Here is an 82,453-nt window from a genome sequence, read left to right as displayed (position 1 = left end):
CTTTTTCATATCCGGCAGATCGAATTTTTACACCTTTTTTAAATCTCCTAGACATATCTCTTTGCGCTGACTTTTTCCTTTTCAAAAGTTTTTTAACCTTAGCATCTTTGTTTATATTTCGTTCTTTCATACCATTAGAAGCTACAAAAAGCTCTTTTAAACCAACATCCACACCAATCGACTCATCGGTTAGTTCTTGGGATTCAAAATCTTCTTGGAACCCTACACTCATCCACCAGTGACGACCATCAAAGGTAACTCTTGGATTGGATGGTTTTTTATTTCTTGGTAGTTGTTGGCTTGTTTTCACTTTTCCAATAGACTGAATATGAACTACTTTCTTTCCTATAATTAGTCTTTCATAATTGGCATAAAATCCTTGGATTACATCTTTTTTGGATTTATAAGAAGTGTGATAACCATTTTTGTACGTTTTGAACGAATTTTTTCTCGCTGTATCAAAATCTTTTGAAGCCTGTTTAGGAACTTGTGCGTTGATGTCATTTAACCACTCATATCTCTTTCGCTTCTTGATCTTTGTAAATCGTTTCTGTAAAGCTAACTGTGAAACAGATTTTCCAAATAGCTTATAGTATCTATCACTCATTCTTTTACAATAGTTATAAGCAAATCTTGTAGCACCAGCATGGTTTCTAAGCACTTGTTCTTGTTCAGGCGTTGGGATTAGTCTAACTTTCTTCGCCAATATCATCAGAAGTCTACTCCTTTACTGTGCGATTATTCAGGCACTCACCTTTCAGATAATGAAAGATTTGTTCTTCTGAATAGTAGCGTGTTCCACCAGCATTCTCCTGAGACTACTCGGATGCAAACCTGTTAATTCTGATACTTGACTAACTCGTAAAAATTTCATTATTATTCTTACCTCATTGAGTCTAACGTAGCACGTACGTTCGATGTATTCAATGAGGTTTGATAGATTTAATTAAATTTATCTCGTTCAACTAAGGGCGCAATTCCTTAGCCAGTTCTCTTATGAACTTCTCATGTTTTCACATGAGCGCAGACTATATGTTTATCTCTTTAGAGATAGAGGATTTTTCCATCACCATAGGCTTGTGATGTACTCTCGTCAGTTACACGAGATAGTCGTTGAACGTTCATCTTATCCATTTTGACTTAGATGATTCGAGGCGGAAGACCCATTGTTCTNNACATTCACGCTCGCTATTTCTAGCCACGTTGTAGTTCAATCAGCTTTAGGGATTGCCCGCAGTTAACCCTCACTACTAGCCAATCACTTGACTAGCAGGGCTTACTGATATATTTAATTAACTTTAGTTATAATTGGTTAAATAAATCGTAACAGTTAGTTACCCTCTTTTCTCTCATTTACATTACTTATATAGTGTACCAAAATTTAAAAAACTCAAAAAGGATATTGCTTTATAGTAAAAATAGGATATTTTCAGATAACCGACATAATTCTTTCAAAATATACACACACCTTTGTAACAAGTCCCCTCTATCTTAAACGTTTTTTCACTATAAACTGATTGTAGATAATGTAAAAAAGGAGTGAATATTTATTATGTCCGACGTTCTGTTACTAAGTCGTTTTCAATTTGCAATTACTATTTTTTATCACTTTTTATTTGTACCTTTGACAATCGGACTTGTCATTTTAGTAGCATGTATGGAAACTCAATACGCCCGCACATTGAATCCAACATACCGCAAAATGGCAAATTTCTGGGGTAAATTATTTACAATTAACTTCGTAATGGGGATTATAACCGGGATTACGATGGAATTCCAATTTGGAACAAACTGGTCTGAGTACTCCAAGTATATGGGAGATATTTTCGGATCACCTCTCGCAATCGAAGCACTCGTTGCTTTCTTCTTAGAATCTACTTTCATGGGAATATGGTTGTTCGGTAAAGACAAAATTTCACCAAAGTTCCGTGCCTTCTGTATGTGGATGGTTGCACTTGGAACAAATATTTCCGCTCTTTGGATTATTACAGCAAACGGATTTATGCAAAACCCTGTTGGCTATGTAGTACGTAACGGCCGCGCTGAATTAAATGATTTCTGGGCACTTGTTACAAATCCATATGCTTGGAATATGTTCTTCCATACTGTAATTGGTTGTTATATCGTAGGCGCTTTCTTCGTTATGGCAATTAGTGCTTATCACTTATTGCGTAAAAATGAAGTGGAATTCTTCAAAAAATCATTTAAGTTTGGTTTAATGTTAGGCTTATTCGCCGCAACAATTACACCGTTTATGGGACATCAATCTGGTGTATCAGCAGCTAAATATCAACCAGCAAAAGGAGCTGCGATGGAAGCAGTTTGGGAAACTGGAAAAGGACAAGGCTTCTCAATTGTTCAAATTCCTGATGTAAAAAACGAGAAGAACTTTGAATTCCTTACGATTCCGAAACTAGGAAGCTTCTTCTACACAAACTCATTTGATGGCGAAATCGTTGGTTTAAAAGACATTCCAAAAGATGAACGTCCAAATGTTAACCTCGTGTATTATAGCTTCCGCTTAATGGTTGCACTTGGTATATTCTTTATGGCACTAACTTGGTATGGCTTCTATTTAAACAGAAAAGGTAAACTAGAAAACTCAAAACGCTATTTAAAAATTACAATATGGTCTGTCTTACTTCCATACATTGCGATTAATGCCGGCTGGATTGTCGCTGAAGTAGGTCGTCAACCATGGACAGTATATAAACTAATGCGTACAGCAGAATCTGTGTCACCTATATCCGTTCCACAAATTTGGTTCTCATTAATTAGTTTAATCTTGTTCTACACTTTACTTTTAATTGCAGACGTATACTTAATGCTGAAGTTTGCGAAAAAAGGGCCTGCAGCGTTAGAAGAACCCGCTACTGAGGGAGGTGTGGCTCATGTCTCATGATATGCTTGCAATCATCTGGTTCGGTTTATGGGGCGTGATTTGGACGGTGTACTTTATTCTTGATGGGTATGCACTTGGTAACGGAATGATTTTCCCTTTCGTTACGAAAGATCGACAAGAACGAAACCAATTACAAGAAGCAATTGGCCCGTTCTGGGGTGGTAATGAAGTATGGTTAATTACAGCTGGTGGTGCAACATTTGCTGCCTTCCCAGTCACATATGCAAATATGTTTAGTTATCTATATACACCGTTATTCTTAGTATTACTTGCACTATTTGCTCGTGCCGCTGGACTTGAATTCATGCATAAAGATGATTCACCAATTTGGCAAAAGACTTGTAAATGGGCATTTGCAATTGGGAGTTTCTTAATTGCTTTCCTATTCGGTGTTACGTTCGCTAACTTGTATTACGGACTACAAATCGGAAAAGATGGCTATGAAGGCAATTTGCTTAGCTTATTAAATCATTACGGTATATTAGGTGGTCTTTTCTTCACTGCTATCTTCGTCGTATCTGGTGCCCTTTGGGTCATGATTAAAACGACTGGTGAAGTATCCGATCGTGCTTATAAAATTGCAAGACCGTTTTCAATGGCAACTGCTATCATTTTAGCTATTTTCTACGTAGCAACTGCTAATCGTACAAACTTATTCCAAAACTTTACGGAATATCCGGTACTATTCATTCTTCCAGTGCTTGCAATGTTAATGAGTGTACTCGCACTTATTATGGTGTACAAACATAAAATTGGCCTTGCATTCACATTCGTTTGCCTAACAATCGCAATGTTTATGACAACTGGCTTTGCAGGTATGTTCCCAAGAATGTTACCATCTCGTATTAATGATGCGTACAGTACAACGTTATACAACGCAGCTGGTAGCCAATTAAACTTAAAAATTATGTTCTTCGTTGCAATGGTCATGGTACCAATCGTTATTGGATATCAACTTTGGAGCTACAGTCTCTTTAAAAATAAAATTCATAAAGACTCTGCTAAAGGGTATCACTAAAATAAAAAAAGACACTTCGGTTGAAGTGTCTTTTTCATGTATGATTTTCGATAAAGTGAAACTTTAATCCGTGGGGGCACCCCTACGGATTATTAGTTGAACCAATCGGGCATTTACGGGCAGTTAATCTTCCTCTTAACCTCTTTACTACAGCTGACTCTTGAAGTGGGAGTCTTACTGCCCGTTAATGCGGGATAAGATGTTATATTTCCAATCTAACAACTATAATACAGAAGAATCATTAACAGCTCACAGCTAAAGTGTAACATGCAACAAACATGTCACTTTATGCAATTTTGCATTTTAAAATTATAACGTTGATTGAATAACTTGATCATACACATCATTATCCCTTACATCCGCTGTACTAATCCCGCTAAACGTTTGTACTTTCATTCCTGTATTTGATGATCCCGATCCATTATAAGCTTTCGTCTTTTCAATCGGCTGTACGTTATATTTATCACCTAAATTAATCGTTCCATTGCAGTTTTCAATAATAACACCTTCCACAACTGCCGGCATTTTGTCACCCACTTTCATTGCTTTACTTTTATTTTATGAAAATCGCCTAGAAAAATAGCATGTCTCAATACGAAAAAGCACTCAAATTGAGTGCTTTTTCTCTAAGCATGAAGGCAAGTTTGGAGACAGTTGACTTCTTCAAAATTTTATTAGGGGTAATATTTTGAAAAAGAAAGCCTTTCATATGTAGGTTAACACCACTGGAATATATAGTAAATTGATAATATTTATACGGAAGATTGCTAATGTTTAGTATAGATAGTTTCTACTATGTTAACAGTGGAAACTATCTATACTAATAACAAAAAGGTGCCCTCAAAAAGGACACCTTTCATAAACAGACACTATAAAACAGAATTATTTATTGTTATACGATTGTTAGATACAAAAAGTAGAGGGAAATGTTTGTATTAAATTCTGCTTTATAGCGTACATCCATATTTCATATTTTAATCCTCTTTCATCCAAAATGGACATAATATGCAAAATTACATACAAAACAGAAAAAGGCACTCTACCGAGTGCCTTTTCAACCATTTTACTTTTAATATATCGCTTTGAATATATTGTAACATATGTATCCATATATTTTATTGAGAAAATTCAAAATCCTTTTTCTTTCATTTTCATACATAAAATCATGTAATATAAAAGGTATGTCAAATTCTTATACAAGTTGAGGTGTACTATATTTATGCTGTATTTTGGAATTATTCCTCTTATATTGTTTATTATTTTTCTTATCTCGTATTTAAAAGATGCTCGAAAAATAATAAACGGCTTTTTATTTAATGCCTTTATCTGTTTTTTCCTACTTTTTTGTGTGATTATATCTGTGAATTCAAGTAGTGATGTCCTACGCTATATTATAATTTTACCTATTTTAGCACTTCTCATTATGCTTCCTTTCGGTATTATCGCTTTAATGTTTGGATTATTTCTTAATGCAAGAATTTTAATGAAGCGAGAAGGAAGACGGTTCACTAACTGTTTAACACTTCTTGCTGCTTTAGGGATGTTATTCTTTATGTTACTCCCTATCATAAATCCAGCAAGTTTGGTCTCATCACATTTAGAGCCTATTTTTGCAGGTATTTCTCTTATAAGCGTATATTTCTTTATACACTTATCTAACTTCTTAAGCGCATATTTTTTATACCAATTCAACAGACCAAGACGTAATCAGGATTTCATTATCGTTCTTGGTAGTGGCTTAATTAATGATAAAGTACCACCTTTACTTGCAAGCCGCATTAATAAAGCTATCGACTTCTATTGGAAACAAGCAGCTGTGAATACACCACCAACAATTATTTTCTCTGGTGGCCAAGGTCCAGATGAAGGCCTTCCAGAAGCGGAAGCAATGCAAAATTATGCTGTTGAAAAAGGAATTCCTCTTGAACATACAGTGCAAGAAAATCGCTCTGTAAACACATATCAAAACATGTTGTTCTCTAAAGAAATTATGGATTCTTTAAAACCTGAAGGTAAGTATAGAAGTATTTTTACAACGAATAATTTCCACCTTTTCCGCGCTGGTATATACGCAAGACAAGCTGGCCTTAATAGCCAAGGAATCGGATCAAAAACAGCCTTTTATTACTGGCCTAATGCAATGATTCGCGAATATGTCGCAATTGTCGTTATGGGACGTAAACGCCATATGAAAATATGTGGAACTATTTTAGGTTTCTCTTTATTCCTAACAGTCATTAGTTTTATTGTTTCTTAATAGCTATCAAATAAAAAGTCCTCTGAATGCAGGGGACTTTTTTATATCTTTCAGTTTATCAAATTTAAATAAGTAGCATAACAGCATACAACACATTAATTATTCCAGAAACCAATCCAATAATAGCAAATATTTTACTCGTACCCGTCACTTTTTTGTTTAAACCTAATATAGAAAACACGATAGCTACACTACCAATAAGCCCCCATAAATTAATAAACCAAGATATTAATCCAGTAATGAAACCGACTAAAGAAAAAACTTCTATACTACTATTAGAACTGCTATTTGGAAAACTTCCCTCTACTGTTTTATAGCTAAGACTCTCCCCGCACTGCCCGCAAAACTTGTTGCTATCGTTCGTTTCATTTCCACATTTCGTACAGTATCCCACAGAATCCCCTCCCTAAAATCAATGCCCCAAATGTATATGTCCATACTATTCATTCTACTTTTTCATATCAAAATTATGACCACTCTCTAATCTTCTACAGTTGTATGTAAAATAGTAATATGGTGATAATATTCCCTGCATACATCCATTAAAGGAGAATTTTTTCAAATTAAATGTTAAAATAAAATTTAGGTGTGAATTATGGAACAAACAAGAAACTAGGTTGAAACGAGGAAATTACATGGAGAAAATTATCAAAAACAAGCCCAATAAGCTAAAAATTGCTTCCAAAGCTTTGATGATTATTATTGGGGCATTTATCACAGCATACGGATTAGAAGCAGTATTAATTCCAAATAACGTATCAGACGGTGGTGTGACTGGTTTAAGTATCGTTAGTTCAAGATTATTTGGATTGCCATTAGGAGCTCTAATCGCGGTTATTAACATTCCTTTCGTTTGGTTAGGATATAAGCAGATCGGTAAAAGCTTTGCAATTTATTCTATTATCGGGATTGCTTCATTAGCAATAGGTACTGTTGTTATGCACGGAATACCAGCTATTATTGAAGGCGATACATTATTAGTTACAGTTGTTGGTGGTATTATCATCGGTTTTGGTATGGGACTAGCATTACGTAACGGCGGAGCATTAGATGGAATCGATATGCTAGCTGTATTACTTTCTCGTAAGTTACCTTTCGGAACGAGTGACCTTATTTTATTCTTAAACATGTTCGTATTTATTTTCGTATCAACAGTATTCGGTCTTCAAGGAGCTATCCTTTCGGCAATTGCTTACTTTATCGCTTCGAAAGTGATTCATATCGTTGAAGTTGGTTTAAGTGGTTCGAAAGCATTTAAAATTATCACAAAAGAGCCTGAATTAATGGTAGAAACAATTCGCGATCGTTTAGGACGAAGTGCAACATATAACGAAGTATATGGTGGTTATTCAAGAGAGAAGTTTAAAGAAATTTCTTGCGTAATTAACCGTTTAGAAGAAAGTAAAATGAAAGAACTTATTAACGAAATCGATCCACATGCCTTTATTACAGTTTATGACGTAGCAGAAGTAAAAGGCGGTAATTTCAAGAAACGTGATATTCATTAATACTTAAGAAAAACGAGGGTGTGCCGACAATTTGGCACACTCTCTTCTTATTATTAAATAGTTATCGTTGTCAGTTTCTTGCAGTAAGTAGATATATTTTTACTCGCCCCACCGACTCCCACGTTTAATCCACGCTACATACTTTTGAAAAGCCGTCACTTCATGTTGAAAACGTAGCGGAATATACAAAAATAGAGTGCATGTACACAGTATCCATAGAATACCTACTACAAAGTGAAATTTCATCGTCGTGCTAATAAACAAGCTGAGAATAATACAAGGAACATAATTACACTAAATCTTTTATACATAGTCATACTATCCCCTCCTTATACTTCAATTGTACCAGTTATAGGGAATTAATTTTCATAATAAAAAAAGACCAAAAAGCAACTTACACTTTTCGGTCTCTCTACTATCTTCTCTTCGTAATTTTCCCTGAACCACCAACCCTCGTTTTCGGGGGCGATGTATTCTTTGGCGGAGTTTTTATAGATGATTTCGGCTTCACATCTGATCCGCTTGAACCACCTGGTGTTTTTGTAATTGTACCTTTGCTTCCAGTAGAAGGTGGAGGCGTATTACTTCCTTTTTCAGTAATACTTCCCTTATCACCTACTGATGATTTCGAATCTACATTATCGCCTCGCTTAATGATAGATCCTTTCCCTTCCTTCGTAATTGGAGGCGGGGTTTTCTTTTCTTCTTTCGTAGGTGGTCTTTCTGGAATAACTGGTTTATGGTCTTGTCTGTCGTTATATCCTCGATAATCACCAGGCGATGATTTTCTTGAACCGAATATATCGTTTAATATGCTACCCATAATATATCCTTGTAAGAAGGACGGTTGGTAATTTTGACGGACAAATTCTTCATTACTTACTTCAATTAACGTATCGGATGGTTTCTCTTTATCCTTTTGCAGGTTATACATTTTATCTGAATAAACGAGAAACATTTGATTTTCGTCTTCTTTAGATGCTTGTTTCGGTTTCCTTTCGGCTATAAGTTCCTTCGCGACTTCAGGAACTGACCGATTGGCGGCCCTATACACGTAAGATTCTTGTTTACCTTCCTTGGCAACAGATTCAAGTGGATAACGGTCTTGAATCGACTTTGTCTGCCCGCCTTGACAACCTGATAAGGCATAACCAGCAACAACAAGTAATATAACGATAGCAAGTATAGGGATCACAAACGATTTAATCATGGTAAACAATCGGTTTGACATGATTACCCTCCCCTTACGTTGCTCTTATAATTTGTACATCAGCAGGAATGATTGCTTCTCCCTCATACATCATTGTGCGACCATTTTGCCATTCAATACGCAATAACTTTCGATTATCTGATTGGAATTCCCATACATACTGTTCCTCTGAAGCAGAGAATGGAGTTTTCCCCATAACAACAACACGTCCGTTATATTGTTCTTCCATATGGTACTCGGTATCATCCATTTCAATCGTCGTCGGAATTTCATCAATTGAATCTAAACGACCATCAATTGGTGTATATAATTTGTAATACGTATTTTCACGATCTTCAATTTTCAAATAACGCATATCTTTTCCGTCTTGCAATGTCAAAACAATTTCCTTGCGCGAATGCATACTTGTTTTCCCAATTAATTCATACATAACTAATGAAACTTCAATCATATCGCCAGGAGCTAACGTTAAAAGACTCTTTTCTGGCTTCGGTGGCTCTGGGCTTTTCATTATATTTTTAATTCGTTTAAATAAACTCATGATCTATCCCTCCTTTTCTCTTTATAAACAAGCACCTAAAATAAGTGCACCAACAATATGTAATGATCCAGCTAGCATCGCATGCGCAACACTGCCTTCTTTCGTACCTTCTTCTAAATCAAGACCAGCCATTTTCTTTAATACGAATTCGATAAACATTTCTACAACTAATAAAATAACGAAAGAAACTGCTGAAGCAAGAAGCGCCTGCCATAAGTCATTTGCTTTCGTTATTGATTGAGATAAAATGTACCCTTGTGCAAATAATTTCATAATAAAACGAGTTGTTACAGCTGTATTCCCATTTTTGATTTCTTTTAAATCATTGTATTTTGTAAAAATTGAATCAACCCACATAATTGCAAATAAAAGTACTGCACTCGCTCCAGTCCATACAAGCATGGCTAATACATTTGTCCATGTCATTGCAAAACCTCCTCTGAATATAAAGTGAAACTTTAATCAGTGGGGCGATGTTCATTCCCCGCTGATTATTAGCCCCCACCAATCGGGCATTTACGGGCAGTAGATCTCCCCCCACCTCTCTACTTTCACAAAAAGTAGAGGTGGGTGTCTTACTGCCCGCAAATAGCGGGGTAATAGAAAACCGACATGAATATATTTAGACATGTCGGTTCATTTGTCTCTATTCTATATTATTTCTCATACTGCTTCATAATACGAGCTAATTCATCGTCAACAGCAGAATTTTTGTTTAAGCTTGCGAATTCATCATCTAATGATTTTTCTTTCTTATAAACTTCACCGCTTGCTTCTGCTTCAGCCTCTAATTGAAGAGCTTTCTCTTCCATACGGCTTAAACCAGCTTTTGCTGAATTTGAATCAAATCCAGACATCGCCTGATTAATATTTTTCTGTGCTTTCGCTGCATTTACACGTGCTACAAGTGTTTCACGTTTATTTTTCAGCTCTGTTAATTGCTTGCGCATTTCTTCTAGCTTAAGACGCAGATTATCAGCAGCAGCTTTATTTTGCTCGTAGCTTGCTTTATACTCATTCATCTTTTGCTCTGCATTTTGTTTTTCTTCTAATGCACGGCGCGCAAGATCTAAGTTATTAGCTTGAACAGCCATATGAGCTTGCTCTTCACGCTTTTTCACAAGTGCTTCTTGCTCTTCAAATAATAATTTGAACTTCTTCTCAAGCGCGATTTGAGCTGCTACACTTTTCTCAGCTTCTTGTACATCGGCTTGCATATCGCGTAAATATTGATCAGTCATCTTAACTGGATCTTCCGCTTTTTCAATTAACGAATACACATTTGACATTGTTAAATCTCTTAATCGTTTAAATACAGACATTCTAATTCCTCCTATGGCTTACCTCATATTTCAAATTCACTACTTGGAAAACTTAAAAATCTCCCTTTACAGTAAAGAATATTCATTTTTACAGCCTATGTGTTTATTATAACAAAACTAAGATGCCCTTACATGTTATTTCCAAAATACAGCCAATATAATATGACATTCTAGATACAATATTGTATTCCTACTATATTCTCATTAACCCTCTTTAGAATTGACTTATTTTTACATACTTTCACTAAATTACATTATTGTAATGTTACTGTAAGCTAACGCGATAGTTGCATTACAATATTTCTTATACACTAATACCAGAAGCAACAAACGAACTTCTCATAATTTCAGAACTAATACAAAAACTGTATTTACTATAGAACATATAAAAAGGAGAAATCATCATGAAAAAATTAGTAAGCATCGGATTAGCGGCAGCAATTTCACTTGGAGCATTATCAGGTTGTTCTTTATTAGGAGAAAAAGCGAATGGTTTCGTATTGTACGGATCAGAAGAACAAGTTCAGCAGATTACAGATAAGAATAAAAAAGAAGTGAAAGAAAAAGACTTCTTTAAAATGAAAATGACAACACTAGAAGGAAAAAAAGTTCTTGTAATGGATAAGAAAACTGGTGATGCACTGGTGAAGAAAGAGTTACTTAGCAAAGTTGCTAAAAACGATGACACAAAGCCACTTGATAAATTACCAGCTGTAACAGCAGAGCAAGGCGTATTATTTGCTAAAGAAAAAGTAGAAAATGCTACACTTGATGGTGCAAAATTAAAGTATGAAGGCAATACAATTATCGGAAGTGGCCGTGCATATGCAGACATGTTCGCAATTGTTGATGATACAACTTACGGAAATGTAAAAGGTGATGAAAAATCTGTAGGTGTACTAAAATTCGATAAGGACCCGAGTAAAGAATTCCCTGGTTATAACGGCGTAGAAGCTTCTCAACTTGTAAAAATTAAAAAGTAAAACAAAAAAAGCTTTGCGAAATTTCGCAAAGCTTTTTTCTATTTGTGAGCAATTTGCTCCATATCCGGACTACAAGTTTGTGACTGACATGACTTATTTAAAGAACATGCGGCGCATTTTCCTTTTTTACTTCTCTTTACAAAATTAAATAACGTATATGCTGCATAACCAAAAATGATAGCTCCAATTATAATATTGACCATCATTATACATCTCCTTCTAGAATCCGAGTAAAGATCCAATTTGGTATATAATAAGCGTTAATACATAAGCAACAACGAGTGGATAAACGACTGAGAAAATCGTCCATTTCGTTGATCCTGTTTCACGTTTAATAACAGCTACTGTCGCTAAACATGGAACATATAATAAAATAAAGAACATAAATGCATAAGCCGATAATGCTGTATAATGTGCTCCCATTACATTTCCAAGCACATCTTCTTTCACCGCATAAATAATTGCCATTGTAGAAACGACAACTTCTTTTGCTAAAAATCCTGTTAAAAGAGATGCGGCAGCCTGCCATGTCTCAAAGCCGAGCGGTGCAAATAATGGTGCAATAAATCCACCAATCATAGCTAAATAGCTGTCTCCCATATCAACACCAAATCCTGATGGGCCTGCATAATTTAATAGCCAAATGACAACCGAACCACCGAAGATGAATGTACCAGCTTTACGAACAAATCCTTTTCCCTTCTCCCACGTGCTCAGCCATAATGTTTTTGCTTGTGGCACACGGTACGGCGGTAATTCAATGACAAAAATAGATTTTTCCGCTTTCAAAATCGTAAGAGACATAATCTTTGTAACTAATAACGCAAGGACAATCCCTGCCACATATAAAGAGAATACAACAGTTGCCTGACTATGCGGGAAGAAAACGCCTGCAAATAATGCATATACAGGTAAGCGTGCTGAACAAGACATAAATGGTGTTACTAAAATTGTAAGTAAACGTTCTTTCTCCTGTTCAATCGTTCTCGCAGCCATAATACCTGGAACGTTACATCCAAAACCGATAATCATCGGAATAAAGGCTTTTCCGTTTAAACCGAAGAACTCCATAATTCTATCCATAACAACTGCAATTCGCGCCATATATCCTGAGTCTTCTAATAATGAAATGAAAAAGAATAGTGCAAAGATTTGTGGAACGAATACTAACACAGCACCAACACCGGCAATAATCCCTTCCGTAACAAGCGCTTGAATAAAATCAGAAGCTCCAACACTTGCGAGTCCAGCCGTCACCCAATCCGTAAGCTGTCCACCAAAAAAACCATCTAACATATCCGATAAAGGTGTCCCAATCCACGTAAACGTAACCTGAAAAATAAAAAACATAACTGCTAAAAAGATTGGAAGTCCTAAAACTTTATGTGTAATTAATCTATCAATTTTTTCCGAAAAAGGAATTTTTCCTTCTTTCTCATGCTTCATAACATTTGTTTTTAACTTTTCAATATACGCTTCACGAGTTTTGTAAATATGTTCCTCCAACGTACAATCAAGTTTGCCTTCTAAGCGAGATCGAATGGCTATGAGTTCCTTATAAATTGGTAATGCTTTCATTTCTTTTTCTACTACTTCGTTATTACTTAAAAATTGAAGGGCTAACCATCTTGGATGCTCATAATTCGCTGTCTCTAAAAGAGCTATTACCTCCCCAATCCCTTCATCCATTTGTACACCATATGAAATAACGAATGGGGTTTTCTCGTTTTTGTCAATTTCTTTAAGAGTCGCAAGTAGTTCTTCACAGCCTTTTCCGCTTCTTGCAACGACAGGTACGACTGTTACACCTAATAATTCTGATAACCGTTTTACATTAATGACAATTCCTCTTTGCTTCGCCACATCAACCATATTTAAACCAATTGAAACTGGCTTACCAAATTCAAGTAATTGCAACGTTAAATGCATATTTCGTTCAAACTGCGAGGAATCCACAATATTTAACATATGCTGAAATTCTTCTGTTAATAGAAAGTTTGTTACAACACCTTCATCACGCGAAACTGGATTTAAATCATAAACACCTGGTAAATCAATTAATGTTCCTTGTCTATCTTTTAATTTACCAACCTTCTTTTCTACTGTTACACCGCTCCAGTTTCCTACATACTCATAAGATCCAGTAAGTGCATTAAATAACGATGTCTTCCCTGTATTCGGATTCCCTAGCAAAGCAACCTTATTCACGCTAATTCCACCTTTATCATTTTCGCGTCACAATGACGAATACTAATTAACTGTCCACGACACTCCAATGTACAAGGACCTTTAAACATCGCTTTCTGTTTCAGGCGAAGTTCGCTTCCTTCCGCAAGACCGAAAGCAGCTAGTCTACGTTTTAATAGCTGATCTAAAGACTGAATACTTTTTACTAACACTTTCTCTCCAATTTTAATATCTACTAAACTCATAACCTTCCCCCTCAGAAGAGAATGATAATTATTTTCAAAAAAATTATACCACACTCAAATTCTCTTGTACTATACCCTTTTGCTTCATATTTATTAACATTTCGCTACAATTCTATTTCAATTATTGTCATACTGTATTCGTTTGCCATTCTCATCCATTTCGCTTACAATAAACAATAGCAAATAAAGAATCTCGTTATCACTGGGGGAGCCATGCCGCTGAGAGGGAACACTTCGTTCCGACCCTTCGAACCTGTTAGTTAATGCTAACGCAGGGATTGTGCAAACGTCCGAAATACATACCTCATTTTTATTTACGTATTTCGTATCCTCCTATGATATCTATTCTTTTTTGTACAACTTGGATTTAGGGGGAGACAACATGCGTAACACTAATTTACAAGCGATGATCGAATCTGCTATTCTTGCAGCCTTCGCCTTGGTCATCGACATTTTACCACTTTCAATAAAACTATCAGCAACAGGCGGTTCCATTTCATTTGCTATGATTCCTATTTTTATTATCGCATACCGCTGGGGCTTCAAAATGGCTTTCTTAGGAGGCTTAATTTGGGGACTATTACAAATTGTCATAGGTGATGCCATTATCGTCACACCAATTCAAGTACTAATTGAATACTTTGTGGCTTTCGCATTTATCGGATTTGCTGGGTTATTCTATCGTCCAATTCAAAAAGCACTTTTAACTTCCAATGAAAATGGCGAAGAGCAATCAAATTTAGGAAGCCGTAAAGACAAACCTTCATCAAAACAAAATCAAGGAAAGAAAGTAATTGGATACATTATCGTCGCTACTTTTATCGGTAGTCTAGCTCGTTACTTCTGTCACTTTATCGCTGGTATCATTTTCTGGGGACAATATGCCCCAAAAGGCCAATCGGCTTTCCTATATTCTTTAATATTTAACGGCAGTACAATGATTGGTTCCTATATTCTATGTACCGTTTTACTTATATTTTTATTTATCACTTCACCACGTCTATTCAAGAGCATTAGTGCTTATCAAATGAATTCACAAAAAAAAGGCGCTTAACTAGCGCCTTTTTTTTATATCAAAATTCTCAGTGAGTAATATCAATAATAAATACAATAAATGCACAAAGAAAAATAAATACCATCACACCTAGTAAATTGCTATTCACGGCTAATCTACTCCTTACATAACCTCTTTTTCTAACAAAATTATATCCCTTAAAAATAAAGATTAGGTAAAGATAATATGAAAATAACTTAAAAAAAGCGTAGATTATATTGTCTACACTTTTTTCGGTAAATAGAAGTAAAATAACACACCATCTTCTGTATTTTCCACTCCATATTCAGCATCATGCAATTCTAAAATATTTTTAGAAATAGCAAGTCCAAGTCCTGTTCCACCTTGTGAACGATGACGAGCTGCATCCACACGATAAAAACGATCCCAAATTTTATCTAATTGTTCTTCTTCAATGTGAGTGCCTTTATTTTCAATGCACACTTTTATACGATCCTTCTCATCTATTGTAGAAATAATGATATCTTCTTTATTTGGTGTATATCGTATCGCATTCGTAATGAAGTTCACAATGACTTGTTCAATCCGCCCTTGATTTGCAATCACTTCAAATGAACATATATTTTTATGAACACGAAGTTCTTTTTTCTCTATTTCCACAGAAAGGTGTTCACATATATCTTCAATTACTGTATCAATATAAAATGCATCCATTTTCATTTTATATGTGCCTGATTCAAATTTAGCTAACTCCAGCATATCCAAAATTAACGTATCCATTTTATCTACTTCTCGTTCCATCGCTTGAAAATAATAATCTTTTTTATGCTCTGCTACCCCATCTTTTAAAATAGAAATGCAGCTTTTCATAATACTTAAAGGTGTTTTCAATTCATGCGAAACACCAGAAATGAATTCTTTCCGCGTATTTTCTAACTTTCTTTCCTTCTCAATATCTTGTTCAAGCTGTCCAATATGAGAATTTAATTTGTTAGAGAGTATATTAATATTTTTCGATAAATCACCAATTTCATCTTTTGAAGTAATCGGTATTTTTTCTGTAAAATCTAAATGCGCTATTTTCTTCGTTGTATCGTTTATTTTTAGTAACGGTTTTGCAATTTGTTTTGAATAATAAAACGAAGCTAAAAAAATAAGAACGACTACAAATGCAATGATGTATATGTAATAATCTTGCACCATTTGTACCGCTTCATCTACAGGCTGTAAAGAAGCCATCGCATATATATATGTGACGGATCCACCTTTTTCTTTTATTGGCTTCATTAATAATTTATATTTTATATCATTTTTTTCATAGTCCATCGTTTGTGTTGTATATTGTATGTGTTTGTTCTCTTTTAATAATAAATCAGTTTGAAATTCTTTTATGTTATCCAAAAATAAAGTGTTTTTATAAATTGGATTTACGGGGCCTTTTACATCTGGGAACTGTACTTTCGTAACACGTCCTCCTATGTAAATATTTTGTTCTTCGGCAACTTGTTCCTGGACGGCCGGCCTCTTTTCCTTAACAAGTTGCTCCTCAGCCGCTCTCTTTTTCTCCTCATCTAATTTCATTTTCTCCTTAAATGCTTTTTCTAACGGTTTATTAGATCCGCTTAAATTCTGCTTAGCTAAAGAAAAAGAGAACGGAATAAAACTATCTTCTTTTCTCACTCCAGAAAAATAAATTTCTTGTCCTAAAAACTGCTCTGATAATTTATTATCAATCTCCTCTATATTGACGAGATTGCCTAAGGGAATCTTAAATATTTGTTGTCCAAAGCTCTTTTGTTGCCTACGATCTATCGTTACTTCAAAATAAAAATCATCTGCATGTTTTAAATTCCCGTTCTTATCTAATGTCGTAATCCACGTATTATTTTCCCTTAAAAAATCTTGCTCCAGTTTCTGAATTCCTTCTACATTTCCTGTGTAGTTTAAATAGGTCTTCTCAAAAGAATTTAAATTCACTTTAATATCTTCTACTTTTCGATTCGCATAATATTGTTTAAAAAATATCGTTTGTCCAATAAATATCGTCGCTAAAATCAACATGCATAATGCTGTTGTAAGAGTAAATAATTTTAGTACAATCCCATTCCTCATATATTCCCCTCAAATTTATAACCAGTCCGTACTACAGTTGTAATGTACTTCGCTTTCTCTCCTAATTTATTTCTTAAATTACGAATATGACTATTCACCGTTCGATCATCGCCAGCAAATTCATATCCCCAAATTCTTGAAATTAATTGCTCTCTCGTTAGAACGATTCCTTGATTTTTCATGAAATACGCTAATATTTCAAATTCTGTATGTGTTAAATTAATGTCTGCCCTGTCTACCGTAACAGTGCGCGACGGAAAATGAACGTGAATGCCGTGGATTAATAATGTATCATCTTCATTCTCTAAAAGTTTCTTTGTCACTTTCCTGCTTTCTAATAACCTTTTCGCTCTTGCTAATAAAATTGGAGGACTATACGGCTTCGTCACATAGTCATCTGCTCCAAGTTCAAATCCAAGTAGCGTATCATCCTCATCAACACGTGCCGTCAGCATAATAATCGGAACCCCAGACGTCTTACGGATTCTTCGGCAAACAGACCATCCATCTAGTTCTGGCAACATAATATCTAAAATAACTAAATCAACCTCTTCTTCTTCAAATACAACTAAAGCTTCTTTCCCATCTCTTGCTTCAAACACTACATATTGTTCACTTAAAAAGTAATCTTTTAATATTTCACGCAAAATATCTTCATCTTCAACAATTAAAATGTTTTTTGACATAATTTATATATCCCCTCCCGCTTTCGGAAACTACAATTTCATTTTGAATAACTACCAGTTAACTTCGCCTCGATAATATATCTATCTGGTGCATCCCCTATATAATCAAATGGATAGCAAGTTGTCAGTGTTAATATCGGCTCTTCTTTTTTTATAATAACAGTACGATCATCCGCATGAGTAATCCATGTCTTTTGAATCTCATATGTGTACGTTTTATTATCATACTCTAAAATAAGAGTATCCTTTTCTTTCAACTCTCTTAAATCTGTAAATACAGTATCTCGATGTCCACTGAGTACAGTATGTCCCCCTCCAGATGGCGTTGTCGTTAAATCACTAACGAACATTCCAACTCCTTTTTTCAAAGTTGTATCATCCGCTCCCCAATATATAGAAAACTTCTTCCTTATTTTCGGTATATTTAACATCGCTACCTTTTCTCCTTCTTTATGCTCTGTTTGAGAAGAAGGCACTTGGGAAGTGACAGGTGTTTCATGAGAAAGTTGAGTATCTTGTATATTTTTAAGGCTCTTTATTTCTTCTGCAGTTAATTCCTTAGCAGAGCTTTTTCCTTTATACCACTCCAAAGCGTAATATGATCCCGTGAATAGCCCGATAGCCATCAACATGATACCGATATAATTGAGTAACCTCATATTTCATCCCTCCATGCCAAAAATGGTAGGAGTAACCTACCATTTTTAATATATGAAATTATCCCATTCTTTATAGGACAATATTTTATTTACGCTTTAACCTTACTGCGACGATTCAATCCAAATAATGTACCTATCGCTACAAGGGCTGCACTTAATCCCATCATTACTACATTATTTGATGCTGTGTTTGGTAATTTTTCACCTTGTACAACTGGCTTGGCTACTTCTTTTTTGACTGCATCATTTTTTTGCTCAGCTTTTATCGCTGCTTCTTTTTTGGCCATATCATTTTTTAACTGTTCTTGCGCTATTCTCTTTTTCTCTTCTTCACTCTTTTGCTCGGCTTTTATTGCTTCCTCTTTTTTAGCCATAGCATTTTTTTCTTGTACTTGTGCCGCTTGCTTTTTCTCTACTTCATTTTTTTGCTGTTCCTTAATTGCTTCTTCTTTTTTTGCTTTATCTTGTTGCACTTGCGCTGCTTCTTCCTTTGTTACTGTTCCAGTATCCGCACTTGCTACTGAAGAATATCCTACTGTTAATAGTGCCATTGCACAGATTGGTAATAGTCTCTTTTTCATTTTATTCCTCTCCTCTTATACGTTTTACATCACGTCGCATCGGATGTATCACTAGAATAAACAAGAGATATAAATATAAGATGCAGATGAAATATATTTCATTTAAAGATTTCATTGTAGAAAAATAAAAAAACATCGCAATATGTACGATGTTTTTTCGGGTGTGTGTCTCAATATTTACATGTTACTTTCGCGTGATTTAGAAGTAGAACGGTCTGGAGCGATAACTAATTGTCTCGGCTCAGTTTTCTTGAAGTGATTTTTGACGTTACACTTACGACGTTGAACAACCCACGCTTTAATAGGGTTTGTTAAAATAATCTTTCGCTCTTCGTTAGGGGCCTCTTCTTCAAACCTACAACTCTCGCTCCATTTATTCCATTTCATTGTAAATTTAGAAGAAGAATGATCGTCTTCACGATCAAACAAGTGCAAAAAATCCATTTTTCCATCTAGCATTATGGTGTTACTAGTCGCTAAAAAAGAAAAGGTCGTCCAACGTTTCTCCATGCCTCCTACTCCTTTTTCACATATAGAGTGCCTAAAACTTAATTTACCTAAAATATGCTTGCCTTTTACCTTACACCCATAGTTTATCCAAAATACTATTATGCAACTATCGATTTGTCTTACAACTACCTTACAGTTTTGTAAGAAACGAAAAAACCTTCACTATATATACGTGAAGGTTTCTTACTTCTTATCCATATGATCTTTCATATTATCAAGTCCAGCTTCTTTTAGCTGTGACATCATACCATGGGAAATTGCGCCTAATACTAAAGTCATTCCAATTAGTGAAATGCGAATTGCAGGTACATCAATTATGTAAGCCAACAGGCCAAGAACAATTGTTAGTAGTAATGCTTTTATAAATGTTACACTTGTGTACTGTTTCTTCTTCATTATAATCACCCTTTATGGAAGCGTTTTCTTAATATAATTAGTATATCATATCATCAGATGATTTTTCCGTTATTTTGTAAAAAATTACTATCCTCTTTGACTTTTTCTATTCTATCCTTTACAGTCGAAATGTTCGCAAGTTTTACACTGTAGGAGGATTACAATGAATATTGAAATAAAAGACACTTTAATTTCTGAAGAACAATTACAAGCAAAAGTAAAAGAACTAGCACTTCAAATCGAGCGTGACTTTGAAGGAGAAGAAATCGTAGTAATCGCAGTATTAAAAGGTTCATTCGTATTTGCTGCTGATTTAATTCGTCACATTAAAAACGATGTAACAATCGACTTTATCTCTGCATCTAGCTACGGAAATCAAACAGAAACTACTGGAAAAGTGAAACTACTAAAAGATATCGACGTAAACATTACTGGAAAAAACGTAATTGTCGTAGAAGATATCATCGATTCTGGTTTAACGCTTCATTTCCTAAAAGACCACTTCTTTATGCATAAACCAAAGGCACTTAAGTTCTGTACATTACTTGATAAACCAGAACGCCGTAAGGTGGACTTAAAAGCTGAATATGTTGGTTTCCACATTCCAGACGAATTTATCGTTGGCTACGGTATCGACTGTGCTGAGAAATATCGTAACTTACCATTTATCGCTTCAGTTGTAACGGAGTAATATAATAAAATAAGCTTCCATCAATTACTGATGGAAGTTTATTTTCTATCACGATTCGTAAAAGACAAAGGGAGAGAATAAAAATGACAAAGACAAAATTTGAAAAAGTACTCCTCATCGTAAATCCAAAAGCTGGGCAAGGCGACCTACATACAAATTTAGCGAAAATCGTACCACCTCTTGCGACAGCTTTTCCTGACTTACGTATCCTTCATACGAAAAAACAAGGTGATGCAACAAAATATTGTCAAGAGTTTGCTAGTAAAGTAGATTTAATTATCGTCTTTGGCGGTGATGGAACTGTATTTGAATGTACAAACGGCTTAGCCCCTCTTGAAACTAGACCTACACTTGCAATTATTCCAGGCGGAACTTGCAATGATTTCTCTCGCACACTCGGCGTTCCGCAAAACATCGCAGAAGCAGCAAAACTTATCACAAAAGAGCATGTAAAACCAGTTGACGTCGCAAAAGCAAACGGACAACATTTCTTAAACTTCTGGGGCATTGGACTCGTATCTGAAGTATCAAACAATATCGATGCAGAAGAAAAAGCAAAGCTTGGAAAAATCGGCTACTACTTAAGCACAATTCGAACTGTAAAAAATGCTGAAACATTTCCAGTAAAAATTACTTATGACGGACAAGTATATGAAGACGAAGCTGTCCTTGTCATGGTTGGAAATGGTGAATATCTTGGTGGTATTCCATCCTTTATTCCGAACGTAAAATGTGATGACGGAACACTTGATATTTTCGTAGTCAAATCAACAGGTATTCAAGCATTTAAAGATTACATCGGAAAGAAACTATTTGAAGACTCAAATGAAAATGACATCTTCCACGTAAAAGCGAAATCAATTCATATTGAAACGAAAGAAGAAAAAGAAGTAGATACAGATGGAGAAAGTTCGCTTCATACACCTTGTCACATTGAATTGTTGCCAGGGCACTTTACGATGATTTATAATCCTGCGATTGTGTAATAAAAAAAACGAGTGCTAGCACTCGTTTTTCTCTTCTAATCTAGTTATGTCGTTGGATCATTTCTTGTATTTCTTTAACTCTCTCTAAAGTAATTCCATTTCTTTGTTCGATCGCTAAAGGATGCTCGGTTGGCTCTAATTCAACATACGGTGCCGTTCCAACTTCTCTTATATGTACATTTGTTTTTAAATTTAATGTTTCTGGATAAAATGGTATTTCTACAGATAACCAACCAAAATAAGGATCACTATTTTCTCGGCCTCTCTCATCCCACTTCTCTAATACTTCATCGTAACTTTCTTTACTAAGTGATACCCACACAGTCCAAATGAAATTTTCGTGATAATCAATTATAGGAATCTCTAAACATCCTCTAATAAAATAATGTTCATCATCCATTACACAAAGATCTGATGTTAAATGGAACCGTCCCTCTCTTTCATGAGGCGCCACCTCGTAATAATAATATGGCGCTTCACTTCCGTAGCATACAGGAAGTGTAAAACGATTCATCTGTACTTTTTCTCCGGATTTTCTTCTTCTTTTCATTTATTATTCTTTCTCCTATCCTTTTCAGTCACAATCAAATTCTACCCAATTTTCCCAATGCGTATTAGCATTTTTATTCACAATAACACTTGGATCTTTCTTCTCTATTGCAGCGGCTACTGATTGGAAGAATTCATTTTCACTTACTTTTTCTTCTTCAACATGTTTCCATTCTTCCGTTTCATAAGCTGCTTGCCAGTCGCCGTCTAAACCAAACTCTTCTAAAATTTCTTCTTTATCCCACCATAATAATTCTTTAGCTTCATCATTAGTAGCAAGCATACGCATGAAGTATGTTGGATACTGCTCTGCCGTTTGTACTTCTATTCCATTATTCGCATAATCTTCTTCTATAAATAACACTATACACGCCAATGCTAATTAACAATGGAACTGCAATTTCATATGGAATAACTGTCGCTAATCTTTTTAGTGCAAATAAAGTGTGTAATATGCCAACTACTAAAGGAATAAAGAAGATAAATCTCATTTGTTTGGCGATTGCCTTTTTCATTTCTTTTTTCGTGACACGGAGTTTTCGAAGAACGATGTAACGCTCACGATCTGTATGTGCTTCTGTCCTCTTTAAGTAACAGCATTGAGTATAGATATATTTTCTTAAAAAGAAATTCTATACTTATAAAAAATCCTGCAGCTGTTACACTGCAGGATTTCAAATACTCACTCTATTTTTTATTCATTGTTTAATAAATTGATTACAACAGATTAACCTAAATACGCTTGTTGTAATGCCTCTAAACCATCTTTATAAATTCCATGGAATAGATTAATTGCCTCTTCATCAGTAACCTCTACAGGAGTGAAGCTACCAGACCATTCAACTAATGATGTGTTAGCATCTTTACCTTCTTTAACACGGATTGTAGATAAATAATTAGTTACAGGGAATGGTGCTTGCATAATTGAATATGTGTAGTAACGTTCTTTCTCATTAAATGCTTCTAAACGTTCTACGATCGCATCGCCATCAGGATTAGCTAAATGACGTACACGTCCGCCTTCAGTTACTTTACTGCTAGGAATATACGGTAACCAATCTGGAAGTGCATCGAAACCTCCAATTAATTGCCATACTTGTTCAGGTGAAGCTGGAATTTCAATAGATGTAATAGTGTTTGCCATGTTCATTACTCTCCTTTTTATTTAACGTTGATTGGTAGTGGTGCATTAGCTGCAACTAGTTTTTGTTCACGCATTTCTTCCCAGAACGCTGCTGGAATTACTGTTTTTAATGCAGCTTGATCTTCTGCAATTCGTTCAGGTTTACTTGCACCTGGAATAACAGCAGCAACCGCTGGGTTAGCCAGTGCAAACTGTAAAGCAGCAGCTTTAATACTGATTCCATGACGATCTGCAAGGTTTTTCATTTTATTAACTTTTGCAATGATTTCTGGTGACGCTTTTTGGTATTCGAAGTGAGCTCCTCCAGCAAGAACACCTGAGCTATATGGTCCACCAACAACAATGTCCATATTGTTTTTTACAGCTGCAGGCATTACACGTTGTAACGCACGCTCGTGGTCTAATAATGAATAGCGACCAGCTAGTAAAGAAACATTTGGTTTTGCTTCTTCTAAGTCCAGCATAAGTTCAATTGATTCTACTTTATTTACTCCAAGGCCCCAGCCTTTAATTACACCTTCATCACGCAATTGAGTAAGTGCACGGAATGCTCCTGTTCGAGCAATTTCAAATTGTGAAATCCAATCATCACCATAAAAATCTTGTGCTACGTCATGAATATAAACAAAATCCAGACGGTCTGTTTTTAAACGTTTTAAACTATCCTCAATAGAACGAAGAGTTGCATCCGCACTGTAGTCATTGATGATTTTATTTTTACGACCAAATTCGAACAATCCGCCTTTTTCACCTAAATCACGTGTAGATGGATCTTCCAATTCATCTGAAATAATTCGACCTACTTTTGTACTTAAGAAGTAATCATCACGATTTCTTTTTGATAGTGCTTCACCAAGACGAATCTCTGCTAAACCAGATCCATAAAGTGGAGCTGTATCAAAGTAACGAACACCATTATCCCAAGCAGCATCCACTGTAGCGATTGCTTCTTCCTCTGGGATATTACGGTACATATTACCTAGTGGTGCCGTACCAAAACCAAGTGTACCCTTTAATAAATCTTTCATTTAAAATCTCCTCCTAAAATTTATATAAAAATGATTAATGGATGTAAATAATGTGAAAAGGGATGACTGATCAAATTCACTATAAAGGATTCGGACAGCCAAAAAGCATGCACTTCAAAGCACAACAGTTATTAAAAATAACATAGATGCGTTTTAGCTCCTCACTACTCATTTCCCTCTCACGTATGTAATTATGTCTCATCTACAACACAATAAAAAGTACGCACTTTAAAGTGTTATAGATACTAATAAGTAACAATTTTATGTTTCAACGTCTGTAGCGCCAAAATAATTTCATTTAAAATGAGTTTATTAAAAAAAATACGCTATTCCTACGGAGGTAACTGTAGAAGTTATCGGTGAGAAATGAAAAATTGTTCTTATTCTTCATTAAAAAAAGCAAAAACGAACCAAAATCTGTTCGTCTTTGCCTTTTTATCTTCTCTAAAATATTAAATTACATTTCGAACAAAAAGGATCCGAATTCCCTTTTCTAATTTTCGCATCACATTTTGGGCAATATACATATCGCTCTTCTATATTTTGTCTTTCTAGCATATGTAAGGATACTATTCTCATACTGCACATAATCCCAATTAATATAAGGCTAACAATGAGTAGCATACCTCTCGCCCTCCCCCTTTATCATTTCACCATAAACTAACAAACCCGATTCTCTCATCTAGAACCGGGTTTATACTTACAATCCTAATTTTTTCTTCGCACCATCAGGAATTTTATCTACTTCTATTTGTACTTTATCGTGTAAAAACTTCCCTCTCGTAATAACATGCCAATACGAACCTTTCGGTAACTCTTCAACCTCACGAATCATAACTTCTTTTGCCACGCCTTTCTCATCATAAGCTTTCACTGTATACTCATGGTCTTTATTTCCGCCTAATTCTTTTCCATCATTATCAATAATTGCGTAATGGTTCTCTAAATCAATAAATGGATTCATTCTATCAATTACAGCATTCCCCTTTAATAAATATGCCACCCCTGCGACTATAACCAGTAATGATCCAAAAATAAATCTTTTCATCTATATTCCGCCTTTCATTATGTTTTTCAATAAGACCTGTCTAAGTATAGAAAACATTTCTTAATAAAAACTCGTACGGTTTCTTAACTTTTTCTTAATGTAACAGGGCTGTGCATCAACACTTCGATAAATGAAGCCAGATTAATAATAAAAGGAGGCTGCCGCCTCCTTTATTTACTCATCACTGTATTTCTTTTTTGTCTATATAAATAAAAAACACTCACAATCACTGCGATGCTTCCGCCAAAATACACGCCATACTCTATCGCAACTGCTACAATACTTTCAATATGTTGTCCAAATAAAGAACCGAGTACAAAGTAAACGAGTGTCCAAAGAAATCCTGTCGTATAGGAATACAAAGCATACATCCTAAATGGCATGTTATTCATTCCAACTAAATACGGTACGATATGTCTTACAACTGGTATGAAATAACTTGTTACTAACGCATAATGACCATACTTCTCTACCATTTGTTGAGATTTCAAAAGATATGTCGCCTTTTTCTTTTTCATTAGCTTATCAAGTACTTTTGTACCAAATATTTTTCCTAATATATAGCCTAAAGAAAGTCCGGACACAACGCCTAAATACGTTAATAAAAACGCAGGAATAACATGTAATATACCTAATGAAGATACAAATCCTCCGCTCATCACAATCATTTCATCTGGAATTGGCATACCGATAATCCCTAACCATAAGCAGAAAAATAATGCCCAATAACCGTATTGTTCAATGTATGATAATAATTCATGTAATTCCATTATGTATATGCTCTCCTTAGCTCTTTTTTACAACTAAAGATGTAAGCTGGCGGGAAATTCAGCCATACCTTTTCCAGTGTAATTTTAGGGAAGAAATGCTGTATAAATCCTTTTTTCACAAGTGAATATTGAAATGTAATGAATTCACCATTCTCATGTATCACTTCCATCGCATTGTTTAAAATGCGCTTTGAAACTTCTTCTGGTAAAGAAGTGAAAGGTAATCCTGATAAAATATAATCAATGCATTCTATATTGAACTCTTCCATATACTTCTTTATATTTTCAGCTGAACCGTGTACAACAATGACGTTCTGCTCTTCTTTATATTTTCTCTTTAGCTCTTTGTAAAACACTTCATTAATTTCAATAAGAAGAAATATTGTCTCCTTCTTTTTTCTATTCATAATCTCTTTCGTAAAAACCCCTGTACCAGGCCCTAACTCTACGATGCATTTCGCTTTATTAAAATCAATTACATCTACCATTTTCTTTGCTAATATTTTTGAACTTGGTGCAATTGCACCAGTATGTTTCGGATGTTTAATAAATTCATGTAAGAATGTTATGAGTTGCATGTAAACCTCTCCCCATTCGTTCAATAGTTTTTAACTTGTATCTAAGTATAACTATCATTTCTTAATAAAAATTGAGGAGATTTCTTAAGATTTTATGAAGAATAAAAAAACAGCTATCGCCTATAGCGATAGCTGCCCTTTATTACTTCGCACTCACGATCTTATAATAAGAACGAACTGTTAAGAAGTAATATCCAATATAAATCGCGCCGTATACTCCAATACTAATTAGAAGCGGGATCATAATTTCAAATGGTAATATATTTGATAAACCTTTTAGTGCAAATAAGCTGTGTAAAATACCGATTACTAACGGAATAGCGAAGATAAAGCTTACTTGTTTTGCGATAGCTTTCTTCATTTCTTGCTTCGTTACACCGACTTTATGAAGGACAATGTAACGATCACGGTCAGCACTTGCTTCTGTTAATTGTTTAAAGTAAATGATTGAGCCTGTCGCTAATAAGAAGACTAATCCTAAGAATAACCCAATAAACATCATTAAGCCTGTCGCTTCAAGTTGCATCTGGAATCCTGTATAGAAATCGTTAAATGGTTTTAAAATTTCTGATTCACCAGCTGGCATAATGCTTGCTAATTTTGCTGTTAACTCTTTACTATTTCGCTCACCTTTTACATCAATATTTTTTACAGTGCGCGTTTCGTTTACTTGTTTCACTTGCTCATATGTTTTATCCGGAACGATTACAAATAGTTCATTCAAATTTGTAAGGCTTCTATTATTTACACCTTTAATTTTTAATTCTTTCGACTCATTTCCAACAGGGAATACAGCTGTATTTCCTGTATAAAGAGGACCGAAATCAAGCTTCTCAATATATAAGCTATCATATACGAAAGCTTCATTCGCACTTAAATTTACAGGTTCTACATCTAAATGTTTCACAAGTGTATTAAAGGTTGATTGAGAAATAAGCTGGTACTGATTTGTAACGTTATAGTGTGTATTCAGAACTTGATCTGCTCTTTCACCTTTAAATGTTCCTTTCACAGGAATCATTTCAACTTCTGCTTCATATGTGACTGGATGATTATTTTTCTCTCCAGCAAGTATTTCATTTACTTTTTTATCTAATGCTTCATCTTTTTTCTCATAAGAATAACTATACGGCGCAGCCACTTTTGATTGTGTAAATGTATTGTAATACATCGTAACTGATGTACCAACAGCTGTTAATGTCACTGCACTTAAAATAGCAATTGTCGCAAGTGATTTCGCATTTCCTTTAATACGGTATAGTAACTGAGATGTCGTTACCATATTCATACCGTTATAAAACGCTGACTTATTATTTCTTGCACGTTTCAATACAAATACTGTGAAGAACATGAACAGTAAATAAGTCCCTGCTACTGTCGCTAATAAAATGTATAATGCAACGACCATAAAGTCTGCATACATAACTGCTTTCATATACATTAATGCTAAGAAATAACCTGAACCGATTAAGAAAACTGAAATTAATGCCATAATGACAGATCCTTTTGGCATTGCTTCTCCTTCACGTTCTGCGCGGAAAAGTTCAATTAACTTAAAGCGATAAATTAAACGATACCCTTGAAGTGATGTATATAAAATAATCACAAAGAAAATAATTGCAGTATCAATAATGGCAGCCATCGGTACTTCAAAATGAACATTTAAGTTTAATCCCATCATATTTACTAATAACTCAAGGAATAATTTTGAAAGGACACTACCAACCGCTATCCCAATTACTAATGACATTAATCCCATTAACATATTTTCATAAAAGAGCATTTTACCGATTTGTCTTTTTCGAATACCTAGTAAAGAATATAACCCAACTTCTTTTTTACGTTTCCGTGTAAAGAATCCGTTTGAATATATAATGAACACTGCTACGAAAATGATAAGCATGACACTTGAAACTTGGAATGCTCCGCTAATTTTTTTAGAAGCTTCCGCTGCTTTTTCCATTTGCGAATTGTACTGCAGTGCTTTAAATGTAAAATAAATAACGATACTAAAAATCATAGATGCAAAATATACAAAGTAGTCTTTAAAGTTCCGCTGTATGTTGCGGAGGGCAATGCTAGATAAGGTCATCAGCCATACCTCCTGAAATAGAAGACATTACGTCAACGACTTTTTGGAAGAACTGTTTACGCGTTGATTCACCGCGGTGTAATTCTTTATATAGTTCACCATCTTTAATGAAAATAACTCGTTTACAGTAACTTGCCGCGAATGCATCGTGCGTTACCATTAAAATTGTAGAGTTATCATATTCATTTAATGACTTCATACTTTCTAATAAATCTGTTGCTGATTTAGAATCAAGCGCTCCAGTTGGCTCGTCCCCGAAAATCATACTTGGATTTGTAACAATTGCACGTGATGCCGCGCAGCGCTGCTTCTGTCCACCAGATACTTGATACGGGAACTGACTTAAAATATGATCAATGCCGAACTTTTTCGCAATTTCAAGCACACGTCGATCAATTTCATTTGCTTTTACTTTCGATAACGCAAGAGGTAACGCAATGTTCTCTTTCACCGTTAACGTATCTAATAAGTTATAATCTTGGAAAATGAACCCTAAATGATCGCGGCGGAATAACGCTAACTTATCATCGTTCATCTTCACAATGTCTTTTCCATCAATTAAAATTTCACCGTTCGTCGCATTATCAATTGTAGAAAGAACGTTTAGTAGAGTCGTCTTACCAGAACCTGAAGGTCCCATAATTCCAACGAACTCACCTTCTTTTACTTGCAAGTTAATACCTTTTAAAGCTGAAAATTTATTACCACCCGTGTCATACACTTTTTCAATATTTTTTGCTTCTAACACTATTTTCATCTCGACATCCCTCATTTCGTCTATTCTCTATTTTCACTATATACATTCTCTACTCTTGCCACTATCGATGTTTCTTACACAAACATGACAGTTATGTAAGGCTTATAAGTAAAGACATAAAAATTTAACCTACTGAATAAAAGTACTTTGTTACTATAACATTGGGATATCATACCATCCATTCATTCTCCTTACAGGAACATTACAATTTTGTAAGGTAAAAAATACACCTATAAAGTTGTGCACGAAATGTCGGATGGAGCTATTTCGTTCCTGCTATTCTATTTAACAAGGAGGTCATGGTATGGATTCACTTAAAAACATGAATGCGGCAATGCAGTATATTGAAGATAACCTTACGAATGAAATTGATTTTAAAGAAGTTGCGAGGCTAGCTTTCAGCTCAGAATACCATTTCAAAAGAATGTTTTCTTTCCTAGCTGGCATATCACTATCAGAATATATTCGCTGTAGACGTCTTACTCTCGCTGCCTTTGAACTAAAAAACAGCACTATAAAAGTCATTGATGTCGCTATAAAATACAGATACAACTCACCAGATTCATTCTCTCGTGCATTTCAAAATTTGCATGGCATAACACCTTCAGAGGCCAGAAATAGTAGTCATTCTTTGAAAGCATATTCACCAATGACCTTCCAACTATCCATTCAAGGGGGAAATGAAATGAACTATCGAATCGAAGAAAAAGACTCATTTCAAATTATAGGTATTACAAAACGAGTACCAATCGTTTTTAACGGTGTAAATGAAGAAATTGCTTCTATGTGGAAAAGTTTAACCCCACAGTCCATTCAAACGTTAAAGTCACTTTCAAATGTGGAACCAAATGGAATCATTAGTGCTTCCACTAATTTTTCTGAAGGAAGAATGGAGGAAAAAGGCGAACTCGATCACTATATTGGAGTAGCTACAACGAAAGATTGCCCAAAACAGTTTGCGCAACTTGAAGTCGAAGCTTCAACGTGGGCTATATTCGAAGCTGTCGGTCCATTTCCTGATGCACTACAAAATGTATGGGGGCGTATTTATTCTGAATGGTTCCCTTCTTCGAACTATGAACTAGCGGAAGGACCGGAAATATTGTGGAATGAACAGAAAGATATATCTTCTCCAAACTTTAAAAGTGAAATTTGGATACCTGTTTTGAAGAAGTGATAAAAAAACAAAGCAGCTTTTCCACGAAAGGAAAAGCTGCTTTGTTTTACATCTTCAGTTCTTTTTTATAAATACTATATGACTTTATTGTTGAGACGAGAATACATATTAATATGATTCCAATCCCCATAAAAATATTAAATGGATCTGGGAGTAACGCCCCGGCATATATACAAAGTGCGCCTATTACAAATACTTTCGAAGCAAATCTGTGTGTTTTTCTCCAAACTACAGGATTTTCTAATGTCCAGTCCATTCGAATGCCTACTAACCCGTTCGGCTTCGTCTGTTGCATGTAATTACCTAGTACAAGAAACAATGTTCCAAGTCCGAAATTAAATGCAATGGAGCCCGATGCAATATAATTAGACGCTGCTAATAACGCAAATAAGTTACAACCGAATCCTATCAAAAGAATTGCATAATGGATTGCAGAAAGGACTTTACCATGCTGTTTATACTTATCTTTCGTTACGTCAATATACCCCATAGCTAGCCATATCAAATACAGTAACACCATACTCCCTATTGAAACTGAACTTGCTTCTACTTTAGAGAAATATCCATCTACTACTCCTGCCGCATTATAATGACGTGGAATTTGTTCCGGTAAATATGGCCATACAATATACCACCCAATTGCAACCCCAATAATTAAACTCCATGGCAATACGTGTCTTTTCATCCTCTCTCCCCCATATTTTTTTATTAAGCCCCTATTTCTTTTTTATAAGCAATATATGAATATCCCATCGTTAATCCTACTGCACCGACAATAATGCCAATGATTAGGAAAGTTTTCCACGCTACTGGAGCAAAAATACTTAAAATCATAATAACTCCTAATACAACAAACACCTTTCCGCTAAAACGGTGCGTTTTTCTCCATACTTCTTCGTTACTTAACGTCCACGGTGTTTTTATACCTACAAAGTAATTTGGTTTGCATTGTGGTAAATAATTGCCGATGACTATAAATAAAAGACCAACAAGAATATGCGGTGTACTATTCATTGGAATGTCATAACCTAATCCAGCCCCAATTCCAATGATACTTACTAAAAATAATAAGATTAATACGCTATAATTCATTACATTATATCCTTTAGAAAACTTCTCATAATTCCCATGTTTCGGATCTATCTTAGGCAATACAGTCAATAATGCATATATAAAAACCATAATTGATACATCAAAAATCATCATTCCCATTTTTGACATATGTCCATCTACCTCACCAGCAACATTCCAATGGCTCGGAACTTCGCCTGGTAAATGCGGCCACGCGACGCACCATGCAAGAATCGTTAAAGCAATTAATAGTAACGGAAATATATGCTTCCTCATTTCCCCTCTTCCCCCTTATTTGTAAATGTAAACACCCAAGTTAATAAATCTTGAAAGACAGTTGTGTTTAAAGAGTACACAACGAATTGCCCTTTCTTTTCATCTTGAATAAGTTCAGCATTTTTAAGTGCATTTAAGTGGTGTGAAATACTTGGTTTTGTCATATTGAAATGTTCAGCGATTTCACCAGCGGTTAGATCGCCTTCTTTTAATAAGTCTAAAATTTTTCGCCTTGTTGGGTCTGCTAATGCTTTAAATGCTTGATTCAATGTCTTTCTTCCTTTCACTAATTAGACATTTAGATATTTATCTAAATGTTAAAATGATTTCAGTTAATTGTCAATTATCTATACGCCCCTTTTTACATTTCTCACTATTGACCTATACTGTTTACTAGCTTATCTTTCAACATAATGAAAAGACTTGAAACACATGATACACTATATCTACAATTGTTTTTTAGGAGGAGTATACATATGTATAAAATTTTAATCGTTGAAGACGATCCAAATATTTCATCATTACTACAATCTCACATTCAAAAATACGGCTATGAAGCTGTTGTTGCAGAGAACTTCGATGATATTATGGAATCGTTTAACGCAGTGAAACCACATCTTGTTTTACTTGATGTAAACTTACCGAAATTCGATGGATTCTACTGGTGCCGTCAAATTCGTCATGAATCTACTTGCCCAATTATTTTCATTTCAGCTCGTGCTGGTGAGATGGAACAAATTATGGCGATTGAAAGCGGTGCGGATGATTATATTACGAAACCGTTCCACTACGATGTTGTAATGGCGAAAATTAAAGGCCAATTACGCCGTATTTATGGTGATTATGCACCAAATATTTCTGAACGTATCGTTGAAGTAGAAGGTTTAAAACTATTCCCTGAACGCCCAGAAATTCATTTTGGAGCTGAGCAAGTTCTTTTAACGAAGAAAGAGGCGATTTTAGCAGAAATGTTATTATCTAAATTCCCTCGTACAGCGAGCCGTGAAGATTTATTAGCTGCCCTTTGGGATGATGAAAGCTTCGTTGAAGAAAATACATTAAACGTAAACATTACGCGTCTTCGTAAAAAGTTCAATGAGCTTGGTATTGAAAATGCTATTGAAACAGTACGTGGACTTGGGTATCGTTTTAACGCAACTTGGAGTGAATAAGCATGAAGCTATTTTTACGTGATCATTTTGCATTTTTTCTACTATATGTATTAAACTTCGGTATCATTTTTGTTCTTTACGATGCAGTAGATGGATTTCAAAATAACAAATTTTATTTCGTCGTTTTAAGTTTGTATTTATTCATTTGTTTCCTCGCTTACCGTTACGTTCGCAATCGTAGAATGTACCATAGGTTAAGTGAGCAACCAGAGAAAATGGAAGATGCGTTTATTGAAAGAGCGACCGCTCCGATGCCTCACGGTGTAAATGAACTCGTGCGTACGCAATACCGTCTCTTCCAAAAAGAACTACAATCGTATGAAGTAAAACAACAAGAACATCAATTATTCATTAACCATTGGGTGCATCAAATGAAGACACCTGTGTCTGTTATGCAACTTATGGTGCTCGAAATGGAAGATGAACATTTGATTCCGAAATTCAAAAAAGAATTAGAACGATTAAATCAAGGACTCGATATGGCTTTATACATGGCAAGATTAAATAACTTCCATGAAGATTTCCATGTTGAGACGATTTCATTAAAAGATGCGGTAACAAAAAATATTAACGGATTAAAAGAACTATTCATTCGAAACGGGGTCTTCCCTGTTTTAGAAGTTCATTCTGATTTAAAAGTTGCTTCTGATGCGAAATGGCTAAAGTTCATCATTTATCAGTTAATGACAAATGCAGTTCGTTACTCTGGTGAGCGCGGAAAGAAAGTTTTCTTATCCGCTTACCGAAACGGAAAAGATATTATTTTAGAAGTTCGTGATGAAGGTGTTGGTATTCCGCAAGAAGATATTCGAAGAGTATTTGAGCCGTTTTACACCGGGAAAAACGGTCGTACATTCGGAGAATCTACTGGTATGGGACTTTATATTGTAAGTAAAATTTGTGATTATTTAGGTCACTCTGTCAAACTAGATTCTGAAGTTGGTAAAGGAACGACGATTAAAATCATCTTCCACAATGCTGCAAATAATCAATCGGAACATACAGAGAAGGTGACCGAAGCATGATCGTAACATATGCTAGCAAAATGTATGAGAACTCACTCTCATACATTTTTTGCAATAAAACTACTTCTATATCTTCTATTTGGAGGTATAGTCTATGACATTTTGGCAATTTGCATTTAAAAATGTCACACGTAATTCCAGAGCTTACTTCGCTTATTTCGTAAGCAGTTCGTTTTCGATTGCTGTGTTCTTTTCGTTTGCCGTTTATTTGTTTCATCCGAAATTACAAAACTTCAGCATGATTTCTGAAATTTCAGGGCTAATGATATTTTCAGAAGTTGTAATTGTATTTTTCTCTTTCTTCTTTTTACTATATTCCATCGGTACTTTCTTAAAAGTTCGGAAAAAGCAATTCGGTATTTTAACCATTTTAGGAATATCTAAAAAACAATTACACCGTCTCGTCTTCATGGAAAATATGTTAATTGGGGTTTTATCTATCTTTTTCGGCATGCAGTTTGGAGTTGTTTTTTCTCAATTTTTCTTATTAGTAACAGCCAAACTTACGCATGTTCCAGGAATATATTTATATGGGCCTACTAACGCGTTTATTTTAACAACCATTGTTTTCCTTAGTCTTTTTATCATTGTATCTGCATTCACACCAATGCTTATTCGTACAAAAAAAGCGGTACACCTTTTAAAAACAAATGGTGGAAAACAAAAAGAAAGAAAACCATCCATACTTGTTTCATTATTTGGTGCGATTTGTTTATTTGGTGGTTATGCGTTAGCTGGAAATCCTAAATATTTCGTATCAGTAAGCCCACAAATAGGTGTTATATATATGGTTTCAAGTATTTTCGTTATCCCAACGCTTGTTACACTCGGAACATATTTCTTCTTTTCACAAATTAGTTTCTTACTTATTTATATTTTAAAGAAAAGAAGGAAGTTTTATATGAAACGGATTAATATGCTTTGGATTTCGGATTTAGCGAGCCGTATTCGAACGAATATTAATATGCTTTTTATTGTAGCGATGCTATCTACAATTGCTTTCACAATGATTACGTTCCTATATGGATTCGGGAAATTTATTAAGCTAGAGGTGAATAGAACTTCTCCTTTTCCAATTTCTTATTTTTCTTATGATGCGAACCCTTTTGTTACAGAGCATTTAAATTGGCTTGAGCAACAATTGCAAAAGGAGCATTTCCCATATGAGAAAATAAAAGCTGATATATATGAAACACCACTAAAAGAAGATAAGAATGTAGTTATTTATAATGAAGTATATGCAATTAAGCAAAGTGACTATAACAAACTTGCGGATTCTTTACGAATGAAACAGCTATTCATGAATGATAACGAAGCATATGTTTTGACGGGAACATCTTATATCACCATATTCAATGAATTTGAGCAAAGCTACAAAAGAGATTACATTACACTCTCTAGTACAAATACGAAATTACGAGTAAAAGGCTATGAGCATATAAACGCAATCCCATCTGACTTTTCATATCAAACGATAGTGTTGCCTGATATTATCGTAAATAACTTACCTAACACCGTAAAACATATATCTGCATACAATTACAAAATCCAAAATTGGGAACAAACGTATAAAATTGCTGATGATTTTATAGAAAAAGTACAAAAAGATCGAAACACATCCCAGTATGAAGGACCTCTTATTCGACCTTTTGAATCAGCAGGATCGTTATACACAATAACATCTGGTAGTGCCGCATTCTTCCTAATCGGGACGTTTTTAGGAGTTATTTTCTTCATTGGTGCTGGTAGCGTTCTTTACTTTAGAATGTATACAGACTTAACGAACGAACACGAGAAATATATAACAATTTCTAAAATCGGTGTAACAGATACAGAGATGAAACGATCTGCAACCATTCAACTTAGTATTTTATTTTTCGTTCCGTACATTATGGCATCCATTCATACAATGTTCGCAACGAAAATGCTACAAGATGTAATTGGTCTATCTTTGTTCAAAGAAGTTTCAGCCGTTCTTATTATTTTTGGATTCGTTGAAATCAGCTTTTTCTTCTTCATTCGTTCGCTTTATATGCAAAAATTATCACAATATACGAATGGTTAACATATTAAAAAAGTTATTACATGAGAAGGCGGGATCTCATCCCTCTTTTTCATGCTCATTATAATAGGAGGTTTAGGTGAATGACATTTTGGCAGTTTGCCTTTAAAAACGTGACGCGGAACGCCAGAGCTTATTTCGCCTATTTTGTAAGCAGTGCGTTCTCCATTGCAATCTTTTTCTCATTTGCAGTTTATTTATTCCATCCGAAATTGCATATGACAGATGTGAATTATGCTCTGAACATATTGATGACAATTTCAGAAGTTGTCATTGTGTTCTTTTCATTTTTCTTTTTACTGTATTCAATCGGGACGTTTTTAAAAGTACGAAAAAAACAGTTCGGGATTTTAACCGTACTTGGCATATCTCAAAAACAATTAAAACGACTCATATTTATAGAAAATATGTTAATTGGTGTTCTTTCTATATTTTTTGGCATTCAACTTGGAATTGTCTTTTCACAGTTCTTTTTATTAGTTACCGCCAAAATTACACACGTACCTGGTTTATATTTATATGGGCCTACAAGTGCTATCGTTTTAACTATCATCATCTTTCTTGGACTCTTCATTCTCGTATCATCTTTTACACCGATGCTCATTCGTACGAGAAAAGCTGTACGTCTTTTAAAAGAAGGAACAAAACAAAAAGAAAGAAAAGCATCCGTGCTCATCTCTCTATTTGGTGCGACATGTTTAATAACTGGATATGTATTAGAAGCAAATCCATTATATTTTATGTCGTTAGGCGATATCATCGGAGCTCTATATGCCGTATTTAGTATATTCGTCATTCCGTCGCTCATTGCAGCTGGAACATATTTTTTCTTTTCACAAATTAGCTTTTTACTCATCCGTATATTAAAAACGCGCCGGAAGTTTTATATGAAACGGATTAATATGCTTTGGATTTCGGATTTAGCATCACGCATTCGAACGAATATTAACATGCTCTTTATAGTGGCGATGCTATCAACGCTCGCTTTTACAATGATTACATTTTTATATGGTTTTGGGAAGTTTACAAAGTTTAATGAAATAAGAAAAAACCCGTTCCCTTTTACTTATTTATCACATACTGAAAATACGTTAGCTGATGAACATTTAAACTGGTTAGTACAGCAATTTAATAAAGAACAATTTACTTATGAAAAATTTAAAACGGATATATACGAAGTATCTTTAGCTGAAGATAACACGCAGCTCTATCATGCAATGAAACAAAGCGACTATAATGTACTCGCTCATGCATTAAACTTTGATCCACTTACCGTAAAGAATAATGAATCTTACATCCTTATGAAAGAAATAGATGATCATTTCATTGGAACATTTTATGATAAAGAAAAAAAAGATAGTCTTACACTTACTCAAAACTCTTTACATTTGAAAGTGAAGGACTATAAAAGTACTAGCCCGTTCCCAAACTCGTTAGTACCGAAGTTACTTATTGTATCTGATGAAAATATAGAAGCTTTATCAACGATTTCCAAACAAATGAGTGTATATAGCTTCAAAGTTCCAAATTGGGAAAAGGCATATACTATCGGTTCAGCATTTATGACAAAAATCCAAACTGACAATGCAGCTATTCAAGCAGAACATGAACCTTTCCATGCAAGTGAAGCGAGCGATTCTCTATACAAAACGAAACTAAATGTCGCTTCATTTTTCTTAATCGGAACTTTCCTTGGTGTTATTTTCTTTATCGGTGCTGGTAGTGTTCTTTACTTCCGTATGTATACTGACTTAACAAATGAACAAGAAAAATATGTAACGATTATAAAAATTGGTTTAACAGAAGACGAAATGAAGCGATCTGCTACAATTCAACTTGCGATTCTTTTCTTTGTTCCATACATTATGGCATCGATCCATACTATGTTTGCGACAAAGATGCTACAAGAAATATTAAATCTCTCGTTCTTTGCTGAAGTTACAGTCGTACTTACGATTTTTGGAACGGTTGAAATTCTCTTTTTCCTTTTAATTCGTTCCTTTTATATGCAAAAGTTATCACAACATATTAAGTTTTAAAAATAGAAAGGTGATTATTATGGAAGAAGTATTACACATAAAAAACGTATCAAAAGTGTATGAAGGGAAAGTCCCTCATACCGCTTTAAAAAATATAAATTTACACGTAGATAAAGGCGAATTCGTTGCGATTATGGGACCGTCTGGAAGTGGTAAATCTACGTTTTTAAACGTTATTTCTACAATTGATTCTCCTACTTCTGGTGATGTCGTTATTAACGGAAAAAAACCACACACATTTCGTAGAGAGAAGTTAGCTATTTTCCGCCGACAAGAGTTAGGATTTGTTTTCCAAAACTTTAACCTACTAGATACGCTAACAATCGGTGAAAATATCGTACTACCTTTAACATTAGATAATATTCCATTAAAAGAAATGGACGAAAAACTTGATAACATTTCAAAAAAGCTTGGAATTGATCATATTTTGGATAAACGTATTTTTGAAGTGTCAGGAGGACAAGCACAGCGTACTGCTGTAGCACGTGCTGTTATTCATCATCCTTCTCTCTTATTAGCTGATGAACCGACAGGGAACCTAGATTCAAAAGCAGCTATCGATGTAATGGAGTTATTTACGAAATTAAATAAAGAAGAAGATGCAACAATTTTAATGGTTACGCATGACCCGTTTGCAGCAAGTTATTGTAATCGTGTTATTTTCATTAAAGACGGCGAGCTTTACAATGAACTGCACCGCGGATTGTATCGCGAGAAGTTTTATCAAGAAATATTAGATGTTTTAGCGTTATTAGGAGGAAGACGTGGATGACATTTTGGCAATTCGCATTTAAAAATGTCTCGCGTAATTCGAAAGCATATTTCGCTTATTTTGTAAGTAGCGCTTTTTCGATAATGGTTTTCTTTTCATTTACTGTATACGCGTATCACCCACGCTTACAAAGTGTACAAAACTTTCAAGAACGTGATCCTCTAATGAATTTAGCTAGTACAGCACAGCTTGTTATCGTTATGTTCTCGTTCTTCTTTCTCTTATATTCGATTGGAACGTTTTTAAATGTACGGAAGCAGCAATTCGGGATACTCACTATTCTTGGTATCTCACAGAGACAATTAAAAAGACTGTTATTTACTGAAAACATGATAATCGGGATATTATCTATTTTTATCGGTATTCAAGGTGGCCTTGTATTTTCAAACTTTTTCTTATTAGTTACTTCAAAATTAACAAGTGCGAAAGGCCTTTATTTATATTGGCCAACAGAAGCGATTCTCGTTACAACCGTCACTTTTATCATTTTATTTTTAATCGTTTCTACGTTTACACCGATGTTCATTCGTACTCGTAAAACAGTCCATCTCATTAAAGGTAAAAAGAAAATAACGGCAGAAAAAAGGCCATCTATACTCATCTCTTTATTCGCTTTAATTTGTTTAGGTTTGTGCTACTATATCGCAGGTTATCCGCAAGGCTACGTAACAGAAACAAATGTACAAAATGGATCTGTGTTCTTTATTATGCTATCTATTTTACCGCTCGTAGTAGTTGGGACATATTTATTCTTTTCACAAACATTTCTTCTCTTTATCTACATTTTAAAAAAGAGAAGAAAGTTTTATATGAAACAAATAAATATGTTATGGATTTCAGATTTAGTCGCTCGTACTCGTAGTAATATTAATGTACTCTTTATCGTTTCCATGCTGTCTGCCCTTGCATTTACAATTATTATCGGGTTATTTGCTGCAAATAACCAAACAAAAGCATCAATATTAGAACGATATCCAGTACCATTCACCTATACATCAGAAGGTGAGAATGCATTTGAGCAAAAGCACATTAATACTATCGAAACCGAACTTTCCAATACTCATTTTCAATATACAAAATATAAATTTACGCTTTTAAAAGACGATGCTTCACAAAAAAAGATTGCAATTATGAAAATGAGTGATTATAACGAAATTGCTAAACAGTTAAAGAGATCTACAATCACCCTGGATGCAAAAGAAGTTTATATTATTTCTGGCTATTCACCAGAACTATTAAACCTTGTATCAAATCCTTTTGTAAAACAAAATACAATTACACTTGAATCAAATAAAAAGGAGTTTTATATAAAGGGATTTATTAATAAGGGGATAGCACCACCATTCGCATTACCAAATTTAGTTATTATGCAAGATGATGCAATTGATACTATTGTTCCTCATATTGAAACAATTACAGTTTATAACTACTTCGTGGAAAATTGGGAAAATGCAATTGTCCCAACAAAAAAAATATTAAAAAGCTTAGATCATGATGCAAATAACTTGTATGAAACACATAAAGATGAAGAAGGCTTTATCAAACCCTTTTATATTCATACAGCTACGGATGAACTCATTCACGGTAAAGAAAATGCAGTTGCTCAATTCTTTATTTGGGCATTTCTCGGCTTTATTTTCTTTATCGGTGCGGCTAGTGTTTTATACTTCCGTATGTATAACGACTTAACGAATGAAAAACAAAAATACATTACGATTACAAAGCTCGGCTTAACAGAATCCGAAATGTTTCGTTCTGCAACGATTCAATTAGGAATTTTATTTTTCGTGCCTTACATCGTCGCTGGTGTTCACACTTTATTTGCGGTTAAGTTTTTACAAAGCATGTTCGCTTTTTCTTTATTAAAAGAAGTATTAATCGTACTCACCTTTTTCGGGATTATCGAGATCATTTTCTTCTTCTTAATCCGTTCCCTGTACATCAATAAATTATCACAGCATATTAAAGCTTGAATAAAATGGCCTTGTGCGTATTGCACAAGGCCATTTTCAATAGTTTTTAATAATTAGCAGCAGTATCCACCATAGCCGCCTGCATAACCGCCGTAACCACCATAGCCACAACCGCCGCCTCCGCCGAAGCAGCTAGCACCGATGATAATTAATAAAATAAACAATACGATTAGAAGCGCAAAACCGCCTCCGCATCCACGTCTACGGTCGCAATCATCATGTCTGTGTTCACACTTTTCGCCCATTACTCTATTCCTCCTTTAGTATCATTCATAACAAGTTCACCTTGCTCTAAATGAGGGGATTCCATTTATAGTATGTTTTCAGGGCGAATAGGAAGCTTGGCTTACCTAAAAACGGGCTTGTTTTAGGAATTGGGCTTGATCAAAAAAAAGATACCTATTCAGGTATCTTTTAAAGAAACATATTCAACACAAGGGCAAAACCAAATGCAATAAATGATAACAATGTTTCCAGCACCGTCCACGTTTTAAACGTTTCCTTCACCGTCAAACCTAAATACTCTTTTACAAGCCAGAAACCTGCATCATTTACGTGAGAAAACATTAATGAACCTGCACCGGTTGCAATAACGAGAAGCTCTAAATTCACACCAGACATGTGCTGAATAACCGGTGAAACAATCCCTGCCGCTGTCGTTAATGCTACTGTAGCTGATCCGGTCGCTATTCGAATTAAACCAGCTACCATGAAAGCTAATACGATTGGTGATAACGATATATGTTCTGCCATTTGCGCAATCGCTGTTCCAACGCCGCTTTCGATTAATATTTGTTTAAACCCGCCACCTGCACCGATTATTAAAATAATGGAACCGACTGGTAGTAAACTTTCATCTGTTAATTTTTTAATCATCTTTTTATTAATACCTTGTCTCACGCCAAGTAAATAAAATGCTGCGAAACATGAAATGAGTAAAGCAATTACTGGACTACCTACAAAAACGAAAAATTCAGTTATCTTTTTCGGTAATGAAATATACGGCGCAACTACTGATAAAATCATTAAAACGACTGGTAGTAAAATAATGAAAAACGAAACTTTACGACTTGGTAAATCAGTTGATACAGTCGTAACTCGAACAAGCTCCGGTTCATTTTCAGGTATAACTCTCTTATGTACCCACTTTGCAAATATTGGCCCTGCTATAATAGCTGTCGGTAACGCGATAATTAATGAATATAAAAGCACCTTTCCTAAGTTCGCATTATAAATGCCGATTGCTGTCATCGCACCTGGATGCGGAGGTACTAGCCCATGAACGATAGATAATCCCGCAATAACAGGTAATGCAATTAATAATATGTTTTGCTTCGTTGTTTTTCGAATTGAAATAACAAGTGGTAATAAAATGACGATTCCCACTTCAAAAAAGACTGGAATCCCTATAACAAACCCTGCAAATAACATAGCCCAAGGTAATTTTTTTACGCCGAAAAATCGAATAAAGAAATCTGCAACTTGCATGCCTGCCCCTGAATCAGACATCATTTTCCCTAAGATAGTTCCAAGTGCCAAAATACCAACTAAATGCCCTAGTACACTACCAACACCAGTTTCATAGGCAGTTACTATTTTCGTTAAGTTCAGTCCAGACATAATAGCTAAAAATAAACTCGCAACTGTTAAACTAATAAATGCATGCCATTTCCACCATGATACCCCTAAAATAACAATTGTGATTGCAAGTAACGTGACGATTAATAAGTATATATCCATCTCTCATTCCCCTTACTTTTACCCCTATTGGTAATCAGTGGGTGATGCCCTCCTCCACTGATTAACGTTTCACTTTATAAAAAAAGAGGGAACATCCCCTCTTTTTTATACGTCATAATTCACTACATAATGCTGCATTCCTGTATTGTAGTAGCCTTCGCTATATTCAATTACTTCGCCAAATTCATCATAAGAATAGCGCATACGTTTTAATAACGCTGTCCCATCTTTTTCACCTAGCGCTTCTGCAACGAAATTAGGCGCAAGTCCAACTGCGAATTCATCTCTGAAGTTTTCTAAATGTATACCTCGGTCCTCAACTAAATCATAAAGCGATTGTAAATCAAAGTCCGATAAATCTGTACTTGCCATTTGAGCTGAGAAATAGTGCGTATAATGAATATACGGTGTATCATTTAACGTATATAAGCGCTCGATACGAAAACTCTCTTTACCGAATAATCGAAACGGCACTGTTCCTTCCTCATTATGAACGATTTCTGCTTTTAATAATTTCTTTTGTACTTTATATCCTTCTTCCACTAACACTTCTGTAAATTTCTTACCCTTTGACAGTTTTGTCGCAGAAGTATTACGAATCACTTTCGTTCCTTTGCCGCTCTTCTTTTCCAAATATCCTTCTTGAGCGAGTTCTTTAATCGCATTACGCACTGTAATCTTACTAACTTTGAACTCTTCTTCTAATTGCGGTTCTGAAGGAATATTCGTATGAATCGCATATACGCCATGCAATATTCGATCACGAATAATATTTTTTATTTGTAAATATAATGGTCCTTTTTTCCTCGTTACGTTCACTGTTACACCCACTACCTTTCTACATCACCTACTGATGCCGTCATCGCCCGAAGTATATCTTTCTCTGATGACATTGGCGTATCACCGACGATTGTATGTGCTAGCATTCCAGCTGCTGACGCAAATGAAACAGCTTTCTCTGGTGCAAACTCTTTTATCTCGCCATGAATAATTCCGCTCGTATAAGCATCTCCAGCACCTATTCTATCATATACAGAAAACGTAAGTGTTTTTGCAAAAGTGAACGATCCATCTTTACATATAAACCCGCGAAGTGAATGTGTATTATCACTGTTAATAGAGCGATGAGTACCAGCGATTGTAGCGATATGATACGTTTCAGCTACCTTTGGAATGAGATCCAGCAGCTGCGCCTCACGCTCCGTCTCTTCTGTTTTCATACCAAGAACGAACATCGCATCTTTTTCATTCATCATAACGATATCAGCAAGCCCCAGCATTTCTTCATAATGCGGTTTTGCCTGTTCATATCCGTCTTCTCCCCAAAGTGATGGACGATAATTGCAATCAAAAACGACGGTTCCTCCGTTTTCTTTAACTGCTCTCGCTAAAGACTTCATATGATGGCGTACAGTATCATTCATCGCAAGTGTAATACCGCAAAAATGAACGATATCAATCTCCTTAGCAATTTCTTCAAATTGGTACATTTCTTCACATGCCGTATTAAAGCTACTTTCTAATCGATTCGAATATGTAACGCGGCTTGCACGTGCTCCAAATCCATTTTCCAAAAAGTACATGCCGACATATTTACCACCTCTTGAAATAAACGGCGCCCGAATGCCTAACTTTTGAATATGTGATATCGCAGCATCCCCAACCGAGTTCTCTGGTAAAGTTGAAATAAGAAAACCTTCATGCCCGAGATGAGAAAGTGCTGCTGCAACGTTCACACCTGTACCAGAAAATGAATAATTTAATGTGTTTGCTTGCGATAGCAATTCGTATCCTGGTACTTGCAGACGCATCATTACTTCGCCGAATGCTGCAATTTTCTTACGCATATTGGTCAACTAACTTCTTCACTACCGCTAATAATTCACGAACATCTTCTACTTTCGTATCACCAGTTTCTTTATCAATAATAGAAGAGTATACGTGCGGAATCACTTGCTCTACATTTGCTTCAAGCGCAATACGTACAATTGTTTCGAAGTTTTCTTTATCAATTCCGCCTGTTGGCTCTAATGCGAATCCTTCTTCAGCGCAAGCTTTCGCAACTGCGCGGAATTCTTCTTCATGAGCTAAACCTTTCATCGGGAAGTATTTCAGTGAATTCCCACCCATATCACGTACAAGTGCGATTGCTGTTTTAATTGGAACGATTGCTTTTTCTTCCCCAGCTGCACTAATTGGGCCAGTAGAAATATTTACGTAACCTACTTTTCCTGTTGGCGATACTAAACTATTAATCCAGCTATCTTTTCCGCCCAGATTTGCGCGCGTTGCTCCAACTGAAGGGAACACTTGGTTAATATGACTGCCAGGATAATGCTTTGCAATTTCAGCTACAACTGCCGCTTGGCGATTATCTCCTGCGCCTAGTCCGATTGATACAGCGTCATCAATTTCTTTTCCGTATGCTTTCATCGCAGTTACTGCTTCTTCTACTGTTGGATAATCTTTTGATAACACACCAACTACTACATAACCTTCTGCTGCTTCAAAAATGTCTTTCGCATTTCGGATATTGTTCGCTAATACATTTAATGCTACGCGGCCTTTATAAAAACGTTTTTGAATGTTTGTCATTTTAGTTTCCCCCTACAATTTCTCTCATTTTTTCTTCAATTACATGTATGTCATCACCTTGAAGTGGACGTGGATCAATATCAAAGAATCCTTGTCTTACTCCGTAATCACGTGTGTAAATTGCGATTTCCCCTTCGCGTAATTCAGTCACAACGTCTTTTGCCGATTTATTTAATTCTTTCTCGTTAATATGAATACGAGCTCTAAAGATTGCTCTTCCCGCTTCATCTTGAACAATCGTTACATTTACACCATTTAATTCTTTCAGCGGCATAAGTACTTGTAATAACTCTTTTTCTTGCTCACTTTTATCTTCTTTTACTCCGTACTCATCAAGCGCTTGAAGTAAACCAAATGTTGTTTCTTTCCCAACTTTCATACTTCTTCCGATGCAATGTAATTGCACTTTCAGCCATTCAATATATTTTCGTTTCCCGCCGACAATACCAGAAGTCGGCCCTTCAATCGCCTTTGAACCGCTATAAATGGCAAGGTCTGAATACTTCACATATTTTTGAATATCTTCTTCAGCTGCTGCATCAACGATAAGTGGCACATTATTTCGCTGAGCTACTTCCCATGCTTCTTCAACAGAAATCATATTTTTTTGCACTGCATGATGTGATTTCACATACAGAATTGCCGCTGTATTTTCACCAATTGCATCTTCAATATGCTCTGCTTTCCCTTCATTTGCGTAGCCAACTTCTACAAGTTTACCGCCACCTAAATAAATCATCGTTTCAACAGGCGCACCATACTGAACGTTATGGCCTTTTAACATAATCACTTCGTTTTTCGCGATGACCTCTTGATGAAGTCTTTCACTTTTACGGCGATTTCCTTCTGTAACGATACCAGCAATAGAAAGCGCAATTCCGCTCGATGCTGAATTCACAACGACCGCTGCCTCTGAATCTAGAATTCTCGCAATATGGTCCCCAGCTTTATCTACTAAATCAGCAATTTCTACATAATTTTGTCCACCATGTTTCATCGCATCCATTACCGTATCTGTAGGAGCAGATACACCTAAAATACTCATTCTACCGCTCGCATTAATCACTCTTTTTAATCCGTACTTAGCATTCAATGAATGACCCATTAATTACAACCCCTTTTGTATCAATTCTTCTTTCAGCAATGCGCTGATCCCCTTCTGAATCAATTAACGTAACCTTCTCATCTTTAACCGTAAATAAAGTTAAATTTGCAATATCTCCTTCTTGAATGCGGCCAAGCTCTGGTTTTTTCAGCCATTCTGATGCATTTTTCGTAACCGCATCAATTACTTCTTCTAGCGGATAACCTAAGTAAAGGAATTTCGAAAGAACATGAGCCATACTATATACTGGACCGTGTATACGATTCTTCCGATAAATATCTGTACTAATTGTATGAAAGGCAATATCGTGACGCTTCGCCGCTTCTGCTACTTTAAAAGAAAAACTAGCATTACCATGACCAACATCTAAATGAACACCGCGTTTCACTGCATCTAATAACACAGGTAGTGGTTTTCCTTCTTCATCAAATAAATTATTTTCTTTCCCGTTTAAATAATGTGTAATCACATCATCTTTTTCTAAAAGAGGTACAACTTCCTCTATACGAGGAGGCGCTGAACCGATATGTACCATAATCGGTAATGATGTTTCACGAGATAAAGAGCGGGCAACATGCAGCGGTTCAATTCCACTATCACAAACGACACTCTTACTCATTCTCGCCTTTAACCCAACGATTACATCTTTATACTTTTCAACTGCTTCTATTACTTTCTCTTTATCTATCCATTCCATATTGGACAATTCATCAATTCGTTTCAAACCGATGCGAGAAATATTTAAAAAGGCAAATAAATTCGTCTTTGCCTGCTCTCTACTTTGTACTAAATCTGCAATACGATCAGCTCCGCAGCTACCCGCATCAACAATTGTCGTTACCCCTTGCTTAACGCCAATTTCATCCACCTCATCGCCATATGGATCAAACTCTGGAAAAGCATGAACGTGTAAATCAATCCAACCACTCGATACGTAAGTACCAGAGTAATCAAGAACCTTTCCACCTTCGCCTGCACCAGCTTTCGTCACCTGTGCGATTTTGTTATTTTCAATTACAATGTCAATCTCTTCCCCGTTCACACGTTTCACATTACGTAGTACGAATCGTTCTGTCATTGTATTTCCACCCTTTTCTATAAGAAGCCATAAGAATACGCTTACATTAAAATTTCATTTTATATCTCTTTCACACGTTTAGCGTAACACAAAAAAAGAGAGAAGTAAATATAACGTTATAATGTTTAATTGTAAATAAAAAAGCTCCCAAGAATATTTATAGTACGGCAAAGAACGGCAATTCCTTCTTTATATAATAAAAGACTGTCCCAAATGGCACAGCCTTTTTCTCTATTCCTGAACTGTCACAATAACCCCGTCCATATTGTTCCCCGAAATTTCATACTGCTTATTCACTGGAACGTTCACTTTCATATTCTCCGAAACTTTATAATAAGAAACAGTATATTTCTTACCTTCTACTTCAGTTGAAATCTCTTTTTCCTCTTTTAAAAACTCTAAATATTCTTCTAGTGTGAAATTCTTTTTTTGCATAATTGCGCTATGAGGTAGGCCGACATAACGGATGTGCCATGGCTCATATTGAATGCCTGTAATGTTACTTTTATTTTTCGGGTAACGTAAAACAAATCCGTGCTTCCATACATTCTCTTCAACCCACTTTCCTTCAGGAGCTTTCTCCATCTTCTTTTGAGTTGATCCAACGTCTAGTGATAATCCTAAATTATGTTCACTATATCCTGCTGGAAGCGCGTAATCAGATCCCATTTCCTTATATAATTTACTTTGTTCTTTAAAATCTCGATACCCACTACTCATTAAGAAATGCTGTATCCCATCTTTTCCAGCCGCATCGACAACGTTCAAAAACTTTTTCACAACATCCTTTGATAAGCGAAGGTTTCTATCAAATATTACATAACCTCTCACTAATTCACTATTGTGATTTACATTTATAATATCAGACCGAATACTATCTTTTTTTACTGGATAATCTTTGTTAACTAATAATAAATCGCCCTTATAAATTTGTTCCTTCGTAATCTCTTTCTTCTCGGTGTTTGCCGCCTTTACTAGCTCATCTTTTCCGACAATTTTCACATCAATTTCCTTTTGAAATAACGGTGATATATAAAAGCCCACACACACGGTGCACACTATAAAAAGAAAAATAAATACCCACTTTTTCATCTCTAGTTCCTCCTTAACGTAACTTACGTATAGAATAGAAAAAACTATTAAAATAAAAAGTGGGGTAAAGTTTAAATTTTTATTAAATTGTTACGTTCTCGTCTTTTGGTAATCTCACTTCAAATACCGTTCTAACTACATTACTCTCGGCTGAGATTATACCATTATGCTGCTCGATAATATTTTTAGCAATAAATAGTCCTAGGCCCGTCCCGCCACGGTTCTCTGTTCTCGCTTTATCACCTGTATAAAATATATCAAAAAGATACGGTAGATCTTCTTCTCGAATGCTATCTCCGTAATTAACAATTTGTACAACTACCTCTTCATGATCAATATAACCGTTCATATCAACAAACTGTCCATCATATCCGTAACGAATCGCATTCGTTAAAAGATTTTCAAATACCCGGGCTAGTAATTTCCCATCACCGTGAATCGGTAAATGAGGATCAACATTCAATCTAGCTTCTAAATGATGTTTTTCTAATAACGGATACAATTCCTCATCTAGTTGTATAAGCAACTCACTTATATCAATTGGCTTTTTATCTAGCTTTAGCATGCCATAATTCATACGTGTAATTTCAAATAGCTCATCAATTAAACTTTCCAACCTTTGCGATTTTGTATATGCAATCGTGGAAAAATGTTTAATTTGTTCTTTTGTTAAATTGTCATCTTTAAGAATTAAATCTAAATATCCTAACACGGATGTTAATGGGGTTCTTAAATCATGAGCCAAATTTACAACGAGCTGATCTTTACTACTTTCAGCAAAGTCTCCTCGTTCCACTGCTTCTTTTAACTTCTCACTCGCTACATTAATTTCACGCGCGATATTTCCAAACTCATCATTCGATGAAACTTGGACTTTGTTTGTAAAATCTCCATTCGCAAGATGATGAATCCCATTAGAAATTTCACTAAAATATTTTAAATACGGTTTTGTTAAAAAGAAGAAAAAGATAATAGATAACGGAATAAAGAAAATTAAAAAGAAATTAATGTCTCCAAATTCTCTTACGGTTGACCTAAATTGTGCTAAAGGCTCTTCATAGCGAACCATCGTTTTATAATACAACTGCAATCCTTTATAAATCATGAATGTTACAGTAGCTGCTAGCACCATACTTAACGCAAATAAGGCTATCATTTTAAAACGAAAGCTTTTCATCATGTTACCCATTGAAAGTATAACCTACCCCCCATACTGTTTTTATTAACTTATCCTTTCTTTTATCTTCTCCAAGCTTTTTCCGCAAAGTACGAATATGTACCATAACTGTATTTCCACCTTCATAATAATCATCTGCCCATACTTGCTGAAAAATATTTTCCACATTGTACACTTTCTTCGGATGACTCGCTAATAAATATAAAATGTCAAACTCTTTCGGTGTTAATTCAACTTGCTCATCGTACACATTTACCGTTCTGCGCTCAGGATCAATCACAACTCCACCTATTTCTAAAACAGATTTACTTTCCTCTATTTTCGGCTGATTTAACGTCAGAAACCTACGTAATTGTGCATTTACACGTGCAACTAATTCAATCGGTGTGAACGGCTTTGTCATATAATCATCCGCGCCCAGCACTAGACCTGTCACCTTATCAAAATCAGATGTTTTCGCACTTAAGAAAATAATTGGCATATGATGCTTGCCGCGAATTTGGCGCGTCACTTCATAACCATCCATTTTCGGCATCATAATATCTAAAATCACTAAGTCGATTGGCTGCGTTTCAATAATATGAACTGCCTCTTCTCCATCAACTGCCTTCACAACATGATAACCCTCTTTTTCTAAATGTATCTCAATTAAATCAGCAATTTCCGCTTCATCATCAGCTATTAAAATTGAAATGCGCTTCATTTTACTCCCCCTTTTTCTCATTCCATTTTTATACGCTCGATTGTAAACTAGTCTATCCAATTTGTACAATACAAAAAGGCTACTCGTTAGAGTAACCTTTTTGTCGACCACCTTATCGCTCAAAAACAATCCGCTGCTTCGTGATTTCTTCTAATCTCCCGCGGTCCACCTCATACTCAGCATCAATGCTTTGCGGTACAATCACTTTCCCGCCCTGAAGCATCACTTCCGGCGAAATAATATCCTTCTCCCAATGTCTACTAGAAGCTGATATATCTCCAGGAATCGTAAAGTTCGGCAAAGAAGCGAGGGCGACATTTTGTGCGCGTGAAATTCCCATTTCCACCATACCGCCGCACCAAACTGGTATGTTATGCTCCATGCAATAATCATGGATTTGAATAGATTCTGTTAATCCACCCACTCGCCCTGGCTTAAGATTAACGATTCGGCAACTGCCAAGTGTAATCGCAACGCGCGCGTCTTCTAAACTATGGATGCTTTCGTCTAAACAAATTGGCGTTTCGATTTTCTTTTGCAACTGTGCATGGTCGAGAAAATCGTAATCGGCTAACGGTTGTTCAATCATCATCAATTGAAATTCATCTAGTCGTTTTAACTTCTCTACATCAGCTAACGTGTACGCTGAATTTGCATCAGCCATTAACGGGATATGCGGGAACTCCTTACGAATTTCTTTCAATAACTCGTAGTCATGCCCTGGCTTTATTTTCACTTTAAAACGCTCGTACCCTTCTTCCGCATACTTCTCAATTTGCTTTAACATAACTGGAATCGTATTAAGCCCAATTACAACGCCAACTTCAATTTCAGGACTAGTTCCGCCAAGTACTGTCGCTAAGGATTTCTTTTGACGCTTCGCATATAAATCCCAAACAGCCCCTTCTATTCCAGCCTTCGCCATTCGGTTTCTTTTTATATGTTGAAACAAACTCGGAACCTCATTCGGGTGAGAAATTTCAGCCTTTAATAAATCTGGTAATAAAAAGTCTTGCAGTACATGTAGTGCTGTCTTCACCGTTTCTTCCGTATACCACGGTTCAGAAAATGCAACAACTTCTCCAAATCCGATGTACCCGTCCGTATCCTCTAATTCAATGACGATACTCTCACGCTTTTCGTAAGTCCCGTAGCTTGCAGCAAACGGGATTACGAGTGGCATTTCCGTTATATACATTGTCGCTTTTTTTATTTCCACTACATCTCCTCCACTAATTGTCTCAACTCTCGTCTTAACAATTTTTTCGAAGCGTTTCGTGGTAATTCCTCTAAGAAACATGCTTTCTTCGGCACTTTATATTTCGCTAATTTCTCTTCGCAAAATTGAAGAATTTCTTCTTCTGTTACCGCCCCGCTTTTCACAACAAAAGCAGCGGGTACTTGTCCCCAACTTTCGTCCTTCATACCAACAACACCAACTTCTGCTACCGCTGGATGAGAAAGCAACACTTCTTCAATTTGAGCTGGGTATATATTCTCTCCGCCAGAAATAATTAAATCGCTGCGGCGGTCTAATACATATAAAAATCCTTCTTCATCTAAATAACCGAGGTCACCAGTATGAAGCCATCCGTTTTGAATTGTCTCACGCGTCGCATCTTCACGATTAAAATAACCGCCTGTTACGTTCGGTCCTTTTACTACAATTTCGCCTTCCACATGTGGCGGCACTACTACGCCGTCTTTTTCAATACAAAGTTGGCACTGGAATAGTGGTTTTCCAGCCGAGCCTACTTTCGTTAACATGTAATCTGCTGATAACGTACAAATTTGAGACGAAGTTTCTGTCATACCGTACGTTTGATACACAGGGATTCCTTTTTCCACACACGTTTCTAATAACGGTTTCGGCGCAGGTCCTCCGCCAAGTAACATGCATCGTAAAGAAGATGGATATGTCTCTTCTCCAAGTCTCTCTAATAAATCTGTTAACATTTTTGATACGACAGAAATAATCGTAACGCCCCTCGTTTGAAGTGCATTATGAATAAAATCAGCATCATATTTTGGAACGAGTAAAATGCGCATACCATACATAATATTTTTCATTAAAAGAGATAGCCCGCCAACATGAAACATCGGCATACAAGCTAACCAGCAATCATCATCACGAAGACCTAAATTAAGCGAAGAACCGACTGCGCTTGCCCAATGATTTCCGTACGTTAAAATAACGCCTTTCGGTTTTCCTGTCGTCCCAGACGTATAAATAATTGTCATCGCTTCTTCTAAAGCGAATTCTTCTTGTATAGATGCTTCTCTCTTCGGTCCATTCATCACTTCAGCAAATGAATATACAGGAACATCATTAGCATCAAACTGTTGATCCGTCACCAAACAAACAACTTCAGCATCATCCATTTGCCAAAGTAGCTCTTCTCTTGAAAGACGCGTATTTAAAAGCACAGCTACTGCACCTACGTAAGATAGGGCGTGAATAACTGTAATCATCTCCATACCATTTTTCATCAGAACAGCCACCTTTTGCCCTCGCTTCACTCCGACATGCGTGAGGTGTTCACAAACAGATACTACTTTTTCATGTAGCTGTATAAAAGTAACTTTCTCTTCTTCTATTTCAATTGCAGTGCGATCTGGTGTTAAAAAAGCACGTTGCTTTAACCAATTTGGCATCGTCTCCATTACTCATTCTCCTTTCATGAAAGAAAGAGACTTGATATGACATCAAGTCTCTTAGTTGTTTTGTTTCCGGTTTGATCATCGGTTGCGTCTCACTTTGTAGGCGAACCGCTTCCGCACGAGAAAGTAAAAAACACTTTCTGTGCGAAAGAACCTTAGCCTACGAGGCTAAACAGTCGGCTCCGCTTTTGATCACGGGAAACGAGGGAATTGACCGAAGTCCGGACTGCGTTTTTCTTTGAACGCGTCACGACCTTCTTTAGCTTCGTCAGTTGTGTAGTACAATAACGTTGCATCTCCAGCTAGTTGTTGAATACCAGCTAGACCGTCTGTGTCTGCGTTGAATGCAGCTTTTAGGAAACGAAGTGCCATTGGGCTGTTTGCTAAGATTTCTTGTGCCCATTGTACTGTTTCTGCTTCAAGCTCTTCTAATGGTACTACAGTGTTTACTAAGCCCATATCAAGCGCTTCCTGTGCATTGTATTGACGACATAGGTACCAAATTTCGCGAGCTTTCTTGTGGCCTACCATACGAGCTAAGTAACCAGCTCCATATCCACCGTCAAAGCTTCCTACTTTAGGACCTGTTTGTCCGAATACAGCGTTGTCTGCAGCGATTGTTAAGTCACATACGATATGAAGTACGTGTCCTCCACCGATTGCATAACCTGCTACCATTGCGATAACTGGTTTAGGAATTGCACGAATTAGACGTTGTAAATCTAATACGTTTAAACGAGGGATTTGGTCGTCACCTACATATCCACCATGACCGCGAACTTTTTGGTCGCCGCCAGAACAGAATGCACGTCCACCTTCACCAGTTAAAATGATAACGCCAACATTTGCATCATCACGAGCGTGTGCAAAAGCGTTGATTAACTCCATTACCGTTTTTGGACGGAATGCGTTATGTACTTCAGGACGGTTAATCGAAATCTTTGCGATACCATTGTATGTTGAATAAATAATATCTTCATAATTGCCTTCTTTTACCCATTCAATAGCCATTACAACTACCTCCTTGTATATTTCTGATCTCATCTATAAGTGTGACTTCCTTCTTGCTGAAAAAAGCATCACTGCATAGTTTTTAGAAATCCCTTTACTATTGTATCAAACTTTTCCGGTTGTTCCACATGAATTGCATGGCCAGCACCATCAATTTTGACAAATTTCGCGTCAGAGACGCATTTTTTAATGTTTTTTAATATGCGAAAGAACTTTTCATCATATTCTCCGTTCATTAAAAGAACAGGCATTTTCAAGTTGTATAGCTCATCCCACCATGAAGGCTGAGCCCCTGTTCCCATACCGCGCAAGCTATTTGCAAGTCCTTTTGAATTGTTAGCAAGCCGTTCTTTTCGCACCGCTTCTTGTACGTTTTTTGCTAAACGTTTTTGTGTTTCAAAAAGCGGAATATTTTCCCACATAGAAACAAAACTTTGAATGCCTTCTCGCTCAATTTTATTAGCAAGTCGCTCATCTTTTTCACGGCGTTCTTTTCTATCCTCTTCATTTTCGAGCCCAGCTGTACAGTTTTCTAATATAAGAGATCGTACATACTCTGGATGTAAGCAAGCCATCGTGATCGCCAGTCTTCCTCCCATCGAGTAGCCAAGTATATGTGCTTTTTCAATATGAAGGTAATCTAGTAGTTCTTTCATTTGCCATGCCACATTGCGGATATCATAATGCGCAACATCTTCAGGACTCTCGGTCTTTCCGTGTCCAACAAGATCCACTACAATAACTTGAAACTGCTCGCTCCATGAAGGGATAAAAGAACGCCACGTTTCCATGCTTCCCGTAAAACCATGAAGAAGTAGAAGTGGTTCCCCGCTCCCGACTACTTCATATTCATACGATACACCTTGCAGCGTTACTTTCATTTTGATTCACCTTGCAAAGATGTAGTAATCACGTCCATCGTTTTTGCCCATAATGTACGGTGTAATGTTAAGTTCTCATCTCGGTTCGTACAAATTTCCACAACGTGTAAACCTTCTACAGTCGTTCCTTTTTGTACCTCTTCTCGGAAGTTTCCCCAACCATTTACACGGCTAAATGAACCGCCGTACATTTTGACAACATGCTCATAATCAAGGCCAATTGGTGTTCCAAATAATGATTCGAAATGTTCCTTTTTCTCATATTGCGGTAAGAATGAGAAAATCCCCCCGCCGTCATTATTTACAACGACAATTGTTATGTTTAATTCATGTAATTTCGCTGCTAACAGTCCATTTAAGTCATGATAAAACGATAAATCACCGATAACTAATACGAGCGGATCACAAATAATACTCGCTCCTAAAGCTGTCGAAATGATCCCATCAATACCATTTACACCACGGTTTGCCATTACTTGAATGTTTTTATCCGATGTGAAGAAGAATGAATCTGTATCACGAATTGGCATACTATTACTCGCAAATAATGTTGCTCCTTCAGGTAATACGCGTACAATATCCGTAATAACCTTTCCTTCAAATGCAGTATCATATGTTTCTATTTCACGAAGCGTTTCCTTCGTTTTTTCGTTTATATGTTGCCACATTGCGAACCAATCATTCTTTTTCATAACTGGCATTTTCTCGACTAATGCTTTGCAAAATTCATTATCACCAGCTTGTACAACTTCTGTCGCAACAAGAGCTGGATCTCTCCATTGTCCTGATTCATCGACAACGATATGAACAGCTTTCGTTTGTTTTTTGATGAACTGCGTTAATGCTTTTGAAACAGGCATACCACCAAAGCGAATGAAAACATCCGGTTTCCACGTTTCTTTTAACAGTTCATTTCGTAAAAATGTATCGTAACAATCGATTACCATCGTTTTATCGTGATGTCCGCTACGAATATTAGAAAGCGGATCTGCCAATATTGGATATCCAGTTTTTTCAGCTAGTTCTGCCGCCGATGCCGCGAGTTCTGAATGACTATCATCACCACAAATAATAAGCCCCTTTTCCATATGTGAAAGGCGCTCTACAAGAGAATCTACATATTCACGCGGCATTGTTACGTTCCCTTGCTGAACTACTCCTGTATATTCACTACGCCCTTTATCCCATAAGCTTTCTAGTGAGAAATCGGGGATAAGTGGCTCACGAACTGGAAAGTTAAGATGAACAGGACCCTGCGGCGCTAAACAAGCACTTGCTACTATGCGCTGCGTCGTCATACGAGCGTAATGATACATCGTTTCACTTGCTTCTGGCAGTGCCATCTCTGTAAATTGCTTCACAAAAGTACCGTATAAATTAAATTGATTCATCGCTTGCGGTGCCCCTATATCCCTTAACTCATGCGGTCTATCCGCTGTTAAGACGATAAGTGGTACCCTTGAATGAAAAGCTTCACATACAGCTGGATAGTAATTAGCCGCTGCTGTTCCTGACGTACATAATAGTGCTACCGGACGTTTTTTCGCTTTCGCAATACCGAGCGCGAAAAATCCTGCTGATCTTTCATCTACATGTAAATATGTGTTCATTCCTTCATGTTGTTCCATTAGTAAAGCAATCGGCGTTGACCGTGAGCCTGGACTAATGACAACATCACATACATCTAGACGCGTCAGTTCATCCACGAACGCGCCTAAATAATATGATAATGCTTCTATATGATTGTTCATTTCATTAATTCCTCCAAAGCACCAAGCATCGGTCTAAACTTCAAACTTGTTTCTTCATATTCAAGCTGCGGGACTGAATCAATTACAATACCACAACCGGCAAATAAGGATGCTTTCTCGCCGTTTAATAATCCGCAGCGAAGTGCAACCGCAAATTCACCATTTCCTTCATCATCTATCCAGCCAATCGGCGCACCGTACAACCCTCTGTCTAACAATTCAACATCACGAATCAGTTTCATCGCTTCCAAACGAGGTGTCCCGCCAAGAGCTGGCGTTGGATGTAATTCTTCTACCATTGTTAAAAGACTCGCATCACCTTTTGCTTCTACAGGCGTATATAAATGAATTAAGTTTTTCGTTGTTAATAAGCCTGGGCTTTCCGGAATATTAACCGATTCGCAATGTTCATTCAGTACCGATCGGATCATGTTAACAACATAACCGTGTTCAGCTAAATTCTTTTCATCATGAAGAAGCGCATTACTATTTCGTTCACTTTCTTCTATAGAATGACCATGACCAATTGAACCAGCAAGACACATCGATGTAAATTTCTCATCTTCTTTGCGAATTAATCGTTCTGGCGTCGCTCCTAAGAAGCATGCTCCTTTATAATCAAAAGAAAATACGTAACAATCCGGTTGACCAATGCGAAGTGCCTCTAAAACAAGAGCAGAATCAATAGAATGATTCATCTCTACTTTTAGTTCCCTCGCCAATACAACCTTCTGCACGTTACCCTGCTTCATCTCATCTTGTACTTTTTCAATTGCCTTCATCCAGCCTTTCGGATCCACTTCTACTTTAGAAGTAACAGTTAATTTCGATCCTTTTAGCGCACATTTACTCTCCCCAAAAATTTTCTCTTCTAAAGAAATCATTTCGTTATAAAGAGTTTCTGCACAATCTGTTGCTGAAACAAATGTATTCATCGTTAACCATGCTTTTTCATTTTTTACAGTTAATAAAAATGCCGGTAGTAAAAATGTCGTATCTTTAAATTCTTTCCATAAGTCCGTTTTCTCTTTTTCTGGATCAAATGAAAAACCACCAAATAAAAGCGGACCCGTTCCAAATTCGTATTCATCTCTTTGGACAAATGCATTCTCTTTTACTTTATCCCACTCGTTACGAGCAGTTTGAAAGCGCTTATGAGAAGAATTTGCTATAGTGAAAACAGAGCCAATTCCTGCAAATATTACATGCTGAGCCGGGTCTGCAAAATAACATCTATTTTCGAATGAAATCCTTTTTCCTGCTGCATAGAACAGAAGCGGATCCACCCAGTCTATTTGTTTTACAAAACTAACTAATGTTTTTTCGTTAGTTGCACGCTTTATAGCTGCAATAAGAACTTCTTGAAAGCCTTTTTGTTTCGTTTGAATCACAATTGTCTCCCCCCTATGGGCGAAAAATAGTCATAATTACGCTTGATTTTAAGATACACCTCAAACGAAAGGCCTGTCAACGTTTAGCATTTCTGAGAAATTCACCTTCTCTTCCTAGAAAATAAACGTTGACACTAAATGATGCTTTTTCTACACTTAATTGTGTACAATATGTGACCTAAGGAGGATTCAACATGGAAATGAACGTCGAAAAGAATTCCTCTCCTACAGCGCAAAAGCCAAATAAACAAACAGGCTGGCGCATTTGGTGGAGTTTATTACGTCCCCATACATTAACAGCAGCTTTCGTTCCTGTTTTCATCGGAACAGCGTATGCGATGCAAGTCGGAGGTATTAATCAAATACATCTCCCTCTTTTCCTTATGATGCTTCTTGCTTGTCTTCTCATTCAAGCAGCAACAAACATGTTCAACGAATACTTTGATTATAAAAGAGGACTTGATCACGAAGGTTCAGTTGGTATTGGCGGCGCTATCGTTCGCGATGGCATTCAGCCAAAAACGGTACTTAACTTAGCATTCGGATTTTTCGGCATCGCAATACTATTAGGTGTTTATATTTGTATGAATTCTAGCTGGTGGCTTGCTGCAATCGGCCTTGTTTGTATGGCTGTTGCTTACCTTTATACAGGTGGCCCAATTCCAATTGCGTATACACCATTCGGAGAGTTAACAGCAGGATTATTTATGGGTGTTATCATTATTGGTATTTCATTCTTTATCCAAACTGGAACAGTAACATCAGAAGTTATTTTATTATCTATTCCAAGCTCCATTTTAATTGGTGCAATTTTACTATCTAACAACATTCGTGACTTAGATGGTGATAAAGAGAATGGCCGTAAAACGCTAGCAATTCTCGTTGGACGCGAAAGAGCCGTTGGTGTTCTCGCTTCTATGTTCATTGTTGCTTACATTTGGACAATCGCTTTAATTATCGTGGGCATCGTATCACCGTGGATGCTTATCGTATTTATAAGTGCACCGAAAGCATTTAAAGCGACAAAAGGTTTCATCGGCAAAAGCATTCCAATGGAAATGGTACCTGCGATGATTGCAACAGCAAAAACAAATACAATCTTCGGTTTCCTAATGGGAATCGGATTATTACTTGGATATTTCCTATAAAGTGAAACTTTAATCAGTGGGGGGTGTTCATGCCCACTGATTATCAGCCCTCACCAATCAGGCGTTTACGGGCAGTTAATCTCTCACCTATCTTCTTTGCTTCAGCCGAATTTGTAGGTGGGAGTTTTACTGCCCGGCAAATAGCGGGATAAAAAGGAGCTGCTTATGCAGCTCCTTTTTCATATCTGAAATTCATCTCATAATTCCTCCTCTCAACGTTCATACTATGTAAAGAAACTGAATTGTAGGAAGGTGGACGACTATGTTAACTCCACAACAAATAGGTCAATTTAAATCCATTTTAGAAAAACAAAAACAAGAACTGGAACAAACGATACAAACTCATGAAAATACAGATCGTGCCTCTGAACGCGATTCAGTAGGAGAACTGTCTAGCTATGACAACCATCCAGGTGATATGGCTACAGAATTATACGAACGGGAAAAGGATTTCGGGCTCATCGAATTTTGGCATAAACAACTAGATGATACGAAACATGCCCTGCAAAAAATTGAAGCGGGTACGTACGGCATTTGTGAAGTATCTGGCGTGGAGATTCCATTTGAAAGATTAGAAGCAATGCCTACTGCTACAACGTGCATACAGCACACGACAAATAAATTAAATATGGAGACTCGACCAGTTGAAGAAGAAGTATTGTCCCCTTCTTTCCATAAGCACGATGAAGACTATTCTGTCGAGTATGACGCGGAAGATGCATGGCAAGATGTCGCAAATTACGGAACGTCTGAAACACCGTCTGATTTAGAAAGACAAGATTCAAAAAACTATAATGGCATGTATATAAATAGCGAGGAAAATGTAGGATACGTAGAGGATTTCGAAAACTTTATCGGCACGGATATGTACGGGAAAAACCCACAAGTTTTCGCCACAGAGGAACATGAAGAATATGAACAAATGCTTGATGACTTCGAAGAACGTACCTTTAAAGGCGAATTATTTTCGAACGAATCTAGTTCCAAAGAATAAAAAAAAGCATTCCGAAAATCGGAATGCTTTTTATCGCTAGCTAATTAGTTTTTTGTAACGTTAGCTGCTTGTGGTCCGCGGTTTCCTTCAACGATTTCGAAAGAAACTTCTTGACCTTCTTCTAAAGTTTTGAAGCCGTCGCCTTGGATAGCTGAGAAATGTACGAATACGTCTTCTCCACCTTCAACTTCGATGAAACCAAAACCTTTTTCGCCGTTAAACCATTTAACTTTACCTGTTTGCATGTCATGTACCTCCTAAATAAAAATGAAACTATGAATCCACATGAAAAGGTGGATATAAAGGACATGAATGTATAACAAGCTTACAGCCTTTAATACAACGTGCTTTATTTCCGTACCACATTATGTAGCTCAATAGTGTTTTCACTATATCATGCTATATCGAAAACGTCAAATGAGAACACTTTCATTCCATCATTTTTTATAATACTAGTATAACCTTAAATTTTTATTCTATTTTTAGTCTAAAATTAACAAAACTACAGTATTCTAATTCTTTTAACTTCTGTACAATATAATTACTACATATTTATGAGGTGAAAAAATGCAAGCACATGAGATCGAATATAAGTTATATGGCGATGATATGCAATTTGTTGAAATTGAATTAGACCCAAAAGAAAGCGTCGTCGCAGAAGCGGGCGCAATGATGATGATGGAAGACTACATCGAAATGGAGACAATCTTCGGTGATGGTTCTGGCCCATCTAACGGTCTATTCGGAAAATTAATGGGAGCAGGTAAACGTCTCGTTACAGGTGAAAGCATGTTTATGACTGTATTTACAAATACAGGGCACGGCAAACGCCACGTCTCATTTGCTGCTCCTTATCCCGGTAAAATTATTCCTGTAGATTTAACAGAATATCAAGGGAAAATCGTTTGTCAAAAAGATGCCTTTCTTTGTGCCGCAAAAGGTGTTTCTATCGGAATTGAATTTACGAAAAAAATAGGAACTGGTTTCTTCGGTGGTGAAGGTTTCATCATGCAGAAACTTGAAGGTGACGGCCTTGCTTTCATGCACGCAGGTGGAACTGTATATAAGCGTGAATTAAAACCTGGTGAGAAACTTCGTATTGATACAGGTTGCCTCGTTGCCATGACAAAAGATATTAACTATGATATCGAATTCGTTGGAAAAGTAAAAACAGCTCTATTCGGCGGCGAAGGTTTATTCTTCGCAACATTAGAAGGTCCCGGAACAGTTTGGATTCAATCTTTAACACTTAGCCGATTAGCAGCACGCCTTACAAGCCCAGCAGCGCAAAGTACTGGTGAAGGTAGTGTTTTAGGGGGACTTGGTCGTTTATTAGATGGAAAAGAGTAAACAGTGCCCTTATGTTGGCATGGCCCTCGACTAATAAAATAATGAAATTAAAACACCCTTTCTTGCAGTAATGCAGTGAAAGGGTGTTTTAATTTACGTCTACAAACAAGAAAAAACAGATGAAATAAAGTAATAAGGTTTACTTCAGTAAAATAAGGTATATTATATTGGTTGAATAGATTCTCTTTAAAGACAAGAAAAGTAGGTGAACAAAGTGGGAAAATATCAATTGGATTCCAAAAGTCAGGTAGCTGTGGCAAAGTTTCATGAAAAACAAAAGCCTGCCAAATTTGATAAAAAGCAGCAACTTGAACAATTGCGTGCGGAGTATTTGAAAAAAAAGCAAAAACAAACAGATAAATAATACGTTTCGTTTCCCGAAATTTTCTGTATATAGTGCGAACAAGCACAAGAAAATAGGAAAGTTATTCATCGTTCAAATATATACAGGCTATTTTTTCAAACTTCTTACAAGCCCAGCTGTATAAAGTACTGGTGAAAGTAGTATATTAGGTGGCCTTGGTCGTCTTTTAGATGGAAAAGAGTAAAAAATGCCTCCAATGCAAAAAACATCGGAGGCATTTTTCTAAAGTTTATGACTATGACACTTTATTTTTACTGCAGAGGGCTATACATACCATTTCGAATCATATAATACTCCATCGCTTCATTAAGCCATGCCTCTTCTTCTTCCGTATAAGGAGATGGCATCATATTATTATATTGTTCTTCTACATTCTCTAATTTACCTAGAGAATACATTGTCTCTTCACCAACATACGTAAGAGTCGCTTTCATATGTTCATCAACCAATTTTTGCACTTCTGAATCCTCAATTTGTCTTCCAAATAACCTTTTCACTTCTTTTGCTAAACGCACAAATTCTTTATCAAGTGCTATGCCCTCTTCTTCCGGCTTATTATATAATCCGTCAGCCAATTCTTTTGATACATATCCTTCAAGCCATAAACGTTGTTCGTTTTCTTTTTGAATGCTGTTAATTAGACTCATTAATATGTCACTATCCAACTCTTCATCTTCCTCAAGACATACCATTGTTCGTTCAAGCGCCTTTATCGAAACTTCAATGTGTTTTCTCTTTTCTTCAAAGACTTTTCTTTGTTGTTCCAACGTTTCTTTTAAACTTACATTCAAACTTGGTATTGTAAGCATGACGCGTATTTCTTCTAAACTATATCCTAATACTTTAAGACTCACTATTTTCTGTAGCTCTAATATATCTCTTCCTTTGTACACGCGGTGACCAGAAATAATCTTCTTTTCAGGTTTAAGTAGTCCAATTTCATCGTAATATTGTAGTGTCCGTATTGATGTGCCTGTTCTCTTTGAAAACTCACCAATTGAACAGCCTTCCCTTTTGCTCATCTTACACTCCTCCTAACAATATGTTTACAAAAATCATACTCCCTCACGTAACTGTAGGTTCAAGTCTTTTTTCCAAAAGCATGAATCAAGTTCCTCACTGCATATATTAAACTATACTTTTTCTTAAGGAGGGCTTCCTTAATGCGTACTCCTTTATCCTTTGATAAAGACACTGCCATACTGTTAGCTTCTTGTTGTGAGTTAACGTATGAACAATATAAACAAAATGGTATTTTCGAAATACCAGATGGTTTTCAATATGTACAAGGGTTTCAAGGAAAGGCCATTCAAACAACAGAATGGTTCGGATTTATATTAGAATCTGAGGATACAATTATCGTTGCCTTCAGGGGCACTCAAACAGACCCAGATTGGATTATTGACTCTCTCGTCAATCAAAAACCTTATCCTTATGCTTTAAATAGCGGAAATGTCCATAACGGCTTTCTCTCTATTTATGAGTCTTGTCGTGATTCTATTATGGATATGCTCGTCTCATTGCCAGCACATAAAAAACTGCTAGCTACTGGGCATAGTCTAGGTGGCGCGCTTGCCACATTACACATATTAGATGCACGTATAAATACTGCCTTCGCACAGTATGGACTTTATACATTTGCTTCTCCAAAAGTAGGAGATATCGCTTTTCGAAATTATTATAAACTACAAGTAGCTAGTAGCTTTCGTTTCGTCAACTTATTTGATGTCGTTCCACTTCTTCCTCCCCGAAACATAAATTTTAATGATCATGATTGGGAGTATGCACACGTCCATCACAATATGACATTTACAAAAAACACAAAATCCATTACAAATAATCATTCCATTACAACATACAAAACATGTCTGACTTCTCATTTTTAACCAGTAAACAATTGGAAATAAAATATTCGTATACTATAATAATATATGAAGTTATTTTTGGATGAGGGGACCTTACATGTTAAAATTTATCTTCGCACTGTTTCTTATTGTAATTTTTACGGTTACAGGTTTCTTTACATTTTCATACTTTGCGACAGGAGAGTATGATGGGACAGGTATAATATATACCACTATTCCATTTCTTTCTTAAGCAAAATAAGTAAAACGAGCTTAATAAAATTAAGCTCGCTTTACTTATTAATGTAAATTTTTGTTAGAAAGTTTATAATATATCCCCAAACATAGCAACCTCTTTAAAACTGCTTAACCGCATTACCAATACCCCAAATTTCATTGCTGTACTGTAAAATCGTTCGATCGCTGGCAAAATGACCAGACTGTGCAATATTTAAAATCGACATTTCTAGCCACTTCGCCCGATTCTCATAAGCTCTACCGACAGCTTCTTGTCTTTCCGCATATGGACTAAAATCTCGCAGAACGAAATATTCATCATTTTGAATAACGAGAGAATCATAGATTGCTTCAAATTCAGCCCCCGACTGTGCAAAGAAACCATTTGTTAATTGATCTACTACTTTTTTAATATGCCTATTGTGGTGATAATAATCACTTGCACGATATCCGCCATTTTGATAATAATGAAGAACCTCCTCCGCTGTTAAACCGAAAATGAAACAGCCATCATCACCGACACGGTCTTTTATTTCAACATTAGCTCCGTCTAGCGTTCCGAGTGTAATCGCACCATTCATCATAAATTTCATATTACCTGTTCCTGATGCTTCTTTACTCGCCGTTGAAATTTGTTCACTTACATCCGCCGCCGGGAATATATCTTCTGCTAAAGAAACTCGATAGTTTTCTAGAAAGATAACTTTCATATATTGACTGACGTACGGGTCATTATTTACTTTTCTTGCAAGTTCATTTATTAATTTAATAATTTTTTTCGCATAATAATAGCCAGGTGACGCTTTCGCCCCAAAAATGAAAGTACGCGGATAAAATGTAAAACTAGCATCCTCTTTCAAACGGTTATACAAATATAAAATATGAAGAACATTTAATAATTGTCGTTTGTAAGCATGTAGTCTTTTCACTTGCACATCAAAAATAGAATTTGGATCAATCGCAATCCCCATTTTATTATGAATACGCTCCGCTAAAATTAGCTTACGCTCTTGTTTTACCTCTGCAAATTTCTCTTGGAAGCTAGCATCATGTTGAACTGTTTGCAGCGCTTGAAGCTTAATCGGTTCTTTCTTCCACTCTGTTCCAATCGCCTCTGAAATGAGATTTGTTAACTGTGGATTTGCTTTCATAAGCCAGCGCCTATGAGCAATTCCATTCGTCTTATTATTAAACTTATCTGGATAAAATTCATAAAACAATCGCATTTCCCGCTGCTTTAATATTTCCGTATGAATTTTTGCTACACCATTTACGCTATGGCTACCGACAATTGCTAAATGAGCCATTTTCACAAGATCATGCGCAATAATTGCCATGTCTTCAATGCGATGCCATTCATAAGGATAACGTTCCCAAAGTTCATGACAGAAACGTTCATTAATCTCTTCAATAATCATATAAATTCTCGGTAATAATGGTTTAAAAATGTGAATTGGCCACTTTTCGAGCGCTTCTGATAACGTCGTATGATTCGTATAAGAAATCGTCTGCGTCGTTATGTGCCAAGCTTCTTCCCATGTTAACTTTTCTTCGTCTAGTAAAATACGCATCAGTTCTGGAATTGCTAAAACCGGATGTGTATCGTTAATGTGAATCGCAATTTTTTCATGTAGTTGACGAAGGTCACCATATCTTTCTCTATGCATTCGAACGATATTTTGCAAACTTGCTGATACGAGGAAATACTGTTGTTTTAAACGAAGTATCTTCCCCTCGTCATGCGTATCATCTGGATATAAAAACTCCGATACAACCTCTGTTTCGCGCTTATATTTCAAAATATCTTTGCAATTTTGTGGGAAAGGAACTGGTTCAGCATTCCAAAGTCTAAGTGTATTTACAGTACTCGTCTCATAGCCTACTACCGGCACATCATATGGCACTGCCATAATGACTTCTGCATTTGTATGCCTGAACTCTAAACGCCCGTCAATTTCTAGCGGTTCAACACTACCGAAATAACTTACTTCTACAGCTTGATCATGCCTTCTTACTTCCCATACGTTTTCATGAAGAAGCCACTGTTCTGGAAATTCAACTTGATAACCATCAACAATTTTTTGATCAAACAAACCATGTTTGTAACGAATTCCACAGCCATGTCCTGGTAAGTTTAAAGATGCGAGTGAATCAAGAAAACAGGCTGCTAAGCGTCCAAGTCCACCATTACCAAGGCCTGCATCTGCTTCCACTTCTTCTAACTCTTGCAATGAAATCCCTAGTTCAGATAATCCTTGCTCACATACATCTCTAATACCTAAATTCAATATGTTACTTCCAAGTAAACGCCCAAGCAAAAACTCAATAGACAAGTAATACATTTGCTTTTGCTCTCCAGAGCGATAACTTTCGTTCGTTGTAATCCATTGACTATTCATATACTCACGCACCATATGGCCGAGCGTATTATATTGATCACGAGTTGTAGAATCTTTGAAACTTTTCCCATACATCGTCTCTAACTTTTCTAGAAAAGTTGATTTAAAACTTTCAACATGAGTAAACATTTTTTCACCACCTACATGTTATTCCATGAGACCTTTATACAATTCCTTATAAGCAAGAGCCGATTTTTCCCAGCTATAATCTTCAGTCATCGCTTGTTTTACAAGTTGCTCCCACACTGGTTTATCGTGATAAAATTCAATTGCACGGTGAACCGTATGTAGCATGTCATGTGCATTAAAATTCGTGAAACTAAAGCCATTTCCTTCGCCTGTTTCTTCATCATAAGAATGTACCGTATCGTTTAATCCACCTGTTTCTCTTACAATTGGAATCGTACCGTACGCTAATGCGATAAGTTGTCCAAGTCCACACGGTTCAAACAGCGATGGCATTAAAAACAAATCGCTTCCCGCATACACTTGGTGAGCTAATTCTTCATTAAATCCGATATAAACTTTCACCTTCTCAGGATACTCATATGCCATCCACTCAAAGAATTGCTCATATTCCGAATCACCTGATCCTAAAATAATACATTGTACATCTTCTTCCATTATTTCGCGGAATACAGTACGTACTAAATCAAGACCTTTTTGCTTCGTTAATCTCGTTACCATTGAAATAATTGGTGTATCCTCTTTTTCTGGCAAACCAAAATATCGCTGCAATGCACGTTTATTTTCACCTTTTTCATATAGTGAATCTGCATCATACTGAGCAGTAATATACGAATCCGTTTCTGGATTATATACGCTCGTATCAATTCCATTTACAATGCCGCTAAGCTTATCATTATATTTCCGTAACAATCCATCTAACTTCTCACCAAAAAACTCATATTGAATTTCTTCTTTATATGTCGGGCTAACCGCTGTAATTTGATCAGAAGCGATAATACCGCCTTTCATAAAGTTTACGTTTCCATAAAACTCTAGCTGCTCACTATGGAAATATTCATCACCAAGCTCTAACAAGTCATACATCACTTCAGGAGAAAATACACCTTGGAACTGCAAGTTATGAATCGTATATACCGTTTTAATATGCTCATATAATGGGTTATCTTGATACTTTTCACGCAGTAAGAAATTCACCATAGCTGTATGCCAATCGTGGCTATGAAGAACATCTACTTCGAAATCAAGATGCGGAATACACTCTAAAACAGCTTTTGAAAAATAAGAAAAACGCTCTCCGTCATCATAATGACCATACAGAGAATCTCTCTTAAAATAATATTCATTATCTATTAAGTAATACGTAATCCCGTCTTGCTGACCTTTTAAAATTCCACAATATTGATTTCTCCACCCAAGTGGGACGTTAATTACTTTATGTAGCGTACATCCATCTCTTAACTTTTGCGGAATGAGACTATAGTTCGGAAGTATAATACGAACGTCCACTCCTAATTTTTTCAGCTCTTTTGGGAGCGCACCCGCTACATCAGCTAATCCTCCCGATTTCACAAACGGTACACATTCTGATACTGCAAATAAAATATTCACTTGTTGTCCCACTGCACGAAAAGTTTTTATTACTCCTCTTGCAGCTTCCTCCCTTCGAGTTTTCATTTAAATTAAAACTTTAATCAGTGGAGGGTATCCCCCCACTGATTTTTTAGGAATAACTATTAATTGTACTGTTTTGTACGCTTCCTTTTTCTACAACATACGGCTCATCAGCGTTTCCTTTTAATACGACACCGTCGCCAATTTTCACGTCTTTATCAATAATAACACCGTCTATTATACAGTTATCTCCAATTTGGCTCTTTTGCATAATAATGCTATTACGAACAATTGAGCCTTTTCCAATTTTAACTGAACGGGAAACAACACTGTTTTCTACTTCCCCTTCAATAATACTGCCGTTTGCAATCATTGTATTTTTCACGACTGCACCCTTTAAGTAACGAGTTGGTGGCTCATCTTTTACTTTCGTAAAGATTGGTGCTTCTTTCCTAAATAATTGCTTCCAAATAGCAGGTTGCAAAATTTCTAAGCTATGTTTATAGTAACTTTCAATCGAGTCAATAATTGCTACATATCCAGTATGTTCATATGTAGCAATGTGTAATGATTTCCCGCGTTTTTCTCTCACTACATCAAATAAACTATATTGCTCCACATCTTTATATGTCTCAAATAAATCTAACAATAATTGTTTCTTTAACACGTATGTTTGAAGCGAAACCCCTTCATGGCAAACTTCCGTAATATCAGCCTCCGTATGTATATGTCGCTCTAACACCGCTTGGAAATTTAATGCTGTTACAAGATGGCTATTCGTAATAACAACGTACTCTTCTCTGCTTCTTAGAAAATAATCAATATGTCTTCTAAAGTGTGCAAAAGACCCAAACTCATCTTGGTCACATTGGCAGTTTGGCGGAAATAAAAATAGTCCGTCTCGTTTTCTATCTAAATCCCACTGTTTTCCTGAACCGACATGGTCCATTAACGAACGATTTTTATGGCTTGTAAAAACTGCCACACTATGAATATTAGAATTCACCATATTTGAAAGCATGAAATCAATGAGTCGATAACGGCCCCCAAACGGTAACGCCGCTAGTGAACGATGCCCTGTTACTTTCTTTAAGGAAGGAAAACTTCCCGTTGCATTAATAATTCCTAACATTTTTTCTCCCATTCATTTCATCCCCCTTTTCTATTTCCCTTCAGCAATTAATACTACATCGTCAACATTCTTTTCTGGACGAATAATTGTTCCATCTTCGATAACCATCTCTGATCCAACGATCGCTCTTTCAATCACAACATTTTTACCAATCTTCGCTCCTGGCATAACGACGGAATCAATCACCATACTTCCTTCTTCCACCGTCACTCCTTGGAATAACACAGAATGCTTCACGTCCCCTTCAATGACGCACCCTTCATTAATAAGCGATTCTTCTACTTTTGCCTTTTCCGCAATATATTGAGGTGGCTCATTTGGATTGACAGAATAAATACGCCAATTACGATCGTTTAAATTAAGTGATGTTTCATCGCGAAGTAAATCCATATTTGCTTCCCACAAGCTCTTCACCGTTCCAACATCTTTCCAATATCCTTCAAACGGATACGCCATCAACTTCTTCCCTTCATCTAATAAAAGCGGAAGGACGTCTTTCCCGAAATCGTTACTAGATTCAGGGTTTCTTGCATCCATCTCTAAATACTCTTTCAAAATTGCCCAATTAAAAATATAGATTCCCATTGATGCAAGATTACTTCTTGGAAATTGTGGTTTCTCTTCAAATTCAACAATCTCCATCTCTTCATTTGTATTCATAATGCCAAAGCGACTCGCTTCATCCCAAGGCACTTCAATAACAGAAATGGAAACGTCCGATTCTTTCTCAATATGGTAATCTAACATTTTGCTGTAATCCATTTTATAAATATGGTCGCCTGATAAAATAAGAACATACTCCGGTTCATACTGACTTAAATAGTTTAAGTTTTGATAAATGGCACTTGCCGTACCTGTATACCACTTAACCCCTGAAGACTCCGCATAGGGAGGTAATACTGTGACCCCACCGTTTACTCGGTCTAAATCCCAAGCATTTCCGATTCCGATATAATTATGAAGTTCAAGTGGTTGATATTGCGTTAAAATCCCAACCGTTTCAATACCAGAATTCGCACAGTTACTTAGCGTAAAATCAATAATGCGATATTTACCACCAAATGGAACAGCTGGCTTGGCTAAATTTTTTGTTAATGCACTTAATCGACTACCTTTTCCCCCTGCTAGTAACATTGCTACGCACTTTTGTTTTTGAGCCATCTTGTTTTTTGCTCCCCTTTCTCGTCTTCACTGGTCGTAATATGGATACGCCAAATGGTGGAATTGTAATCTCTACATGTGCTGCTTGATTATGGTACGGTTCTAGAATCGTCTTAAGACGTTTCTTATTCACTTGCCCCGATCCGCCATATTGCTCAGCATCACTATTTAAAATCTCGTTATAATACTCGAAATCTGGTACACCTACTTTATAGTTTTCATATGTAGCTTTCGTAAAATTACATACGACAACTAACGCATCTTCTTGTTTATCCCCTTGGCGGATAAAAGAGAAAATACTTTGCTCATTATTATTCGCATCAATCCACTGAAAGCCTTCAGGTGAATGGTCAAGCTGCCAAAGTGGTTTTGAGCGCTTATACAATGCTATGAGCTCATTAAAGTAATCATGCATATAACGATGCATTTCAAAATCATGTAAATTCCAATCTAAATCTTCAAGGTCTTTCCACTCATCAAACTGTCCGAATTCTCCTCCCATGAAAAGTAACTTCTTTCCTGGGTGAGTAAAGAAATATCCATATAATAAACGAAGCTGAGCAAACTTATCCCAGTAATCACCTGGCATTTTATTTAATAACGACTTTTTCCCATGAACGACTTCATCATGAGAAAGCGGTAATATGAAGTTTTCAGAGTACGCATATAGTAAAGAAAACGTCATTTTCTCATGAATGTGTTTCCTATATTCAGGCGCACACTCCATATATTTCAGCACGTCATTCATCCAGCCCATGTTCCATTTGTAATTAAATCCAAGCCCACCTTCATACGTTGGAGTTGTTACAAGTGGCCAAGCTGTTGAATCTTCTGCCGTCATCAGAAAATCTTCATCCTCTGCAAACACTGCTTCATTTAACTCTCTCAAAAATGAAATAGCATGCTCATTACTTTGCTCTTGTCCTTCTTTATTCCAGTACAACATGTTCGCAACTGCATCTACTCTGAAACCATCAATATGGAAATATCTCATCCAAAATAACGCATTTGAAATTAAGAAATTACGTACCTCTCTCTTCCCTAAATCAAAATTGACAGTTCCCCATACTGGATTTTCTTGTACATCTTTATCTTTATATTCATAGGTCGGTGTGCCATCAAACAAATATAAACCGTGAGCATCTTTACAAAAATGCCCCGGTACCCAATCTAAAATGACACCGATTCCATATTTATGACATTCGTCGACAAAATGCATCAAATCATGTGGTGTACCGAATCTACTCGTTGCGGCATAATATCCCGTTCCTTGATATCCCCAAGAACGATCATATGGATGCTCAACAAGCGGCATAATTTCAATATGTGTAAATTGATGTTCCACCACATATGGAATGAGCTCTTCTGCCATTTCCCTGTAAGAATACAGTGTTCCATCTTCTTTCTTTTTCCAAGAACCAAAATGCAATTCATAAACTGTCATCGCTTCTTTATAAACCGATTTTTTCTTTTTCTTACGATTCCAGTTTTTATCATTCCATTCATATCCCTTTATATCAAAAACTACAGATGCCGTATTCGGTCTTACTTCTGCATATACAGCATACGGATCTGCCTTTAAAATGACGTCACCAGCCAACGTTTCAATCGCATATTTATATATTTCTCTTTCTGCAATATGCGGTATAAACAAGGACCAAATTCCCTCTTCTGTCACTTGTAGCATCTTATGTTGCTCATAATCCCACTCATTAAAATCTCCAACAACACTCATTGCTTTCGCATGAGGAGCCCATACTGTGAATCGTACACCTCGCATCCCATCTTCCGTCACAATATGTGCCCCAAAGATGTTATAACTGTCATAGTACTTTTCTGTATGAAACTCATCTCGTTTCACTTCTTCACAATTTATTACACTCAATATGCTCACCTCACTTAGATGACAGAATTTTTTATACTTTAACTATTTCTGCGAAAAACTATGATATCCTTGTTAATTTATAAAAAACATTCGTTTTTTTCTTAAAAATGTTAGTTTTTCTTCACATTTCTGTGTAAAATATCGAATTTTGACGAATATTCATTGCAAACGCTTCATTCTACTTCTATATTTCCACCTATTATTTTTTTCTCAACCTTTATTTTATTAGGTTTATCCTATCTTTCACGCTATTTTACACTTGAAATAACCATAAAATAATCTGTCATAAAAAAATGTTTCTCAATATTTTTTGTCACAATTTTATTGAAATGCGAAATTCATAAGCATATACTTGTTCTCAATAAAGAACATTGATCTTTCGTAACTACAATTCATAGCGGACTACTATGTTTACTTATTTATCCTTGTTACGAATGGTCGCTATAAAAATTTAACTAGGGGGCTTTCTTATGTCATTAAAACAAAAAGTAGGAATGGGAGTTGTTACCGCTTCACTTGGTTTATCCCTTACATTCGGCGGTGTATTCGCTTATTTCAGTGATTCAGAAACATCAAGCAACTCATTTCAAGCTGGAACACTAGATCTTTCTCTTAATCCAAGTGTAATCGTTAATGTGAAAGATTTAAAACCAGGTGATTTTATTGAAAGGAACTTCAAGCTTGAAAACAAAGGTACATTGGATATTGCAAAAGTAGCACTTGAAACATCATATGACGTTACAGATGCAAAGCAAAATAATGACGGTGAAGATTTAGGTGATCACATTGTCGTCAAGTTTCTAGTGAACGATGGACAGCCATCTAATCCAAACGATGATCATGAGATTTTGTGGGAAACAAAACTATCAGAATTAAAAACTATGAAACCTGAAGATGTCGCTACGTCCCTAGAACGTCATAACTTAATAGATGGTATTAAATCTGGTGAAACAGATTACTTACACGTTCTCTTCTCATTTGAGGATAACGACCAAGATCAAAATAAATTTCAAGGTGATTCCTTACAGCTAAACTGGACATTCCATGCTGAGCAAACAACAGGCGTGGAGAAATAGTTTTTAAAAATATAAATTACCGGAGGCCTATAAATGAAAAAGAAAAATCGTTTTGTTACTGGAATTGTAACGGCTGGCGTTCTATTTTCAACTGCCATTCCGTTCAATGTACTTGCCGAAAGTCCTATTAACCAAATTGAATCTTCAAATGCTCAGTCTATATTATCAAAACTTTCTAAAGAACAACGCCGGGCACTACAAACGTTAGATGCCAACCCTGGTTTTACAATTTCACCAGATATTAATACGAGTAGTTCTGAGCCCGTAAATATCATTGTAGAATTTCAAACTGCTCCAGTAAAGATTAATGAACTGAAACAAAAAGAAAAAGGATTACAAGCTGCTCCTGAAAATATAAAAGCACGTATTGATCAGGAACATGACGAATTTGAAAAAGGACTAAAACGTCTTTATCAATTTAGCCCATCAGTAAAATCAGGAAATTTCCAGTCTGTACAAATTAAACGTTCTTATAAGTATGCGATAAATGGCGTTGCAATGACATTACCGGCAAATACAGTTGAAGAATTGTTACGGATTGGTGTTGTAAAACGTATTTGGAAAGATTACGAAGTAAAATTGAATTTGCCGAAACAAGCGCAGCAAAAAGCTCCTCAAAAACTAACAGATAGCATCCCACAAATCGGGGTAGATAAGTTACATAGTGAGGGCATTACCGGAAAAGGTATTAAAGTTGGGGTATTAGATACAGGGATTGATTACAATCATCCTGATCTAAAAGACGTGTATAAAGGCTATCGTGCAAAACCTGGTGAGGACTCTAGCAAAGTAGATCCAAACTCCGTAAAAGGTTGGGACTTTATTAACAACGATGCAGATCCGATGGAGACTACTTATTCAGAGTGGCAACAATCTGGCGCTCCTGAATTTGATAACCGTGGTTCTGCCTTCTACACATCACACGGTACTCACGTAGCAGGTATCGTTTCTGCTCAAAAGAAAAACAAATCGGATTCAGCAGTAAAAGGTGTGGCACCTGACATTGAACTATATAACTATCGTGTACTCGGTCCATATGGAAGTGGAGATAGTTCAGGTATTATCGCTGCAATTGATAAATCTATTTCTGACGGTATGAACGTTATTAACTTATCGCTAGGTGATGATAGCAACAATCCACTTGATCCAACATCTATCGCTGTTAATAATGCGATGCTTTCAGGCGTTGTTACAGTCGTTGCTGCTGGTAACTCTGGACCAAACCCATCAACACTCGGATCACCAGGTGCTTCTCCATTCGCTATTACGGTTGGAGCAAGCGATAGTTCTATTTCCTTACCGAAACTATCAAGTCATGCTGGACAATTACAATTCCCTAACTTGATTTTATTTGGAAAAAATTTCACTGATAGAATAGAAGATTTCAAAGGACAATCTTTACCTATTGAATCTGTAGGAATCGGTACAGCTGACGAGTTTAGTAAAAAGGATGTAAAAGGAAAAATCGCTCTCGTTGCACGTGGTACAACCTCATTTGATGAAAAAATTGCTAACGCAAAACAAGCCGGTGCAAAAGCCGTTATTATTTATAACAATGTGGATGGAGAGATTCCTTTCTACGTTGGTGAAAGCACAAAATACATTCCAGCATTCCGCCTAACGAAAGAAGATGGTGAAAAACTAAAAGTTCAAATCGAACAAGGTAGCACATCCTTAACTTTCGATGAAATTAATTACATTCAAACAGAAGGCGATCATCTTGCAGACTTTAGCTCACGCGGTCCTGTTACAGCAAATGATGATATTAAACCAGATATTACAGCGCCTGGTGTTGCTGTACTTTCAACAGTGCCTGAATATATTAACGACCCACAAGAGGGCGAAAACTATGATGTTTCCTATGAGCGTATGCAAGGAACATCCATGGCTTCACCTCATATCGCTGGCGTTGCTGCTTTAGTTTTACAAGAACACCGAGACTACTCTCCATTCGATGTTAAAGCATCTATTATGAACACTGCTGATGATTTAAAAGAAAAGTATTCCGTATATGAAGTTGGAGCTGGACGAGTAGATGCTTACAACGCCGTTCATACTGAAACAAGCTTTAAAGTATTAGATACGACACAAACTGTTGTAAATGATGAAGTGATTGAAGTACCCGAAGAAACTGGATCCATTGCATTCGGTAAATTTTATCAAAAAGATGGAGAAGCTCTCGAGCAAAAACGGAATATAAAAGTTGAAAATCATAATAAAAAAGAGAAAAAAGAATTTAAAACAGAAATTTCTTATACACCAGCTTCTTCCACTATTAACGATGCTACCGCAAATGGCGTAAAAGTTTCTGTTCCAGAAACAATTACTCTTGATGCTGGCAAAGCAGATGAAATTGAAGCAAAAATTAATGTTCCAGCCGGTGTGAAACAAGGCCGATATGAAGGATATATTCACATTACAAATACGAAAAATAAAGAAGAAACGTATCAAATACCATTCTCTATTCGTGTATCAGAGCCTGGTATTGAAAATGCGCTATTATCAAGAAAGGCCATTTCAACTGATACATCTAAATTCAATCCATACCGTGAATCTTATTTACACGGGGCATTCCAATTAAATAGCGAACTTGAGACATTAGATCTTATCGTGAAGGATTCAAAAACAAATAAAGCTCTCGGTTTCATTGGAACGTTAAACACTAGTGGACTAAAAACGGATGTGTACTACTACTTAGATTCATTCTTTAACGGAAATGTGTATCCTTTTACAAATGATCCTGCAAAACCAATCGGTGATGAGAAAATCAACTTACCAGAAGGAGACTACACAATTGAGTTTGTCGGCTATGATAAAGCTGGGAAAGCACGTGTGAAAGGTGATTATGTCATAATTGATAATACACCACCTGAAGTGAAGTTAACTGGAGTAAAACCCGGTATTTATGAATTAAATGAAGAAAACTATACAGTAGAAGACGGTAAAAAGGCACTATGGATTAAAGGAAATGTGTACGATTCGAACGTTGACTACTTAAAAGGAAAAGGATTAAATATTACGCAAGAAGCGAATGGGGTTATGTACTATAACTATTCTCCTTACTTGCATAAATTTTTACCAATTGATGCAAACGGAGACTTTAAAGTTGGCATTACACCTGACTTATTCCGAACGGAAGGCCCAATGAACACAGGCGTATACATTTTCGATTATGCAACTGCAGGTCCTGACTATCCAAGCGGTGTAAATAATTACTGGTTTGTCCCGCAAGGTGCTCAATATGCGAAAGCTAGTTATGATAAAAAAGAGTTATATAAAAATGACGAGTTCACAGTAACACTAAACGCAAAACACGTAAAACAATTTGTCTCTGGGCAATTTAATGTAAACTTCCTAGAGAAGAACTTCAAATTTGCAAATGCGAAATTTAATCCTGCTTTTGAAAAACTCCTTTCCGAAAAAGGAGTAACAGCGAAAGTAAATGAACCGAAACTAGAGGCAGGTTCTGTGACAGTTGGCGGCGCCATCAATGACAAAAACTTCGCTGGATTAGATGGTGATTTCCCGTTCATTGATGTAACTTTCAAAGTAGAAAATGATGAGTTTTATGCAGCAAATGCTCAATTAGAGACACCAGTTTTCGTTTACTGGAAACAAGGTGAATCAGAACCGAATAGAATGCGTGTACTTCAAGATCAAACATTCTCAGTTATGTCCTTAAACTCACTAGTAGAAGGAAATATTAAACCTGGTGCATTCTTAAATGAACGTGGATATTTAGATGAAAAGTTCGATTATACAAAGCTTGGCGTAAAAGTATATGCAACTGATTCTTACCGTCATAAGTTTGAAGGCTCACTAGATAAATACGGATACTTCAAGCTGAATGGACTTCCAGTTAATAAACGCGACTATAACTTATATGTAGAAGTACCAGGCCATTTAACAAGCCTTCTAACAACGAAATTAGGTACTGAAAAAGATGGTAAGCTACTTGGTCAATACTATTATGCACGACCTGACGAAAACCTTGCCGGCGATGTAAATGGTGATAAAGTAATCGATATGAAAGATGCTGAAATTATCGCTAGCAACTATGGTAAAAAAGGACTAACTGTAAAAGACGGCGATCTTAATAAAGATGGTATTGTCGACGAAAAAGATATTCGCTTCGTTGAAAAGAACTTCTTGAAAAAAGGTCCAGATGCATCTAAATCACAAACACCTGTAGAAAAATCAAAGAGCGGTACACTCACAGATATTTTAAAGAAATTGGGATTAACGCCTAAAAAAAAATAATAATAATAAAGAGCACTCTATCTAAAGTAGAGTGCTCTTTTCTATAAACGACCCTTATCCAGCAAAAGGGGTATATTGGGGATATACAAGGGAAACCGGAAAAGGAATTTATATTAAATTATATGAATTCAGAGGTAGGAAGCAGTTTCCCGCCTCTGAATTATTTAACAATTATTATAGTACTGGTGCCATTGTTTCTTTTAATACTTTTACAGAATGAGCGAATTTTGCTTTTTCATCTTCATTTAGCTCAAGTTCTACGATTTCACGTACACCTTCGCGGTTAATAACAGCTGGAACACCTACGAAAGCATCTTTCTCACCGTATTGTCCTTCAAGGTATGCAGATACAGTTAATACGCTGTTCTCGTTACTTAAGATTGCTTTAGTTACACGAAGTAGTGACATACCGATTCCGTAGTAAGTTGCACCTTTACGTTCAATGATATGGTAAGCTGCATCGCGCACATTTTCAAAGATTTTATCTAAATCTTCTTGTTTGTACTGTTCGTTGTTAGCTAAGATTGTTTCTAGTTTTTGCACACCTACAGTAGCATGGCTCCATACTGGAAGTTCAGTGTCACCGTGCTCACCAACGATGTAAGCATGAACGTTACGTGGATCTACATCTAAGTAGTCACCTAACATGTAACGGAAACGAGCAGAGTCTAAAGTTGTACCAGAACCGATTACGCGTTCTTTTGGTAGACCAGATTCTTTCCAAGTTACGTAAGTTAAAATGTCAACTGGGTTAGTTGCAATTAAGAAGATTCCATCGAATCCGCTATCCATAATACCGCGAACGATTTGTTTAAAGATCTTTGTGTTTTTCTCAACTAAGTCTAAACGAGTTTCACCTGGCTTTTGTGGTAATCCAGCAGTGATAACAACTAAATCTGCATCTTTACAATCTGCATAGCTACCGCTCCAAACTTTTGTTGGTGATGGAGAGAATGGTACCGCATGGCTTAAGTCCATTGCTTCCCCCTCTGCTTTAGCTTCATTCACATCTACAAGTACGAATTCTTCAGCTACACCTTGGTTGATCATTGAGTAAGCGTAACTACAACCTACAGCTCCTGTCCCTACTAATACTACACGATTGATACCTTTTTTCATGATAATTTCCCCTCTCTATTGTTCACATATATTTTTTTATGATTATTTAAGTAATTAATTAAAATACTAATTTAATGTTGTTTAACTTCTTTACATTCATATTGTAGCACGTATCATTGTGAATTACTTCACAAATTATGACCTATTTGTGAACTTTTTCACATAGAGTGTAAAGTTATTAAATCAAGTATGAAATCAATCTCAATGGAGGCGTTTTCTTTAGATTGTGAATAAAAATAATGTGATTTGATTCTTCCCTGCAACTAAATTTACTTTCTATAATCAAAATCCTAATATTCACAAAAAATGTAATCACATTATCACCTCCCTTTTAACCATTACCGTATATTAATAAAAAAATATTAGTTAAAATCATGCATTCTTTTCTAATAATAAACCATTCAATATAAGTGACAGGCTATGCAACGCTTTAGACAACTGTGCTTCTGCATCTTCAGAATTTGCGATCCAACAAGCGAGATCCACTAGTCCACCATTTATGAACCTTGCTAAAGCTTCATAGTCCGTCTTTTCAATAATACAAGCATTCATTAGTTGCTGAAGCATCTCCGCCATCGTCACTAAACATTGTGAGTGTGATGATTGATAATAACTAGTTCCTAATACTGCTGGTGCATCACGAAGTACGATTCGCTGAATTTCTGGATTAAGTGCCATCGTTAAATAAGCACGACAGCGCCCAACAAACCCTTCCCATTCCCCTTCCGCCTCATCTGATACTTTCCTTAATTTATTATCCATTTCCATATCAATTTCTTTTACAACCGCTTCTAACAATCCTTTTTTATCACCAAAATGATGATAAATTGCACCACGGGTTAAACCGACAGATGCTGTAAAATCATCCATAGATGTGTTTACATATCCAATTGTTCCAAAAGCCTCTCTTGCTGCACTCAGCAATTTAGCACGTGTTTCAATAATCATTTCTGCTCTTGTTTTTCTAACCATCTTTTCCTCCTACATCTACTTATTTCCTTTATTCAAGATGGATCCCATTATAGTATCGTTCTCTATGTAAAAGAAGAAATCCTTTGAACGTCAGTCCTCTCTCCAGAGATAAAACATTTCAATTGACATACGCACCGTATNNATACGGTGCGTATGTCAATTTTTTCTAGCTCACAAGATAATATAACTTCTTACTTATACCCTACATTGACTCACTGCCCCTTTTTATAGAAGTATTAATGAAACAGAGGAGGAGTTAAAAGAATGAAGAATGTATATGTAAACGTCAAATACTTTGGTGATTATTATGTTTAATTCCTACCGTGAGATTTTTAGAGCTCCTGGTACAAAAGAATTCTCATTAGCAGGATTTATAGCTCGTATGCCCATATCAATGATGGGCATTGGTATTGTTACAATGTTATCTCAATTACGTGGTGACTATTGGCTTGCTGGAGCCGTTGCAGCCACCTTTACATTATCATCAGCTTTACTAGCTCCTCATATTTCTCGTATGGCCGATCATTTAGGGCAATCTCGCATCCTTCTTCCGACTACAGGTATCAGTGTTTTCTTTACAATTCTCTTACTCCTATGTACAAAATATGAAGCGCCTTATTGGACGTTATTTCTATCTGCCCTATGTGCAGGTTGTATGCCAAACATGTCGGCCATGGTACGTGCACGGTGGACTAAACTATACCGTGGATCCCATAAATTGCATACAGCATTCTCATTTGAATCGGTCGTCGACGAAATTTGCTTCATAATTGGTCCTGTGTTATCTGTCAGTTTAAGTGTTATGTTCTTCCCAGAAGCAGGGCCACTTTTATCATCTGTTTTTCTTACAATCGGAGTATGCCTATTTACCATTCAAAAAAGTACAGAACCGCCTGTACATCCCCACGACATTACAAATAAAGGAACAGTATTTAAAATTGGTTCATTACGAGTACTAGTATTTACACTCATCGCTATAGGTACTATATTTGGCACAATAGATGTAGTTAGTGTAGCTTTTGCTGAGCATCAAGGAAACGCAGTAGCTGCTAGCTTTGTGCTTTCCGTCTATGCAATCGGTTCATGCCTGGCAGGTCTTATTTTTGGTACCCTTAAACTCCGTACTCCACCCTATAATCAATTTTTAATAGCCGTCACACTATCCATGATAACAATGCTGCCACTAATTTTCGTAAACACTATCGCTTGGCTAGTAGTTATTGTTTTCTTTGCAGGGCTATCTGTCGCTCCTACTATGATTATTACTATGGGACTAGTGGAAAAAATCGTACCTGAATCAAAAATAACCGAAGGAATGACTTGGGCAATTACAGGACTTGGTATTGGAGTCTCTCTAGGATCAGCAGTAGCTGGTTTAGTTATTAATAACTTTGGAGCTCGTGCAGGATTTAGTGTGGCTATTATGGCAGGAGGACTTGCCTTAACTATTGCACTTTTAGGATACAAAACACTCCACTCCGCATATAGTCATGCTGTTATGAAACCAGATGAACATTCAGTAGAGAGTTAAAATATATTCAAAAATAGGATTACCTTTTCTTATGTATGAGAAGAGGTAATCCTATTTAGATTAATATAACTTTTTTAAATGTATTATTTATAATGTGGCATAGCTTCTTCTATATTTATAATCAACAAAAAAGAGATAGCAGATTATGCTATCTCTTTTAGTATGACCCGTACGGGATTCGAACCCGTGTTACCGCCGTGAAAGGGCGGTGTCTTAACCACTTGACCAACGGGCCAGTTCTGGCAGAGAAGAAGGGATTCGAACCCTCGCACCGCGTTCGCGATCTACTCCCTTAGCAGGGGAGCCCCTTGAGCCACTTGGGTACTTCTCTATAATATGGCTCCGCAGGTAGGACTCGAACCTACGACCGATCGGTTAACAGCCGATAGCTCTACCACTGAGCTACTGCGGAACAATTATGGTGGGCCTAAATGGACTCGAACCATCGACCTCACGCTTATCAGGCGTGCGCTCTAACCAGCTGAGCTATAGGCCCATAATTGAAAAGCGGGTGAAGAGAATCGAACTCTCGACCAGAGCTTGGAAGGCTCTTGTTTTACCACTAAACTACACCCGCATTAAATTATAAATGGTGAGCCATGAAGGATTCGAACCTTCGACCCTCTGATTAAAAGTCAGATGCTCTACCAACTGAGCTAATGGCTCATTTTGAAAGTGGTGCCGGCTAGAGGACTTGAACCCCCAACCTACTGATTACAAGTCAGTTGCTCTACCAATTGAGCTAAGCCGGCTTGCGATTTCAAAATGGTGGCTCGGGACGGAATCGAACCGCCGACACGAGGATTTTCAGTCCTCTGCTCTACCGACTGAGCTACCGAGCCTTTATGTAAAAAAAATGGCGGTCCCGACCGG

77 protein-coding genes, 8 tRNA genes, 4 pseudogenes and 1 riboswitch are annotated in these 82,453 nt (G+C 36.3%); of the genes and pseudogenes, 25 read left to right on the top strand and 64 right to left on the bottom strand.

Translation table 11 applies throughout. The features are described from left to right. Window positions 1–712 (bottom strand): RNA-guided endonuclease InsQ/TnpB family protein (locus COK05_RS12645; RefSeq protein ID WP_141539067.1); only part of this gene is annotated, 712 nt, incomplete at its 3' end. Window positions 713–1,552: 840 nt separating this feature from the next. Between COK05_RS12645 and cydA the strand changes: the two genes are divergently transcribed. Next, window positions 1,553–2,902 (top strand): cytochrome ubiquinol oxidase subunit I, encoded by a 1,350-nt coding sequence (cydA, locus tag COK05_RS12640; protein ID WP_098612851.1) that lies wholly within the window; start codon window positions 1,553–1,555, stop codon window positions 2,900–2,902. Then, window positions 2,892–3,920 (top strand): cytochrome d ubiquinol oxidase subunit II, encoded by a 1,029-nt coding sequence (gene cydB, locus COK05_RS12635; RefSeq protein ID WP_098612850.1) that lies wholly within the window; start codon window positions 2,892–2,894, stop codon window positions 3,918–3,920. The genes cydA and cydB overlap by 11 nt, the downstream gene beginning before the upstream one ends. 309 nt (window positions 3,921–4,229) lie before the next feature. Here the strand turns inward: cydB and COK05_RS12630 are convergent, their stop codons facing one another. Then, a complete protein-coding gene (locus tag COK05_RS12630) occupies window positions 4,230–4,463 on the bottom strand; it encodes a spore germination protein (RefSeq protein WP_141539066.1) in 234 nt (77 codons plus the stop codon). Window positions 4,464–5,139: 676 nt separating this feature from the next. Here COK05_RS12630 and COK05_RS12625 point away from each other — a divergent pair. Then, window positions 5,140–6,177, top strand: a complete 1,038-nt coding sequence (locus tag COK05_RS12625) for a YdcF family protein (protein WP_098612848.1) — start codon at window positions 5,140–5,142, stop codon at window positions 6,175–6,177. A gap of 64 nt (window positions 6,178–6,241) precedes the next feature. On the opposite strand, the gene COK05_RS12620 is transcribed toward COK05_RS12625, so the two are convergent. After that, window positions 6,242–6,571: a zinc ribbon domain-containing protein gene (locus tag COK05_RS12620; protein WP_098612847.1), complete on the bottom strand. Its 330-nt coding sequence runs from the start codon at window positions 6,569–6,571 to the stop codon at window positions 6,242–6,244. A gap of 241 nt (window positions 6,572–6,812) precedes the next feature. On the opposite strand from COK05_RS12620, the gene COK05_RS12615 reads away from it, so the two are divergent. Further along, window positions 6,813–7,685, top strand: a complete 873-nt coding sequence (locus COK05_RS12615; RefSeq protein WP_000411240.1) for a YitT family protein — start codon at window positions 6,813–6,815, stop codon at window positions 7,683–7,685. A gap of 99 nt (window positions 7,686–7,784) precedes the next feature. Here COK05_RS12615 and COK05_RS12610 read toward each other — a convergent pair. The 5 genes and pseudogenes from COK05_RS12610 to COK05_RS12590 form a co-directional block, all read right to left on the bottom strand. Continuing rightward, window positions 7,785–8,002, bottom strand: a pseudogene (locus COK05_RS12610) (hypothetical protein). A gap of 98 nt (window positions 8,003–8,100) precedes the next feature. Further along, window positions 8,101–8,916 (bottom strand): DUF4247 domain-containing protein, encoded by an 816-nt coding sequence (locus COK05_RS12605; RefSeq protein WP_098612846.1) that lies wholly within the window; start codon window positions 8,914–8,916, stop codon window positions 8,101–8,103. A 13-nt stretch (window positions 8,917–8,929) separates the two neighbouring features. Beyond that, window positions 8,930–9,436 carry a DUF4178 domain-containing protein gene (locus COK05_RS12600; protein WP_098612845.1) on the bottom strand — a complete coding sequence of 169 codons (507 nt, stop codon included), beginning with the start codon at window positions 9,434–9,436 and terminating at the stop codon, window positions 8,930–8,932. A gap of 21 nt (window positions 9,437–9,457) precedes the next feature. Beyond that, window positions 9,458–9,862, bottom strand: a complete 405-nt coding sequence (locus tag COK05_RS12595) for a DUF350 domain-containing protein (RefSeq protein WP_098361120.1) — start codon at window positions 9,860–9,862, stop codon at window positions 9,458–9,460. Between the two features lie 230 nt (window positions 9,863–10,092). After that, the gene (locus COK05_RS12590) at window positions 10,093–10,758 is read right to left on the bottom strand and encodes a PspA/IM30 family protein (RefSeq protein WP_098612844.1); all 666 of its coding nucleotides are present in this window, start codon (window positions 10,756–10,758) and stop codon (window positions 10,093–10,095) included. Window positions 10,759–11,162: 404 nt separating this feature from the next. Between COK05_RS12590 and COK05_RS12585 the strand changes: the two genes are divergently transcribed. Further along, window positions 11,163–11,741: a lipoprotein BA_5634 family protein gene (locus COK05_RS12585; RefSeq protein WP_098612843.1), complete on the top strand. Its 579-nt coding sequence runs from the start codon at window positions 11,163–11,165 to the stop codon at window positions 11,739–11,741. Between the two features lie 38 nt (window positions 11,742–11,779). Here COK05_RS12585 and COK05_RS12580 read toward each other — a convergent pair whose 3' ends face one another. Genes COK05_RS12580 through COK05_RS12570 form a run of 3 tightly spaced genes read right to left on the bottom strand, consistent with a single transcriptional unit; the run spans window position 11,780 to window position 14,173 of the window. Continuing rightward, complete coding sequence (locus COK05_RS12580; RefSeq protein WP_098612842.1) at window positions 11,780–11,947, bottom strand: FeoB-associated Cys-rich membrane protein; 168 nt, start codon at window positions 11,945–11,947, stop codon at window positions 11,780–11,782. Between the two features lie 13 nt (window positions 11,948–11,960). Beyond that, window positions 11,961–13,949 carry a ferrous iron transport protein B gene (gene feoB, locus COK05_RS12575; RefSeq protein WP_098612841.1) on the bottom strand — a complete coding sequence of 663 codons (1,989 nt, stop codon included), beginning with the start codon at window positions 13,947–13,949 and terminating at the stop codon, window positions 11,961–11,963. Beyond that, the gene (locus COK05_RS12570) at window positions 13,946–14,173 is read right to left on the bottom strand and encodes a FeoA family protein (protein ID WP_000060512.1); all 228 of its coding nucleotides are present in this window, start codon (window positions 14,171–14,173) and stop codon (window positions 13,946–13,948) included. The genes feoB and COK05_RS12570 overlap by 4 nt, the downstream gene beginning before the upstream one ends. Window positions 14,174–14,367: 194 nt before the next feature. Further along, window positions 14,368–14,469: riboswitch (TPP riboswitch) on the top strand. Window positions 14,470–14,555: 86 nt separating this feature from the next. On the opposite strand from COK05_RS12570, the gene COK05_RS12565 reads away from it, so the two are divergent. Then, window positions 14,556–15,227: an energy-coupled thiamine transporter ThiT gene (locus tag COK05_RS12565; protein WP_098612840.1), complete on the top strand. Its 672-nt coding sequence runs from the start codon at window positions 14,556–14,558 to the stop codon at window positions 15,225–15,227. Between the two features lie 222 nt (window positions 15,228–15,449). Here COK05_RS12565 and COK05_RS12560 read toward each other — a convergent pair whose 3' ends face one another. From COK05_RS12560 to COK05_RS12535, 6 genes are all read right to left on the bottom strand, one after another. Continuing rightward, a complete protein-coding gene (locus tag COK05_RS12560; RefSeq protein WP_098612839.1) occupies window positions 15,450–17,300 on the bottom strand; it encodes a sensor histidine kinase in 1,851 nt (616 codons plus the stop codon). Next, window positions 17,297–17,986: a response regulator transcription factor gene (locus COK05_RS12555; RefSeq protein ID WP_098612838.1), complete on the bottom strand. Its 690-nt coding sequence runs from the start codon at window positions 17,984–17,986 to the stop codon at window positions 17,297–17,299. The genes COK05_RS12560 and COK05_RS12555 overlap by 4 nt, the downstream gene beginning before the upstream one ends. A gap of 38 nt (window positions 17,987–18,024) precedes the next feature. Continuing rightward, a complete protein-coding gene (locus tag COK05_RS12550; protein ID WP_098612837.1) occupies window positions 18,025–18,645 on the bottom strand; it encodes a class D sortase in 621 nt (206 codons plus the stop codon). Window positions 18,646–18,734: 89 nt separating this feature from the next. Beyond that, complete coding sequence (locus COK05_RS12545) at window positions 18,735–19,226, bottom strand: LPXTG cell wall anchor domain-containing protein (protein ID WP_098612836.1); 492 nt, start codon at window positions 19,224–19,226, stop codon at window positions 18,735–18,737. Window positions 19,227–19,403: 177 nt separating this feature from the next. Beyond that, entirely contained in the window at window positions 19,404–19,736 is a 333-nt protein-coding gene (locus COK05_RS12540; protein ID WP_098612835.1) for a hypothetical protein, read from the bottom strand. A 183-nt stretch (window positions 19,737–19,919) separates the two neighbouring features. After that, on the bottom strand, window positions 19,920–20,135 hold the full coding sequence (locus COK05_RS12535; RefSeq protein ID WP_141539068.1) for a hypothetical protein: 216 nt from the start codon (window positions 20,133–20,135) through the stop codon (window positions 19,920–19,922). A 160-nt stretch (window positions 20,136–20,295) separates the two neighbouring features. On the opposite strand from COK05_RS12535, the gene hpt reads away from it, so the two are divergent. Further along, on the top strand, window positions 20,296–20,823 hold the full coding sequence (gene hpt / locus COK05_RS12530) for a hypoxanthine phosphoribosyltransferase (protein WP_098612833.1): 528 nt from the start codon (window positions 20,296–20,298) through the stop codon (window positions 20,821–20,823). A gap of 83 nt (window positions 20,824–20,906) precedes the next feature. Continuing rightward, window positions 20,907–21,809, top strand: coding sequence for a diacylglycerol/lipid kinase family protein (locus COK05_RS12525; protein ID WP_098612832.1), 903 nt, complete (start codon window positions 20,907–20,909; stop codon window positions 21,807–21,809). 40 nt (window positions 21,810–21,849) lie between these two features. Here the strand turns inward: COK05_RS12525 and COK05_RS12520 are convergent, their stop codons facing one another. The 11 genes and pseudogenes from COK05_RS12520 to COK05_RS12470 all read right to left on the bottom strand — a co-directional run bounded on the left by COK05_RS12520 (window position 21,850) and on the right by COK05_RS12470 (window position 29,775). Next, window positions 21,850–22,359 (bottom strand): DUF2199 domain-containing protein, encoded by a 510-nt coding sequence (locus COK05_RS12520; protein WP_098612831.1) that lies wholly within the window; start codon window positions 22,357–22,359, stop codon window positions 21,850–21,852. Window positions 22,360–22,383: 24 nt separating this feature from the next. Further along, a pseudogene (locus tag COK05_RS12515) lies at window positions 22,384–22,716 on the bottom strand (DUF7003 family protein); the annotation flags it as partial. Then, window positions 22,691–22,951 (bottom strand): annotated as a pseudogene (locus tag COK05_RS12510) (FtsX-like permease family protein); the annotation flags it as partial. The pseudogenes COK05_RS12510 and COK05_RS12515, both read right to left, overlap by 26 nt. A gap of 134 nt (window positions 22,952–23,085) precedes the next feature. Further along, window positions 23,086–23,502 carry an SRPBCC family protein gene (locus COK05_RS12505; RefSeq protein WP_098612830.1) on the bottom strand — a complete coding sequence of 139 codons (417 nt, stop codon included), beginning with the start codon at window positions 23,500–23,502 and terminating at the stop codon, window positions 23,086–23,088. Window positions 23,503–23,519: 17 nt separating this feature from the next. Continuing rightward, window positions 23,520–24,530 (bottom strand): aldo/keto reductase, encoded by a 1,011-nt coding sequence (locus tag COK05_RS12500; RefSeq protein ID WP_098612829.1) that lies wholly within the window; start codon window positions 24,528–24,530, stop codon window positions 23,520–23,522. A 444-nt stretch (window positions 24,531–24,974) separates the two neighbouring features. Continuing rightward, window positions 24,975–25,154: a hypothetical protein gene (locus COK05_RS12495; RefSeq protein WP_098612828.1), complete on the bottom strand. Its 180-nt coding sequence runs from the start codon at window positions 25,152–25,154 to the stop codon at window positions 24,975–24,977. 76 nt (window positions 25,155–25,230) lie between these two features. Then, window positions 25,231–25,578, bottom strand: coding sequence for a YxeA family protein (locus COK05_RS12490; protein ID WP_098612827.1), 348 nt, complete (start codon window positions 25,576–25,578; stop codon window positions 25,231–25,233). A 170-nt stretch (window positions 25,579–25,748) separates the two neighbouring features. Continuing rightward, window positions 25,749–26,348 (bottom strand): DedA family protein, encoded by a 600-nt coding sequence (locus COK05_RS12485; protein WP_098612826.1) that lies wholly within the window; start codon window positions 26,346–26,348, stop codon window positions 25,749–25,751. Then, the gene (locus COK05_RS12480) at window positions 26,348–26,926 is read right to left on the bottom strand and encodes a class I SAM-dependent methyltransferase (protein ID WP_098612825.1); all 579 of its coding nucleotides are present in this window, start codon (window positions 26,924–26,926) and stop codon (window positions 26,348–26,350) included. The genes COK05_RS12485 and COK05_RS12480 overlap by 1 nt, the downstream gene beginning before the upstream one ends. 142 nt (window positions 26,927–27,068) lie before the next feature. Then, the gene (locus COK05_RS12475; protein ID WP_098612824.1) at window positions 27,069–29,018 is read right to left on the bottom strand and encodes an ABC transporter permease; all 1,950 of its coding nucleotides are present in this window, start codon (window positions 29,016–29,018) and stop codon (window positions 27,069–27,071) included. Further along, complete coding sequence (locus COK05_RS12470) at window positions 29,005–29,775, bottom strand: ABC transporter ATP-binding protein (RefSeq protein ID WP_098612823.1); 771 nt, start codon at window positions 29,773–29,775, stop codon at window positions 29,005–29,007. The genes COK05_RS12475 and COK05_RS12470 overlap by 14 nt, the downstream gene beginning before the upstream one ends. 304 nt (window positions 29,776–30,079) lie before the next feature. Here COK05_RS12470 and COK05_RS12465 point away from each other — a divergent pair, with 304 nt between their 5' ends. Then, on the top strand, window positions 30,080–30,952 hold the full coding sequence (locus COK05_RS12465; RefSeq protein WP_098612822.1) for an AraC family transcriptional regulator: 873 nt from the start codon (window positions 30,080–30,082) through the stop codon (window positions 30,950–30,952). 46 nt (window positions 30,953–30,998) lie between these two features. On the opposite strand, the gene COK05_RS12460 is transcribed toward COK05_RS12465, so the two are convergent. From COK05_RS12460 to COK05_RS12450, 3 genes are read right to left on the bottom strand one after another with little or no spacing between them, the layout of a single operon-like run. Beyond that, window positions 30,999–31,637 (bottom strand): SdpI family protein, encoded by a 639-nt coding sequence (locus tag COK05_RS12460; protein ID WP_098612821.1) that lies wholly within the window; start codon window positions 31,635–31,637, stop codon window positions 30,999–31,001. Between the two features lie 23 nt (window positions 31,638–31,660). Further along, window positions 31,661–32,299 (bottom strand): SdpI family protein, encoded by a 639-nt coding sequence (locus COK05_RS12455; protein WP_098612820.1) that lies wholly within the window; start codon window positions 32,297–32,299, stop codon window positions 31,661–31,663. Then, complete coding sequence (locus COK05_RS12450) at window positions 32,296–32,568, bottom strand: autorepressor SdpR family transcription factor (protein WP_001070526.1); 273 nt, start codon at window positions 32,566–32,568, stop codon at window positions 32,296–32,298. Before COK05_RS12450 ends, COK05_RS12455 begins: the two co-directional genes overlap by 4 nt. A 207-nt stretch (window positions 32,569–32,775) precedes the next feature. Here COK05_RS12450 and COK05_RS12445 point away from each other — a divergent pair, with 207 nt between their 5' ends. The 6 genes from COK05_RS12445 to COK05_RS12420 all read left to right on the top strand — a co-directional run bounded on the left by COK05_RS12445 (window position 32,776) and on the right by COK05_RS12420 (window position 41,342). After that, window positions 32,776–33,471, top strand: coding sequence for a response regulator transcription factor (locus COK05_RS12445; RefSeq protein ID WP_000276736.1), 696 nt, complete (start codon window positions 32,776–32,778; stop codon window positions 33,469–33,471). A gap of 2 nt (window positions 33,472–33,473) precedes the next feature. Next, entirely contained in the window at window positions 33,474–34,496 is a 1,023-nt protein-coding gene (locus COK05_RS12440) for a sensor histidine kinase (protein WP_098612819.1), read from the top strand. A gap of 94 nt (window positions 34,497–34,590) precedes the next feature. Beyond that, window positions 34,591–36,561, top strand: a complete 1,971-nt coding sequence (locus tag COK05_RS12435) for an ABC transporter permease (protein WP_098612818.1) — start codon at window positions 34,591–34,593, stop codon at window positions 36,559–36,561. 80 nt (window positions 36,562–36,641) lie between these two features. Continuing rightward, window positions 36,642–38,597: an ABC transporter permease gene (locus COK05_RS12430; protein ID WP_098612817.1), complete on the top strand. Its 1,956-nt coding sequence runs from the start codon at window positions 36,642–36,644 to the stop codon at window positions 38,595–38,597. Window positions 38,598–38,616: 19 nt separating this feature from the next. Beyond that, window positions 38,617–39,369 carry an ABC transporter ATP-binding protein gene (locus tag COK05_RS12425; RefSeq protein WP_000393249.1) on the top strand — a complete coding sequence of 251 codons (753 nt, stop codon included), beginning with the start codon at window positions 38,617–38,619 and terminating at the stop codon, window positions 39,367–39,369. Then, window positions 39,366–41,342, top strand: a complete 1,977-nt coding sequence (locus COK05_RS12420) for an FtsX-like permease family protein (RefSeq protein WP_098612816.1) — start codon at window positions 39,366–39,368, stop codon at window positions 41,340–41,342. Before COK05_RS12425 ends, COK05_RS12420 begins: the two co-directional genes overlap by 4 nt. Before the next feature lie 53 nt (window positions 41,343–41,395). On the opposite strand, the gene COK05_RS12415 is transcribed toward COK05_RS12420, so the two are convergent. From COK05_RS12415 to COK05_RS12340, 16 genes are all read right to left on the bottom strand, one after another. Then, window positions 41,396–41,587, bottom strand: a complete 192-nt coding sequence (locus COK05_RS12415) for a YjcZ family sporulation protein (protein WP_000504028.1) — start codon at window positions 41,585–41,587, stop codon at window positions 41,396–41,398. A 169-nt stretch (window positions 41,588–41,756) separates the two neighbouring features. Next, the gene (gntP, locus tag COK05_RS12410) at window positions 41,757–43,082 is read right to left on the bottom strand and encodes a gluconate permease GntP (RefSeq protein WP_098612815.1); all 1,326 of its coding nucleotides are present in this window, start codon (window positions 43,080–43,082) and stop codon (window positions 41,757–41,759) included. 105 nt (window positions 43,083–43,187) lie between these two features. Beyond that, on the bottom strand, window positions 43,188–43,913 hold the full coding sequence (locus COK05_RS12405; RefSeq protein ID WP_098612814.1) for a GntR family transcriptional regulator: 726 nt from the start codon (window positions 43,911–43,913) through the stop codon (window positions 43,188–43,190). Then, window positions 43,913–44,929: a sugar kinase gene (locus COK05_RS12400; RefSeq protein ID WP_098612813.1), complete on the bottom strand. Its 1,017-nt coding sequence runs from the start codon at window positions 44,927–44,929 to the stop codon at window positions 43,913–43,915. Before COK05_RS12400 ends, COK05_RS12405 begins: the two co-directional genes overlap by 1 nt. Next, entirely contained in the window at window positions 44,922–45,677 is a 756-nt protein-coding gene (gene dagF, locus COK05_RS12395) for a 2-dehydro-3-deoxy-phosphogluconate aldolase (protein ID WP_098612812.1), read from the bottom strand. Before dagF ends, COK05_RS12400 begins: the two co-directional genes overlap by 8 nt. 1 nt (window position 45,678) lies before the next feature. Next, on the bottom strand, window positions 45,679–46,782 hold the full coding sequence (locus COK05_RS12390) for a DgaE family pyridoxal phosphate-dependent ammonia lyase (protein WP_098612811.1): 1,104 nt from the start codon (window positions 46,780–46,782) through the stop codon (window positions 45,679–45,681). Further along, the gene (locus tag COK05_RS12385) at window positions 46,760–47,860 is read right to left on the bottom strand and encodes an amidohydrolase/deacetylase family metallohydrolase (RefSeq protein WP_098612810.1); all 1,101 of its coding nucleotides are present in this window, start codon (window positions 47,858–47,860) and stop codon (window positions 46,760–46,762) included. Before COK05_RS12385 ends, COK05_RS12390 begins: the two co-directional genes overlap by 23 nt. A 231-nt stretch (window positions 47,861–48,091) precedes the next feature. Next, entirely contained in the window at window positions 48,092–48,952 is an 861-nt protein-coding gene (locus COK05_RS12380) for a M15 family metallopeptidase (protein WP_098612809.1), read from the bottom strand. An 82-nt stretch (window positions 48,953–49,034) separates the two neighbouring features. Further along, window positions 49,035–50,141: a sensor histidine kinase gene (locus COK05_RS12375; RefSeq protein ID WP_098612808.1), complete on the bottom strand. Its 1,107-nt coding sequence runs from the start codon at window positions 50,139–50,141 to the stop codon at window positions 49,035–49,037. Next, window positions 50,134–50,832, bottom strand: coding sequence for a response regulator transcription factor (locus tag COK05_RS12370; RefSeq protein WP_098612807.1), 699 nt, complete (start codon window positions 50,830–50,832; stop codon window positions 50,134–50,136). The genes COK05_RS12375 and COK05_RS12370 overlap by 8 nt, the downstream gene beginning before the upstream one ends. A gap of 112 nt (window positions 50,833–50,944) precedes the next feature. After that, window positions 50,945–52,051 (bottom strand): o-succinylbenzoate synthase, encoded by a 1,107-nt coding sequence (gene menC / locus COK05_RS12365; protein WP_098612806.1) that lies wholly within the window; start codon window positions 52,049–52,051, stop codon window positions 50,945–50,947. Beyond that, a complete protein-coding gene (locus tag COK05_RS12360; RefSeq protein WP_098612805.1) occupies window positions 52,051–53,496 on the bottom strand; it encodes an o-succinylbenzoate--CoA ligase in 1,446 nt (481 codons plus the stop codon). Before COK05_RS12360 ends, menC begins: the two co-directional genes overlap by 1 nt. Window positions 53,497–53,685: 189 nt before the next feature. After that, window positions 53,686–54,504: a 1,4-dihydroxy-2-naphthoyl-CoA synthase gene (gene menB, locus COK05_RS12355; protein WP_016079909.1), complete on the bottom strand. Its 819-nt coding sequence runs from the start codon at window positions 54,502–54,504 to the stop codon at window positions 53,686–53,688. A gap of 68 nt (window positions 54,505–54,572) precedes the next feature. Beyond that, the gene (menH, locus tag COK05_RS12350) at window positions 54,573–55,385 is read right to left on the bottom strand and encodes a 2-succinyl-6-hydroxy-2,4-cyclohexadiene-1-carboxylate synthase (RefSeq protein WP_098612804.1); all 813 of its coding nucleotides are present in this window, start codon (window positions 55,383–55,385) and stop codon (window positions 54,573–54,575) included. Continuing rightward, window positions 55,382–57,136 (bottom strand): 2-succinyl-5-enolpyruvyl-6-hydroxy-3-cyclohexene-1-carboxylic-acid synthase, encoded by a 1,755-nt coding sequence (gene menD / locus COK05_RS12345; protein ID WP_098612803.1) that lies wholly within the window; start codon window positions 57,134–57,136, stop codon window positions 55,382–55,384. Before menD ends, menH begins: the two co-directional genes overlap by 4 nt. Further along, window positions 57,133–58,527 carry an isochorismate synthase gene (locus COK05_RS12340; RefSeq protein ID WP_098612802.1) on the bottom strand — a complete coding sequence of 465 codons (1,395 nt, stop codon included), beginning with the start codon at window positions 58,525–58,527 and terminating at the stop codon, window positions 57,133–57,135. Before COK05_RS12340 ends, menD begins: the two co-directional genes overlap by 4 nt. A 194-nt stretch (window positions 58,528–58,721) precedes the next feature. Between COK05_RS12340 and COK05_RS12335 the strand changes: the two genes are divergently transcribed. Then, window positions 58,722–59,675: a 1,4-dihydroxy-2-naphthoate polyprenyltransferase gene (locus COK05_RS12335; RefSeq protein ID WP_098612801.1), complete on the top strand. Its 954-nt coding sequence runs from the start codon at window positions 58,722–58,724 to the stop codon at window positions 59,673–59,675. Window positions 59,676–59,937: 262 nt separating this feature from the next. Beyond that, window positions 59,938–60,669, top strand: a complete 732-nt coding sequence (locus tag COK05_RS12330; protein WP_098612800.1) for a yteA family sporulation protein — start codon at window positions 59,938–59,940, stop codon at window positions 60,667–60,669. 44 nt (window positions 60,670–60,713) lie between these two features. Here the strand turns inward: COK05_RS12330 and cspD are convergent, their stop codons facing one another. After that, window positions 60,714–60,914 (bottom strand): cold-shock protein CspD, encoded by a 201-nt coding sequence (gene cspD, locus COK05_RS12325; protein ID WP_001193052.1) that lies wholly within the window; start codon window positions 60,912–60,914, stop codon window positions 60,714–60,716. A gap of 322 nt (window positions 60,915–61,236) precedes the next feature. On the opposite strand from cspD, the gene COK05_RS12320 reads away from it, so the two are divergent. From COK05_RS12320 to COK05_RS30930, 3 genes and pseudogenes are all read left to right on the top strand, one after another. Then, entirely contained in the window at window positions 61,237–62,019 is a 783-nt protein-coding gene (locus tag COK05_RS12320; protein ID WP_001147844.1) for a TIGR00266 family protein, read from the top strand. Between the two features lie 214 nt (window positions 62,020–62,233). After that, window positions 62,234–62,383 carry a hypothetical protein gene (locus COK05_RS31310; RefSeq protein ID WP_000521642.1) on the top strand — a complete coding sequence of 50 codons (150 nt, stop codon included), beginning with the start codon at window positions 62,234–62,236 and terminating at the stop codon, window positions 62,381–62,383. A gap of 100 nt (window positions 62,384–62,483) precedes the next feature. Further along, window positions 62,484–62,567, top strand: a pseudogene (locus COK05_RS30930) (TIGR00266 family protein); the annotation flags it as partial. Window positions 62,568–62,634: 67 nt separating this feature from the next. On the opposite strand, the gene COK05_RS12310 reads toward COK05_RS30930, so the two are convergent. Further along, window positions 62,635–63,405 carry a MerR family transcriptional regulator gene (locus COK05_RS12310; RefSeq protein ID WP_098612799.1) on the bottom strand — a complete coding sequence of 257 codons (771 nt, stop codon included), beginning with the start codon at window positions 63,403–63,405 and terminating at the stop codon, window positions 62,635–62,637. 141 nt (window positions 63,406–63,546) lie between these two features. Between COK05_RS12310 and COK05_RS12305 the strand changes: the two genes are divergently transcribed. Beyond that, entirely contained in the window at window positions 63,547–64,269 is a 723-nt protein-coding gene (locus COK05_RS12305) for a lipase family protein (RefSeq protein ID WP_001260112.1), read from the top strand. Window positions 64,270–64,345: 76 nt separating this feature from the next. Continuing rightward, window positions 64,346–64,480, top strand: a complete 135-nt coding sequence (locus COK05_RS31715) for a hypothetical protein (RefSeq protein WP_098612798.1) — start codon at window positions 64,346–64,348, stop codon at window positions 64,478–64,480. 103 nt (window positions 64,481–64,583) lie between these two features. On the opposite strand, the gene glgP is transcribed toward COK05_RS31715, so the two are convergent. From glgP to glgB, 5 genes are all read right to left on the bottom strand, one after another. Next, window positions 64,584–66,992, bottom strand: a complete 2,409-nt coding sequence (glgP, locus tag COK05_RS12295; protein ID WP_098612797.1) for a glycogen phosphorylase — start codon at window positions 66,990–66,992, stop codon at window positions 64,584–64,586. A gap of 18 nt (window positions 66,993–67,010) precedes the next feature. Then, window positions 67,011–68,441: a glycogen synthase GlgA gene (gene glgA, locus COK05_RS12290; RefSeq protein ID WP_098612852.1), complete on the bottom strand. Its 1,431-nt coding sequence runs from the start codon at window positions 68,439–68,441 to the stop codon at window positions 67,011–67,013. Between the two features lie 112 nt (window positions 68,442–68,553). Further along, window positions 68,554–69,588, bottom strand: coding sequence for a glucose-1-phosphate adenylyltransferase subunit GlgD (gene glgD / locus COK05_RS12285; RefSeq protein ID WP_098612796.1), 1,035 nt, complete (start codon window positions 69,586–69,588; stop codon window positions 68,554–68,556). An 18-nt stretch (window positions 69,589–69,606) separates the two neighbouring features. Then, the gene (gene glgC / locus COK05_RS12280; RefSeq protein ID WP_000057602.1) at window positions 69,607–70,737 is read right to left on the bottom strand and encodes a glucose-1-phosphate adenylyltransferase; all 1,131 of its coding nucleotides are present in this window, start codon (window positions 70,735–70,737) and stop codon (window positions 69,607–69,609) included. After that, a complete protein-coding gene (glgB, locus tag COK05_RS12275; protein WP_098612795.1) occupies window positions 70,685–72,622 on the bottom strand; it encodes a 1,4-alpha-glucan branching protein GlgB in 1,938 nt (645 codons plus the stop codon). The genes glgC and glgB overlap by 53 nt, the downstream gene beginning before the upstream one ends. A gap of 470 nt (window positions 72,623–73,092) precedes the next feature. Here glgB and COK05_RS12270 point away from each other — a divergent pair, with 470 nt between their 5' ends. Beyond that, window positions 73,093–73,698, top strand: a complete 606-nt coding sequence (locus tag COK05_RS12270; protein WP_098612794.1) for a CalY family protein — start codon at window positions 73,093–73,095, stop codon at window positions 73,696–73,698. A gap of 33 nt (window positions 73,699–73,731) precedes the next feature. After that, complete coding sequence (locus COK05_RS12265) at window positions 73,732–77,958, top strand: S8 family serine peptidase (RefSeq protein WP_098612793.1); 4,227 nt, start codon at window positions 73,732–73,734, stop codon at window positions 77,956–77,958. A gap of 174 nt (window positions 77,959–78,132) precedes the next feature. Here COK05_RS12265 and COK05_RS12255 read toward each other — a convergent pair whose 3' ends face one another. Next, window positions 78,133–79,077 (bottom strand): L-lactate dehydrogenase, encoded by a 945-nt coding sequence (locus COK05_RS12255; protein WP_098612791.1) that lies wholly within the window; start codon window positions 79,075–79,077, stop codon window positions 78,133–78,135. Window positions 79,078–79,449: 372 nt separating this feature from the next. Continuing rightward, the gene (locus COK05_RS12250) at window positions 79,450–80,049 is read right to left on the bottom strand and encodes a TetR/AcrR family transcriptional regulator (RefSeq protein ID WP_098612790.1); all 600 of its coding nucleotides are present in this window, start codon (window positions 80,047–80,049) and stop codon (window positions 79,450–79,452) included. Window positions 80,050–80,356: 307 nt separating this feature from the next. Between COK05_RS12250 and COK05_RS12245 the strand changes: the two genes are divergently transcribed. After that, window positions 80,357–81,580, top strand: a complete 1,224-nt coding sequence (locus COK05_RS12245) for an MFS transporter (protein WP_098612789.1) — start codon at window positions 80,357–80,359, stop codon at window positions 81,578–81,580. A 163-nt stretch (window positions 81,581–81,743) separates the two neighbouring features. On the opposite strand, the gene COK05_RS12240 is transcribed toward COK05_RS12245, so the two are convergent. The 8 genes from COK05_RS12240 to COK05_RS12205 all read right to left on the bottom strand — a co-directional run bounded on the left by COK05_RS12240 (window position 81,744) and on the right by COK05_RS12205 (window position 82,422). Beyond that, a tRNA-Glu gene (locus COK05_RS12240) sits at window positions 81,744–81,815 on the bottom strand. Between the two features lie 5 nt (window positions 81,816–81,820). Next, window positions 81,821–81,911 (bottom strand) — tRNA-Ser (locus COK05_RS12235). Window positions 81,912–81,917: 6 nt separating this feature from the next. Beyond that, a tRNA-Asn gene (locus COK05_RS12230) sits at window positions 81,918–81,992 on the bottom strand. Window positions 81,993–81,999: 7 nt separating this feature from the next. Then, window positions 82,000–82,076, bottom strand: a tRNA-Ile gene (locus COK05_RS12225). Between the two features lie 10 nt (window positions 82,077–82,086). Continuing rightward, a tRNA-Gly gene (locus tag COK05_RS12220) sits at window positions 82,087–82,157 on the bottom strand. 13 nt (window positions 82,158–82,170) lie between these two features. After that, window positions 82,171–82,246: transfer RNA gene (locus COK05_RS12215), tRNA-Lys, on the bottom strand. A gap of 10 nt (window positions 82,247–82,256) precedes the next feature. Beyond that, window positions 82,257–82,332 (bottom strand) — tRNA-Thr (locus COK05_RS12210). Window positions 82,333–82,346: 14 nt separating this feature from the next. Next, window positions 82,347–82,422: transfer RNA gene (locus COK05_RS12205), tRNA-Phe, on the bottom strand. Between the last annotated feature and the right edge of the window lie 31 nt (window positions 82,423–82,453).

The sequence above is a fragment of the Bacillus cereus genome, from assembly GCF_002567495.1.
In the GTDB taxonomy this organism is placed as follows: domain Bacteria; phylum Bacillota; class Bacilli; order Bacillales; family Bacillaceae_G; genus Bacillus_A; species Bacillus_A cereus_AQ.
The sequence above is the reverse complement of the archived record's forward strand: the minus strand, read 5'-3'. Positions and strand labels throughout refer to the sequence as shown.

Coding starts and splice junctions, on each gene's coding strand:
- COK05_RS12595 (WP_098361120.1), bottom strand. CDS start 9,862: ATGACATGGACAAATGTATTAGCCATGCTTGTATGGACTGGAGCGAGT.
- menB (WP_016079909.1), bottom strand. CDS start 54,504: ATGGCTATTGAATGGGTAAAAGAAGGCAATTATGAAGATATTATTTAT.
- glgC (WP_000057602.1), bottom strand. CDS start 70,737: ATGGCTCAAAAACAAAAGTGCGTAGCAATGTTACTAGCAGGGGGAAAA.
- glgP (WP_098612797.1), bottom strand. CDS start 66,992: ATGTTTACTCATGTTGAAAGTTTTAAATCAACTTTTCTAGAAAAGTTA.
- glgD (WP_098612796.1), bottom strand. CDS start 69,588: ATGGGAGAAAAAATGTTAGGAATTATTAATGCAACGGGAAGTTTTCCT.
- COK05_RS12480 (WP_098612825.1), bottom strand. CDS start 26,926: ATGCAACTCATAACATTCTTACATGAATTTATTAAACATCCGAAACAT.
- COK05_RS12585 (WP_098612843.1), top strand. CDS start 11,163: ATGAAAAAATTAGTAAGCATCGGATTAGCGGCAGCAATTTCACTTGGA.
- COK05_RS12630 (WP_141539066.1), bottom strand. CDS start 4,463: ATGAAAGTGGGTGACAAAATGCCGGCAGTTGTGGAAGGTGTTATTATT.
- COK05_RS12390 (WP_098612811.1), bottom strand. CDS start 46,782: ATGGGTCATTCATTGAATGCTAAGTACGGATTAAAAAGAGTGATTAAT.
- COK05_RS12490 (WP_098612827.1), bottom strand. CDS start 25,578: ATGAAAAGATTTATTTTTGGATCATTACTGGTTATAGTCGCAGGGGTG.
- COK05_RS12385 (WP_098612810.1), bottom strand. CDS start 47,860: ATGACAGAACGATTCGTACTACGTAATGTGAAACGTGTGAACGGGGAA.
- gntP (WP_098612815.1), bottom strand. CDS start 43,082: ATGGATATATACTTATTAATCGTCACGTTACTTGCAATCACAATTGTT.
- COK05_RS12475 (WP_098612824.1), bottom strand. CDS start 29,018: ATGACCTTATCTAGCATTGCCCTCCGCAACATACAGCGGAACTTTAAA.
- COK05_RS12600 (WP_098612845.1), bottom strand. CDS start 9,436: ATGAGTTTATTTAAACGAATTAAAAATATAATGAAAAGCCCAGAGCCA.
- COK05_RS31715 (WP_098612798.1), top strand. CDS start 64,346: ATGTTAAAATTTATCTTCGCACTGTTTCTTATTGTAATTTTTACGGTT.
- COK05_RS12465 (WP_098612822.1), top strand. CDS start 30,080: ATGGATTCACTTAAAAACATGAATGCGGCAATGCAGTATATTGAAGAT.
- COK05_RS12555 (WP_098612838.1), bottom strand. CDS start 17,986: ATGTCAAAAAACATTTTAATTGTTGAAGATGAAGATATTTTGCGTGAA.
- COK05_RS12560 (WP_098612839.1), bottom strand. CDS start 17,300: ATGAGGAATGGGATTGTACTAAAATTATTTACTCTTACAACAGCATTA.
- cydB (WP_098612850.1), top strand. CDS start 2,892: ATGTCTCATGATATGCTTGCAATCATCTGGTTCGGTTTATGGGGCGTG.
- COK05_RS12605 (WP_098612846.1), bottom strand. CDS start 8,916: ATGTCAAACCGATTGTTTACCATGATTAAATCGTTTGTGATCCCTATA.
- COK05_RS12245 (WP_098612789.1), top strand. CDS start 80,357: ATGTTTAATTCCTACCGTGAGATTTTTAGAGCTCCTGGTACAAAAGAA.
- COK05_RS12500 (WP_098612829.1), bottom strand. CDS start 24,530: ATGAAAGATTTATTAAAGGGTACACTTGGTTTTGGTACGGCACCACTA.
- COK05_RS12360 (WP_098612805.1), bottom strand. CDS start 53,496: ATGGAGACGATGCCAAATTGGTTAAAGCAACGTGCTTTTTTAACACCA.
- COK05_RS12425 (WP_000393249.1), top strand. CDS start 38,617: ATGGAAGAAGTATTACACATAAAAAACGTATCAAAAGTGTATGAAGGG.
- COK05_RS12370 (WP_098612807.1), bottom strand. CDS start 50,832: ATGAAGCGCATTTCAATTTTAATAGCTGATGATGAAGCGGAAATTGCT.
- COK05_RS12265 (WP_098612793.1), top strand. CDS start 73,732: ATGAAAAAGAAAAATCGTTTTGTTACTGGAATTGTAACGGCTGGCGTT.
- COK05_RS12335 (WP_098612801.1), top strand. CDS start 58,722: ATGGAAATGAACGTCGAAAAGAATTCCTCTCCTACAGCGCAAAAGCCA.
- COK05_RS12570 (WP_000060512.1), bottom strand. CDS start 14,173: ATGAGTTTAGTAGATATTAAAATTGGAGAGAAAGTGTTAGTAAAAAGT.
- COK05_RS12505 (WP_098612830.1), bottom strand. CDS start 23,502: ATGGCAAACACTATTACATCTATTGAAATTCCAGCTTCACCTGAACAA.
- COK05_RS12420 (WP_098612816.1), top strand. CDS start 39,366: ATGACATTTTGGCAATTCGCATTTAAAAATGTCTCGCGTAATTCGAAA.
- COK05_RS12445 (WP_000276736.1), top strand. CDS start 32,776: ATGTATAAAATTTTAATCGTTGAAGACGATCCAAATATTTCATCATTA.
- COK05_RS12550 (WP_098612837.1), bottom strand. CDS start 18,645: ATGAGGTTACTCAATTATATCGGTATCATGTTGATGGCTATCGGGCTA.
- COK05_RS12545 (WP_098612836.1), bottom strand. CDS start 19,226: ATGAAAAAGAGACTATTACCAATCTGTGCAATGGCACTATTAACAGTA.
- COK05_RS12310 (WP_098612799.1), bottom strand. CDS start 63,405: ATGAGCAAAAGGGAAGGCTGTTCAATTGGTGAGTTTTCAAAGAGAACA.
- COK05_RS12415 (WP_000504028.1), bottom strand. CDS start 41,587: ATGGGCGAAAAGTGTGAACACAGACATGATGATTGCGACCGTAGACGT.
- COK05_RS12565 (WP_098612840.1), top strand. CDS start 14,556: ATGCGTAACACTAATTTACAAGCGATGATCGAATCTGCTATTCTTGCA.
- COK05_RS12625 (WP_098612848.1), top strand. CDS start 5,140: ATGCTGTATTTTGGAATTATTCCTCTTATATTGTTTATTATTTTTCTT.
- COK05_RS12305 (WP_001260112.1), top strand. CDS start 63,547: ATGCGTACTCCTTTATCCTTTGATAAAGACACTGCCATACTGTTAGCT.
- COK05_RS12435 (WP_098612818.1), top strand. CDS start 34,591: ATGACATTTTGGCAATTTGCATTTAAAAATGTCACACGTAATTCCAGA.
- COK05_RS12580 (WP_098612842.1), bottom strand. CDS start 11,947: ATGATGGTCAATATTATAATTGGAGCTATCATTTTTGGTTATGCAGCA.
- cydA (WP_098612851.1), top strand. CDS start 1,553: ATGTCCGACGTTCTGTTACTAAGTCGTTTTCAATTTGCAATTACTATT.
- COK05_RS12400 (WP_098612813.1), bottom strand. CDS start 44,929: ATGCGTAAGAAAATTGCAGCATTCGGCGAAGTAATGATGCGTCTGCAA.
- COK05_RS12520 (WP_098612831.1), bottom strand. CDS start 22,359: ATGAAAAGAAGAAGAAAATCCGGAGAAAAAGTACAGATGAATCGTTTT.
- COK05_RS12495 (WP_098612828.1), bottom strand. CDS start 25,154: ATGCTACTCATTGTTAGCCTTATATTAATTGGGATTATGTGCAGTATG.
- COK05_RS12540 (WP_098612835.1), bottom strand. CDS start 19,736: ATGGAGAAACGTTGGACGACCTTTTCTTTTTTAGCGACTAGTAACACC.
- COK05_RS12270 (WP_098612794.1), top strand. CDS start 73,093: ATGTCATTAAAACAAAAAGTAGGAATGGGAGTTGTTACCGCTTCACTT.
- COK05_RS12525 (WP_098612832.1), top strand. CDS start 20,907: ATGACAAAGACAAAATTTGAAAAAGTACTCCTCATCGTAAATCCAAAA.
- COK05_RS12615 (WP_000411240.1), top strand. CDS start 6,813: ATGGAGAAAATTATCAAAAACAAGCCCAATAAGCTAAAAATTGCTTCC.
- menH (WP_098612804.1), bottom strand. CDS start 55,385: ATGAAAGTAACGCTGCAAGGTGTATCGTATGAATATGAAGTAGTCGGG.
- dagF (WP_098612812.1), bottom strand. CDS start 45,677: ATGACAAACATTCAAAAACGTTTTTATAAAGGCCGCGTAGCATTAAAT.
- COK05_RS12320 (WP_001147844.1), top strand. CDS start 61,237: ATGCAAGCACATGAGATCGAATATAAGTTATATGGCGATGATATGCAA.
- COK05_RS12485 (WP_098612826.1), bottom strand. CDS start 26,348: ATGGAATTACATGAATTATTATCATACATTGAACAATACGGTTATTGG.
- COK05_RS12430 (WP_098612817.1), top strand. CDS start 36,642: ATGACATTTTGGCAGTTTGCCTTTAAAAACGTGACGCGGAACGCCAGA.
- menD (WP_098612803.1), bottom strand. CDS start 57,136: ATGAACAATCATATAGAAGCATTATCATATTATTTAGGCGCGTTCGTG.
- COK05_RS12590 (WP_098612844.1), bottom strand. CDS start 10,758: ATGTCTGTATTTAAACGATTAAGAGATTTAACAATGTCAAATGTGTAT.
- COK05_RS12380 (WP_098612809.1), bottom strand. CDS start 48,952: ATGAAAAAGTGGGTATTTATTTTTCTTTTTATAGTGTGCACCGTGTGT.
- cspD (WP_001193052.1), bottom strand. CDS start 60,914: ATGCAAACAGGTAAAGTTAAATGGTTTAACGGCGAAAAAGGTTTTGGT.
- COK05_RS12255 (WP_098612791.1), bottom strand. CDS start 79,077: ATGAAAAAAGGTATCAATCGTGTAGTATTAGTAGGGACAGGAGCTGTA.
- COK05_RS12250 (WP_098612790.1), bottom strand. CDS start 80,049: ATGGTTAGAAAAACAAGAGCAGAAATGATTATTGAAACACGTGCTAAA.
- COK05_RS12470 (WP_098612823.1), bottom strand. CDS start 29,775: ATGAAAATAGTGTTAGAAGCAAAAAATATTGAAAAAGTGTATGACACG.
- hpt (WP_098612833.1), top strand. CDS start 20,296: ATGAATATTGAAATAAAAGACACTTTAATTTCTGAAGAACAATTACAA.
- COK05_RS12455 (WP_098612820.1), bottom strand. CDS start 32,299: ATGAGGAAGCATATATTTCCGTTACTATTAATTGCTTTAACGATTCTT.
- COK05_RS12375 (WP_098612808.1), bottom strand. CDS start 50,141: ATGGGTAACATGATGAAAAGCTTTCGTTTTAAAATGATAGCCTTATTT.
- COK05_RS12460 (WP_098612821.1), bottom strand. CDS start 31,637: ATGAAAAGACACGTATTGCCATGGAGTTTAATTATTGGGGTTGCAATT.
- COK05_RS12440 (WP_098612819.1), top strand. CDS start 33,474: ATGAAGCTATTTTTACGTGATCATTTTGCATTTTTTCTACTATATGTA.
- COK05_RS12330 (WP_098612800.1), top strand. CDS start 59,938: ATGTTAACTCCACAACAAATAGGTCAATTTAAATCCATTTTAGAAAAA.